The sequence below is a fragment of the Gracilibacillus halotolerans genome, assembly GCF_014206945.1.
Lineage (GTDB): Bacteria > Bacillota > Bacilli > Bacillales > Amphibacillaceae > Gracilibacillus > Gracilibacillus halotolerans.
On the sequence record NZ_JACHON010000002.1, the window covers coordinates 1 to 115,343 of the forward strand.

Sequence of the window (115,343 nt, forward strand, 5' to 3'; positions counted from 1 at the left end):
TGGTTTTCTGGTCATTAGTGAATCTCCTCAGACTTTTATTTGATTCAAGTTTAGATGACCTTAACGAATCTGTCCAACTAAGTGTAACCTATCCACTCTCGATAAACAACACGCGACTCTAGATAGAATCAATCTACTCTCGATAGACAGCACACGAGTCCAGATAGAATCGAACCACTCTCGATAGACAACACACGACTCCAGATAGAACAACTAGCTAACATCCTCTTATTCATTTCATTAGTCTTTCCGGCTAAAATCAGGCAATTCGATTATAATAGAATTGATCGAAGGAATCGAAAGGAAGAGATTTATATGAAACTATATACAAAAACAGGTGATAAAGGGAGAACAAGTGTGATTGGCTCAAGACTATCCAAAGATGATGTCAGAGTGGAAGCAATCGGCACGCTAGACGAAGTGAATTCTTATCTCGGAAAAGCTGTATCAGAGTTAGACGATGAACATTTCGCTGATCTAATTGCTGACTTAGTAAAGATCCAGCATGAAATCTTTGACTGTGGATCTGAGCTGTCCAATACATCAAACGAAAAGCCACATCAATTATCAGAAGAACCGATTGAATATTTAGAATCTAAAATTGATCAGTGGACAGAAGAAGCACCAGCACTCGAAAAATTCATTTTACCAGGAGGAGCTCCTGCAGCTGCTACTATACATATAGCGAGAACTGTAACGAGACGAGCGGAGAGAAGAATCGTCACACTCATGAATCAAGAGGAAAACATCTCACATATACCACTTCAGTATATTAACCGTTTATCTGATTTCTTATTTGCAGCAGCTCGAATCGTTAATTCACGCATACAGGTTCGTGATGTAGAATATGAACGAAGTGCAAAGGTATTTCATTTTAAAGACAAAAATAATAAAGAATAAAATATTTACTAAGATCAGAATGCTCCGCTTAGGCGGGCATAATTCTATATATGCTCAAACATTCACAAAATTGTCGTAGTTTTCTCGACTATTTCCAACATTAGGTGGAAGACTACATGTAGAGGCACTTATTCACGATGCTAAAGGAGGAAATATATATGTCCGAACGATTTAAAGACAAAGTAGCTATTGTTACAGGTGGAGCAAGTGGAATTGGTGAGGCGAGTGTTATTCAATTTGCTAAGGAAGGCGCCCGAGTAGTTATTTCCGATATGTCAGAGGCAGGTAAAGAACTGTCTGCAGATTTAAATGAAAAAGGCTCTGAAACCATCTTTGTACAAGCAGATGTTACAAAAGAAGAGGATGTAAAAAATCTAGTTCAAAAAGCTGTAGATGAATTTGGTAGTGTCGATGTTATGTTTGCGAATGCAGGGATAGGTGCTATGTCCTTATTACATGAAACAGACTATACAGATTTTAAAAAAGTTATCGATGTTAATTTAAACGGAGTGTTCCTATGTAATAAATATGCGATTGAGCAAATGCTAAAGCAAGAAAATGGTGGCGCAATTGTAAATAATGATTCTATCCATGGTGTTGTAGGTAAAGTAGGAGTGGGTCCTTATGCTGCAGCAAAAGGTGGAGTAAAATTATTAACACAGACGGCTGCTGCTGAGTACTCTGCAAAAGGTATTCGAGTAAATAATATTAATCCAGGTTATATTGAAACACCATTACTTTCAGGTGTACCATCGGAAGTGAAAAACGAGCTTGTAAATCTTCATCCAATTGGAAGACTAGGGAAACCAGAAGAAGTAGCCAAAGCTGTCGCATTCCTAGCAAGTGATGACGCATCATTTATCACAGGAGCAAGCTTATTAGTGGATGGCGGTTATACAGCAGTATAGTTGTCTTACGATTCAGATAAAAAGACTCTACATCTAATGTCGATGTAGAGTTTTTTCTGCATTATCCCTTTCTCACTAAAAAGATATTCGCACACGCTGCTAATAGAGTCGACGTAAAAATGATAATACCGAAAGGAATCGCTGAGTACTCTCCGGCAATCCCCACAAGTGGGGAAGAGATTGATCCTAGTAAGAATGGTAGAACTCCGAGTAGTGCAGACGCACTTCCAGCAATATGGCCCTGTGTTTCAATTGCTAAAGTAAACGCAATTGGGTTAATAACCCCTAAGGAGAACAATAAGCAGAATAAGGTGATAACAATAGCATACAACGGTCCATTCGCTAAAATAACAATGAAGACAGCTGCACTACTAATAACTGCTAAGATTAACCCGATTCGTAATAATCGTAGAGCTTTCATTTTTCCAGCTAAGCGATTAACAACTTGTGCACCTATAATTAAAGCAATCCCATTTACAGCAAATAATATCGAAAATACTTGTGGAGAAACACCATGAATTTTTTGATAGATAAATGGTGTTCCAGCAACATAAGCAAAAATACCAGACATCATTAAACCTTGAGTTAATGCATATCCCATAAACACTTTATTACGTAATAAGTTACCAAAATTGATCGCTAACTTCTTTAAATTTGCAGGTACACGCTTCTCTTTAGGGAGTGTTTCTTTCAACCGAAAGAACGTCATTGCTGTTAAAAGTACGCCTAATCCAGTAAGGAAAATAAAAACTCCCATCCATGGTGTAAAGGAAAGAATCATTCCTCCTGATAGTGGTGCAACTAATGGTGCCACACTGGAAACAAGTACGATCATGGCAAAGAATTTAGTTAATTCAACCCCACTGTATAAATCACGAGCGATAGCACGAGAGATAACCAACCCTGCTGCTCCTGCAAAGCCTTGGATAAAACGCATAATTACTAATGTCAAAATATTTGGCGCAAAGGCACAGGCTAAGGAAGCCAGTGTAAAAACAATCATCGAAATAAATAGAGGCGTTCGCCGTCCATATACATCGCTCATTGTTCCAATTATTATTTGACCTAACCCAACACCTAATAAGGAAGCGGTTAAACTACCTTGAATAGAGGACGCACTGGTGTTAAAATACTCCGCCATTTCCGGAAATGCTGGTAGATACATATCGAAAGTAAATGGGCCTAATGCAGAAAATACGCCAAGTATCAGAGCGAATCGGAAAGACTGTTTTTTTGTAATTTGTGTCATAGTAAATTCCTCTAGCTTTCATATAAAATTTTCTGTTATTTTTCTACTAATACAGTATGCGCTGAAAACGTTGTAATTTCAACTTCGTTGTTTCATAGATTTGTATAAATTATTTTAGACCGAATTCGAAAAAGGTAATAAAATAGTAAGGAAAGAGGTAATTCGCACTTGAAGGAATGATGTAGACGTGTATTGTCAATGCTTGAGAGGAGAACTTCGTATAAAATTTAATAATGGAGTGTTGCAATTTGAATATATTAGTCACATTAAATGCGAATTATATTAAGCCGTTAAAAGTAATGTTACAGTCTTTATTCCTGAATAATCCAAAAGAAGAATTCACCATCTACCTGATGCATTCATCTCTTACATTTGAAGAAGTTACGGAATTGAAAAGCTTTGTTCGACAACAAAGTCATGAGTTAAACGACATTTTGATTGATTCGGATATCTTTGTTAAAGCCCCTATTATCAAACACTTTTCGATAGAAATGTATTATCGATTATTAGCTTATAAATTTTTACCGGCCCATTTAGAGCGTATTTTATACTTGGATCCAGATATTCTCGTCATTAACGAATTGAGTGACTTGTATAATGAAGACTTAGAAGGATATTTGTATGCAGCTGCTTATCATGATTTCGCGTCCGTGAAAGAAATAAATAAGCTAAGATGGAGGAAATATGACATTGAGGCCTACTATAATTCCGGAGTTCTATTAATGAATTTAGAAGAACAGCGAAAAAGGATTAAAGAGGAAGATATCTTTCAGTTTGTAGAGGAAAATAGAAAAAAATTGATCTTGCCAGACCAGGATATTATCAATGGACTTTACTCGAAATTCATAAAAAACATCAATGAAATTCAATATAACTTTGATGCTAGATCCTATTATTATTATAGATGGATGAGTAAAAATACAATAGATCTTGACTATGTTATGAACCATACTGCGATCATTCATTTTTGTGGTAAAAAGAAACCTTGGCATCCAAACTATAAAGGAAAGTTTCACTCTCTATATAAACATTATGAGCGCTTAACGAAAAAATATCATATTAATGTAATTAGTGAATTAGGGTAGAAAAAGCCGATGAAACCATCAGCTTTTTCTGCACCTATTTACATAATGATTGTAGGTGATAGTTTAATGTATCCATCATTTGTTGGCGAGTGAAATATTCAGGGTTTAGTAAATGGTGTGTTGCCATTCCATCGACTAATGCGTGAAGTCTGTTCGCCTCTAACTCAATGTCAATATCGTCTTTTGTAAGGTTTGAAGATTGCAACATATAAATAGCTTTTTTCAAGCCTTGATGCATGTCTTGATAAACTGCATTACTTCGCTCACGTAACGCTGTATCCACCAATACTTTTGCAGAAAATGCTAACCACACCTCCATTTCTATTTTCCGATCTTCATCAATTGGAAGGACTTCATAGATACCTTCAGTTACAACATCTAAAGGGTTGACCTCTTTTATATGCTTTCGTATTTTAATTCTTTCGAGAACTCGTTCAGAGACTAAGTCCATAGAAAAGGCTAGTAACTCGGATTGTGAAGCGAAATAATATCGAATAGCACCTACTGAAAGACCTGAAGCTTGAGCTATATTCCTCACTGTTGCTTGTTCTATACCTTCTTTGATAATAACATTCCATGTTGCTTCCGCTATTTGGATCTTACGTTTATTATGATCTACTATTTTTGGCATATATTTATAGTAACACACTTGTATTAAATAATCGATTCTGCTATTATTTAATTAATACGTTTGTATTAAAAAGATATATTATACAACTATAAAAAATAGGTTAAATTGGGGGAGAATAAATGGACATGAATTTATGGATAGTTGGGTTTATTATTATTTTTATGCTACATAATTTAGAAGAAATCATCATGATCGAGAAATGGATGGGGAAGGTTTATCCACGTGTAATAGAGAAAATTCCTGATACGATTCAGAAAGAATTAAATAAAAGTAAGAACATTACATCTAGCCAGTTTGCGGTAGTGGTATTTATGGTATCAATATTCGCTTCCATTATCATCATGATTGCTATCACAACAGATCGATATTCTTTGTTTTTCGGGCTTAACCTAATATTCGCGCTTAATATTTTTACACATCCATTACAATCGTTGTATTTGCGAGCTTATACTCCAGGACTTCTAACCTCATTATTGCTCATCATACCCTACAATATTTTCTTTCTTAATTTCTACATCACGTCCGAACATTTTACAAAATCCACTTTACTAGAATCCATCATTCTATTGATAATTTTTATACCAATTTTTATACTCAGTCATCGTATAGGGAAGAAATGGGATTAAAAGTTGTTTGTATAGTAAATTAAATTACATGATTCCCGCTTCATAGACCGCGCTTATGAATAAAAAACCGACACAAATAGACTAATTGTGTTGAAGAAGTTAGAATGGTAGAAAAGGACGTCGTAAGAGCAAAGGTAGGTGGGAGCATGTTTAAACGAGTAACAGAAGCAACCTATTTAACAGCTGATAATGCATGGCGTTATCGAGCGATATTAAGATACTTTTACATTCAACATGAAAGGATGAGGGAATTTCTTTTCCCGGAAGAAATTTTCGAACATTTGAAAGAAATCCATGAATTCCAAGAGTATACAGTAGAAGCTTTACATCTTGATTTAGATGCATTAGTTCGATGGGGTAATTTAATTGCTAGACAAGAGATGGGAAAATCCAGAACAGTCGAAGAATTTAAAAAGAAACGTTTCCGATATCAGTGTACACCTTATACTGTTGAATTTGAGCGAATGCTCATCATTTTGGAAGGTATGGGAGAAACCTTCGGAGGCTCTTTAGAAAGAACACAATTTGAGCGTTTGTACCAGGCTTTACTTAAAATTGAGCAGATTGCTTTAGGTAACTTACATGAATCGAATGAAGAGAGTGCACAAGTATGGGAAGATGTGTTAACGTATTTTCGCCAAATCACTCAAAACACTTCAGATTATATCGCTTATATTAATAGTGAAGATGTGGAAGATAGGATGCAAACCGAAGCGTTTCTCGTCTATAAAGATCAATTTACTACGTATTTACGTGACTTCATTATTGCTTTACAAGGAACTGCGGTACAAATTCAAGACTTACTTCGTGGGATTTATCCGCAAAATCTCCAACGTTTCTTTGATCAGGTAATGGGGCATCAACAGCAAGCATTTCGTTTTGAAGAGATTGAGAAAGAAGTAGAAGACCCTTATGAAGAGTACCGAGAAAAATGGTTAAGTATCAAATTTTGGTTTCTTGGTAATGAACATGGAGATAGTCAATACGAGATGCTACAACAGCGAACAAATGAATCGATACGACGGATAACAAGAGTTGTCCAACGACTTGGCGAACGACATCGACTCTTTCGTAGTCGAAAGAAAGATTATCTTCATCTTGCTAAATGGTTTGAATCAATCGAAAAGATGGAGGAAGCACACCAATTGTCATCGGTAGCCTTTGGCGTATTTCATACTCGTCATTTTCACATTGACCATATACCAACAGAAGATATTTATACGGATATTTGGGATGAACAACCAATGGAACACGAGACAAAACCAATCGTTCGAAATTATCGGGAAAAGACACGTCCTGGAGCTGTAACAGATAACAAAGAAATGAAAGAAAAAATGAAGAAAATCCATCTAGAAAAGAAACAACGAGAGAGAAAGCTAATCGAGCAATACATACACAATCATCAAATAAAAGTGGAGGATCTACCAATTGTAGAATCACACGTACGGAAGTTGTTATTATCTTGGATTGGGAAGGCCATGGCACGCAAAGATCGTACGATAAAAACGGAATTTGGTACGAACGTCCATGTTGTCCTAAGTGATGACCGTGTTGAATTACATTCTGAAGATGGCAAACTCGAAATGCCGAAAGCTGTCTTTGAGTTTGTTGATAGGGAGGTGGACAACGTATGAAACTTTCAAATTTTGATGAAAAATCCCAAGAAGCTTTAGGGATTCTGTTCGAACAGTTTTGGGTATTGCGACAAGAAGAGCCTGAGGTATATCAGTTCATTCGAGAACGAGAAACAGGGATCAAAAAGTATGTTTCCGAAAAGTTTGGCTTTGATTTAATTGTCCATCAACATTTTATTAAGCTTGAGAAAATTCCAGTAGACCCAAAAGGTTGGATGGGAATTCAAGATTTTGTAGAACCACGTGACTATGCGATCTTTTGCTGTGGATTAGCCTTCACAGAACAACAATCTGTTGATGAGCAATTTTTGTTGTCGGATATTTCCGAAGAGATACAGGATATGTATCCAGGTGAATTTTCATTAGATTGGACGAACTATCAACATCGAAAATCGCTAGTTCGGGCATTAAAGAAGATGGTCGATTTGCACATTATAAAAGAAGTAGATGGGGACATTGAAGTCTTTGCGAATAATGAAGAACAGGAAGTGCTGTATGAAGTGACTGTATACGCTCGATATTTCATGCGCTCTTATCCAGATGATTTATATCAATATCAGACGATGCGAGAAATACTTGATAGTGAATGGCAACGGCACCAAGCTGATGCAAGAAGGAAGCGCGTTTATCGTAAATTGATGTTTTCTCCTGTAGTCTACCGAGAACACGAGGAGGATCAAGATTTTGCCTACATACGAAATTATCGCAATAGACTGCGAGATGACTTAGAGGAAAATACACCGCTTCACTTGGAAGTCTTTAAAAATGCAGCCATGCTCGTTATGCCAGAGCGAAAACAGCGGTACACATTATTCCCTGATCAAAAAGCGATTACAAATATTGCACTACATTTTCAGTCATATATAAGAAAACACCTAGATCAATTTTCTATTAATTCATTTGGAGAAATTAAACTAACGATGGCAGATTTTACCCAACTAGTAGATACAGTGAAAAAAATAAAAGGTCATGGCTGGAGCAAGAAATATCGTGATATTTCTTATACAGCGATTGCAGAAGAACTATTACAATTGTATAAGGAATGGGAAATGGTTGAAGTAGAAGAGGATACAAATATACTCACTTTGAAATCGACAATCGCACGGATGATAGGAGACTATCCAAGTGATTTTCTTATGGAGGTGAAGGATAGTGAATAAATGGCAGATTAACCGAGCTGGATTGTTAAACTTTTGGTACTACGATGAGGAGTTTTTTACTTTTGCAAACGGGAAGCTATTACTTCGAGGCAGTAATGGATCTGGTAAATCGGTAACAATGCAAAGTTTTTTGCCTGTTTTATTGGATGGTAAAACGTCTCCAGATCGGTTGGATCCGTTTGGTTCAAAAGCGCGCCGAATGGAAGACTATTTGCTTGGAGAGAAGGACATTGTTGATCGTGATGAAAGAACAGGCTATTTGTTTATGGAATTTAAACGACAAGGAATGGATCAATTCATGACTATCGGAATTGGCTTACAAGCGAAACGTCATAAACAAATGAAGTTTTGGGGGTTTGTCATTACAGATAATCGCCGAATAGGCCATGATATGAATCTTTATAAAATGGAAAACAATGCTGGAGAAAAACAAAAAATACCATTATCACGTGTAGAGTTAGAAAATTTAATTCAAGACGGTGGATTTGTCGTTCAAACAAAATCAGAGTATATGAATTTAGTAAATAAATATTTATTTGGGTTTGAAACGATTGAAGCATATGAAGATTTAATAAAATTGCTCATCCAACTGCGAAGTCCAAAGTTATCAAAAGATTTCAGGCCGTCTGTCATTTATGAGATTTTAGAAGCTGCTTTACCACCTTTATCTGATGAAGATTTGCGACATTTATCAGATACGATTGAACAAATGGATCAAACCAAACAGCAGATAGAACAATTAGATCGAGAAGCATCTGCTATAAAACGTTTAAATGAAGTATATGATTTGTATAATCAATATTTACTTGCCGATCAAGCGAATGAGTTTCGTTCCTCTAGTAAACGTTTAGTTAAGGAAAAATCTGAATATAAGCAATACAATGATAAACGGACACAATTAGATGAAGAAATTAATCAATTAAACGAACAAATTAGAGATTTACGCTTGCAAAAAGAGACGAATAAAAAGCAAGAAGAACGACTACGGTCACACAAAGTATGGAATCTAGAAAAAGAACGAAGCGAGGAATTCGAAAAGCTTCAACAAGAAAAGCAAAGTCTAGCACAAAGGGAAATCAGATTTCAAGATCGTCGTAAAAAAGAAAACTCCTTTTTACTAGAAAAGAACGATATCGAGGCGATGAATGATGAACGAATGCACACAATCGAGGATTTGCTTTTTGATATGGAACAAGATGCGGAGGAGTCAGCCTTTTTAGACGCGCATCGATTAAACAAACAGGATTATGAACGTCATCAACAGGAGAGCTTTGATTTTAGTGTATGGATGAAAGAAACGAGTGAACATTTAACTCAACTCGAAGAAATAAAAGAGAAACTACAAGAATTTGAGACATTAAAGACCAGATTTCAAGAAAAAGATAAGGAATTAGCGAATGAAAATCAACTCCTTGATGAAGTTACGTTTCAAGAGCAAGATTGGAATAGGCTATTTGAAGAGGACAAGGAAAAGAAATTAAGCGAAATCCATTCCTGGTTAGGAGATACCGAATGGTTAGATATCGATAGTGAATCATTGCAAGGCGTTTCCAGAAACATTCATTCTTTATATGAACCTAGTAGTTATGATGTGGTGAAGGAGCCATTTAGACAAGCTGTCTTAGATTACGAGCGCAAACAAGGACAGAAGGTGTCGGAATTAACATTCCAGCAAGAAAAATTGGAAGAGGAAATAAAGGAAAAAGAAAAGCTGCTCCAAGAATGGAAAGATAAGACAGACCCAGAACCGGAAATGGACCAACTTACAAGGGAAGCTAGACAACTATTACGAAAAAAAGGCATAGACTATATTCCTTTTTATGCGGCGGTGGAATTCCAACCACATGTTCATTCGGATGTAAGAAGAAGAATAGAGGCTGCCATTATCGATAGTGGTATGTTAGATGCTTTAATTGTAGGAGAAGAAATAAAATTACAGCATGATCGAATGTTATCTCCAAAGCCACAAATGATGGCATACACATTAGCGGATTATTTACAGCCTGATGTTAACGAAGAAAGTATTATTTCGCCAAGAATAGTTGCGGATGTATTAAGCAGTATTACAATTGGAGATACGGACGAAGGCGCATTATTCTCGATAACAGAAGAAGGTCATTATCAATTAGGATTATTAAAAGGTCATGCACTGCCAGTAAGTGAAGTTAGATTTATTGGTCGTAATGCTAGAAAAAGATTTAGAGAAGAACAAATAGAGATCATTCAAGCAGAGATTGCGATATTAAAAGAAAGTAAACAAACATATCTTTCAGAATTAGAAAATGTTCGCGCAACGATTGAACGAGCAAAAACTAGATTTGACCAATTTCCAAATGATGAAGATTTACAAGAAAGTTTTCGACAAATAACCGACGTAAGATTAAAGATTAAGCACCACAACGTTCAAGTAGAAAGACTATCTAGGGAGTTAAAAGAAATCCACAACAACTATTCGGAAGTAAAGCAAAGAATTAATGAAAAAGCGAGGGCTTTTAATCTCGAAATAAGTTGGGATGCTTACCAGCAGGCTATTTCCGTAATGAAACGATATGAAAAAGACTTATCTAGATTGGAAAAACAGCATCTTCAATATATCAACGATTGGAGAAGACAGCACGATATTATGGCAAGACTTGATGAATTAGAGCAAGAAATATTGGAGGTTCAAGGCGAAATAAATATTTCTGAAGACAAAATAAAAGAAATGGAACAGAATATAGAGCACATTGAACAACAATTAACGCAACAAGGTGTAGGTGATATAAGGCAACAAATAATGGATGTACAACAAGCATTAAGTAAAATTCAAAATGATTTAAGAGACAAGGAAATAACGTTGTCTCGAAAGGAAGCCGAACAAGACCATGTTCAGCAAGATATAAAAGTTAAAGAGAATCAGGTTTTGTTCTGGGAAAACATGGAGAAGGCATGGAAATCCTCATTCGAACAAGAAGTACATCGTGGATTCCTCGAACTTGATACAGAAAATGATATTCAGGAAGTAGCCACTACTGTACTTCAATCATATCGACACATACTGAAAGAAAAAGACCGTGGAAAACTGGTATCACAGCTAACGCAGGAGTATTTTCGACAACATAGCGATCTAATCGAGTATCGCCCGAATATCTTCAACGCACCATTTACAAAACCGAAGTGGATGGATGAATTAGTAAATGAAGAAAATATGCCTTATATCGAACAGTGGATACAAAAAGTTGATCGCCAATTGATTGAGCTAGATTATCAAGGTAAACAAGTGAGCCCATATACTGTGCAACAGAAGGTTGAATTAGAGCAAGAGCGCCAAGAAAGCTTACTCAATGAACAAGACCAAGCATTATATGAGGAGATATTGTTCCATTCTGTTGGTCAAAAATTACGAGCGCGAATACGCCGTGCAGAGCAATGGGTCCATAAAATGAAACAACTCATGGAAACAAGGGATACATCCTCTGGCCTATCCTTCTCGATTAGGTGGAAACCGCGAACAGCAGATGCAGAGACGGAGATGGACACGGTTGATTTAGTACATTTATTAAGACAAGATGCGAAGCTATTAAAAGAAGAAGATATCGAGAAAATTATGATTCATTTTCGTTCAAAAATTTCCAAAGCGAGAGAAATGCTTGGAGACAGTAGTGAGATGCAAACATTACTTCAAGTGTTAAAGGAGGTTCTCGATTATCGTAAATGGTTTTCATTTGTCCTTCATTTCCAAAGAGAAGGTGAGAATAAACGAGAACTTACTAATAATCAATTTTATAAGTTTAGTGGTGGAGAGAAAGCAATGGCTATGTACATTCCTTTATTTACTGCTTGTTATTCACGTTACTTGGAAGCGGCTGATGATGCACCATATATCATTTCTTTAGATGAAGCTTTTGCAGGAGTAGATGAAAATAATATTCGTGAGATGTTTGAAATAGTGGAGCAGTTAGGGTTTAACTATATTATGAACTCGCAAGTATTGTGGGGTGACTATGACACAATTAGTAAATTATCCATCAGTGAACTAGTACGGCCAAAAAACGCTAGCTTTGTAAGTGTTATTCGATATCATTGGGATGGTAGTAAAATGAATATGGAAATTCCTGATGAGAGGGAAGAGGAGCAATCATTTGTGTGAGGATGAAGAATCATGATAAAAGCAGCACTCGCATATTTTAGAGAAAATAACTACTATGATCGTTTATTTATTTTATTCAGGAAAAAGTATGAATCGTTAGGACGTATTGGCGGGACTGTTAAAATAGATTCCCTTCGTGACAAGGAATTAGAGGCAGTAGCTCGCTTTTTTGGAAAAACTACGACTGACTTACAACGAATGGAAAAAGTATCGTTGGAAAGTTTTGAGAAACAATTAAAAAACACTAAATTTGCTAGTCTGGATTTAAAAGAGTTGTTAGAGGCCTATTTTGAAGAACCGCTTGTTTCCAAGAAAGAGAAAAAAGAGATGGCAGAGCAAAGGACCAAGCATTTTTTTGACCAGTTAGCTAGTAAATACCCTGGGATTAATAACTGGTTGAACTATGTTAGAAAAAAATCGTCTGATACGTATTGGATTTATCGTTTAATGGCTGATTCACCAGAGGAATTTTTGATGAAAGCTTGTCATTTAGAACATGCAATCGCTCATTTACCAAGCGAATTAGAACGATTACCAATGTTTAGTCAGCGAATTACTCGTGATCCCCATGCTTTTGATTTAAATACTATTTTAGGTAGACTGTTTGTCCATTTGTTAGCAGTAGATAAATGTAAAGGGAATGCTGTTATTGTACCAACAGATAGTGAGGGCATCAACGAATTGCTGCTATCCTACAACATACTACGAGACGATATTACGAATTATGTAACGTGTGCAAATTTACTAGCAGAATCGACGGAAGGATCACATCCCATGTGGGAAGCAGCAGCAAGAACACAAAGTGTCTTGAACATGCCTCTCCGTGAATTAATTGGGCTTACAAGTGTTTATCCAGCTGGCAATAAAAAAATGGTGTGGATTGTGGAGAACTCCGGGGTCTATTCAAGTATTTTAGACAAATTACCTGATGCTCCACTAATTTGTACCCATGGTCAATTTAAATTGGCAGCATTAATTCTGATAGATTTATTAGTTAAGGAAGATTGCACACTTTATTATGCCGGCGATATTGACCCAGAAGGTTTAGGTATGGCGGAAAAATTAATATTAAGGCATCCTCAGAATGTGCGGTTGTGGAAGATGGACGTAAAGTCGTATCAAAAATCAATAGCCAGTATAGAACTTTCGGATGAGCGATTAAAAAAGTTAGATGCTATTGTGACGTCTGAAATGTTACCCGTAGTAAAAGAAATAAAGAAAAGAAAACGTGCTGGCTATCAAGAAGCACTTGTTAGTGAAATGATTGCTGAATTGAGTAAAGAAAACAGCCAATCCTTATAAGGAGATTTATTGGTAAAAAATAATGGTTGATAGAAAATCAAGTAAGGGAACAGATCCCTACTTGATTTTCTTACATAAGAATTAGAAAACGTATATAGAATTTGTAGTAGGTATTGTCTTTTTAACAAATACATTATAAAATGGTAGATAATACCTAAAAATGTGAAAGAAAGGAGGAGAATAATGAGAATTATTTTAGAAGTTCTTCGTTTTATGTTGGTGTTCTTCATTATTGCAACTCTAACTGGACTAGCAACTGTCATTATTACTGGACCGATATTAACGAATTTCGGATTACACCCTGATGAATTCGTTTGGATTGGATTTGTAATAGCGATACCCGTAGTCTATGCTATTTATAAAAAGAAAAAATGGGGAAATGTTATGGATAGAAAAATTTTCTGGACTTCCATTGCTGCAATTATACTTCTACTAGCTATCACTCCAGCTGCTACCACTGAGTTCTTACACACATCCAAATACGCACAAAGCTATGGTTTTCCATTCCCATTCTTAACATTATACGTAGAAAATGGATCGCAGTTTTTATTGCCAAACTTACTTTCTGGAAAATTGACAGGAAGTGCCTTGCATACGGGTGTTTTCATTAACTTTTTACTCATTTACTTTGTAGTATTTTTAGGATTCTTTCTAAAGAAAAGGGTGCTAGAAAATAGAGAAAATACGATTGGCTAACAATATTGTTTTTGTAAGGAGCATATATGTTCAGTAATGTTTTTAGAGAAGGATGGAATATTCTTCAATTAAATTGGTTGAAAATTATTGGTATGGTATTTTTCGTTTATACGATAAAACTATTGTTAGGTACATTACCTATCCAAGGAACGGTCATTATACGATTTGATCCACTTGACATTTTAACATCAGATTCGCTAGGTGAACTTGTTGTACAATCCTTCGTTAATGGTGTACTCTTTTTTATTCTTGTTCAATATATTACACTTACAGACCGAACAATGCGGGGAAGGTTTGTTAAGGCAATCACTTTTCCATTTCGGAATTTTCGTCTATTGTATAAAGGACTTATTGTTCTTTTTCTAACGTATATCCTTTTATCATTATTTGGATTGGTGGTCCTCTATTCATTTTTTGGTTTATTGATTATATTATCAGCAGGGTTAGATGGCTATTCCATCCTACTTGCTGTCATCTTTGCTCTTCTTTACGCATTGTTTATTTGGCTCTTAACTGGAATTTCTCAGGCTTTATATATCCTACATGATGATCCGTCTATTAATACGTTCAGAAGTATTGGAAGAAGCTTTGGCTTAATGAGAAGAAGTCGTTGGCCATTAATAGGCTTGTTCGTTTTAACTGGTATAGGGATAATTGTTGGAGTGTTGTTGCTTTTAGTAGGTGTAGTAATCACAATGGTTTTATTTGAAGTGTTTCGACTAGCTTTTTACAGAGAGCTTTTACGTAAGAAAAGACAACAAGAATGGCAACATAAAGTCGAAGCAGCCGTAAACGTAAATAATTAGTAAAATCAATAGCCCGTGATTTTTTACTATCCAGGCTATTGATTTTTTATTTTGCTAGCTTTAATGCTGCTTTTGCTGCTTTTTCTTCTATCTTCATTTGTTCATCTAGATTACTTGGATGATAATAACCTTTTTCAATCATATATTGACTGATTCGCTCATGTGCTTCAATCGCATCATTAAGTTGCTCACGTAAAACGTCCCTTGCCTCCGGTGTGACAGACTCTGTTAAAGCAAAGGTCAAATTCCTAACAGCAGATTTTGCATTTATCAAAAAGTCTGTTGCGATTACCTGATCGGTCATTCCACTTAACCCAGCAATTTTTTGAATCATGTTCGTCACATGACCACCTCCCTATCTTTGATTAATTTACTTAATTGTTGAACGTGCTTTTTACCTTCTGTGACATCCATTTCCAAAATGCTTTTTAATTCATCACAACCAACTAAGCCTTTCATTGTAGACGACTTTGTTAAGCAAATGTTTTTAAACGCTAGAATTTCTTGTAATTCCAATCGTTCATGCAATGCCAATCTTTCCTCCATCTTCTCACCTCAATTATCTAAACTTTCCTCTATTTTGTGTATTTTTGCGCTAGTTATTCTTTCTTATCTCCCATTTCTATATGTCGGTATATCATACACAAAGCAGGGTAAATTATGCTTAGTCTAAACAATTGAATGAGGAGGTTTTTGAATTGGCAAAAGAGGATCTCGCATTTCACGAAACAGTTGATATGCATGAAATAATGAATGCAAAAACGATTGGTTTACTGAAATCGAAACTTATACAAGGTGTCGTTTTTGATCAAGACTTACGACGACTGATTCAAAAGAATGTAGATATGACAGTTGTAGATATGAAAGAATTACGCAGGCTTTACCCTTATACAAAATCCGAGTAAGTGAGGTAATGAGAAATGAATGACTACTTAGACCCAATTAATTCAGTCGGTATGCCAGAAAAAATCGATTCCGCAATTGCGCTCGACCTATTAATTACAGTGAAGGAACTAATACGGAATTATTCCGTTGCGATTACCGAAACTGCTAGTCCAGAAGTAAGAACAACTTTACGAAATCAAATGGAAGCTGCAATTGATTATCAAACGGAAGTAATCGATTTAATGATGCAAAAGAAGTGGTTCCACCCTTATGATGTGAGTGAACAACAATTACTTGATTTAGATGCAGCCAACAATGCCATCGATATTGCTGGACTTAATCTCTTTCCAGAAAACAATAACCGAAAAGGGATGTTCCCGACACCACCCAACTAGAGAGGAGCTAGGAAATGAAAGCTGTAACGTTTCAAGGTGTTAACAATGTAGTCGTAAAAGAAGTCGAAGCACCTCGTATTCATAAACCAGACGATATTATCATCAAATTAACGAGCACTGCTATTTGTGGCTCAGATTTACATTTGATTCATGGTATGATCCCCAACTTTCAAGAAGATTATATTATCGGTCATGAACCTATGGGTATCGTAGAAGAGATCGGTCCGAATGTAACCAAGGTTAAAAAAGGTGATCGTGTTGTTATTCCTTTCAATGTGAGCTGTGGCGAGTGCTGGTTCTGTGAGAATGAATTAGAGAGTCAATGTGATAATTCGAATGATAATGGCGAAATGGGGGCCTATTTCGGATATTCAGGTACAGCTGGTGGATACCCTGGAGGGCAAGCAGAATACATGCGCGTACCATACGGGAACTTTCTGCCATTTAAAGTGCCAGAAGATAGTGAGTTAGACGAGGATAACTTACTTCTACTATCTGATGCTGGTACGACAGCCTATTGGAGTGTTGATAACTCAGGAATGAAAGAAGGGGACACTGTTGTAATCCTTGGTTGTGGACCAATTGGTTTATTAGCGCAGAAGTTTGCATGGTTAAAAGGTGCGAAACGTGTAATAGCAGTGGATTATGTAGGATACCGTCTAGACCATGCAAAGCGAACGAATCAAGTGGAGACGATTAACTTTGAGGATTATGAAAATACGGGTGAATATTTGCATGAGTTAACGAAAGGTGGAGCTGATGTAGTAATTGACTGTGTTGGAATGGATGGGAAAATGTCTGACTTAGAGTTCCTAGCTAGCGGTTTAAAGCTACATGGTGGATCAATGGGAGCACTCGTTATGGCAGCTCAAGCGGTTAAAAAAGGTGGAAACATACAAGTGACAGGTATTTATTCTGGTCGCTATAACGCTTTTCCGTTCGGTGATCTATTTCAACGGAATATCAATATACGGACAGGGCAGGCACCAGTCGTTCATTATATGCCTTATTTACATGACTTAGTTGCCAGTGGAAAAGTAGATTTAAGCGATATTATTACGCATCCTATGCCACTAGAAGAGGCAAAACGAGGATATGAAATTTTTGATGCGAAGTTAGAAAATTGTATTAAAGTAGTGCTAAAACCATAATTGTATACAAAAGCACCCCCATAAGGAAATAAGTATTTATTTTTAAATCTTTCTCCTATGGGGGTAAGTTATGAGGTCTTATTTTGCATAAACCATAGAGTAATCGTTCTCTTTTGTCTGTTTAACTTGAAAAATAGTAAGGAAAGGTGATAATAAGTATTGGAAGCGATAGTACATAGAAGAAATAACCCAAAGAGGTCCATATTCCAACTGAATGGAATAGATAAAATCACAAGGATAAGGATACCAATTACAATACCAGCTATGGAAAAAGAAAGAACGCCATATAAATAATAGACCCATCTAGGATAAATAGGTAATTTAGAAAGTATTTTATCTATAAGCATAGCGATTGGTAGTCCGAAAAATAGATAGATTGGACCTACATATATAATGGTAATAAGAAAGGATTCCAAAAAAGTAAAGTAATACTCACGAGGTAATTGTTGTTGGTAACTAAGGATATAAGTAAGTAAATAGAATAAAATTGCAAACAATATAATAGATAACACCAGTGTTAAAAATCTCCTAATTGTACTCACCACACTTTCCACACAGCGAATAGAATCTTGATCAAAAAATTGACGCTAAATTATTCAGTTCGTACATTTCCATTAGAATTATCCTCCGATATATATTTATATATGCCTCTTCATTATAACAATATATGAAAACGTAAGAACATAATTCTAATATTTATTTAATATAAAAGCTTGACGCTAACGTTACGTCATGGTGTAGATTAAAAGTAAGAATAGGAGGAGAGGACTGAATCATGGAAGACAAACATTATAAAACGAAAGCGTTTGCGAAGTTAACTGGTGTCACGGAACGTACGCTTCGTTACTACGATAAAATTAATCTATTAAAGGTGTCTCGTTTCGATGAACAAGGTCATAGGCTTTATGGTCCGAATGAAATGTATCGAATGCAGAGAATATTAACCTTAAAGTACCTAGGATATTCACTTACGGACATTAAGGAGTTATTAACATTAACAAAGAAAGATACATTTCATGACACCTTATTGAGACAAAAAGAAATGCTCCAGAAGAAGCAAGAGGAAATAGAATATGTTATCCAAACGATTGAGAGAGTGGAAGCATTAGGAGAAAACAATATTGATCATGACATATTACTAGCGCTCATACATTCATTTCAACACGAACAATACCATAAAGAGATGTTTTCCAAATATTTCACAGAGACGACAATGCAGCAAGCTTTCCTTGACGATAAGCAAGACGAGGAGAAACAAGCAATCGAGCAGAAATTTATCAGCTATTTAAAAGAATTAAAGGAATTACAATCAAATGATTATCAACCAGCGGATAAGGAAGTTCAGCAAATTTTCTCTCATATGTTTGCTGTATTTAACGATATACTTACTCCGCAAGCTTTCGAGGAAATAGCAAATTTTCAAGATGAAGAAAAGCAGAATCTCATGTTATCGTATTTCTCTCCTGAATTTGAAGCATTTATAGCGCAAGGGTTTGAAATTTATGAAAAAGAAAATGAAGGGGTGATCAAGTGATTCAGATTCCACAAGACAAAATAGCACAAGAGCTACGAGGAGCTACAAAACTTAGCTACGCATTGGGGATTGTTACGAGAGAAGGCAAGTTAATCGATGGAGGTATTTATGGGGAAGAAAATTCGAAAATCCCAGTCGAAAATCGTTTTTTCGAAATAGGTTCTACAACAAAAACGTTTACGAGCTTATTGTTGGTACAACTAGCGCTAGAGGGTGTCTTGGATTTAGATGAGCCAATCGTATCCTTTAAACCAGAGTATCGAAATGCACTAACCTATCAAGGAAAGGAAGTAACTTTTCGACATCTAGCAACTCATACGTCTCGCTTGCCTCGTGAAGACATCAAGGTTATTAGAAAAATAATGAAAGAAGACAAGGAAAACAAGAAGAATGTTTATCATCACTATACAAAGGAGCATTTTCATAATTTTTATTTGGAGCACGATCTAAAGAAAGAAATAGGCAAGAAGTGGGGTTACTCAAATATTGGATTTGGTTTATTAGGTAGAGTGTTAAGTGAAATAGTAGGGATGGATTATGAGGATGCAATTAAAACACATATTTTAAATCCGCTCGACATGCATGATACCTTTGTGACACCAGAGCAGAGTCAGGTAGAGCGTTATATACAAGCCTACAATAAAAAAGGAGATAAATTCCCTCCATTAGGATTCGGTTCTATACACGGAGCAGGTGCTTTACGAAGTACAATATCTGATATGATGATTTACTTAGAGCATCAAATGGGACTACGAGAGAGTAGCTTAACAGAAGCAATAACACGCACACATCAAGACCAAAATGTAGAGATTATGAAGAATATGAGAATGGGTCTGAGCTGGTTTATCGAGCAGAAGAAGGAATTGAAATACCCAATTATTCACCATGGGGGCACAACATTCGGCTTTCATACTTATTGTGGCTTTATCAAAGAACTTCAAATTGGTGTCATTATGTTTTCTACAATTCAGTTGAAAGCATGGAGAATTATAAAAATGCTATTGAACTTAGCAAATGGTGTGAATGAAGATGTCGCTTTGTCCGTTTTCAAACAGTATAGTGAAAAGAAAATCTCTTTAACTAATGATATGCGTATGTTATCCTAATCAAAAAAGGATGAAACTAATTGATAGGAATAATCGTTTCATCCTTTAGTATTTTTAATTGCTGCTTCGTATCGTAAGTTTATTTTGAAGTATTTTCAATTGATCCATTAATAGTTGGTATTCATTTAAGTCAATTTGACAAGCTATTACTTCATTTGCGATAGCTTGGTGGATGTCGTCCTTTTGATTGATCGCTTTTTCTTGAAGACAGATCGCAACTTTTCTTTCATCCGAAATCATTCGTTCTCTTTTAATCCAACCATTTGCTTCCATGCGTTTAATCATCGGTGTTAACGTTCCTGTACCTAGATTTAATCGCTCACCTAATTCTTTTAGTGTAATCTCATCTTTTTCCCATAAAGCTAACAGAACTAAGTATTGCGGATAGGTAATACCAAACGATTGTAAAACATTCGAATACAATTTGGTGAACTGACTGTTTGTTTCATAAATAGCAAAGCATAATTGATTGTCTAATGTTAAAAAATTCTGCAAGGCTTTCATCACCTTATCCTAGTTGTTTGACAATGTCTTTTTCTATTTTACTAGGCTTTGTAGTTGGTGCATAACGTTCTACAACTTGACCATTTTTATCGACTAGAAATTTAGTAAAGTTCCACTTAATATCACTGGATAAAAGACCACCTTTGGCAGATTTTAAGTGAGTATATAAAGGATGTTCATTCTGACCGTTCACATCAATTTTTCCAAACATCGGGAAAGAGACACCATAATTTACTTGGCAAAATTCTGTCGTTTCTTCAATATTATCAAACTCTTGGTTATTAAATTGTCCACATGGGAATCCTAAAATTTCTAAACCTTGATCTTTATAATTGTCATATAATTCTTGCAGCTCTTTGAATTGATCCGTTAGTCCACACTTGCTCGCTGTGTTCACTATAAGTAATGTTTTTCCTTCGAAGTCCTTAAGTAATTGCTCCGAACCATTCGTTTTCTCTACTGTAAAATCATAAACAGTTGTCATCAAGCTACCTCCTATAAAATTTAATCGTGTATGATTTAATCGTACACGATTTATATAGAACATACAATGATTGATACCTGCAAAAGTGAAAAAAGATTTTTAGTAACTTATAGCATGCTGTAAATAATACCTGAATCCTTTCGTCACAATCAACATGTATGATGTATAATTAACAGACATAAACCTATCCTCTATGAGAATGTTCTAAAAAAGTTGTAAAAGGGTAAAGATAAATAGGAGTGAGAACATGGATGAATTGAAAGATATTCGTTGGAAACAAAGATTTGAGAATTTTGAAAAATCCTTTCACCTTTTAGAAAAATATTCGGGTACGAGTATAACAAACGAATTAGAACGAGCAGGAATTATTCAATTTTATGAGACCACGTTTGAGCTAGCCTGGAAGGTATTAAAGGATTATTTAGAAGTAGAGGGTTATGTTGTGAAAAGTCCAAGGGAAACCATTAAACAAGCATTTCAGGCTGAGATAATTGAGGATGGACATATCTGGATGGACGCACTATCTAAAAGAAATCTAACAGTGCACACATACGACCAAGAACTTGCAGAAAAACTAGTTTTAGAAATACAACAACATTTTCTACCAATACTCAGACATTTATATGACAAATTATTAAAGGAAAGATAAATATGTTTGGTTTGATTGATAGTGATTTACGTTATATATATAATGCTCTAGCTAAATTCGATGAGATAGAGTGTGCGATTATTTTTGGAAGTCGGGCTATGGGGAACTTTAAAAGAGGATCGGATGTAGATATTGCTATAAAAGGTAAAACAGTTACTGCCAACACGTTATATAAGTTGTCGGATTTACTAAATGAGGTATACCCTTTACCTTATTTCTTTGATATTGCACACTATGAATCCATCTCTAATCAAAATTTAAAAAATCATATCGATATAGAAGGTAAAATCATTTATATGGCTAACTCTGAGAACTATGAAACGTACGGGAAATAAATTTTTGTTATTTAATTTAATTGTTTTGTTCTATTTTCCTTGCTTATAAGTGATAGGGTAAAACCTGTACAAATAATTTGTTTGAAAATCAATCGAAGTCCGATCCTGAATAGGTGGGGACTTCGATTGTTGTTTTTGATAGTATAATCTATGACAGCAAAGTGTTTTTTACCAAACCGTTTATCCTATCTTCTTTGTTGAAGCAAGATCCGAATCATCTATTTGGAAAAATGTTTTAATAAACGCGAAGACAGTTAAAATCGTTGTACTAACCACTATACATAAGATGATGGATAAGGAATATCTATTGATGATAAACCCCATCATTATCACTCCAATTAAATAGGAAGAATCGATGATTGGCATCGTTATACTATTGAATATCCCTTGGTCCTCTTTAGAAATTCTTTTTTGAAGAATTGTAAAATAGGATACAAAAGCTAACGTTTCAAACACAGATGCTACTATTAAAACGGTTATAACAAAACCGACGTTATCATTAAAATTGATCAGTAAAAGAGTGAATCCTTCTAGTATACTTACAAGAGCATAAATCTTTGTTAGGGAGATTCTCCTTTGAAGTTTTATGATTATATTTTGACTCAACACTGCTCCTATTAATGCTCCAAATCCCTGCGAGGCCAAGAGAAATGAATATATTTGTTCTGATTCTCCAAGTAATTCTGCTAATGAAAGTAAATAAATCCTTAAAGCACCTAGAGTAATGGTATAACCGATTGCAGTTATAAATAAGCCTAATAAAAGTTTATCATAGACCAAAAACGTTAAAATCGATTGAAAGATAAATTTGATTTTATTCTTTCTATTATCCTTTTTATCATGTTTATTTAGTGGAATTGCAAGAAGAGCTAATATAGACGGATAACAAAGTATTGCTGAAATAATAAAGGAATGTTCCACGCTAACGAACATTATAAGTAGTCCTGCAAAAAGAGGACCAATAATTTTTGATAACCTTTGAATCCCTATAATAATAGAATTCCCAGCCACTTCCATTCCTTTTGGTATTACATATGCTCTTAATGTTAAGGAACTGGGTGAAGCAATCGCTTGACCAATTCCCAACACAAAGATTAACAACTGAATATGGGATAAATTCGATGTAAAAGGCAAGAGGGCCAGCACGATAGAATAAAAAAACATGACGAATACATACATTTTATGCGGACCCCATCTTTTAATAAGTGTGGCTGTTAGAGGTCCTAATAAGATACTTGGCAACCACTGTAATCCTAAACTAAAAGCTAGTTCTTTACCTATTCCAAAATGCTTATTCAATAATATTGGAGTTAGAGCAGGAATCATCCATGTATTAATTTGAGTTATTAAATATGCATAAATGTATCTTCTAAATACTTTATCTTTAAAAATAGTATGTTTGTCTTTATTAGACATAATAATAATCACCCCGAAGATTTTTTAGTTTCTAATCTTCGGTTTCAATACAATGAGACGTACCAAATCTAACACTCCTTGCTTAATTATAAATTTTTCTTGGCATAAAAATAAGAAAAGGTTTTTCAGTATAACTGCTAATCTTCTATGAAGTCCGATTCTCTATTCTATTCGACATTAGTGAAGCTAATCCTTTAATTTTTATACCGGGGATACACGTACAGGGTTATGAAAAAATTAAAAAAGTATGAATACATAAACTAAGGTAAAAAAGAATATAGTAGATAGGACTAGCTTGTTTAAAATGAGAAATTTAGTGTAATGGATAAAAAGGACAAGTCTCTGACTTTCGCGCCAATTGAAGTGAAAGCAAAAGAAGAACTTTCGGTGGTATAATAGATATAAAGTATAAGGGTAGGTGATTCCTATAAAAAATCTAGGACGTATTCTTTTAATCATAACAGGGTTCGTATCTTTTGGAATAGGTGTTGCTGGAGTCATACTTCCTGTACTACCTGGGGGACCATTTTTCTTATTTGCAGCATATTGCTTTGGGAAGAGTTCAGAGCGAGTAGAGAACTGGTTCAAGAGCACAACCTTTTATAAAGATTATGTAGTTCGAATAAAAGAAAACACGGGGATGACACTGCGTGAGAAAATTAGGATTAATGTGATAGCAGATGCTTTTATTATTTTTTCTGTTATTTATGTAGATTTTATATTTGTAAAAGTTATTATTATTATTTTAGGACTCATTAAGCATTATTACTTTATCAAAGTTATTCCAACGTTGACACCAAAAGAAGCTAAACATGTTAGAGAATCTTTAAGAAATCGGTAATCCATAGAATTAATTATAGACTGGGACAGAAGTAATTTACATAATACAAAATCCGAATATTATACTAAAGCCAAGTCAAAATACTTCGCTTTCCGCAGGCAACTCCTCAACTAATTACAAAAGTTATTTAAAAACTTTTGTTTGTGAGTGTTCGGCGAATAACGCAACATCCTGTTGCAACGCCGAACTGAATTACATCCTGTAATCCCTCGGCTGTTGCTTTTCCTGCAGGAGTCTTGTATTTTGACTTGGCTATTTATATCATCTCCATGATTTGGTTGGACTTTCTTGCTATTTTTTGTGCTCGGCCTCTTTTCTCTGCGGCTGAAAGCCTCTTTTACTGGCCTCGTCCTGAAGGGACCACCGAATGGTTCTCCCTCTTGCACCACATTTACTCACTGATTCTAAAAGAATCCCTTATTGTATAGTGTTTTTTGCCCTGTAAACGGATCAAGCTCTTCAAATATTGTTAATTAGTCCGTCATGTAATCTCCTTTTAGCTAATTCCTAATATATTCAAGTATTTTCTTTTTATTTCTACCTACTGTATCTACTTAGAAACCACAGCAACAAAACTTGCGATTTCCGTATTTATAATTAAGATTGGCGTGATGATCAAATATCATCAAACTACTTTTCCTTTTTAAATATCACATAAATTTAAATACGCTTAATTTCCGTGGGATACTCACTAACACGTGTATATGATTCCTACATGCGTTTGCCTCATGTATAGTGCTTTGCGTTCACATAAATCGAGAGGCGGGGAAATAACTAAACTTACAATATTAAAGGCGAACAATTAAAAAATGAAATATAAATTACGCAGCAAAAACACGTAGACTCCTGCAGGAAAGCAACAGCTGAAAATCCATTACAAAAGTTCAATTGAACTTTTGTAATTAGTTGAAGCGTTGCCTGCGGAAAGCGAAGTGTTTTAGCGAAGTAATTATAAAAAGCATATAAACATAACTGATTCAACGGATCGTTCGGTTTGTAGTATGATTAAATAATTCTGTCCCAGCCTCGTTGATTAATTGGAGGTTGTGAAATAAATTTCTCCTAGGATTTCACTTTTCACATACTGATCTATATTTAGTTCGTTTTCAACAAAAGAAACTAAGTCGGATTCTTCCACGTCATACATAACTTCAATTTCTTTGGCGAAAAGCATCTTTTCTTTCTTTAGTAAGGACGACAAAGCTGGAACTTCTTTCGGTGTTGGTTCTTCGCCAAGAAGTTTTGTTAATCCAGAAACATAATAATCAAACGGTCTGCCACCAACGATTTTTACTCCTTTATTCGCTTCATTTACCATAATAATCGTTGGAAAACCACGCGCACCTAATTTTCTAGTTAAAGTGAAATCCTCATTTAACAACTCATGTCCTGTCTCCTGATTTGCTTCCTCCACAATGGCTTCTCCATTTAAGCCCATTTCATTCACAATATCGATTAAAATTGTTGCTTCTCCGATATTTTGATTGAAAACAAACAAACTTTCTCTTGCTCTACGTAGGTATTCAAACGCTTTTTCCTCGCCATGATGTTTTTGAATAATCTTGTATACACGAGATGGTGGAAAAGAAGATTGTACAGGGTTATCTATCATCAAGGAACCATCAATTGGCATACGATAATGCTCACCGACTTCCCTCCAGTGTCCTGCCACATCAGCTGGACCGTTAATCCCGTTCGCTGGGTCTACTGGTCCGCCGTGCCATTTTTCTAATAAGCCACCCATCACACTCTGGAAATTAAAATAATGTCCATATTGCTTCATAAAGCGGCGAAGTGTTGGTTCAATCGCCCAGCAATGAGAGCAAATTGGATCTGTTACATAGTAAAAATCGATTGTTTTGTTCGGTTCATTCAAATCAATCATCTCCATTTCTGATTCTCCCGGAACACCACATACACCTGTTTCAATATCACAAATTAAATTATTGTTTTTCATTGTATTCCTTCCTTTTCTTTTATTCGGATGATTTTAGAGATTAGGTACGATAAGTCTCCGTTCGGCTACTTGTGTTAATACTTCCCTCTTATCTTCATTAGCATGTAATGTATCTATTTGCTTCTTAATGTTAGTGTAGGGCATAATGAGATTTAAAAAAACCAATAATTTTTGTTTTATGTTGGATATCCAACACATTTGAAAAACTGTCGGAAAAGTTCATACATGATATGTTTTTATTATCTAGAGGGAATACTAACATTCATTAGTTTGGCTATTGGAGGAGGAAATAATAATGAGTATACAATTCGATGTAAGGAGAACGTTGCGAGTTCCTGTAGAGAAAGCTTTTCAAGCACTTCTCGACTTAGATGCAGCAAAGGAATGGATGCAAGGTTTGGTTCGAATGGAGCGATTAGATGAGGGACCAATTAAGGAAGGTAGTGAATGGAAAGAAACAAGAAAAATGTTTGGTACCGAGGCATCTGAACATTTTGAAGTGATAGAGCTTCAAAAGCCAAATAAAATTGTTCTCCGATGTGATGGCACTAAAGGTACAACAGGAAAAGGCGAATTCATATATACGTACACTCTTCAAGAGGTAGATGGTCATTCAGAAATTTTACTATCGGGTGAAATTAATAAACTGACAGGCATGGCGAAGTTTTTTGGAAAAATGATGTCTAAGACATTTGCAAAAGCATGTGCCACGCATTAAAAGTCTACCTTGAAAGAAAATAAAACAAGAGGAGATGACAATATGATTAATAAAATTGGTAAGATTACGGTTTATGTGGAAAATCAAGAGCAAGCTAAAGATTTTTGGCTAAACAAAATGGGATTCGTATTAAAGCTGGAACAGCCAATGGGGCCCAATGCAACATGGATGGAGGTTGGCCCTAATGAAGATGAGTTCACAACATTAGTACTGTATTCTAAATCGTTAATGGAGCAGCAACAACCTACCAAAGTGGCTCATCCCTCTGTGTTATTTACAACTACAGATATTGAAGCAGCGTATGAAGAAATGAAACGAAAAGGAGTAAAGGTAGATGATTTGTTAAGGATGCCTTATGGTACAATGTTTATCTTTTATGACCAGGATGGAAATGAATTTATGCTTCGAGAGGATAAATAAAATAACAGTACCTGGTATAAGAAATACTAACGTTCCAGGTACTGTTTTACTATAGATAGGATTATTAACGTTCAAGATAACTACAAGCAACATGTCCAACTGCCTTTGCAGCTACGAGAATCGCATCTTCATCGATATCAAATTTCGGATGGTGGTTAAAAAATGGCTTATCGATACCTTTTGGTGTACAGCCAATATAAAAGTAGGAGCCAGGAATTTTCTGGAGATAATAAGCAAAATCTTCGGAAGGTGATAATTTTGGAAATTCTTTCACTTCTTTAATATCCTTGTCTTGTATTTCCTTTAACGAGCTAGCAACAAAATTAGTAATTTCTGGATCATTATATAGTGGTGGATAATCTGGTGTGTATGTTAATTCGCAGCTCACACCAAAAAGTGCTTCTATTCCTTGGACAATGCGGTGAAATTCTTCATCGATCACCTTCTGAACATCCTCATCTGAATAGCGGATATCTCCTTCAATTTCGATGCTATCCTTAATGACGTTAAATGAACCTTTTCCATCAAATGAGCCTATGGTAACAACGCCAGCAGACATTGGATTTACTCTACGGCTGACAATCGTTTGTACAGCTGTCACAAAATAACTACCGGCAACGATAGAGTCATTTGCTTTATCTGGTGAGGAACCGTGTCCACCTCGGCCTTTAATGACGAGTTTGAAATAAGTTCTTCCATTAAATGAGTAGCCACTATGGTATCCAACAGTGCCAGCAGGACCCAAAGGTAAAACATGTATCCCAAAAATAGCATCTAAATCATCTAAATGCCCACTCTCCATAATGCTTTTTGCACCACCGGGTGGGAGTTCTTCTGCATGCTGATGAATTATTTTGATAGTCCCTTTAATATCGCTCTTTAACTGGATGAGACAATCAGCGAGAACGAGCAAATAAGCGGTGTGTGCATCATGTCCACAAGCGTGCATGACACCTTCGTTTTTAGATTTAAAAGGGACGTCAGCTTCTTCTGTAATAGGTAAAGCATCGAAATCAGCACGTAGCCCTATCGTTTCTCCATCGTGCGCACCCTTAATGGTTACAATAATTCCATAACCATTCCCTACATTTGTTTGTATATCCACGTCTTTATCTTTATAAAATTCTTCAATATATTTTGCAGTTTTTTCTTCTTTAAAAGAAAGCTCTGGGTTTTCGTGTAAATAACGACGGATTTCAATCATTTCATCTTTCCGCTCTTCTAACAATTGCATTAGCCTTTCTTTCACTATCATTCAACTCCTCTGATAACGATTTTAGCACCTTAATTTTTTCCGTATTTATGTGTAACACAAATCAACTAACTTTCTTTGATTCTCCTGCATCTCGTGGGACAAGTGCAATAATGGATATCAAGGAAAGAATAGCAAAGATAACGTTCGTTATAATCCCAGCAGTTGCAGCCATATTAACAGTACTAAACGCGGCGACCGCACTATAAACGGTAGCGGAAATTGCGATCCCAAAGGCATTTCCTAATGAGCTAGCCATCTTATAAATACCTGAAGCCTCACCAATTTTATTATCAGGTGATGACGATACGGCAGTATCAGTTGAAGGAGTAGCATACATTCCTAGACCTATACCGAATAAGATAAAACCAACAAAAACGGTAATTGTATAAAGCGTGTCTGGTAGGAAGGTTAATCCCATAATAGCAACACCGATTAATGTTAATGTAGTTCCCCATATCATCGGATTTCGTGCACCAATTCGTTGCATAATCTTCTCACCAACACGAATCATAGCAAGAACTGCAACTAGATAACCAATGGAAAGCATTCCTGATTGAAAGGCTGAAAAACCACGGCCTACTTGAACATACGTATTTGCAACGATAAGCGTTCCAGCTACAGCATTTAATAAAAAGTTGGATATTGTGGCACCGGTATAAGGTTTGTTGGCGAACAATTTAAAATCAATCAATGGCGTCTGTTTCACTCGTTTTTCATAGCGAACGAATGCGAAAATACTAACGACGACTATTGCGGCCAAGATTAAGGTAATTGGACTTGTCCAACCAAATTCAGCACCTTGTGTAATGACAATATTTAAAGCCAACATAGCAATGATAAAAATTACGAGTCCACCATAATCAAATTTGAATTTTCCAGTTGTTTCAGCCTTGCTTTCTGGAACTTCTTTAATTAATAACATCGCAAGAATTGAAAAAACAATCGAGAAAATAAATATCCATTTCCAGCCTAAATAGGTTGCAATAGCCCCACCTGCAAACGATGTAACACCTGACCCACCCCAAGAACCAATCGACCAATAACTTAAGGCTCGCTGCCTTTCAGCACCTTCAAAATAAGCTTTCATCAACGCAATTGTCGCTGGCATGATACAAGCAGCAGATAATCCTTGTAGTACTCGACCAATGATTAAGAAAAATGCTCCCTGTGATAATACGAGTAATAGTGAACCAGCAATGTTTAAAATTAAGCCTAGATATGTTAATTTCTTTCTCCCAACTCTATCTGCTAAACCTCCAGCTACTACGATAAACATACCTGAAAATAACGATGTTAAACTAATTGCAATATTTAACGTTTCTAAGTTTATCCCTAAATCCTCTTGAACGGCAGGGACTATATTTACCATGGCTTGTGCAAAGAGCCAGTAAGTGATGACCCCAAACACAATCCCTATAATCATTTTATTTGTACCTTTATATGTTGTTGAACTCATGATGTCCTCCTAAGTAATACGTATATAATTGTTGCTTAGCGATTTTATCGTGTGGAATAGGATTAATATGCACTTTAAGGCAAGTTACTATTCGGAGACGAAAGAGTAGATAACAATGCTTTTTTGATTGAAAGCATGAACATAAAGAAAAAATTACATGTCTTTTATTAAGTAATTACTGAAAATTAATTTAATGGAAAGGGAGGAATTAAGGTTATAGCATAAAAAAATTAAAATAGATAACCATAAGAAAAATTGTGAACCTTCATTAAATACAAAGAATTTCTTATGTGGGAATAATTCATCATGATTTGCAAAAGGCGGTACATATAAATGGGAGTATCAGAATTGATTATTCGAATTGTTATAGGCTTTTTCGCTCTCTATTTGTTAACGAGGTTATTAGGTAGAAAAGAGATTAGTCAAATGACGTTCTTTAATTTTGTATCAGGAATTGCAATTGGATCGATTGCCGCTGATTTTGTGGTCAATCCAAGTACAAGTATCCGTAATGGTATTATTGCGCTAGTTGGTTGGACGTTAATAACGGTTGTACTTGATACCCTCGATATAAAATTTAAATCATTAAGAAGATTATTAACTGGAAACCCTGTTATTGTAATACAAGAGGGTAAAATAATAAGGAAATCGCTTGTATTAAGTCGATTAGATTTAGATTCATTAACAACGATGCTACGTGAAAAAATGTTTTTTCGATTACTGATGTAGATTATGCTATTTTTGAGACAAATGGAAAATTATCGATTCTTTTGAAAGAAGATAAGCAACCAGTAGTAAAAAAAGATATGAACGTTTCGGTATCTCAAAAGATTTATCCGATTCCAACAGAGGTAATATCCGATGGTAAGATTGTAAAAAAGAATTTGACAAAACTAGATTTGGATGAAGCTTGGTTACTTCACGAATTAAAACAGCAAAACATCTCTCATGTTAAGGAAGTTATCTTTGCCCAAGTTCAAACAGATGGAACTTTAGTTACCTACGTAAAAGATCAAATGGAAGCGTAATAGTAACTACTTGATGGGAATGGTTCCATCACCTATAATCAAAACAACACAGACTGATATACAAGACAAGGGAAGAGGCGAAGTAACATGTATGAACATATGGTTTTCTTTAAATTTAATGAACGTTTAACAAAAGACAAAGAACAGGAATTGTTAAATAAGTTAAGTAGTTTCAAAGAGAAAATTCCAGGTATTGTCGAATTAACAGCAGGAATAAACGTTACGGAAGAGACAGAAAATATTAGAGGTTACACATTAGGACTTCGAGTGACGTTTGATAGTAAACAATCTTTAGATGATTATGGACCACATCCTGTTCATCAGAATTTCGTACAAGCTTTGGACGGTGTAATTGAAGACGTGGTTGTCGTTGATTATCCTATTTAAACAAGTGAATAAAGAACCTACATACACGACACTAGCAAAATAATAACATGCTGGTGTTTTTAGTTTTATTAGCTCGGTAATTCACGTGGAAGGGTGAAAGATATGAAAACAGAAACAGCAAAACAAAAAACAATCGATATGTTAATGGAAGCAGGATTTGTATTGACGGAGGAAGAACAAGAGAGAGTGGAGATTGCTGACTTCGGCTTGAACCGGTTAGAAAAGGAAGGATTACAGCTAATTACGTATGAAAATAACGACTATTATTGTGCAAAGGAGCTTGTTTTATTTCCAAATCAAACTTGTCCAGAGCATAGACATCCGCCAATTGATCACTCTTTAGGGAAGCAAGAGACGTTTCGTTGTAGAAAAGGAAAAGTCTATCTATACGTAGAAGGCGAAGATGCTGCGGTCATACAAGCTAATTTGCCTAGGGAAGGGAAAGAATTTTATACCGTTTTTCATGAAATTATCCTACACCCAGGTGAGCAGTATACAATCCCACCTAATACACTCCACTGGTTCCAAGCGGCGGAACAAGGTGCGATTGTTTCAGAATTTTCAACGACAAGTCGTGATGAATACGATATTTTTACTAATCCACATATTAGACGGTAACCTTGAGAGAAATATATTGATGGTGAAAAATTGATAGAAAACTAATAGTGTAATAGAAACTGTGAAGATAGAGCCTAGAGTTCTTTCTTCGCAGTTTTTTTACATGATAGGAAAGCATAAATTTTCAACATAGAAGTCATTCAACGTAGTAAAAATTAAAAGTTCCAAGTTTAAGTACAACTAAGGCGATCGCCTACGCAAGGCTTGATGCTAGCCAAGTTTTCTTTATGTAAATTCAGCATCATAATTCTTAACAAAACGTTTACCGGTAGTTACCAATTACTTAATATTTTTACATTACACTGTAATAAGTACCAAATAGCTTGAGAAAGGAAGATAACATTGAAAAAGCTTTTATTACTATTGGTGGTCAGTTTACTAGCATTTTTGTTAGTAGCATGTGGAGATAATACGGAAGAGAGCTCTACAAATGAAGATAAAGAAGAAGTAAGTGCGTCAGAAACAGAAACTTCAGAAGAAGAAGAAGAAGCAACTAACAAATCAATTGACGAGCTTTCGATTGGATTTGTCCCTTCTAGAGAGCCAGAAGAGATTATAACGGCAACAGAGCCTTTAAAGGATTTATTGATTGAGGAAATGGCAACATTGGGATATGACATTGGCGAAGTAGATATTACGGTTGGTACGAACTATGAAGCTGTAGGTGAGGCATTATCTGCTGGGACAATGGATATTGGCTTAATTCCAGGTGGTACATATGTATTGTATGATGACGGAGCGGAAGTTGTTTTAACAGCAACACGTGCAGGATTGAGTATCGACTCGGACAATCCTAAAGATTGGAATGACAACAAACCAACAGAAGCATCTGACGAACAAGCAATTGGATATCGTGCGCTAATTATTGCAGGACCTTCAGAGAAAGGACAAGAATTAGCTGAAAAAGTGAATAATGGAGAAGAATTAACGTTTGATGATATTAACAGTGCATCTTGGGCTGTCATGTCAACATCTTCACCAGCAGGCTATATTTATCCTGCTATCTGGATGGATGAGAAATTTGGTAAGACGATTACAGATCTAGAAAATGTCGTGCCATCTGATTCTTATGGTAGCTCTTTTGCTAGACTTGCAGCTGATCAAATCGATGTGATGGTTACGTATGCGGATGCTAGACGTGATAATGAAGAAAGCTGGAGTGGTGAAGGAACAATTTGGGATGATACAAATGTAATTGGTGTAACACCTTCCATTTATAACGATACAATCAGCGTGAGCAAGAATTCAGACAAGATGGATGATGATTTAAAATCGGCAATCCAAGAGGCCTTTATTAATATTGCACAAACAGAAGAAGGTAAAGAAGTTATTGCTATTTATAATCATGAAGGCTATCAAGAAGCACAAGCTACCGATTACGATGATGAACGAAAAGCACAGGAACTCGTAAAAAGCTTAAATTAATATAGAAAAATTAGATTCGATGAGAGCATCACTTGTGGATGTTCTCATTTTCATAGATAGGAGTATTTATAGATGATTGAATTTATCAATGTTGGTAAAACATATTCAAATAACGTCAAAGCACTGCAAAATATTAATCTGCAAATAGATAAAGGTGAATTCGTGGCGATTATTGGTCTTTCTGGTGCTGGGAAATCCACATTGATTCGCTGTATCAATCAAATGCATGATATTACAGAAGGATCTCTCGTAGTAGATGACGTGGAAGTGAACTCACTAAGAGGGAAGGAGATTCGTAAATTTAGGCAACGAATCGGTATGATTTTTCAATCGTTTAACCTAGTTAGTCGAATCTCTGTATTAAAAAATGTGCTCGTATCCTTTGTTCCAGAGCTCCCATTCTGGAGAAAGATAACGGGAATATTTACTAAGGACCAAAAAATTAAAGCATTGACTGCTTTAGATAAGGTAGGAATCCTTGATAAAGCCTATGTCCGGGTTGATCAATTATCCGGTGGTCAGCAGCAACGTGTTGCATTAGCTAGAACATTAGCTCAAAATCCCGATATTATTTTAGCAGATGAACCAATTGCATCCCTAGACCCAATCACAGCTAGACAAGTAATGGACGATTTTGCAAGGATTAACCAAGAGACCAATATGACGATCATTATTAACATCCACCATGTCGAAATCGCGCTTGAATATGCGGAACGAATCATTGGTGTTAGAGAAGGACAAATTGTATTTGATGGCAAGGTAGAAGAAGTAACAAAAGATGTTCTCCAACACATATACCAAGGTGAGACGAAGGATATCAAAGAAATTCAGCTGGAGGAAAGGAAGAGAAATTATGTATGATAAAATTTTTCCTCCTGCAAAAATTGTGCTTCCTAATGGTAAAATCGTGCAAGAGAAAAAGTCTCGTACACCTATTATTCTAGTACTTTTATTAATAGCGACGATTCTCTCGATTCGATTTACTGACTTTGAGATGAGTGTGTTACGAGATAGATGGCACCAATTCTTTGTTATTGTTAATGAAATGATTCCACCAAATTGGGAGTATTTCGACCATGTCTGGAAACCATTAATGGATACGATTAAAATGTCACTACTCGGTTCATTGTTAGGGTCGATTGCTGCCGTTCCTGCGGCTTATCTAGCATCATCCAATATTATGAATCGAACCATCGCTAGTATAAGTAAATTCATTCTCAGTATTTTGCGTACACTACCTACCTTGGTCACTGCGCTAATTGCAACGTTTATATTTGGATTGGGGACACTTGCTGGAACAGTTGCTATTTTTCTGTTTACAGTTGCCTATGTAGGAAAGCTTCTCTATGAACAGATTGAGAATGCAGAAATGGGCTCATTTGAAGCAATGGAATCAACAGGTATGACAAGGCTGCAAAGCTTTCGTTATGCAGTTTTTCCACAAGTTTTACCTAATTATTTGTCTACATCGTTATTCTGCTTCGAAGGGAATGTCCGTTATGCTGCCATACTTGGTTATGTTGGTGCGGGTGGAGTCGGGCTCTTACTACACGAAGGTTTAGGATGGCGAGATTATGCGAGTGTTGGCATGATTTTACTCATGCTAGTAATTACCGTTTTCATTATTGAACAAATTAGTGAACACTTCCGTAAAAAGTTAATCTAAAGGAGTTTACATACGATGGATGCATTAGAAAAACAATTATATGCTTCACCACGAAATTTGCGCTATTTAATGACAGTAGCTATTCTCCTTATCGTTTTATTTGTTTGGTCACTTTCTGCTATCAATCTTAATAACTTTGAACAAAGCGGATGGGAAGTTGCTACTAGTATTATCACTGGTATCCTCCAACCGGAAACAGATTTATTATTTAATTTTACAAGTAAAGGGGTTATGTACTTACTAGTAGAGACGATGGCGATTGCCTTTCTTGGAACAATAGCAGGTGCATGTTTGGCTGTCCCGCTAGCATTTTTATCTGCGTCTAACGTTGTGCCAGGCCCAGTTGCATGGTTAACGCGAATACTATTAATCTTTATTCGTACAGTTCCAGCGCTTGTTTATGGATTAATGTTTATCCGTGTCGCAGGACAAGGTCCATTTGCAGGTGTATTAACAATTGCGGTAATATCGATAGGAATGCTCTCCAAATTATTTGTCGATGCGATTGAGGATTTGGATACTTCTATTCTTGAATCGATGACTTCAATTGGCTGTAGTACATTTGAAAAAATACGCTATGGAATTCTCCCACAGCTATTTTCTATGTTTTCGTCTATTATCATTTACCGATTTGACATGAATTTAAGAGAAGCATCTATATTAGGCCTTGTAGGTGCTGGAGGAATAGGTGCACCACTCATTTTTGCGATGAATTCTTATCGATGGACAGAAGTTGGCGCTATTTTAATTGGTTTGGTCGTCTTAATTCTACTAGTAGAATTCTTTTCCAACCGAATCCGAACAAAACTAGTACGTGGGTAAAGAAAGAAGCTGAGACTGTTTATCGTGTCTCAGCTTTTTCGTGTGATAAAATGTACGACGGTTTATAGCACGTTTTCACAGTCCATAGCACACCTTCGACAGTTCATAGCGCCTATTCACAGTCTATAGAGCACAAGTGACAGTCCATAGCGGACCATCCACAGTTCATAGAACCCACGCCACGGTCCATAGATAAAAACTAAACTACTACCTTAAAGTTAGGATGTATGGTCGCTTTAATCGTCTCGTGTTTCTGTATGTATTCACATATAAGTTCTACCATATCTTGTCTAATATCCTTCACAATAGGCTTATCTTTAAACATATCAAAGTCGCCACCGCCACTAGCGCGATAGTTATTCATTACAACATGATAACTCTTATCCATATCGAGCGGCTCTCCTTGAAATGTTATATCTTCTACCCTCTTACCGAAAGGGTTAGAAACACGAATTGTATAATCAATCCCTTCCCACATATCATAATTATAGTGTTGTGGTTTTGGATTAATAAACTCTGGATTTACCACAATGTTTTTTTCACCATCTAAAGAAAAATAGGCGGCGCTTTTTTCAAGTGCTAATTTAATATCCTGTCCCGTTAAAGAAAGGACAACAAGTGTATTAGGATAAGGATAATTTGAAACGATATCTCGCATTCGAATCGTTGCTGGAAATCCTTTCGCCTCGTTGTTTAATAAAGAAGTGACCGATATAGGTGCTCCACTAACATCCATTTGGACTCGTTGGATGAATTCGATAAAGGGATGTTTTTGAAGGCGCGCTTCGTGTGGATTACGTATTAACATATCTCCTTCAACAAGGCCCATTGGCTTATCTAACCATGCTTGAGTCGAACTTTCTAACAATTCCATATCTTTTAATAAAACAGAATCAGCCTCAACGCCTTCTACAGAATGAACATCCGCTGATTTATTTTCTATTCTCCAGCCTAGCTCATCGTCCTTCACCATTTCAATCGTGATTTCTCCAAACGTTTGTGCATTATTACCAGGTTGAATGACGAGGCAGTCATTTACCATACCGGTCAAAATGCGATGCTGGTGACCAGTTAAAAGTACATCAATCCCATCTATCGTACTAGCCATTTCATATCCTTGATTCTCGCCAGTTAAATTTTCCGTTACTTCTCCTGTTGTAACATCACGTTCGAAGCCACCGTGGTAGGCAGCAAGTAATACATCACAATCTTCACGAAGCTCTTGTACCCAATCTTTCAATGTACGATAAGCATCCGCAAAATAAATACCTTCGATATGCTCTGGTTTTTCCCAATTTGGAATATAGTGTGTAGTAACTCCAATGATTCCTACTTTTATTCCGTTGGATAAAGTTTTGATGATATAAGGTGGTCCGAAAAATGGTTTCCCTGTTTCTTTATCTAATATATTGGCAGATAGCCAAGGATAATTAGATTGTTTCATCGCATCTTGTAAAATGGACAGGCCAAAATTAAATTCATGATTACCGATTATTCCAGCATCAATATTCATTTGATTCATTATAGAAATCATAGGATTAGGTTGATGTACATGCTCCTTAACATAATGTGTCATGAGCGGAGTACCTTGAATGAGATCGCCATTATCCATCACAATTACAAACTCATTTTCTTCCCGAATTTGTCGCACAGCGGATGCATATTTAATGAGTCCGAGTTCAGCTGGTTCATTCGTTCCGTAAAGAATAGGTAAAGCATGCCCATGAATATCACTCGTATACACAATTTTAAGCGTTGCCTTCTGGTTCAAGTGGTATCATCCTTTCTATCTTAAGTTTATCAAAGAAGTTGTCCACTGAATGTAAAGTTTCATTTACGATTATGAAATGGATAAAGTTATGTCGCTTCAACAATATTTACCTATAATTTACAGTGTGGTAAACGTACATACATATTTGATTGTTATATTGAGAGTGTTCGATAAAACAATGAAAGAGGAGGATTTTCTTGAAAAAACATCTACAAGTATTTTGGATGCTCATTGTAACAATCTTCATTAGTTTTACTGTTATTCCCAATTTAACCTATGCTGAAACAATGGATGATCCAGCTCCTATCATTCTACCTGATTCTCCTAATGGTAAGAAGGTACTGTTCGACAATACACATGGTCAAACTGCTGGACAAGCTGACTGGGTCATTGACGGCGCGTTTTCTGATTTTGCCGAAGCAATCGCAGATAATGGATATGAGGTAGTAGAATTTAGAAAAAATAGCCCGATGACATTAGAAGACTTGGAACCTTACGATGTCTTTGTTATTCCAGAGGCAAATATTCCATTCAAGACAACAGAACAAGAGGCGATGATTGATTACGTGGAGAATGGGGGAAGTATTTTCTTTATTTCCGACCACTATAATGCAGACCGCAACAAAAATCGTTGGGATTCATCGGAAGTAATGAACGGTTTTCGTCGTGGTGCCTATGATAATCCAACAAAAGGGATGTTTGAAGCTGAAATCAATTCTGAAGCAATGCAAGATGTGGAAAGTTCTGATTGGTTGAGTGACAACTTTGGTATTAAATTTCGATTTAATGCACTGGGAACAGTAGTAGCCAATCATGTAGTAGAACCAGCTGAAACTTTTGGAATTACAGAAGGTGTTCAGGAAATCACGATGCATGCTGGTTCAACACTTGCTATCACCAACCCTGAGTTAGCAAAAGGAATCGTATTCTTGCCAGACGGTCTCGATGAAAGTGACAAATGGGGACCTGCTGTAGATGAAGGAATCTATCATGGCGGCGGAGTCGAGGAAGGTCCATATGCAGCTATTTCCAAGCTGGAAAAAGGGAAAGCAGCATTTATTGGTGATTCTTCTCCGGTTGAGGATGCTACACCGAAGTATCGAAATGAAGAAACAGGACAAAGAAAAACAACGTATGATGGTTTTACAGATGCAGATAATGCTACATTGCTATTAAATATTATTGATTGGTTAGCAGATAAAGAAGATTATAAAGATTTTACAGAAACAGAGATTCCGTTAGATGATGTTTCACCACTTCTAGATAAAGAAATACCGGAAAACACGACAGAACCACAACCTGAACCATGGACAAATCCACAGGAACATTATGATTGGTTTGATCCATCTACTTTTGCACCAGGTTCATTTGGGTCATCAATAGATCCAGTTTCGGAACCAGAATTCACCTTAAACTACAACGATGTATTACCAAATAACGAAGCCTTTACGATAGAAATAATCGCAGAAAATCTCGCGCCAGGTCAAACAATTTCTGGTTACAATCTAGGTATTTACTTAGATGGTGGACAACAAATTGCAAAGGTACAAAATGAAGATGGTAGTTGGCCAGCTCAGTACGGATATAGCAAGGAATTTAACCTAGAAGCAAATAGTGAAGGGATAGCCTCAAAAATACTTACTGTCCAAGTAAATGAAAATGCATCTGGAAATGCTAATGTACGACTTCGCCAAGGAAAAACTAACATTAAAACACAATCAGCTCTAATCGGTGAAGTGACAAATGAAGAGCCTTCAGAGCCTATTAGCATTAAGCAAGCTCGGGAATTAGCGGATAACAGAACAGTAGAAGTCGAGGGTGTTATTACAACAAAGCCGGGTATTTTTGGTGGTAAAGGATTCTATTTACAAGATGAGACTGCGGGTATATATGTTTTTCAACATGCTGATGCTTTCGAGGTCGGTGATAAAGTTAAGGTAAAAGGAACCACCACTACGTTTCAAGGAATGAAGGAAATAACGGATGTTCAGGGTATAGAAGTTGTCGGAAAAAGTGAGCTACCGTCCTTTCAAAATATCCAACAAATCGACGAAACCAATCAAGGTGAGCTAGTACGAATGGAAGGTGTTATCGAAAATATTCAATCGTATTGGAATGCATTTGAATTTGATTTAAGAAATGGAGATCAGGTAACAAGAATCAGAGTAGATCAACGTACCAATTTCTTATTCGAAGAATTTACGAATAATTTTGAAGAAGGTGAAGAAGTCACTGTCTCAGGAGTAGGTTCGATATTTGGAGATACGTATCAATTACTAGTAACCCAAGCAGACGATGTTCAAAAGACGATATCTAACCCACCGATAATCGGTGACCTGATAGATTTCACATCATTTCTCATTACAGAGACGTACCAAATACCTGTTAGTGTAAATGATGAAGATGGTGATTTACAAGAGGTAATTATCGAATTAGACGGAAAAGAAATGAATGATATGATTCACATTTCTCCTTTAGAATTTACACCGGGTACGTATGAACTTAAGATAACTGCAAAGGATGAAAAAGGGAATATAACAGAGCGGACATTTACAATTGAGGCACAGTTAACTACTTCAGAATTAGATGAGCTAGTGGAGCATGGTGAGGACCTAGAGTTTCTAGATAAAAAAATGGAACAACGTTTATTAAAGAAAGTAAACGACATTCAATCAGCTAAAAACATTCGAGCCAAACAAGGAAAATGGAATGCTCTTACGAATCAAATTAAAGCTCAACTTGGGAAAAAAATTAAAAAAGATTATATTCACTTTTGGGAAGTGCCGGCAGACTTTTAACTTATCCAAGGAAAGCAACGGAAAAAAAAGTCCGTTGCTTTCACTGTATTTTATGGAAACACATAATCTAGGTAATTTCCGTTTTTATCTTTCCATTCTAATCCTTTTTCTTTAAGTTGTACCCATATGTAGCGATCTAAGGAGTAAGGAGATGCAGACTGTAAATCTTTTAATCGATTTGCGGAAATCGGTACGTTGATTATTTTTTTATTGTTTTGCACAGAAATAATAAAGTCTTCTTGTTTGAAAACTTGAAGTTGATAGGACTCATCCCACTCTTGCAGTTGTCGTTCCAATACCCATACGACATGTTCTAAAAATCTCTCGGTCTCCATGTTTTTGGCCATGTAGCCACGTATAAATCCTGTTGAATTCAATAGTATCTCTCCTATTTGTTATTTTCAATAGGGTTCAAGACCAATGAAAAGGCCCTTTGCTACGAATGAAAGTAGACAAAGGGCATGAGCACCGTCGTTATCATCCAAAGCAAGCTTTGCTGGTGGGAGCACCTTACCTTTTAGGCAGGTTGCCGTGAAGTCATAGAGCCAGGACTCTCGTTCACTCTTGATAACCATATTGAATTAGTCTAATTATATCATATGAAAGACAAATAATGACAAATTAAATAAAAATTTATAGAAAAATTTACAAATCATTAAGTTTTTATCACATGCTAATACGTGCTAGCATGTAGAGGAAGGTTATTAATAAAAAAATAGGAGACGTGAATAAATGACACAGAGAGTAAAACTAGGGAAATCAGATTTATTCGTTCATCCGATTGGTTTAGGTGCTAATGCAGTTGGTGGCCATAACCTTTATCCTAATCTTGATGAGGAACAGGGAAAGGATGTTATTCGTCAAGCAATCAAAAGTGGAGTTAATTTCATTGATACAGCGTTTATTTATGGCCCAAAACGATCTGAGGAGCTTATCGGTGAGGTTGTGAAAGAAACCGGTAAACGAGAAGACCTTGTCATTGCTACGAAAGCAGCTCATCATATCATAGATGGTGAAACCAAAATTGATAATTCGCCAGACTTTTTAAGGCGATCCGTTGACGAGGCGTTAGTACGGCTTCAGACAGATTACATTGATTTGTTTTATATTCATTCACCAGACGAGGATACACCGAAGGCAGAAGCTGTCGGTGCCCTACACGAGCTGAAAGAACAGGGAAAGATTCGTAGTATTGGAGTATCTAACTTTTCCATCAACCAACTAGAAGAGGCAAACCAAGATGGTTATGTGGATGTTCTTCAATCTGAATATAACTTATTCAGACGTCAGGCAGAGGAAGAGCTACTTCCTTATTGTGTGACAAACAATATATCTTTTGTTCCATATTTTCGACTTGCCTCTGGATTATTGACCGGGAAATATAGTGAACAGGATACTTTCGACGATTTACGCAAAAATAACCCATTGTTTCAAGGTAATGCTTTTAAAGAAAACTTACAGAAAGTTGAACGGTTACGAGAAATTGCGGTTGAGAAAAAAGTGGAATTAACCCATCTCGTACTAGCATGGTATTTAACACGAGATGGAGTAGATGCGATCATTCCAGGAGCCAAAACGGCTGACCAAGTACAAAACAACCTGAGTACATTAGATGTTAAATTGTCTCAGACAGAAATTAATCGTATTGATAAAATTTTTCAATAAAAAATGAGTGCCGAGCTGCTATAGCTCGGTTTTTTGCACGTTAAAAAGTATAAAATTTCTTCAATGGAGTATATCGCCGCGGCAAAATTATAGGTTCAAAGTGTAAATGCAACTAAGGCTGTTGCATCTAAAAGCTTAGCGCTAGCCAAGGTTTTTTATATGGATGAGATAGAAGGAAATTTCTGTCCCTATTTGTCGCATAGGAAATTCATCCGATGGGATAAGTCTTTAGCTCTATTTGCAATGAAGAGTCTTCTTTACTTTTTAATAATTTTGGTTCACCCTCATATAAGTCCTTTCTATTAGGAAAATAAAGTAACCTCAAAATAGTAAGGATATTTTAACCATTTTTGTTAAAAAGCCTTTTACTTCGCATGGTTTCTGGTATATTTTAAATAGGAAAAAAGAGGATTGGTTATAAAGGAAGTGATTTAAATGTCAGATTGGAATTTTCTTAAAGACGCATTTGCAACTATCTCGGATCGACAAGACGAAATTGATGAAAAGATTCAACGATTAAAACAGGCAAAAACCGCAATAGAGACTGAGCAGGATGCAGCACTTAAGGAAATTAAAAGAATCTATCAACCTTCCTTAAACCGTATGTGGGAAGGAACAGATGGAGAAGATTATGACTCTGCACGTCAAGATGCCTATGAATCAATGCAAAGGTATATTCGACAATATGATTTTCATCTTATGGAAATTGATAGGAAAATACGTCAATTAGAGCTTCAGAGGGGCGCTTTAGACGTTACTAGTTCGATTGCTCGTAGTGCGCAGTATTTTCTTGAACAGGGAGAAGAGATGGCAAACGTGGCGAGTACACAAATCAATAAGTTAAAAGGAAGGTTATTCGGATGAAAGCGGCACTTAAAGGTATCGGTTATGGTGGGGGTCCTGAAATTAAGCTAAAGTTCTATGTAGTTAATGCTAAAGTGAATTTAGCACAGGCTAAGTTAGCTGGACTTGAGCTTCCACAACCAACACAAAGTATTGGGAAGAATTCTCTCAAGTATACGAAGGAATGGAAAGAGCGGGAGAAGATGATTCATCAATTTTTAAATCAATATAGAGATGCGGTTGAAAAAAATTTAAACGATACAAAAGAAAATTTGAGAAAGCTAAAAGAACAGGATGAGGTTCTAGGTAGATAGGAAGGAGGGCAAAATGAGTAACACTCAAACTTTAGAAACGAAAACACTGGTAGAGGCGATGGAAAGTCGTGCAAAAGAATATAATTCGCTCCGCATTCAGTTTAGAGAATTGAAAACGTCTTTCCATGACATCATTAATCTGGATGATTTTAAAGGTAAAACTGCAGAATCAGTGAAAGGCTTTTATCGTGCACAAATCGATGTAGTAGATGCTTGGCTCGATTTTATTGATTTGCAGGAGGCCTTTTTCAAAGGAATAAAAGGAATAGCGAGCGATATGGATTTAGGAGAAGACACACTTGTCCATCTGCCGTTCTTAGACAGTGACTTAAAGAACAGTGAAACTCGTGCTCGACAAATAGTAGATGGTCAAGAGCAAGCCCTTGATGAAATATTTTCTGGAATCAGTGATATTGTCTCCTTAGAACCTTATTCAACAAGTCGATTCGACGATCGTATAGATAAAGCCACGAAAACACGGAAGGAAACAAAAGAAAAAGTAGATAGCTTAGACCAAATGCTAGTAGAGCACTATGAACAGTCCGAGTACCACGAAAATATCATTGCTGGGTTAATATCTGAATTATACCAGGCTTCTATGCAAGGTGGAGAAGTGAACCCACTCTACTTTAATGAAGATACATATAGAAATAGTGACATACATACTGCAAAAGAGAAAGCTAAAAAGATTACAGCAGATTACATAAGCTGGCAAGATGATTTAGAGAAAGCTCGAGAGCTAAAAAATCGTTCTTTTGGAGAGAAGACGTGGGACACAATCTGTACCTTTACTGGAGAGGTAACAGGCTATTACGATATGAAACGAGCGACTACTGGTATTGATCCAGTAACAGGTGAAGAATTAACCGATGGTCAACGTGCTACTGCAGCAACATTAGCAGCTGCAGGTTTTATTCCTTTTGTAGGTTGGGCTGGAAGAGCAGTCAAAGGTGGTCATGCAATCTATAAAACTAGTAAAACCTTCAAGGCTGCAGATAATGCGTTAGATGCCTACCGAACAACCGAAGCTTTTGATATACTAAGGAAAACGGAGTATGGATTATATGGACTAGCTTCAGCAAATGGATTTAGTGAATACATCACAGGAAAAGATATGTTCGGAGAGGAACTAACGGAACAGCAACGCCAAAGCAGTCTTACTCAGTCAATACTTTTACTCGCAGCTGGTGGCGGAAGTGTTGCAGTTGATAGAGTACAAGCAAAGAATAGTGTAAATCACATTTTCCCAACCCCGACCCCTCCGGCAACCAATCCAGGCATCCGCATGCCATGGATGGTTACAAAAGCTTTTGATTTTATGAAAAAACTAATTAATATGCAAATACCAACACCTCGATTTGTTCAGGACAGCATGGGCAATAAGTATTTAGTCTTGATGAAATCTGGTAGCGGTGGAGGCGGAAACACCGTTAAAAGAACAGAATCGAATAAGCAAGATACTTTGAGACAGGTGGAGACTAGTGGTACAGGAAAAGTATATCCAACTAGACAAATAGATTCAGTAACAGAAGCGCATATAATTGATAGAGTGAAGGAACTAAGAGGAAATTTATCGAGTAAATATAAGAAATCCGGTAATTTTGCTGTTGCCGAAGTGGATGTCAGTGGGATAAGCAAATCGGAATTTTATGCTCAAAGTAGCATAAATGAACTTAAGGGAAGTCTTGAGCATAAGGTGCCTGATATTTCTTTACAACCTGAAAATCCAATGTTTAAGGCTACAGAAGCAGTTGGTAAAAATGGATTTAATTATTTAAGGAATACAGATACGGAGTATAAAATACTAAATGATATAGCTTCTAGGCTTGGGGATAATACACAAGCTAGTGGTAGAATTAAGTTATTTACAGAATTGGATACTTGCGACAGTTGTAATAAAGTTATAGCAGAGTTTGCAGCTAAATATAAAAATATTGAATTAGAGGTCGTACACAACAATGGTAATAGAATTATTCCTTAAACTAAATTCTTTGGAGGAAAGTAATTATGAAAGATTGGGAGTATAATGAATTATTTGAAGCAATTCAGGAGACATATGAAGAGTTGTTAGATGAAGATAGGGGATATAAGTATGCTATAGCAAAACTATCAGATGAGTTTGATAACTTTGGTAAGATAGAAGATGTTATTGTTGATACTGCTATTGGTGAGATTGCAATTGGACATGATAAAGTTTTTATTGGGCTTATTGAAGGTATAACAAGAAGATTAAGCAAGTTTAAAGATATAGATGCTTCAAAGGAACTGACAAAAGAGGAAATAGCAGATTTAACTAATAGGATAGAAAAAGTATTAGTGGGTCTTAGTAAAGTTGAGATAGATTATAACCCATCTGCCGAGTAAGTTATATTAGATTCTCAACATTAGCTAGCTATAAGGAGCACTTGATTGTCTTTTTAGGCAACAAGTGCTTTTTTTACTGATATAGGTAAATTAAACGTACATTTTGATTATACAAACTGTCATGATAGTGAATTTGGGCCAACAATAAGAATTAAGTACTTTGAATATAAATATATAAGTCAGAATAAGGAGCAATTTGATTTAGACTTAATAGAAGGGATGAAAAAATTCGAAGGAAAATAGCTGAAAAAGCAGCAGTTGTTCATAATTTAAATGACTGCCTCCTTTTTTATAGTTTGTTTATTTTTTTGCTCTGTTAGTTGATATAATGAAAAAAATCAGAACTACCTATTATGTGGCAAGTTCTGATTCGTGTAATACCTTCTTCAATTAAAGTGCCTGCTAATGCAAATGAATTATCCCTCTATCAATCCTAAATATCTTATCTTTTTATCATCGACTATAACTATATAAATACTACTGTTTTCGACAGGTTCGTATATTTTAGTTCCTACTGTAAGTTGGGAAGCTGTAAAGTTCTCAAATGCATCACCATCAGTAGTTTGTTTTTTTATCTCGCCAACTTCCTCTCCCAATGTTAAATCATCGTCATATACCCATTCAATACCTTCTGCATTTGTGTATACAATGTCATTTAAAACAAATATGTCTGCATCTTTATCATTTTGTAAAATTTGTTCAGCAGTTGGGTTTCCAATATCATTTCCAGACAATTCGGATGTTGTTTGACTATTACAAGCTACCAATACAATTGATAAAAGTAAAATTAACAATAGCTTTCTTTTAGTCATCTTAAATCAGCCCTTTACAAAATTAGAGGTTGACAATAGATTTAGTTTCACCTTACGCAATTCCTGTCCCGATAGTTGAATAAGCAACAGTGTTTATACAGCAAATTTAGTTAACCTGATTGTATCATAAGTTTCTGAATTTTGTACTAAGTCCCCTCTATTAATCAAGTCATTCTAATAAATTTGCTTTACCATCAACGAAATACGTAACAGATGTGATTTTTGAGTCTAGAACTATTTCCTGTATTAAAATGGAAACGTGATATACTATCCTTATAAGTTTCAGAAAAAGGAGTGTTAGCTATAAAAAGATTTTGTATGTTTATTACGGCAATTCTATTTTTAACTGCTTGTTCTGATAATGACGCAACCTACAGCGTAAAAAGTACTTCTCCTTCCGAAGGTGAAAATAAAGAGGGAGTATTAAGTTATAAAGAATTCGAGAATTTATTCGAAAAACTTTCAGATGAAGTTGAAATTGAAGGCTATATATATAAAGACAGTTCAGATGGTGAAGATGCAATAAGAATAGACGAAGATCTAAGTTTTGGCAAACGCAAATGGTTAACTAAAGATGGAGAATCACTCACTGAACCTACGCAAGAAATGTTCTTCTATGAAAATGAAGAGAGTACTAGATTATTAACGATTACTCTTGCTTACACGGAGAACTTCATCGGAAATGATATGCTTTTTTATAATATTAGCTCAGAGCATGACATTAACGACGAACTCTCTAATAATGAAATTATTGCGCTAAGTTATAAAAATATCGTTATTAATATCATGCAAACGACTTCCACTGACATAGAGATGGAGGATACTCAAAAAGCAGCAGAGTCTATTATAAAATATCTCGAAGCTTATTAATGTTCAACGTTACTCTCTACTGCGAACTACTACTTTCCTAAATTTAATTTTCTTACGTACTAAAAACACCTCCAAAAGGCATTTACAAACCATTTTGAAGGTGTTCTTTATTTATCTCATCATCTGTTCATTCTAGGCCCTAATTTCACTTCTCATAAATAGAAGATAAGCAATGGCGAAACAAATAAGTGTTGCTGCAATCATGCCTGTTAGTTGTGGCCAAATGAGCAACAGACTCTGTGACAAAGGTAAAGGACTAGCCACTGCTCCTACTGTCTGTTCCATTGTTAATGGACCTAGACTACGAATACTAGGTGAGAGTAGCGTGGTAGTTGATTCACTAAATAGATAGTTAGGTGACAGTCGTTGTAGGTTCATAATAAGCTCTTGGCGAAAAATAGCATCGTCGAGAGAAGCGATAGCCTCAGAATTTAGAATAGGTTTTGCTACAAGATTAATAATCATCGAGAAAAAAATTGCGAAAAATAACCAAATCGACATGGAAGCTAAAGCTGAAGTAGCTGGCTGTCGGAAGACAACGGAAAATAAGATACCTAGATTTAACCAAAAAGCAATATAGACAATACATAAAAGGAGAAATGCGATAATTCGGAAAAACTCCTCGGCTGTTGGTGGAATTCCTAAAATAATAATGCCAAATGCCATAACTAGCAATCCTAGCGCGAAAAATAACAAGCTATTAATCAATAAGGCGGCAACAAATTTTCCATTAATGACATAGTCTCTCGGGATTGGCTGTGCCATTAAACGACTTAATGTTCCTTTATTTCGCTCGGAGTTAATCGCATCAAAACCTAACGCAATTCCTAGTAATGGACCGAGCAAGCCTACAAATGTAATAAAAGGTGGTAATGTTCCGTCACTCATCGTAAATAATTGTAAAAACAAATAGCCATCTCTTCCAATTGCTTCTGCATTCTCGCTCGCATTTGCAGCATCTTGTATCGTTGTAACTGCTGTATAAAGCGATCCCACACATGTAAGCAGGATAATTGCGAGTAATATTATAATTCGCCAGCTAGAAATATAATCACTAAATTCTTTTTGAACAATCGCCCAAAATGTATGAGCGTCACCTCTTGATGTGCTTTCTTGATTATTTTTCGTTACCAACGTTAGTCTCTTTTTTATCGTGGCGATGTTCATCTTTCTCGCCTCCTTCAAAGTATCGGTGATAAATCTCATCTAAACCAAAATCTTTTTTCTGAATTTCATATAATGCTGAACCAGATTCAACAATTACCTTACTAATTTCAGCTGCAACATCTTCTTCGCAGTATAGTTCTAATACATTGTCTACTTTTTCTATACGGTGGACTTGTGGAATATCTTTTAGTTTTTCAATAAGTGTTTCATTTGCTGGATTGGCAATAACTTTAATGACAAATGGCGCTGTTAAAAATAACTGCTTCCCTAAACTTTCCGTATTACCTGATGCAAGAAGTTCACCTTTTACAAAGATGCCAACTCGGTCACATATTTGTTGTACTTGATGTAGCTGGTGAGATGAAAGTAAAACGGTAAGCGCTTCTTCTTCATTCAGTTGACGAATTAGATTTAGAAAATCTCGGACTCCTTCTGGATCAATACCTAATGTTGGTTCATCGAGAATAATGACACTTGGATTTTTCATTAATACATCTGCTAAGCCTAATCTTTGCCTCATCCCGCGAGAATATTTCCCTGTTTTTTTATCCGCGGCATCAACCAAATTAACTTTCTGTAATAAGTCATTGGCTCTTTTTTCGGCTTCTTCTTTCGGAATACCGTTTAGTTGTGCTGTATAAATTAAGTTCTGCCAACCTGTCATGTGTTGATAAAATCCGACATCGTCTGGTAAATAGCCTACTTCTTTTTTTACATCGAGAGGATTACGCGTAGGATTCCAACCACATACAGATATTGAACCGGATGTTGGCTCACTAAGCCCTAGCATCATTAAAATAGTCGTTGTTTTACCAGCGCCGTTCGGACCAAGTAAACCAAAAATCTCACCTTTTTCAATGGAAAGAGATAAATGATTAACCGCAAGCTGCTCATCATATTTCTTTGTGATATTTTCCAATTGTATGATTGGATTTATCAACGTTATCTCCTCCCGTATTTTCTAACGATATAATAAAGTCCTGCTACAACTCCTACAATGATTAGAACAGCTACAATTCCCCAGAGGGTGGATGTTTTTACAGCGATTCGATAGGTTGCCTCAGCTGATTTCTCTGCCGACTTAGCCGTAAATGAAGCGACATAATCTCCTGCTATAGCATCGCTAGAAGCTTCAATGGTAGCTTTAACTGTTTCAGATTTACCAGGCTCTATCTCAGGAATTGTTTCCTTATCGAATTCTGTTTCCCAGTCAGGTGGTGTGGTCGCACTTAATTCAATGTCTGTAAGTGTAGCGGTTCCTGTGTTTTTAATGACAAGCTCTACGGTTTTGTCTTGTCCAGCTGTAATATTAGTACTCAGATTACCTTCAGGAGTAGTTAATTCCATATCGTAGGATCCGGTAATAGTAGCTTCTAGTTCCAAATCAGCTGTCATATTGCCACTTTCGGCTCGAATAGGAATTTTGTACGTTCCTTCAGCGATGCTTTCTGGTGGTGTTACCTTAACATTAATGTTAGCAGTGCCATTTGGTTCGACACTAATGGATGAAATAGAATCGCTACCTGATTTAAAGGCAACGCCCCATCCACTTTCTGCTTTGGAGCTCAATGCATAGTTTTGTTCTTCTGCTGTACGGTTACGCAAAGTAATAGAATATGAGAAGTCAGAATCTGCATGACCTTGTAAATTTGTTTGGTCACTTGTTAGTTCTGTTGCCAATGTACCTTGTTCACTTATCGTAACGACAAACGGCAATCTAGTTTTATTATTTCCATCCGAAGCTACTAAACTAAAACGATAGTCTGCCTTTTTCACCTCTAACGGAGTAGTAATATCTAATGTAATAACCTCTTCACTATTCGCGCGAACGGATAATTCCTTGATTTCTCTACCACCAGCCGTTAAGCTGTATTCCCATTCTTTCGGAAAATCTTCCAATGAGAAAGACATATTTTGAATCGAAGAACTGTCATTAATAACATCAACAGAATAGTTAATTGTTTCACCTGGAGTTGCAGATAACCCTGTGTAAGGTGTAAATAGAGACACTCCTTCCACAGCCTCTAAGGATGTAGGTTTAATCAACGAGAATGATAGTAGAAAAATAAGAAAATAAGATAAGATTTTTTTTTGTTTGTTAAACATATTCTCTATTCCTCCCTTTTTTAATGGTTCACTTACGATACGCAAATAAAATTAATTTGGATTTATAGAATTGAATTTTTTTTAGAAATTTTTAAAATAATAAGTAAAGAGGATTGTAAGAGGGAGGTTAGGGTTAGAATGAATGAAAAAGAACTGGTCCGATTACTTAGTGAAATGGCGAATGGATCGAAACAGGCGTTTGATCAGTTCTATGAAACTACGATTTCTTTTGTTTATCAAATTGCTTTATCTATTGTTCATAACCATGCTGAAGCAGAAGATATTTGTCATGATGTTTTTTTAGAAGTTTACGGGAAAGCGAAGCAATATTCTGAGGATAGAGGCTCAGTGAAAGCGTGGCTAGCGGTTAGAACAAGGAGCAGATCATTGGATCGATTAAGAAGGAACAAATGGCTTCTAACGGATCGATTGGAAGAATTAGTTGATAAGAAAGGGAAAGTACCTGCTACTGAACTATACTTTTTGCAATCCATAGAAAAGCACATATTGATAGATGCGTTAAAAGAAATACCAGAAAACCAAAGACAAGCTATCATTCGTTCCTACTTTCATGATGAAACTCACGGTGAGATTGCATTGAAAATGAATAAACCTTTAGGGTCTGTAAAGTCATTTATTCGTTATGGTATAAACAATTTACAGAAACAAAAATCACTCGTTCAATGGGTGATGGGAGGAAGTAGGGGTGAGAAAAATGAATAAGAAAAACCACTTACAAGAAGAAGTCATCATTGATTATCTGTTAGAAAACATAGAGGATGACAAAACGGAGCTAGTCGAAGAACATCTTCAACAGTGTAAAAAGTGTAAGGAAATGCTGAATGAATGGGAGCTTCTACTACATCAAAAGGAACCTCTAGAATTTGAGACTGACACTTTGAAGCATAAAATATGGGAGAGTATAGAAAAAGAGAATGCTCGTCGTAACAACCGTTGGAATTGGCTGAAAAAGCCTCCGTTTGCTATTGCCTCTGTTGTAGCAGCTATTTTTCTCATTCTTTTTGTGTTTGAAGCGTACCAAAAACCTATAGTTTCTAACTATCAGATGAAAGAAAATGACAATATCCCCGTAGAGACAATGGAAGAAAAACGTTATACAGATCAATTAATGATTGTGCCAGTATCACAATTTCCGAATTTAGACGGACAGATGTGGGTGAACGAACATACAAATGAAATGTTATTAGAATTAAATGGTCTAAATATAATGCCTAATCATGATTACCAATTATGGATTATATACAGAGATGACAAAATAGACGATGAAATCATTCCGGTTCAAGATGGTACCACACGGATGTTCTTTCAAGGAATTCCTGTTGAACAATTTAAACGAGTAAAAGGTAGTGTGGAACCAATCGGAGGAAGTCCAGAGCAAACAGGACCAGATACGTTCTATATTGAATTTTAAGTGAATTATGGAAGCGGAAAATGTGGTAATAGTTCGTTTGTAATTGCCTGTATTTGAACGTTAGAAAAGTATAAGGAAGTAAAGGAATAAAATTTTATACTTTAGCCATGTCCAAGTCATTTAGGGATATGGCTTGTTTCTCTACCATTTGCAAAAAATCGTACAGAGATTGTTGATGAGTGCCTTAATAGATTAAATGCTGAATTGAAGAATGGCGATTGGCATAAGAAATATGCAGATGTACTTCAATTGAAGAAGTATGACTGCGGCCATTTCTTTTTAATAGTTAAGTCATCACCTAAATATTTACGTATGGAACAGTGAAACTTTTTTATTCATTACAACGTAAATTCTAATAAGGTGCTGTGAGTAGCTATTTATAAATGGATGGAGATGATTGTCAAATGAAAGAAAACAATGGCTGTATCAAATGCGGAAGTAAAAATGCTTCTACGAAGGATGTAGCAATGACAGGCACAGGGTTATCTAAGATGTTAGATATTCAGCACAATCAATTTACTGTCGTATCTTGCAATAATTGTGGATATTCTGAGTTTTATAACAAAAATAGCACAACTGGAAGTAATATTTTAGATCTTTTCTTTGGTTAAATGAAAATAAGGATAAATTGATTTGTATGACTTGGTGCTTACCTATAAGAGGGATGAAGCACCTTTTTTGTTGATTTTATAGAAAGTATGGAACTCTCAAAATAGATTTGAAGGAAATAACAATTTCTATTTTAAAACTGTGCTAAAATAGCGTTAATAGTATCAAAAAAGTTACAGGTGGAGGTTGTTGTGAAAAACATTTTTATATGGATTATATGGTTAATGATTAATTTAGTCGTGGTGGGTGCAGCTTCTTATCCTCTATTTACAAACGTTAATGAAAATATATGGGGAATATTTGGAGTTTGTCTTTATTTTGTTCTTTTTTTTATTTCCCCGTTATTTCAAAAGCGGCTATCTCTCATTACGATCATTCATTGTTTAAAGATAATCATTATCCTTATTACATTCTATTCGATTGATTATGAATCACACTATTATTTTTTGCCGATCTTAATTGGTGGCCTCGTTATAGGAGAAGCAGCGGAACGATTACCGAGTAGAAACTTTTTCGCTGTATTAACTGTCGGCATTCTAGGTGTGCTATTTTTCTGGTTATCTAGTGATTTCACATTAATCGAACGTGTAGTTAGTATTATATTTCTCATTGTTAGCGGTGCAGGAATCGTATATTACTACACATGGCGTAACTATCATCGGGAATTGGAAGAAAGCCACCAAATATTATTACAGGAATATCGTCAGTTAGCTAGGCGAGTTAGAGATGAAGAAGAGCTGGTAAGACAAGAAGAACGTCAAATGATTGGACAAGAAATTCACGATTCCGTTGGTCACAATTTAACATCGTTGATCATGCAGTTTGAAGCACTTCGTATCAAATCAGCGGGTATTGATGACGAGCAACTCAACCAATTAAAGCAGTTAGCTGTCCGAAGCTTGGATGAAACCCGTCGAGCTGTAAAAACGTTTAAGCAACGTGAAGTAGGTGGACTTCAAGGGGTTATCCGACTCATTCGAAAATTGGAAGTGGAAAACTTTATCCGAATTAGTTTCTCTGTGAAAAATGGTGCATTTGCTGCTCCACTTACAGGAGAACAATCTTTTGCTGTATACCGTGCAGTACAAGAAGGTTTAACCAATTTAATGAAGCATGGACAAGCTCGGGAAGCGGAGGTAAGCTTTGATGCTCCAGGAGGAAGTCTGTTACGCTTTGAAATTAGGAATCCAGTAAAGGATCAAACACCTTTTAGGGAAGGCTATGGTCTATCCTCCATGAGAGAGAGATTGGAGAAACATGGTGGTGGAATTGAAGTAATGAAGAATAAGCAACAATTTATATTGCGTGGCTGGGTTCGCCTAACAGAACAGGGGGAACGGGAATGATTCGAGTACTATTAGCGGAAGATTTAGTCATGGTGCGTGAAGGGTTAAAGGTAATGATTGAGTCGGATGATGAGATTCAAGTAGTTGCCCAAGCTGATAATGGAAAAGATGCGATCCAACTCTGTGAAAAACATATTATTGATGTTGCTATTCTAGATATACGGATGCCGATTATGGATGGCTTAGAAGCAGCAAAAGTAATTCACCAACGTTGGCCAAAAATTAAAATATTAATGCTGACCACGTTTGATGATGAACAGTATGTGTTAGATTCATTAAAAATTGGTGTTAGCGGTTATATGTTGAAGAACGGTGATACACAGTCATTAATACGTTCTATTAAGAGTGCGTTAGAAGGTGGATTATCGATTGAAGAACAAGTTGCAGCAAGAGTCGTGCCTTCCTTATTACAACGTAAGACAGAAACGGAAAAAATAGATCCTAGTCTAACCCCTAGAGATCGAGCAATATTGAAATGTATTGGAGAGGGACTAAACAATCAAGAAATAGCAAATCGCCTTGGCCTCTCAGTTGGAACAGTGAAAAATAATACGAGTAATATATTGGACAAATTGAATCTTAGAGATCGTACGCAATTAGCTATTTATGCAATTCGACACGGACTTGTATAAGTAATATCTAGCTAAATAATAATTAAAATGACGGAAGTCACGAATTTCGGTCAAGTAATGACTAGAGTCAGTATTGTCTCTAGTCATTTTTTTATATGATGAAAGCAACACAATGGATAACCAAGAGAAAAAAGGAGGCTATCGCATGATTGAGACATATAAACTTACAAAAGCATTTAAGGGAAAACGTGCAGTCGATGAAGTAGATTTTTATTTGGATGAAGGGGAATCAGTTGGATTGCTCGGACCAAACGGTGCTGGGAAATCCACAACAATCTCAATGATTTCTACTTTAATCAAACCAACGTCTGGTGATGTGAAATTGAATGGAGAAAGTATCGTTCATAATTCGAGTAAGCTTAGAAAAATATTAGGAGTTGTACCACAGGAAATTGCTCTTTACGAAGAGCTGTCAGCCTATGAGAACCTTAAATTTTTTGGTCAGTTGTATAAGGTAGAAAAATCGATACTAGAGAAAAGAATACAAAGCACCTTAGAGCTAGTCGGCTTAAGAGATCGACAAAAAGACCTTGTGAAGACTTTTTCGGGAGGAATGAAACGAAGAGTAAACATTGCGGTTGCACTATTACACAACCCGAAAGTTCTTATTTTAGATGAACCAACAGTAGGAATCGACCCACAATCACGAAATCATATTTTAGAAATGGTACGACGAATGAAAGAAGAACAGGGAACAACAATTCTGTATACGAGTCATTACATGGAGGAAGTCGAGCAGTTATGTGAACGAATCTATGTAATGGATCACGGGAAGGTAATTGCAACAGGTACGCAGTCAGAATTGCTAAGTATTTTATCCAATGAAGACACCATTAAAATTCAAGTGGATAAAGTTACGGATTCATTAATAGAAACGATTCAAGAGATCGAGCAAGTTCATCAAGTAGAAGAAGATAAAGATAACTTGAAAATCATTGCTAAAAAATCTAGTAATATTGTGCGTGAATTAGTATTAGCGGTAGAGAAGGAGAAAGCGCAGTTATTAAACTTCCAAATGGAAAAGCCAAGTTTAGAAGACGTATTTCTTCATTTGACTGGCCGAACATTAAGAGATTAGGAGGGGGATATATGCTTACATTTTTACTAAAAGACCTGCTTATTTTTTGGCGGGATCGCAAAGAAGTCCTTATTGTTATCCTTTTACCACTCCTCCTTGTAATCGTATTGAGCTTTGCCATGGGTGGAATGTTTGATAATAATAATAACTTATCAATGGATATGAATATCGGATTTGTGGTGGAGGATGATCAAGAGCAGAGCTTGCAATCGTATGAAGATATGCTGAGTAGCATGGATGAATTAACGGAAGAAGAAAAAGCGCAGTTTTTAGCTATAGCTTCTTCCATTCGACCAATTGATATGTTTGAACAGTTTTTTAATGATCCGGAAGTCAATGACTGGATGGAAGTAGAAAAGTTAAGTCGTGCAGAAGCAGAAGAAAAAGTCGAAAATGGTGATATTCATGCTATGTTTGTTATTCCACAAGATTATACGAAGAATTTCTTAGAAAATATTCTGCATGGTCGTGAAATGGACCAATCGTTTGAGTTCATCGTGATGGACGCGGGGATTGAAATAGAAACTCTTTATAGCATCATTCAAAATTACGCAGATCAAATGAACTTACAGTTTGCGATACAAAATATTGGCGGCGAAATACAAATGGAAGAGATACACCTTCCAGAGGGCGGAAGAGAAGTTGCAGAAGGTGTCGAACCATTCACTTTGAAACAATATTTTGCGATAGCTATTAGTGCGTTGTTTTCTCTATTCATTATAAGTACGGTTGTTAGTAGAATTGCTATTGAAAGAAGAGACCGAACATTTAACCGCATTATCTTAACGAATGTTCCAGCAAGAAACTTTTTATTTGGAAAAACAGCTGCAACATTCTTATTATCTTGGTTACAAGTTATGTTAGTGTTCATTGGTTCTCATCTTATTTTAAATGTATTTGATGGAAAAGCACTCAGCTTTTGGTTAGGCCTTATATTAGTAGCAACTGCATTTTCTATTGCCATTGCGGGTATATCTACGATTTTTAGCTCGTTTATGCTGAAAACGAAAAATACAGACACAGTTGATGGCTTAATTATGATTTTTATTATATTGTTAGGTACTTTAGGTGGTGGCTTTGTGCCGATTTATGTTTTTCCGGCTTGGCTACAGCAGGTGAGTCAATGGATACCAAATGGTTTAGTGCTCTCAGCTTTAACAGAATGGTTCCAATATGAATCGATGTCAACATTATGGATGCCAACATTATATTTAGTAATCCTTGGAGTGGTTACGTTTTTCATCGGGGTTATGTTGTATCCGAAAAGAGGTGGAGTAAGATGAGTACTATCTTTTTTGCTCAATTAAAGAAAGAATTACGACGCCCATTATTTATGATATTGTTAATTGGTGCATCTGTAGGAGTTACTTTATTATTCACAGGTAGTACCCAAGCTCCTATGCAGGTTGCGATCTTTAGTGAAGAAGTTTCCCAAGATGTATTAGATAATTGGGAAGAAAAGTTAAATGGGAACAGCTCTTTTCAATTTGAAACGAAAGAAGCGGCAGAAGCTCTAGAAGATGTAAAAGAAGGACGAAGAGATCTTGCTATCCGGATTAATAACAACGACTATCAGGTGGTCACTTCATCAGAGTTTCCAGAAATAGCATATGTGGAACAGCATGTACAAAAAGCATTCCACGAAGAAGCTATGATGAAGGCTGCGGTTTCACAAGCAGATAATCCTGAAAATATGAGAGAAGAGTTAGAGGGATATTTGGAGAATCCTCCACTCAAGATAGAGGTCTCATCATTAAAAACAGATGATTTAAATAATTATGATATAAAAACACAACTTGCCTTTGCTTTTGCACTACTCGTTGCGATGTTTCTCATCGGCTTTCGAATTAGTAATATTCTTAAAGATAAAGTTACTGGAGTACGCAATCGTATTTTACTATCTCCAATTTCGAAAACACAGATGTATTTAGGTTATATTAGTTATAGTATGATGATTGGTACGATACAGACGCTCATTGTCTTCCTCATCTTCCAAAATTTTATGAATTACGATTTAGGGGATAACTTTGCCATGCTAGTTGTTATTACGATTATATTTAGCTTCAGTATGGCGAGTATAGCAATGTTAATTACAGGTATGTTAAGAACACCTGAACAATTCCTTGCGATTTATCCATCTGTTATTCCTTTACTACCAGTAATTAGTGGAGCATATATGATGCCGGGAGCGTTAACGAATCCTGTGTTAAATTTTATAGGAGATTTATTCCCCATCTCCCACGCGATGAATGCTTTCGTGGAAGTTGCCTTTTTTAATCCAGATTGGATTGAATTATTAAAACCTATTGTATTCATGCTTCTAATAGGAGTTATTGCAATGGGTATTGGTATCAACTTAATGGAAAGAAGAAGTGCTTAATTATTTAGAAGATAAAATATTTCAATTAACTTAAAAATAAAGTATTTAGTGGGTGGGGTTGTTTTGTTTAATATATTTCTAATTATCCATATTGTTACTGGTTTTGTTTGCTTGATTAGTGGTGTAATTGCTATGTTATCCAAAAAGAAAAAAGGCAAGCATACAATAGCAGGTGAGATATACCACTGGTCCTATTTTTTAGTGTTCATAACTGCTGTTGTTATGTCAATTATCCATTGGCAAGAAAGTGCTTATCTCTTTTATATTGCAATTTTTTCATACGCACTTGCTTTATTAGGTTTCTTAGCAGCAAAAATCAGGTGGAAAAAATGGTTTGGGTCTCATATAGGTGGAATGCTCGGTTCTTATATCGGGATAGTCACAGCAACTATCGTTGTAAATGTACCGAAGATACCGCTATTAAATGAATTGCCACTGCTTCTATTTTGGTTGCTACCGACAATCATAGGAACACCACTTATTTTTAGAGTGGGGAACAAATATAAGCCCAAAAAAATTATTAAGCACCCCTTAACATAATTCAATTTACGATAAGTACTAACTAAAAGTTGTTTCACACGGTCGTTGTGAGCAACTTTTTTCTTTGGATTTTTAAAATGCAAAGTAATTAATTGATTTTCATCGAATTTTCACATTAGATGGATAGAATAGAGTTGGAGTAGAAAGTGAGGAGACAACATGGCGATAGCAAGTAAGTTAACTTCAATAGGTTTTATTATAGGTAGTTTTGCAATTGGCATTCTTTCTTATTATCTGTTTGCAGAGCAATCGAAAAAAGAAAAAAAGAAGCATATAGAGGAAATTATATCTCAATTAATTAACCTTGTTATATTTATATGGGTAGGAAAAATATTGCTAAACCTATCTATTTTTCTTTCTGATCCTTTATCAATCTTAGCGTATCCGAGTGATTCTTCTGCTTTTTATTTTGCGATTGGTCTATCGTCGATTACGTTTATATATCAATCGATACGTAAGAAGAAAGAGATAATACCGATTATTGAAGCATTTATACCAATATTTTTAATCAGTTCTTTTGTATATGAATTTAGTCAATACGTGATAAACGACAATGCAACTTCATTTGGGTACATCATTTTACTAGGAATCTTAATAATTTTGTTCCTATTTCTAAACGTATCTCACAAGTTACTAGCACTTGTAATGGTATGGTCTGTTGGCTTGTTGATCTTATCTACCATTCAACCTTTTGTAATGGTCTTTGGGTATATAATGGAGCCGTGGTTTATAGGTTTACTGTTCGTGATGAGTACAGTAATCATCTCATTTGCAAATAGGAGGGAAAAACAAACATGGCAATAGAGACAGATACGATATTATGGGCTGGGATGCTTTTAGCATTAAGTGCAGGGGCGCTATCCTTTTTGTCACCATGCGTTTTACCTATCTTTCCTGCTTACATGTCCTACATAACTGGGATTAGTGTAAAAGAATTGCAAAGTAACCAGAAAAAGAGCTTTGTACGTCCGTTATTAACGCATTCTTTTTTCTTTTTATTAGCGGTTTCCCTTGTATTTCTGAGTTTAGGTGCTGGAGCTTCCTTTTTAGGACAAATGGTGCAGCAATTGTTTGTTGGGGAAACAGGTTTACTGATTCAACGGCTTGCTGGTATTTTCATTATCTTTATGGGCTTCTTCCTAGCGGGGTGGTTGAATCTGCCATCTCTCATGAAGGAACGTCGCTTGCATTATACAAAGAAACCAGCAGGATATCTTGGAACATTTTTCGTAGGGCTAGGATTTGCAGCTGGATGGACACCATGTATTGGTCCGATCTTCGGTTCGATATTGCTTTTAGCAGCTAGCCATCCTGGCCAAGGTATGTTTTATACGTTTATGTATATCATCGGGTTTGCGGTACCATTTGTGCTCTTAACTTTATTTATAAGTAAAACAAAATGGATAGTGCGGCATAGTGGAATCCTTTTGAAAATTGGAGCAATCATGTTAATGATTATGGGAGTTATTCTCTTTTTCGGTTGGATGCCAGTAATATCCGGATTTTTATTAGATCTCGTAAAAGATACATGGTTTGCTAAATTAGGATAAAAATCTAGGAGGTTGGTTCAATGAAAAAATGGGTTATCATAGCGATAATAGTTGGTATGTTAGGTTGGACGATATTTGATTATGTACAATCAACAACGGATGCAGCTGAAGAAAATGTATCTGCTGAACAAGGGGACCTTTCTGTAGGACTAGACATAGGAAATTTAGCACCAGATTTTGAGCTAGAAACATTAGATGGAGAAACTATGGCGTTATCTGATTTTCAAGGGAAGACGGTAATGATTAATTTCTGGGCAACATGGTGTCCACCTTGTAGAGCAGAAATGCCGGATATGCAGAAGTTTCACGAAGATACGGATGTTGTTATCCTAGCTGTAAACCTAACAGATTCGGAAGCAAGGCTTATAGATGTTAGAAATTTCAAAGATGAATATGAGTTAACGTTTCCTATTTTGTTAGATACGCATGTGGATGTGGCAAACCTTTATGCAATACAACCGATACCTACTACTTATATCGTCGATGGGAATGGTGTTATTACGTATCGTGCTTTTGGTGCTATGAATTACGAGTTGATGGTGCAAGAATATGAGAAAACAAAGTAAGCGCCAAATAGTATATAATGGGCTAGAGGTGAGTCAAACTTATGAAGCAAACGATTCTAGTCGTTGAAGATGATAAAATGATACGTGAATTAATCACCATCTATTTGCACCAGGCAGGCTATGAAGTAGTTGAAGCAAGTGATGGAGAAGAGGCGAAGGAAGTTTTTATAGCGACACACCCATGCTTGATTGTTCTAGATTTAATGCTTCCAAAGTTGAGTGGTGAAGAGTTTTGTCAATGGGTGCTTGAGCAACAACGTAATGAGGTTTCAATTATTATGTTGACAGCTAAATCGCGGACCGAAGATAAAATTAACGGTTTAAAAATGGGTGCAGATGATTATATAGTAAAGCCGTTTGAACCAGAAGAGTTATTGGCCCATATCGAAGCGGTATTACGACGTACAGGTCAGTTTTGTCAAAAAATAACACATGATGGACTCTGTATCAAACCCCGAAAAGGCGAAGTGGTTTTATATGATAAGGAAATAAAACTAACGAAACATGAATTTCAGATTTTGTTCTATTTTATGGAGAATCCAAATGTGGTTATATCAAGAGAAAATTTAATGAATCAACTTTATCCGTATACAGATAAAATTATAATGGATCGGACAATTGATGCCCATATAAAGAAACTACGAAAAAAAATCGAGGTAAATCCTACAAAGCCGGAACGAATTGTTACGGTGCGAGGAATGGGGTATAAATTTGTTGCGGAATAAACGGAGGCTAACTATTGTACCTAAACAATTTCTCTTCCGACTTACCTCTTTAAACGTCATTGTTTTAATTGCGTTCGTAGGCTTAAGCAGTTGGGCAATTTATAATACTGCATGTATACTAGCGGAAGGATTTATCGAGGCGGGAAGTCCAAGACAAGCTAATTTCGAAGCAACCTTGTTACAGTATTTATGGATTTTTAGTATTTCTACGATAATTATTGGAAGTTCCATTCACTACTATTTAACAAAAAAATTGATGCAACCTCTAAAAAAGCTCATCACTTCTACTAAGAAAATGAAAAAGGGAGAATATCCACAACCGATTATAGAAAAAAGAGACGACGAAATTGGGGAATTAATTCATCAATTTAATGGTCTGATACGACAAATAGAGAATAATGAAGAGCAGCGTAAAAAATTAGTTTCAAACTTATCTCATGAATTTCGGACTCCGTTATCCAATTTAAGAGGTTATTTACAAGCACTAGAAACAGAGGTCATACAGGGTGATGCGAAACTTTATCAATCGTTGTCAGGAGAAACAACGAGGCTTATTCAATTGGTGGAACAGATGGAACAATTAAAAGAATGGGATTATCGATCACAAAAAAGTTATTCTCATAAAACAATAACTTCAATAAATAGATTGATTCAACAAGCGGTTGACATGTTTCGCTGGAAAGCATCTCAATCAAATATTCCATTAGAAGTAAAGGTAGAGCCTTGTAATCTCAATATCGATGACGGTGCTATTATCCAAGCAATTAGTAATTTGTTGGACAATGCTATTCGCTATTATGAAGGTACGGAAGCAATTAGTATAATAGGTGAAAAAGAGATGGATACATACAAAATTGCGATTACTGGACCGGGAAAGCCTATCACAGAGAAAGATAAGGAAAGAATTTTTGAACGTTTTTACCGAATGGAGGAATCTAGATTAAGTGGTATAGGTGGGGCAGGTTTGGGTTTAGCCATCTCCAAAGAGATTATCGAACACCACCAAGGAAGGATTAGACTTCATTCCAGTGAAAATGTTCATACGTTTTGGTTTACATTACCACTCGAATAATGATAAAAAGGATATGGCAATCAAATTATTTCATTTAGACGAATTGTCTATTGAATATATGGAGGAAAAAAGATGAAAGAAATTACAGCAAAAGAGTTAGAGCAAAAGATAGACGCAGGAGAAGAAGTTAACATAATAGATGTAAGAGAAGATGAAGAAGTAGCAGGTGGTAAGATTCCTGGAGCAAAGCATATTCCACTCGGTCAAATCCCTGATAGACTAGATGAAATAAATAAAAACGAACACTATTATATTGTTTGTCGATCTGGGGGTAGAAGCGGGAGAGCATGTGACTACCTTCAAGAAAAAGGATATGATACTACTAATATGGTTGGTGGAATGCTTGACTGGGAAGGCGAAGTTGAATTTTAAAGCGTAAAGTAATCAATGATTTACAACATTTAAGATAGTGAAGAACAGAAAATAGACGTATATAGAGGAACAGTCCTATCAATGAGGGCTGTTTTTTTGCTTGCACGTAGGAAAGTAAAAAATTTATAACATAAAAGTTATTCGACGTCGTTAAAAATTTAGGGTAATCGGAAAATAGTGTGGGAAATCCCAATGGTTTAAATTAATGTTTATAAAGTCATAAGTCGGATTATCGTATGGCTTATAACTAAGTAGCTTTTTTATGTACTACTTACTTATTTATTTTTAAAAACATGATAGTAAAAGAATATCAAAAAATGCTTATAACATGAAATGAAGTCAATACTTAACTTTAAAGCACTCTGTACTTCAAGAAATTAGACAATTTATAGTTTTAGCACGTGCCCACACCTTAGAGTTTATTTATTTTTTTAATCCCTGACATAATGTTGTCAGGGTACTTCTGTATAATGATCTTTATATTATATAATACCAACTATACAGGAGTGGTTAATTATGGTTGAGAATCAATATATTAAACTTGTTAGCTTAAAGGAAAATAACTTAAAAAATGTAACCCTAACTATTCCAAAAAAGAAAATCACTGTATTTACGGGTGTTTCTGGATCTGGAAAATCATCAATCGTATTCGACACAATAAGTAAGGAAGCTCAACGACAGTTAAATCAGACATTTTCGACGTATATTCAAAATAGATTACCAACATACAGTCAACCAGACGCATTGTCCATTGAGAATCTTTCCCCTGCCGTGGTGATTGACCAAAGACGATTAGGAGGAAATGCTCGTTCAACGCTTGGTACGATCACAGATATTTACTCATTATTGCGATTATTATTTTCTCGGATTGGAAAGCCCTTTATTGGTGAATCTAATGTTTTTTCTTTCAACGATCCGAAAGGGATGTGCTCGAGATGTCAGGGTATTGGACGAAAGGTTGAGCCTGATATAGAGAAACTATTCGAAAAAACAAAATCTCTTAATGAAGGAGCGATTTTGTTTTCCACGTTTTCAGTGGGGACTTGGTATTGGCAGAAACATTTAATCTCAGGCATATTCAATCCAGATAAGAAGTTAATGGATTACACGGATACAGAGTGGCAAACGTTATTACATGGAAAAGACAAGAAAATTGTATTACCCTTAAAAAACGAACCCGTCAAATATTTTGAAGGCGTTGTAGACAGATTTAGACGCATGTACTTGAAAAAAGAGATCAATCAACTATCAAATAATGTTAAGAAATTTATCACTATAACAAATTGCACCGCATGCAATGGAACTCGGTTAAGTCAAGAGGTATTAAATTGCAAAATAGATGGTTGTAACATTGCTCAGTTCGCTGCTATGGAAGTAGAAGAATTGATAAAACTAATAGAAACTATAAAGGATCCAATAGCGAAACCGATCATTTCCAACATTTCTAGTCGATTACATAACCTCATGGACATGGGACTTTATTATCTTAAGCTGAACCGAGAAACATCAACCTTGTCTGGGGGAGAATCACAGCGTGTAAAAATGATACGACATCTAAATAGCAGTTTAACGGATATGATGTATATTTTTGATGAACCGAGTATCGGACTGCACCCCCATGATGTGCACAGCCTCAATCGGATGCTCCAAAAACTGCGAGACAAAGGAAACACTGTTATTGTGGTTGAACATGATAAGGATATTATTAAAATTGCTGATCATATAGTCGATGTGGGACCAGGTGCAGGTACAAATGGCGGTGAAATTGTCTATGAAGGAAATCTTCTTGGATTATACGATGCTGATACATTAACGGGAAAATGTATGAGGATGAAACAATCATTAAAAAAGGAAACCCGTAAACTTAATGGATATCTTTCCATTGTCGAAGCCTCAAAACACAACCTAAAGAACGTTACTGCTCATATTCCTTGTGGTGTTCTCACTGTAATTACTGGCGTAGCCGGTTCGGGTAAAAGCACATTAATTTTTGGTGAATTTTTAGAACAGCATCCAGATGCCATTGTTATCGACCAAAAGTCAGTGAGTACCTCGATTCGATCAACCCCAGCGACTTATACGGGCATTATGGATGCAATTCGAGATTCCTTTGCCACTTCTAATAAAGTAAGTAAGTCACTTTTTAGTTTTAATTCAGAAGGTGCCTGCTCAAAATGCCAAGGAAACGGATTTATTAATACGGACCTTGCATTTCTTGAGAGTATTAGAACAACTTGTGAAACATGTAGTGGGAAACGTTTCAAAGATGAAGTTCTTCGGTATACGTTGGATGGGAAATCCATTTCAGATGTGTTAGATATGACAGTATTAGAGGCACTTCAATTTTTTCGGGACAAAGGAGTGGTTTCCACTTTAAAAGCATTATCAGAAGTAGGGTTGGACTATATGACATTAGGTCAGCCATTGAGTACATTATCGGGAGGAGAATGTCAAAGAATTAAATTAGCTGGACATCTACACCGATCGGGTAACATTTATGTTTTGGACGAGCCGACAACTGGACTTCACATGTCCGATGTTAGACATTTATTATCCATTCTAAATCGTTTAGTTGATAACGGCAGCACTGTCATAGTAATTGAACACAATTTAGATATAATGAAACAAGCAGACTGGATTATTGATCTTGGACCTGGTGGTGGAAAAAAAGGAGGAAAAATCATGTTCGCAGGTACACCACATGATTTAGTAACAAGAAGTAACTCGCTAACTGCACAATATCTAAGAAATGATATACAGGGGGACTAACCTTGAAAATCGAACGGTTATTAGGAATCATTGTGTTACTGATTCACAGGAAAAGAATGAAGGCGGTGGACTTATCGAGGTACTTTGAAGTATCAGAGAGAACGATATATAGAGATATAGATTCTCTTAATCGTGCAGGGATTCCCATCGTATCGCTTCCTGGGAAAGAAGGAGGTTATGAATTAATAGATGGGTTCAAATTGGATAAAAAGTATCTAACTTTAGATGAATTACTTTCTATACAGTGGGCGCTAAAAAGCATTGAAAAAGCTACTGGGTTCGAAAATATCAGTGAATTGATTTCGAAAATTAATCAATTAATTGACTCCGTACCCATGCAGGATAAAAACATCCAATTACAAATCTCACATTCGAATACTAGTTTGCAATATATTCAAACAATATACAAGTCAATTCAAAATTGTAGTGTAATTAAGATTCGCTATGTGGATCATAAAGGAAATGAAACAGAGCGAGACATTGAACCCATGGGGATTTTTTTGAAAGATTACCACTGGTACACTTGGGCTTATTGTTTACTGCGGAATGAACTCAGAGTATTTAAATTAACCCGTATAATTGAAACATATAACGCGAATCGCTATTTTACCAAGCGTCCATATACAATTGAAGATATATATGAAAAAGAGGAAGTGAAATCGGGAAGCAACATAAGGCCATTCACGGTTTGCCTCCAATTTAGCCGAGAGATGAGGGCACAAGTATTAGATAACTTTCAGAAAGGTGAAATAGTTAATAATCCGGATGGGACAATAATCGTAAAGAAAAATTATTACACCATTGATAAAGCTATTACTCAGATTATTAGTTTTGGAAATAAAGTCCGTATTATCTATCCTAAAGAGGTGATTCAAAAGTTTATAAAGTGTCTAGATGACATAAAACAATTATACAAAGACTAAAAGATGGTGAAGAAATAAACAAAATTTCACATTTTTAAAACTTGTGGAAATGTCGAACATACGGAAAAATAATGACTTTTAGGGACAAATATTAAAAAAATTAAAATATTGACTTTACCAAAGCGGTTTAGTAGATTATAATGTGATTAGTAAATAAATGAATCTAGACTATGAACGGATTAGTAAAACATGATATTAACAAGTTAGAAAGCGCTTAAATAAAGAGATCTCTACTAAATCCACCTTAGAAATGTAAGTGCTTACTACGTGCGAAAGGAATTATTTTTTTGAGTATTATCCAAAGCGCTTTGGTGAAATGAGCTAGTTTGTTTAAGTCGATTCATTTACTTTACTGAAAAATAAAAGGAGGGTCCATAGAGATGAAAAACTTTTTAAAGCTTTTATTAGCAGCATTATTCACAGTTAGTATTTTAGTAGCTTGTGGTGGTGGAGATGAAGACAGCAACGCAGATTCATCAGAAGACGATAATGCAGAGGAAGCAGGGACAGAAACGACGGAGGCTCAAATTGGAAGTGATGATGCTGAAGTTGAATTGGTATTTTGGGAATTTGGTAATACTGGATATGATGTGTTGATAGAGGAATACGTTGAAGCCAATCCTCATGTATCGATTAATTTAATCAATCAAGATATGAATGATTTGCATGATAACTTATTTACTTCTATCTCGGCAGGAAGTGGTGCGCCAGATATCGCAATGGTCGAGGAAGCGCAAATTGAGCGATTTAAAGTAGCTGAGGATCAGTTTTATAATTTATATGATCTAGGCGCTGATCAAGTAGAAGGCGATTTCTTGGAGTGGGTATGGAGAAGTGGACAAAACGGTGAAGGCTCTTTCCAATTTGGTTTACCAACTGATATTGGACCAACCGTAATGTTCTATCGTACCGATGTATTTGAAGAAGCAGGTTACGATTCTTCCCCAGAGGCAGTATCAGAGTTATTAAGTACATGGGAGGATTTCGCTAATGTTGCTCAAGAAATAAACGATAAGACAGGAGCATTAATGACGGATGCAGGCGAATTAGTCTATAATGCACGTCGTGACCAAGCAACAGAAACATATTTTAATTCAGATGATGAATTTATTTTGGAAGAGAACAATCAAATAAAAGATGCGTACGACTATGTTGCAGATTTATTTGACGCAGGTTTAGTTGGGGATATCCCTCTTTGGACACCAGAATGGTTTGCTGGTATGGATGATGCATCTTATGCAGTATTTTTAGGTCCAGCTTGGATGCAAGGGGTTATCAAGGACAATAGCCCGGAAGAAGGTATATGGTCAATCACTACAATGCCAGAAGGTGCTGGTAACTGGGGTGGATCTTACTTAACGTTACCATCTGAAGGTGAGAATTCTGAAGAAGCATATGCGTTTATTGAGTGGTTGACAGCTCCGGAACAACAATTTAAAGCATTCCAAGGTTATGGGTTATTCCCATCCACTCCTGCAGTATATGAAATGACAGAATTCCAAGAGTATGAAGACTCCTACTTTGGTGGTTTGAATACAGCTCAAGTATTTTCAGAAGCGGCTGAAGCTGTAATTCCTGTATATAAAGGTAGAAATTATTATCCTGTAGACGATGAGATTAAAGAAGCGTTAGATAATGTTTCATCAGGTTCCGATCGTGAGGATGAGTGGGAAGCTATGTTAGACAGAGTTGGAAGCGTTTTAGAACGTCAGTAGTGATTCTGGATAGGTGAGGGGTATGGAAATTAAGTGCCATACCCTTCTCATTTTGAAATTCACTTAAATTAAATTAGAACTATTATTTTGCTAACTTTTGAAAAAGAGGAGGGAAAGGATTGGCAACGAAGGAAAAATCCAGAAAACTAACAGAAAGAAAACAAAATGCGTTATCAGGATATTTGTTCGTTTCACCATTTTTTATTTTGTTTGCAATTTTCGGATTATTCCCCATGGTTTTTAGCTTTTACTTATCCTTTTTTCGTTGGGACGGGTTAACACCTATGACATACGTTGGTCTTAAAAATTTTGAGATCATATTTAATGACAGCATATTCTTCTCATCTATTTGGAACACCTTTTTGATGGGGATTATGGGAACATTTCCGCAAATTATTGTTGCCTTGTTATTGGCATTTGCGTTGAATTCAGCGCTCATTCGATTTAGTAATACGTTTCGAACGCTTGTGTTCTTACCGTATATTACATCGGTTGTAGCGGTAGCGATTATATTTAGCTTGATTTTCAACAATCAGTCATTTGGTTTAGTTAACTATATTTTAAGTATGTTCGATGTCGAACCAATACGTTGGAATCAAGAGTACTGGCCAGTGAAAATTGCAATCTCCACTATGGTTTTCTGGAGGTGGGTTGGTTATAACACAATCATCTTCTTGGCTGGGATGCAGAGTATCCCTAAAGAACTATATGAGGCGGCGAAAATAGACGGTGCTTCGATAGGTCAACAAATTAGGTTGGTTACTCTTCCGATGCTTAAGCCAGTGTTAATGTTTGTTGTATTTACAGCAACCATTGGTGCATTACAGTTATTTACAGAACCATTTATTTTCCTAGGAAGAGGACTCCGTGAAGAAGGTATTACAATGGTTGCTTATTTATGGAGAGATGCATTCGGTTACAACTCATTTGGTACAGCATCTGCAGCGGCGATTGTTCTATTTGCAATTATCATTGTCATTACAGCCATCAACTTACTAATTACGAATAGAGTAGGTCGCTCTAAAAAGGTACAATAGGGGGGACGATAAATGAAAAAAAATAAAGAAGTAGGCTTGAAAAAGTTTTCCATGAAAAAAGCCCTCGTATACTTGTTTCTAGTTATAGGATCATTGGCTTCTCTGTTTCCGTTTTATTATATGTTTGTTATGGCAACACGTTTAAACCGGGAAATTAACGACGTTCCACCACCGTTTATTCCAGGTAGTGAGTTAATTGGGAACTTCAAGAAAGTAATGAGTAATATGGACTTTTTTGGAGCTCTAGGTAATTCGTTGTTTGTTTCCGTAGCGATAACATTTGGTGTGTTGTTTTTATGTTCTTTAGCTGGTTTTGCATTTTCAAAACTACAATTTAAAGGAAAGAAACTACTCTTTGCTCTCGTTTTATTAACGATGATGGTACCACCACAACTAGGGTTAATTCCTCAGTATTATATTATTACAACACTGGGATGGCTAAATGATTTTCGCGCCATTATTGTTCCAGGACTGGTGAACGCATTCGGTATCTTCTGGATGAGACAATATATCAAAGAAGGTGTACCTTTCGAAATTGTAGAGGCAGCTAAAATTGACGGATGCTCTAACTTCAGAGTCTATTGGAATATTGTAGTACCAATGATTTTACCTGCATTTGCTACATTAGGTATCATTGTATTTATGCAAGTATGGAATGACTTTTTATGGCCAGTAACAGTATTGCGAGATCCAGCTGTTCATACAATACAGGTAGCGCTACGTGCACTTAACGATGCTAGACAACTAGATTATGGAATGATAATGTCTGGTACATTCTGGGCCACCGTTCCATTACTGATTGTTTTCTTGCTATTTAATCGATTGTTTATCCAAAGTTTATCTGAGGGTGCTGTGAAAAGTTAGTATATGAATCTAGAAAACATAAACGTAATCGGATCCCATTAAGAGTGTGGTCTGATGGTTGATAGATTCTATTATTTAATAGAAATTACAGGAATGCGATGAAGAGGTGCTCAAGTTGGGAAACATGATTTTTAAAATTGCCGATATCATTTATAGATTTGTAGCCTTAAATCTTATATGGTTATTATTTTTCATTATGGGATTAGGTGTTTTAGGATTCATGCCAGCTACCGTAGCGTTGTTTTCGGTTATTCGGAAATGGTTAATGGGTGAGAAAGATTTACGACTATTTCATCTCTTCTTTTCCTATTATAAATCCGAGTTTATTCGCTCCAATATATTAGGATGTATCTACTTCATTGCATTCTATATTATTTATGTAAACTATGCGTTCGTTCCTTATTTTTATGATGAGCAGTTCCATATTTTCTTATATATTATTATTTTCTCTGTAGCAGTGATTGTTTTTATGAGCTTTATGAATCTATTCTCTATGATGGCTCATTTTGAATTTAAGCTTTTACACTATTTAAAAGTTTCGTTCGGTCTTGTCTTTTTTAGACCGATGAACACATTGATGCAATTGGTTTGGTTTCTAGCTTATTATATTCTATCGATACAATTTCCAACTATTTTTATTGTTATTGGTATTAGTGTATTTGCATTTGTCCTAATGGCAATCAACTACAAAACATTTATAACGTATAAAGAGAGGTAACGAGACAGCATTGTTAGGTTACATAGAGCAACTGTGCTTTAGGAAATGCTGCCAGAAATACATTTGTGATTAACCTAAAGATAGAAGAAGTGTTTCCGATCACTTGGAAACAAACTAGAAATAGATGAATATGTAACGAAACTTTCTTTTATAACCTCGATCCATTTTGAAAATTTAGGAGGTTTACGATGTTTAAGAAAAGTTTAAGTATGTTTCTAGTGATTCTATTAATTTGTACGCATTATAGCACTACTGTCCTTGCTAATCCTCAAGATGAATCGGTGGAGGTCGGCGATAGTTTTGGAGATTGGACGTTAGTATGGCATGACGAATTTGATGGAAATGAGTTAAATGAAGAAAATTGGAGAATTGACACCGGTAATGGTTTTATCGATGGTAACGGAGAATTCATTCACGGCTGGGGAAATGAAGAGCTCCAATACTATCAAGAAGATAATGTTTCTGTTGAAGATGGTTATCTAGTTCTTGAGGCGAAAGAAGAGACGGTACATTACCCGGATCATGGAAGAGAAACTTTCCATTATACATCAGGGAAAGTAATATCAGATGGTGGGAGATTTAACAAAAAGTATGGTAGGTTTGAAGCGAGAATGTCTTTACCGAAGGGGCAAGGATTTTGGCCGGCATTTTGGATGATGCCAGCAAATGATGAGTATGGTGCTTGGGCGGCATCTGGAGAAATCGATATAATGGAAAACGCAGGTAATTCCCCTAATAAAATAGGTGGTGCCATCCATTATGGCGGAGAATGGCCGAACAACACTTTCACCGCAAAAGATTATTATTTTCCTGAGGGAAGAGATATTACAGATTTTAACGTGTATGCAGTGGAGTGGGAGCCGGGTGAAATTCGTTGGTACGTGAATGACGAGCTTTATCAAACGGTAAACAATTGGGATACTACAGGTAATGGAAATCCTGCAAAATTCACTTATCCAGCGCCATTTGATCAGGAATTTCATATAATTCTAAATTTAGCAATTGGTGGTCATTATGGTGGTAATCCTGACGAAACAACTGAGTTTCCTAACAAAGTCCTTGTAGATTATGTAAGAGTGTATGACTTAACAGGTAGAGAGTATCGAGAGCCTGTAGAGCCAACTTTTGAGGGAGCACCTTTGCCTGAGAATGCAAAAGAGGCAGTTGAAGGTAATTATATTTATGATACTGGCTTTGAGCAAGGTTTTACGGAAATACGTACGGATGCAGAAGCGGAGACGAATTGGAATCGTAATTATTGGAATTTTCTACATTTAGAACAATTCAATGGCTCAGGCTCAGTATCTGTAGACTCCATTGATGATAAGCCATTTGCAAAAGTAGAAATTGAGAATGGCGGTAATCAGTCGCATTCCATCCAGTTAATCCAAGATGTTACCGTAACAACTGGTAGATGGTACAAGCTTAGCTTCGATGCGAAATCTACTACAAATCGACCGATGAATGTAAAAATTGGTGGAGGAGCTGAAAGAGGCTGGAGTGCATATTCTCCAAATCGCGATTATGAGTTAACAGATGAGACGCAATCGTATGAGATGACGTTTCAAATGCAACAAGAGTCTGATGCATCAGCTCGACTTGAATTCAATGTTGGAAACAATGCGAATCCAGTTTGGATTGGTAATGTACGGTTAGAGGAAGTTGAGCCTGTAGATCCGTACAACGAGGATGGTCCTAAAACTCCTTTAGCGGATGGTAACCATATTTACAACGGTACATTTGATTTAGGCAGACTTGATCGATTAACATATTGGGATTTTCTAACAGATGGAGCAGAAGCGAATGTGTCTGTTCAGCCAGAAGCTCGTGAATTAAATGTTAGCATATCAAATGGTGGTTCGGAAAAAGAAGCAATTCAGATAAAGCAACGTGGAATTCAGCTGAGAGAACGTGATGAATATCAGTTAACGTTTGAAGCTAGAGCAGAAGAAGCAAGAGATATAGATGTTGCCTTTGTTAGTGAGGATGGGGAAAACGTGTATGTAGCAGAGACGTTTTCACTTTCTACAACAATGGAACAACATGAGATGTTAGTTACGATGGATGCACCTACTGATATCGAAAGTCAATTAGTATTCATGCTAGGTGGGAACGGCAACGATGTTACGATTGATAATGTGAGACTCGTTCGATTGACGGACCACCACGCCGGTGTTTCGTTAGAGGATGCCTTCCCATTAAAGAATGGAAATTTCACACATAGTTTGTTACATTGGACATCACACGTGCAAGGTGAACATGAACCTGGTATTTCGGAAGCTACTTTTGAAATTACAGATGGTGAACTAGTTTCTACGGTTACAAATGCAGGCTGGGAGCCATGGCATGTTATGCTAGAGCAAAGTAACTTAGATTTAAAAGAAGGAAACACATATATTTTAGAGTTTGATGCTAAGTCATCAATTAACCGAGAAATAGAAATTGCTGTAGAAAATAGTTCCTATGAACGCTATTTCCATACAGTTATCGAACTAACGGAGGAAATGTCTACGTATTCTTTTGAAATAGATATGGGTACGAATGATGCAGTAGCTCTCAAGTTCTTGCTAGGTAATTCCGATGCTGATGAACATTCCTTTCACTTTGATAATGTAAAATTAGAAGTGAAGGGTGAGAGAGAAAAGTATTTCCCGCTAGAAAATGGAGATTTTTCAAAAGAGCTTGAAGAATGGAATCCACATGTCCAAGGTGATCATGAACCCGATGTTTCTGAAGCTACTTTTGATGTTGTCGATGGTGAACTAAAGGCATCTATCATAAATGCTGGTTGGGAACCGTGGCATGTGTTGATTGATCAAGGTAACCTTAATCTAAGAGCTGATAATACGTATATCTTAACGTTTGATGCAAAGTCTTCAGTAGATCGTGATATAGAGGTTGTTGTGGAAAATAGCTCTTACCATCGATATTTTCATTCGGCTATTGAATTGACAGACACGATGCAGACATTTTCTTATGAATTTGAAATGGATGCGGATGATATAGGAGCATTAAAATTCTTGCTAGGTAATACGGACATTGGTGAGCATGAAGTTTACTTGGATAATGTTCGTCTAGAAGTAAAAGGAGCGCGTGAAGTTCTGGAAGAGGAAACGGTGGAGGGTGAGGAACCAACTCCACCTGGAAATGAAGAAGAAGATCCAGATGATTCTGAAAATGATGAAGACAATGAATTAGAAGAAAGAATTAGCCAGTTAGAACAATTAATTGATGAGCTAACATCTAAAATCGAGCAACTAGAAAGCCACTCGGATTTGTTAGAGCTAGAGAAGAGAATTCAAGGACTAGAAGAACAGTTAGCTGAACTGAGAAAAGAGTATAGTCATGTAGAGGAGTCCTTTACTTTGCTTGAGCAAGAGCTTTCTGATTTGAAACGAGAAATGGAGCTTTTGAAGGAGCAGTATAATAACGAAGAAGATAAAAGGGAAGAAAATCCTTCAAGTGACGATTCGAATCAGGAATCAGGTGATAATTCGGACGAGGTAGAATCTCCTGAGAGAGATTCAAAAGCCGAAAATTCACAGGAAACTACAGATAAGGATGAACATATACTTCCAGATACAGCAACAAATCAATTCAACTATTTACTCATTGGCTTGTTGTTTATAGTGGCAAGTGGGATTCTGCTATACTTTAGAAAGAAGAGAGTGTAATAGTGAATGTGGCCTTCCTCGATTCTTGTCGGAGAAGGCCATAATAATACATGTTGGATAGTTGTGACCTTTATGAAGATGGAGATTTATAGCAAATTAGTATAGGAAAAATTAGTTTCTTTTGCTATAGTTATACTAACAATTACCAATTTTAGTTTAATAAAAAAGAGAGCAAAATAGCAAAAAGACACAATCAACGCGCCTAAAAATAGAAACGTTTTAATAAGGGGGGACATCCTATTGGTAACCATTTATGATGTAGCTAAAAAGACTGGATATTCGATAACAACAGTATCCAGAGCATTAAATAATTACTCCGATGTAAGTGAAAAGACAAAGAAAGTCATTGTGAAAACTGCTGAAGAGATGGGATATTTTCCGAATTCGTTTGCACGCTCATTAACAATGAAGAAATCCTTTACTCTCGGTGTAATTTTCGTGGAAGATTTAGGAGTTGGGATGAAGCATCCCTTCTTTAGTGCAGTTATCGAGGACTTTAAAAGAAGAGTCGAAAAATTTGGATATGATTTAATTTTTATAAATAGATACATTGGAAACGAAAAGAAAAGCTATATTGATCATGCGTACTATCGTGGTGTTGATGGCATTATCGTTGTTTGCTCGAATTACGATGATCCGGAGGTTGTAAAGCTTATTGAATCCCCACTACCAAGTGTTGTGTTAAACGTACATACCGACAAAACAAACGTAGTATACAGCAATAATGGTCATGCGTGTGAGTTAGTAATGGACCATTTATTTTCACTAGGTCACACAAAAATTGCACATATAGCTGGTGCTAGTGATACATTTACAGGAAAAGAAAGAGTGAATGGTTATAAACTAGCATTAGATAAATATGACATTCCTTTTAAGGATACGTATATTGTGGATGGAGGCTACTTTTCTTACGAGGGTGGCTATGAAGCAATGAATCGATTGCTAGCGTTAGATGAAGTACCAACAGCAGTTTTTGCCTCTGGTGACATCATGGCAATGGGTGCGATTAAGGCTATAAAAGACGCAGGACTGACTGTTCCTGATGATGTATCGATTGTTGGATTTGATGATATCGAGCTTGCTAAGCATATCACGCCAAGTCTAACAACGATTCGTCAAAATACAGAGCTGATAGGTAAGAAGGCTGCAGATTTGCTTATCAATCAAATAAATAATAAAGATGAAGATTATTCTGCTGTTATGCTACCTGTTGAATTAATAGTGAGAGAATCCACGCAGGATATTACAAATAAAGAATAAGAAGAGCTCCTAGTTTATTTACTATCAATAGACTGGGAGCTCTTTTATTGTAAGGATATTCTAAATTAATTATCGTTACTTACCATTTTATCCTCGTGTATTTCATCACTGTTTTCATTGTTGTCAGTCGTAGATGTATCTACTTCATATTCTTCTATGTGTAAATCAATGATAGTATCACTATCATTAGATAAGGAGTGATGAACGGTAAATTGCTTCATTGCCTTATTTAAATTACTAGCTGCGTGATACAAATCATCCGAATGATGGTTTATCTCATCGATGACCTTGTTTTGTTCATGTATCGATTGATTGGCTTCTGTAATGTAATCTGTTGTTTTATTCGATAGATTAGATAATTCCTCAAGCGATGTATTAATTTCATCACTTTCCCTCGTCATCGTTGATAAATTCGTGTAAATATTGTCTATGTTATCAGCTAAAGTGTGAATGGATTTCTCCGTTCTAACTAAGTTCATAATATTTTGCTCCATCTTTTTTTGCTCATTAATTGTTTTCTCATTAGAAGATTGAAGCACTATTTTTACTTGATTGGCTTCTTGTTCGATACCTTCTGTAATTATGTTTATATTATGAATCGATTGATTTACTTCTTGTGATAATTTTCTAATTTCGTCCGCAACGACAGCAAAGCCTTTTCCATAATCCCCAGCTCTTGCAGCTTCAATGGAAGCATTTAGTGCCAGAAGGTTTGTTCTTTCTGCAATCTCCGTTATAAGTTCGGTAATTTGAACAATGTCTCCTGCTCTTTCGACTAATACATTTACTTTTGAGACAGAGTTTGCGACGGATTCATTAATAGCATCGATATTGTTAACCGTCTCATTCATTAGAGAAATACCTTCTTTTGTATCAGCCGAAACTTCTAGAGATGATTCTTTCATTTTGGCGCTAAATTGTTCAATAGAGTTAATGCGCTCATTAAAGTTATTATTTGTGCTAGAAATTTGAACTATGGCGGCGGATTGCTCCTCTACAATCGTGATTAGTTCTTTTAGTGTATTGGATACATTTCTACTTACTCCATTCAAGAACGTAGCAGATTGTTCTAAATCACCACTTTTGCTATTAATACCAGTAGAAACTGTCGTAATCTCTTTTAGAATATTTTCCATTCCGTCTTTCATTGTATTCAGAGATTGTGAGATTCTTGAAAATTCATCCTCTCCGTAGACGGTTAAGGCTTCAGTAGTTAAATTCCCATTCTCAATATCTTCGCTAAATCCAAGTATATTCTTTAAGCGCTTCCTTACGTCCAAACTAACGATAGCTAATATGATAATCCCAACAATCACGGATAGGAGTATCGAGAGAATCAGAATAAGTGTCGTTCTTTCAAAGCTACTAGATGTGGCGTCTTCTGCAGCAGCTCTTTCTTCTTCAAAGATGCTTCGTAATTGTTCCAATGAAAAAGAGCTTTGTTGGTAATTTCTCCGTGCATTATCCAACGTCCGTCTGTTTAAATTATCGGACGTTTCACTTTCTCTTAATGCCGCATACTCATTAAAGCTTTCAATAATTTCCGCGTCATTCTCGAGCACTGTATTTAATAAAAATTGCTTATTCTCAGAATCTATATAAGGTTCAATAGCTGTTAAAAGTCGATTAAAAGCCTCTATTGTTTCCTCGAAATTACTGGCGCTATGCTGATTTGGAGCAACAATATGTTGACCTAACAGGGAATAGCGTTCCTGTATTAGTAAATCCATCTCCATTAGTCTCGTTGAATTTTCCGTACTCTGATTCATGACCTTGACTTGACGTTCTGTATCCGTTAGTAATAAATGAATAAAAAAAGCTGATGTTACGAATAAAATAATTGTAATAGCATAAACAGATCCATATTTAAATGTTAAGTTTTTATTTGACCATTTCCACATAATACTCATCCTTTGCGCATTGAAGTATTTCAATCCAATTTAGTCTTAAGACGATAAATGTTAAATCGATAATAGTAAAAAAGACATGAGAATAAATGCTTATTATTAGTGCGAAAATATAATCCTTTTCAAATTAAGGATTTTGCAAAGTAAATGTATCATTTCGTATAGTAGAGCTTGTCCGCTATTAAGAAGACAAGCTCTTCATCTATACTAGAGCATTGCGTTATTTTTCAAAGGTAAACCAATCTGTTGAATATTGTGGTCCTTCTCTCTCGTACGTAAAGCTATATTGCACGGTATCCCCAGGTGTAAGGTTGATAATCCGTTCCCACGTGCCATTCACTTCGTCCATTCGGTAATTCAATTGTGGTTGATTATTGATTATGATATGGACATCTACATAATTTGCTCCTATAGTTGGTTGGAAAAATAATCTTGAATTATTGTCATTTATATTGGTAATACCAGCAGTGTAATGGTCATGTTCATGTAATTCATCATTATCCTCATTATTGTCATCATTCGAACTTGCAACGAACTCAAACCAATTAACATTCATTAAATCATCGTCTGGATTTCCTGCAAAGACGAGATATAAATCATGTTTGCCTTGAACATCAACATTTCCAGTGAATGTTTGCCATTCTTGCCATCCACCTGTGTTTGTTATGTCGACGGATCCAACTAACGGACCATTTGGACTGCCGGTACGGAGCTCTATTGTTCCTCCAGACGTATCACTAGCAGCTCGAACATTAATAGAAGAAGCTCCATCTTGAAAATTCACGTTGCTATATTTTACCCAGTCGCCGTTTGATATCCAGCCGATATTTTCGTTACCAGAGTTATCCTCTGTTTCTTCTATTTCAATTCCAGACATCTCATCGAATGATTGAGCTTGGATGACGGAATAAGGATTTCGTTCCTCTGGTTCTGGGTCTGGCTGATTCGGTTCACCAGGATCATCTGGTTCACCTGGTTGGTCAGGTTGCCCGGGATCTCCATTTCCAATATTAAAGCTATTTGGTTCTACTGTTATCGAATGACCATCTGAGAACTGCACGGTAATAGGTGAATTGGAATAGTTATAAGCTACATACGTGCGTTCACCATTTTTGTTAAATACAGCATAGATAGGGTGGTCAGCTGTAACAGTTGGATCTACCTGGCCTAAAACATTTAAATTATGAACCCAGTGGTACGTTTGAGCTTTCGTACTTCCACGTTCAATGATAGATTCATCTCCAGGATTGAATGTATCATAATTATCTATTTTCGCTTCCATTTGCTGAATAGCATCAGACGGGTCTATGAGTGAACGATACATCCACACCATATTGGACCATAAATTCCAATCAGTAGAACCGTTCCGTGTTTTAATTGCTTGGTATGCTCTCTCCACATAGTCAGGATGATGTCCTAAATATAGGGAACCACCATGGAAAGGAAGCCAACTTATTGCATATTTCTCTACTAATCCCGATTGCCACCAAGTAGCAAAATCCATCTTGCCTCCCCAGTTAATCGTAACGATTTCAGGTCCGTATTCTTCGGGATGAACTTCTTCATGGACATCAAAGAAATATTCATTAATCGCGCTCATCTCTGTAGTATATAAATAGATTGCACGATCTCTTAATTCCGTATTCCCTGTTGCTTCCGCCCATAAAATAACGTTTGTCCAAGCATGCATCGCTTCAGAGGAAGATTCTTGGTTGTTACCAGAGTCAAAGGTTGCTAGACCGTCTGCCCATGAGTTACCAGAGTATGGGTCAAACATCCGAATATAAGGGAATAATTGATCATCTCTTCCACCAGCAAAATCTCGTATTAGTAAATTAATCATTCCACCCCAATTTTCGTCCGCAGCCCACTCTGGATCTGTACGTGCAATCTCTGCAGCTGCTTTGACAAAATAGCCATAATGGAAATGGTGATCGTTAATACGAATAGCAGAACTATGTGCTGCATGATAGCCTAATATTGTTCCCCAGTTTTCGTTGTAATAAAATAGATTTTTACCTTTAATGTTTCCATTGGAGTCGGTAGCTTTTAACCAATCTTCCAAGATAGACTTTAATTCGCCACGGAACTCTTCAGCTATTTCTGTTTCTCCCATCTGGTCAGCAATCGGAGCTAGTGTTGCTAATTTCCCTAAATATTTTCCTAACTCATACGTATCCGATCCCGTAGGATAATGGGATCTAGCATCCTCCAAATATTCTCTTAATTTATTTTTATCATAGCTACCAAGGTCGGGTAACGATGGTAAGACTCCATTGTAGGTTAAATCTGTTTGAAAACTTTTTCCTTCTAGTAATTTCATATTTCCGCGAATCGTATGAATCGTATAGTCATGGAGTAAGTGATTCTCTGAGGTTTGTGCAATGTTGCGATATTGATGTGGATACAAAGCAAATAAAGTTGCATCAGGTGCGCCTGGTGCTTTTGCTTCTGTTGTAACTTGGAAAGTTGTAGTTACCGAGCCAGTATTGTCGTCATACTCATAGTTAGCAGTAGCATTTCTAACAATGGAATAGGCGTATTCTTCATATTTTTCTAACATAGCCGTATTACGATCTGGAAGTTTAGCAACGGAAATATAATCAGAGTTATTTAGTAACTCTTGTGTGCTGACACCTGACCAGTTTTCACCTGGTGGTGCGAAAGCAGCGTAATGTTTATTATCGTGTGTTGAGAATCCAATAACATTTCCATTGTTTGCCCAGATATCGGGTGCTATATCAAATGAAAGTTTTGCAGAACCGCCTTCGTACTCAACAAAGATGAAAGGAGAACCAACACCATATGTCACACGCATATTTGAAGCACCATCTTCGAGTTTGCTTCTAACATACCAATCGTTATAGTCATCTACGAGAGCATGCTGGAAATTGCTTGTATTGGAATGTTGGATTAAAAAGTCAGTTCCAATCGCACCGTTTATATGCCACGTACCAGCAGTTGGATTTTCATGCACAACAAAATTATGTGGAGCATCATAGAAAACATGAAATCCTTCTGCGCGATGGCGAATACTAAATGGATGCGGGTATTGATTCATAGAGAACTGATCAACCGCAAGGGATCCCCACCAAGTGTTAGTTGGCATAGGACCTGTTACATTTTCTGTTCGATAAATTGTTTCAGGTGGTTCGCCTTGCTGATCGATGAATCCGGGATCTGAAATGCCATCATAATCAATGGTAGGAAATTCAGTAGTATAACTACCTTGTCCAATTTTAGTTTCATTTGTGTTGGCTTTTGCTTCTTCTATAGGAAGGACAAATACAACAACGACTAATACGAGCATCCATAGCAATACTTTCTGGTGCCTCATTTAACTCCTCCTAAATATTTAGTGATGTTTGAATGCAGCGTTAAGTCATCCCTCCTTTTAAAATCAAAGCGCTTTCATTTTAAAATAAAATATACCAAAGCGCTTTGGCTACATTCCTTATTAATAGAATAGTCTGTTTATGGTTCTATCGTCAACATATTTTAATAGTTTCTTTTAAAAAAGTTCTTTTTACCTATGGAATCTTAAATTAAAAACATTAGTAAAACGTATCATGATAAGTTTTATACAATATAAACATTTATAGAAATTTACCTAATACGCTTACTGCTTTGTCCTGTTGACAAATAGTTATAAGTAATATATTATAACTCCAAAGCGCTTTGGTGATGTTAGGGATATTATATTGGAATTTAACATAATTGAAGAAGGGTGGTTACTATGTATAAATTACTGAATGATCAAACATTTAGAATAGAGAATTATCAGACTAAAAGTCCATTTTCTAGTTTTTTACCAGGTCTAGCTGGTGAAGATGGTATCCCTATGTGGGTATTTTACGTTAATAGAGGGCAGGGAATCGCTAGCTTTGGAGTGGAAAATAAAGATAATGCTATGACAGAGTTTTATCCTGCTGATAAAGCTTATCAAATGGTACCTTTACAAGGGTTCAGAACATTTATAAAAGGAAAACGAGAAGGACATACTTTTAGTTATGAAGCGTTTAATCGTTCACATCCGATGATAAAAGATAGTATGGAAATTGGCGAGAATTGGTTAGAAATTCAACATCATAATACATATGACCAACTACTAATGGATGTCACTTATTACAATCTGCCGAATCAATCTATTCCAGGATTAATAAGAGAAGTTACGATTCAAAATGAAAGCGATAACAAACTCAAATTAGAATTAATGGACGGTTTAGCTACATTATTCCCACCTAATGTAGAGTATGAGGGATACAAATCAATCAGTCATACTTTAAAAAGTTGGTTCGACGTACAGCTAGTAGACCAACAATTTGGTTACTATTTTATGAGAGGTAGTACTGCAGATGAAGCAAAGGTATCACAAAATGAGAAAGGAAATTTTTATGTATCATTACTAGAAACAAAACACGGAGAATCTCTTATTTCTCCTGTATATGATAGAAATTTAGTTTTTGGAGATGATCTCTCATTAAGACATGCTAATTATTTTGAAGCACATCCTTTGGAGAATCTACTTACCATTGAACAAGTTGCTACGAACAAGACCTCGTGCGGCTTTACTCCCGTGGTTCAAGAGTTGGAGGCAAACGAGTCGATTAAACTTTATACCGTTATTGGTCAAGTAGATACTGTAGATGAAGCACGTAATTTTATTAAGAATCATATTTCTAGTGAAAAATTTAAGTCTTACCAAAAAGCCGCTATTGAAATATCAAAGGATTTAACCCAAAGAGTCGAAACAAAAACGGCTATAACATCGTTTGATGCATATGTGAAGCAAAACTTTTTGGATAATGGACTACGTGGTGGTTTTCCAATTGTTTTTGAGAATGATAGAGATAAACAAGTTTTCTATTTATATTCTCGTAAACATGGAGATCTAGAAAGGGATTATAATTACTTTACGATTAGCGCCTCTTTTTATTCGCAAGGAAATGGGAATTATCGAGATATGAATCAAAATAGACGACTTGATGTGTTGCTTGAACCACGAGTTGAAGATAAAAACATTAAACATTTTGTCAATCTTATTCAATTAGATGGATATAACCCATTAGCGATTAAAACTGTAAGTTTCAGTCTAAATGAAAAGAATATCGATTTAACTACCTATGGGTTTCCAAAAGAATTGTATCAATCATTTTTGAATCTGTTAACGGACGGCTATACACCTGGCGATATCAAAAGCTTCATGTTAAAAAGCAATGTAAAATTAAGCGCTCCATTTGAGGTGTTTCTAACAGATTTGCTAACGGCAAGTGACGAAGTATTAGAAGCGGAGCATGGAGAAGGCTTTTGGATTGACCACTGGACGTATAATCTAGATTTGATTGACAGTTATTTAGCTATATATCCGGATAAATTACAAAGTCTTTTCTTTGAAGAGGAATATCGATTTTATGATAGTCCAGCCTTTGTAAACCCACAAGAAAGTAAGTATGAGTATACAGACGGAAAAGTCCGTCAATATAATGCATTAACTCTGGATGAACCAAAAGTTAACGAATCCGGAGCGAATGGACAATGGTTACGAGCTAATAATAAAAAAGAAGAGATCTTCACAACAAATTTATTCTCTAAACTGTTTTTACTTGCAGCCAATAAGACTTCCACGATTGCTCCATATGGACTTGGAATTGAAATGGAAGCAGGGAAACCAGGTTGGAACGATGCGCTAAATGGTTTGCCAGGAATGTTAGGTGCTGGAGTCTCAGAGCTTTATGAACTGAAAAGATTGTTGAATCAATTAAATGTAAGTGACTTTTCCTCTGAGAGTCATGTTTCACTACCAAAGGAAGCCGGAATTTTTATTGAGAATTTATCAAATGTCTTAACCTCTCACGGAGATAAAAAGTTGGATTTAACATTATGGAAGAAGATAACGGAGGTGCGTGAAGCGTATCGAGCATCCATTTTAAATGGAATCACAGATGAACGATTTACTTGTAGCATCAAACAGGCGCTGAATAAGATACGAATAATGAGTCAAATCGTTGATCAAGCAATCCAAGCAGTAGAGTCGTTTCGTGAGGACCTTGTTCCAACATATTTTTATTTTGAAGCAGAGTTTTCTCCAGAAGAAAAGACGGTAACAAAAATAACCCCGCATGCTGTTCTCCCTTTTTTAGAGGGAATAGTGAAACAAATGAAGCTAGCTAACGATGTAGACGTTGCGAGGTCCATTTATGAAAAAGTGAAGCAATCCGATTTATATGATAAAAAGCTAGGGATGTATAAAACAAGTGTTTCTATTAAAGAGGAACCAATCGAGCTAGGTAGAGCTAAATTCTTTACACCAGGATGGTTGGAGAATGAGTCAATCTTTCTTCATATGGCATATAAATACTTGTTAGAACTGTTAAAGTCAGGTCTATATGATGAATTTTTCGAAGAGATAAAAACTGGCCTTGTCGTGTTTCATGATCCGGCTGTTTATGGTAGAAGCATACTAGAAAATTCATCCTTTATTGTTAGTAGTGCAAACCCAGACCCTTCTATTCATGGCAAAGGATTTATTGCTAGATTAAGTGGTTCCACTATTGAATTCTTGCATATGTGGTTTGCGATGTTTGTCGGTCAAAAGCCATTTCGATATGAAAATGAGCAGCTTATCTTTCAATTAGATCCAAAGCTTCCAAGCTGGTTATTTACAGAGGAAGGCAATGTACGTTTTAAATTATTTAGCAGTATTGATGTTACGTATGAAAACAAACAACGAAACAATACGTATGGAGAGATCGGTGTAAAGCCGGTAAGATATACTTGCATACTGAAGAGTGGGGAAGAGATAACGATTGAAAATGATAGGTTAATAGGAGAATTAGCAGAAAAGATTCGCTCTAAATCAGTAGCGTCTATTCATGTTCAATTAGCCTAAATCTAAAAGAGCAGTCCGGCTTATATTAATGGACTGCTCTTTTACATACTTGCTATTGTAAATTCGTTTTCTTCTATTGTATCGATAAATTTTTGAATGGTAGGTGTTAAATGGGTATCTTTTCTTCTTATAAATACAGTTCGTATTTTACTATATTGTTCAGGAAGCGAATGAAAGTATAATTGACGTTCTTCATGCAGTTTCTTCACTTCTGAAATCGGTACGAAAGCTACGCCAAGTCCCACGACAGCACTTCGCAAAATCGTTTCTAATGTTCCAAACTCCATTATTTTACTCGGCTTCATCTGTTGATCCTTAAACCAATTCATCAGTCGAGCACGATAGCCGCAACCTTCGCTAAAACATAATACCGTCTTATCTTGTAACGCCTCTACACTTGAGAGGTTCGTATCAGATACTATTACAAGCTCTTCCTCAAAAACGTTGTGAGAAATTATGTCAGAAGGGAAGTCTCTTTCGGTTACAAACGCACCATCCAATTTATGATTTAAGACGTCGCTCACTAATGATTCCGTAACACCTGTAAAAAGAGATAAGTCGACTTTTTTATATTGTTTCACATAGCTCGAAAGGATTTTTGGCAAATGAATAACGGATTCTATCGTTCCAATCTCCAATTTACCAGATGGTTCTTGATCTGTTTGAACGGACTGTTCCATATCTTCTTTTAAGGATAATAGTTTGCTAGTGTAGGTTAATAGTCGCTTTCCTTCAGGAGTAAGACTCATTCCCCGTCGATGCCGGTTAAACAGTGGTGTTTTCATTTCAGCCTCTAGTTTACGAATGCGAGAGGTAATATTGGATTGAACATAATTTAATTCTCTTGCAGCTCCAGTAATCGTTCCCTTTTCTGCGACTAACTGAAAAATCTCTAAATCTTTAAACTCCACTTTAAAACCCTCCTTCGGTTTTATTTTCTAGTATTATGATATCAATATAAATGATGGCTGTAAATCATTATTATTCATTTTACAAGATACCTAAGTGGGATGATAATGGATATAGCAAAGATATATCGCACGGGGGTGGAAGTAACATGAAGAATAATGTATTAGTAGGAGCTTTTTTGTGTTTTATTGCGGCTGTCTCATGGGGAGCAATGTTTCCTGTTGCTCATTCCGCATTTAATCATATTGATCCTTTTTATTTTACGATGATTCGATATGGTGTAGTAACTGTAATATTAGTAACGATGCTTTTGTGGAAGGAAGGGAAAAAAGCTTTTCGTCTTGAAGGGAAGGGCTTATCTCTATGGTTTTATGGAACAATGGCATTTACCGTTTATAACCTTTTCATATTCTGGGGAGAAGATTTATTAGGAGAACCAGGAGTAATGGTGGCTTCTATTATGGAGGCATTAATGCCAATGATTTCTATCGTTATTATCTGGGTGCTTTTTAGAAAACGTCCGCACTCCTTTACATTGACGTGTGTCATTATTGCTCTAATTGGTGCTTTTATGGTAATTACAAAAGGGGATGTTGGTTCCTTTTTAACAGCTACAGAAGATATCTTTCCTAACTTACTTATTTTCTTGGCAGTAGTAGGTTGGGTAGTTTATACAATGGGAAGAGACAAGTTTAATGGTTGGTCAGTATTACGTTACTCCACATTAACTTGTTTACTAGGTACGTTAACTGCAGGAGTGTTCGTCCTAGTTGCGACGTTAATTGGATATGTTTCAGTCCCTTCGATAGAAGTAGTTACAACAACTGCTCCTCATTTATTGTTTATGATTGTGTTTCCTGGGTTGATTGCACTTCTTGGTTGGAACGAAGGGGTATCTGTATTGAAACCAATTAATGCGTTATTGTTTATTAACTTTGTTCCAGTAACTACTTTAGTAGTTTCCATTTATCAGGGCTATCAAGTAACAGTGTTTGATGTTCTTGGAACCATACTTATCATTATAACTCTGTTAGCCAATAACCTATTTGTTAGATGGCAAAAGAAGAAAGTTAAAGTTACACAGAGCTCCTACCAAAGGGGTCTTAGAGAAAGAACTTCATCATAAATACGTATCTTGCTCTTACAATAATGTGTTGTAGGAGCAAGATTTTTAATATCATTTACTTTTTAGCCGCTTAACCTTCTTCGTTAGTGAATACGCAATGAGTAGAAAAATTAGACCGAGTATTAGAAAGAAAAGATTGAATAAGTAGTCTTGATCCGCAATATTCATAGTGGTAACAACAACAAAATCAATAATCGCAAAAAGTAGGCAAATAACAGCTAGACTATACCAAACGAAACTGATTTTCTTGTAATAACGACTTTTAGCCTCTAAATCAGTATTTATGGAGAAGTCTCCTAATGAAGACTTTTTCCTAAAGTAATACCAATTATGAATAGATGTAACGAACGTAGCTTTATCTTTTTTCATCGATTGAAGAAACATGTCCTCATTATCTTTATCATCTTGTTGAAAAAGACTAATTTGAAATGTATATTCTCCCGGCTCACACGTTTCAAAAACGTAGTATCCATTTTCAAAGTTACGTAATGCATATCCATCTTTACTCATGGCATTTAACCATTCTTCTTCTTTTTCAAAGTCTAGAAACATATGCTTAAACATGCTTCGACGTATTTTTTTCGTCATTTCTAATAATCCTCTCTAACTTTTGCTAAGGACTTACCTAAGAGATAGAGCCCTCTTTACGCATAACAAATTCACGGTCCATAGCGCGCCTGCCACGGTCTATAGAAAGTAGTCACGGTCCATAGCGCGCCTGCCACAGTCTATAGAAAGTAGTCACGGTCCATAGCGCGCCTGCCACGGTCTATAGAAAGTAGTCACGGTCCATAGCTCATCCGCCGCGTCTATAGAAAGAAACATGGTCCATATACCCCAATGGAAGATACTAGTTTAAGACAATTAATCTATCAAACCACAAAAAAATAGACTATCTTCGATTCTTCTCTCTCACCGTAAGTATTTGCACATCTGATCCACATTTTTGCCGGACCAATTTTCTCGCTTCGGCAGGAGATCTTGCCGGTACAGTCATTATTTGATTGATATTCTCTGCGTCTATTTCAACATCAAAGTATTTTGTTCCACAACGCACATTAAATCCTCCTCATAAAAGAAGTAATTACTAATATTATATAAGTAAGAACTGATTATAAACAAACAATCAATGTTGTACCTGCTTACATTAAATATCAAAACTTAAATTTCCTTTGTAACATGGTGCCTACTTTATTATAAACCGATGAAAAAATCCTCCATACCAACCTTTGTTTTAATGGTAAGTGCTTGGAATAGAAGAATATGTACTCCAGTTCATTTCGGGATCCTCTTAACTTTTTGAAGTCTGCTACTCCAGCGCTCCGATGGATATTTGCTTGTAATTTAAATCCTTCTGAAGTTAATAAATACGTGAGTATTCGATATAATCCATCTTCCCGAGGAACATTCGTATCATAACCCAATAGAGGTGCTGTTATCGTATCCTCTATTTGAAAGTATCCAAGCACACCTTTTAAATGATCCTCCTGATCAAATACCCCAATCATTTTCAAAAAGTTATGTTCCCAAGCAGTGGCAATAAATGATTCATTAAATTGCGGGTTATGTCTCGAATATTTATCAATATATAATTTATTGTATATAGCTACAATATTTTTAAAGTACTTAGTATCCTCGATTTCCTTAACACTGTATGTGGCATTTTCCTCGATAAGTTTTTTATCCCTTATTAATTGCTTTCGTTGACTCCGTGTTAAATCAGATAACGATTTCGCTTCAAATAATAAAATGGATCGACTTAATACCGATTGATACTTTAAATTTTTTAAATGATTGTATACTCCGGGAACAAAACTCTCACATATAGACCGAAAGACAATTGCGTGTTTTGGAAAACATTCGGTTAGATAGTCAGTTATCTTCTTTAATTCTGTTTTAGACATATCATAGTAAAGATTCGTTGATAATAACCAGTTGTTCACAATGACTGTTTGATTTAATCCACCAAACTTTAGCACTTGTCCAAAGCCAGTGAGAACTTTGTCCAAAAACCATTCTAAGCGAGGACTACCAAGTTCCCACAATTCTTCTCTTGCATAGGTAATGTACTGATTATATAGAGATACAACGTAGGATGAATCATCAACCGTATTCATAACGGTTACAGGCAAAAACAAGTCATTTATTTGTAGCAAATGCATTTCTGCGGATACATTATCGATATAAGCAGCCGGCTGATTCCTTACCAATTCTTGCAAGTATGCTAAATGCTCTTGTTTGTAATTTGTTGTATCGAGTTGTTTTATTGTATGTGAGTCATAAAGACGAATAACCATGTAAACCTCCGATAAAACGTAATCACTATATAACTATTATGCTGGAAAACTAACTAGATTGTAAAATATCATCTTTAAAAAATATGATTGTTTGATATGATTATCTATGATGTTATGTCATATAATCAGAACAAAGGCGGAAAAAAGATGAGAAATGTTAGAATAAGAAGTATGGAAAAACAACTTCCGACAAGAATTGTTACATCGGAAGAAATCGATAAAAAATTAGGTCTTCCTAATGGATGGACGGAGAAGAAGTCTGGAGTAAAGCAACGCCACTATGTAGAAAATGAAACTGCGTCTGATTTAGCAGCACAAGCAATTGTAAAAGCATTAAATAAAGCAGATTTATCTTTAGATGACATAGATGCTATTATTTGCACGAGTGGAACGATGGAACAGGCTATTCCGTGTACAGCGGCACTCATCCACGAAAAACTGGCTCCAAACAAACCTATCCCAGCATTTGACATTAATTCTACTTGCTTAAGCTTTGTTACGGGATTGGATGTTATATCTCACCTTATTCATAGTGGTACATATAAGAGAGCGATCCTTGTATCGAGTGAAGTAGCATCAGTTGGACTAAATGATAAGCAAAAAGAAAGCTATGTGCTTTTTGGTGATGCTGCAGTTGCTTGTATCATTGAACAATCAGACAAAATGGAAGCTTCGAAAATATATGCATCTAAGATGGAAACCTATAGTGAAGGTGCACACTACACAGAAATACGCGGCGGAGGGACAGGATTGCATCCGAATTTCCCTCATGATCCGGAAGATAACTTATTTGATATGAATGGAAGAAAGATATATAAATTAAGTGCTAGAGTCATACAACCATTTGTTAGCCAGCTTTTAGAGACGGCGAATTTACAAATGGAGGACTTGAAAGCAGTTGTCCCTCATCAAGCTAGTGGGATGGCAATGAGACTAATAGGAAAGAAACTCGGTATTCCAGCTCATAAACTAGTTAATGTTATTGAGAATTATGGTAATACAATCGCAGCTTCCATTCCGCTTGCGCTACATGAAGCGATTCAGCGTGGCGACATTCAAAGAGGTGATACAATTATGTTACTTGGGACTTCTGCTGGTTTATCTGTAGGAGGAATCGTTCTTGACTACTAAACGAATTCTCGTAACTGGGGCTAGAGCACCTGCAACACTTGAGCTAATGAAGAATCTAGCAAACCATGGTTGCACAGTGTATGCGGTAGACTCTGTTCCTTTTGCGCTCGGGTTTTATACGAAGTGGGTTGAGAAATACGAGGTCATCCCAGCAGCGAAGCAAGAGACTACTAAATTTATACATAGATTAATAGACCTCATTCAACGATATGAGATTGACTTACTAATCCCTACTTGTGAAGAGATTTTTTATATTGCGCAATATAAAGAAGAGTTAGAAGCGTATACATCCGTCTTTTGCGAGAGTATCGCTCGATTGGCTGGTCTTCATCATAAATATCAATTTATAGAATTAGCTAAATCGTTTGGATTACAGGTTCCTGCTACAAATCTCTGTACAGATAAAAGACTGCTGAAAGATGTAGATAATAAAATTGCAAAACCTGTATTTAGTAGGTTCTCAACTAATGTCGTGAAATTAGATAATCAAAACATCGATAAGCTACACATAAATACTAAGAATCCTTGGGTGATTCAAGATTACATAGAAGGAACAGAATTTTGTTCTTATAGTATTGTTAAAGAAGGAGAATTACTAGCCCATGCTGTCTATGAAAGTAAGTTTCATGCTGGTGATGGTGCAACGATTCAATTTCAATCCGTTTATCATGAGGCAATAAACAGCTGGGTAACATCATTTGTAAAAAACTTTAAATTTAGCGGCCAAATTGCTTTTGATTTTAGGGTGAATCCTAGCGGCGAGGTTTTTGCAATTGAATGTAATCCGCGACTGACTAGTGGTATTCACTTGTTTCGAAATCGGTCGCTTGTACAAGCTTTTTTTGGACAAGGCGATAAAATTCTGAAACCTCAAGAGGAACCGATGAAGATGACGCTCCCTATTCTGTTATATCTTCTCCCGAATATAAGAAAAAATGGAGTTACTTCAACGCTCCAAACCCTGTTTCAAGGTAAGGATATAGTTTGGGATAAAGAGGATAGAAAGCCATTTTGGAAGCAAGTATTTTCTTATTATCAATTTTGGCGATTGGCTAGAAAACATAAAATATCTACAATGGAAGCAACGACTTACGATATATCATGGGATGGGTGAAGGTAATGAAAGTATTCATAACAGGTGGAACGGGATTTTTAGGAAGTGCATTGGCAAGGCGACTACATTCCATGTCGTATGATGTAACAATAATGGGACGAAACGAAGAAAAAGGTTCGGTGTTAGAACGAGAGGGAATTCGATTTATCCAAGCAGAATTCCGAGATAAAGAGACGATTCTACAAGCAATTGAAGGAATAGATTATGTATTTCATTGTGGAGCACTTTCCTCTCCATGGGGAAGATATGAAGCATTCTATGAAGCGAACGTTCTCGGTACGGAAAACATTATTTCGGCGTGTAAGCAACATAATGTGAAGCGATTAATCCACGTTTCCACTCCGAGTATATACTTTGATACTAAGGATCGACTAGATGTAAAGGAAGATGATGCATTGCCATCCAAGTTCCTCAATCATTATGCCGAGACCAAATATTTGGCAGAAAAACGGATAGATGAAGCATTTCAAGATGGACTACCAGTCATAACGATTCGACCACGCGCCATTTTTGGACCAGGAGATACAGCGATTATTCCACGACTCATTCGTGCGAATCAGGAACGGTTTATTCCGATAATCCATCAAGGAAAAGCAAGAATCGATTTGACATATGTTGAAAATGTGGTCGATGCACTGATTTTGTGTATGAATTCTAATAAAGCGACATTAGGGAAAAAGTACAACATATCTAATGGCGAAAGTGTTGTTTTAAAGGATGTACTTGGTAGATTGTTTAATGAATTAAAAATGGATTTTCATTATAAGCAAATCCCTTATCGACTTGCATACAGCATAGCCTATTTAATGGAGAAGAGAGCTGAATTATTTCGTAGTAAAGAGGAGCCAATGCTTACTAGATATTCTGTTACTGTTTTATCTTCCTCACAAACAATTAGTATAGATAAAGCAGAGCAGGAGTTAGGCTATCAACCAGAAATTAGTGTTGAAGAAGGAATCCAATTATTTTCTAAATGGTGGTTAGAGACAAATGGTGAATGTAGAGTTTGACCTAAGGACAGCAGGTTATTGCAAACAAATAGAAAAAATAACGAACAATCAGAAACCTTTTCATTCTATTGCATTCCCAGCGCATTTTGCGATTATTCGACATCCTGAAAAAGGGATTATATTAGTGGATACGGGATATTCTGAGCACTTTTTACAGGCGACAACCCCGTTTCCGTATTCGATTTATGCGAGGGTAACTCCGGTAATTTTTGACCTACAACAAAGTGCTAAAAAACAACTGGAGTCAGAAGGCATAGAGGCAGCAGATGTATCTTATATTATAATTACTCATTTTCATGCCGACCATATTTCTGGCCTGAAAGACTTCCCGAATGCACAATTTATTTGTTTATCGAAAGGGTATCACTATGTGCGGGAAAAAACAGGGATTAGAGCATTGCTTGCAGGCTTCGTTCCGATGTTATTACCTGAGGATTTTCATAAGCGTACGATTTTCTTAGAGGATGGTTCACATGCGCAACAAGAGGTTGTGGAAAACACCAGCTTAAATATATTGAACCATACTGTGTACGATGTATTTGCTGATCGTTCTATTTTAGCGGTAGAATTACCAGGTCATGCGAGAGGACAAATTGGTTTGCTGATTCAATCTCAAAATCAACAATATTTTATTATTGCGGATGCAGTCTGGGATAGTGATGCTTTTCGCTATCATCAATTAGCGAATCCTATAGCAGGGATTATTTTAGATAACTCTGAGGACTATCGGCAAACAGTGCAAAAATTACATACATTTTATCTGCAAAATAAGGAAGTAAAGATGATTCCGCTGCATTGTCGGGAGTGGGATGGAGGTGATAAGTCATGAAGATAGCATTAGTAACCGGAGCAGGTAGTGGCTTTGGATATTTAACGGCCCTCACGTTATTGGAACAAGGAATACACGTCATCGCAACAATGCGGACATTGCAAACAGCAGATAATTTACGTAAAGATGCAGAGAATAAAAAAATAGCAGAGCGATTAACGATTTTGCAAATGGATGTCACGAATTCTGAGCAAATCGAAAACGTAAGAAATTACATAGATAAAGAATTTAAGCGACTAGATGTTTTAGTCAATAACGCTGGCTTCTGTCAAGGAGGCTTTGTGTCCGACTTAACGTATAGCAATTGGAAGATGCAGATGGATGTCAATGTTGACGGGACATTTCAAGTGACAAAGCAATTGATTCCGTTGCTGGAACGGTCAGAGAAAGCCCATATTATTAATATAAGTAGTGTTAGTGGACTAATTGGACTTCCTGGCATGTCTGCTTATTGTTCGTCGAAATTTGCCTTGGAAGGCTTTAGCGAAAGCTTGCGAATCGAATTACTTCCAAAAAATATTTATGTTTCCTTGGTCGAACCTGGATCCTATCAAACGAAAATATGGGAGAAAGGATTAGCGGGAATAGAGCCAACGGATATGGAGGAAGATGCATTAAAGGAATCGGTTCTCCGTTATGCTAGACGTGCAGCGGATGGTGGTGCCAATCCGCAAGAGGTTGCCGATTTAGTAGCTAAAATTAGCCGTCTAAAAAAACCTAAATTACGCTACCCAATTGGCAAAGGTACAAAAGCACTTTATTACGCAAAGAAGCTCGTTCCTTGGTCATTAGTGGAACGAGTTGTAATGAAGCAACTATAGTCAGGTGGTTTTATCATGAAAAAGAAACTGAATGTCGTTCTATCCTATATGAAAACAAAAAGAAAGACTTTTATAACAAGAGAAGAGCTAGAACGTTGGCAACAACAGCAGGTGGACAAACATTTGGAATTTGTGCGAAACCATTCCCCGTATTTCCATGAACAGTTAGCTACTCATCATTGGGAAGAGCTGTCTTACATGAATAAAACGATTATGATGGAACACTTTGATTCACTTAATACGAAGGGAATTCGTAAAGAAGAGGCGATGCAACTAGCATTAGAGGCAGAGAAAACGAGAAATTTCAAGGCGCAAATTGATGATGTCACTGTTGGCCTGTCATCTGGGACATCCGGAAATCGCGGTATTTTTCTTGTTTCGGAACAAGAACAGAGTGAATGGGCAGGAGTGATTTTAGCTAAATTATTGCCACGTGGCTTGTTCTCTCGTGAAAAAATAGCATTCTTTCTACGTGCAAACAGCAATTTATATGAATCTGTTAAATCACGGACAATTCAATTCTCCTTTTTTGATTTAATAGAGCCAATAGAGACTCATGTTGAACGTTTGAATGAACTGCAACCAACGATCATTGTTGCTCCTCCATCCTTATTAAGAATGCTAGCATCAGCAAAGCAATCAGGTGAATTACAGGTTGCTCCGATAAAAATGATTTCTGTCGCGGAAGTTTTGGAGCCTGTAGATAAAAAATACATAGAAGGAATTTTTAATTTGCGATTAGATATTGTTTATCAGGCGACAGAAGGTTTTATCGCTCATACTTGTTCTCACGGTACGCTTCATTTAAATGAAGATATTATGTTAATAGAAAAGAAGTTTTTAGATAAGGAAAAATTAAGATTTTCTCCAATAATTACAGATTTTAAAAGAACAACGCAGCCGATGATTCGATATGAATTAAACGATATATTAACATTAGCAAAAGAACCATGTAGCTGTGGCTCTGTCATGACGTCCATTGAATCTATCGAAGGTAGAAGTGATGATATTTTTCGATTATCATCTCTGACTGGGAAAAGTACTGTTGTCATTTTTCCGGATTTTATACGGCGTGCCGTTATGGCTGCTTCAGATGACATAGAAGAATATCGAGTTATCCAGACTGAAAGAGATCGGATTGTTGTTCAATTGAAACTGAAGAATCAAAAGGAGTTAGCAGAACAACAAGTTGTAGATAAACTTAAGGAGATTTTCGAGTTGTTTAACGCTCAACTACCTACTATTATTACCAAACCATATGAAAAACAGTCTCCGCTAAAAAAATTAAAACGAATTGAAACTTGCATTCAAGGACAATAAGTCACCATCTAACATCCTAAGTAAAATCTTAGGATGTTTTTTGCTTTTTCTATTAAAATTGTTTTACATAAATTTGATAGACTCTTTACCTACTCTTTACCGTCTATTAATAGTACTAGATTATGCTGAAGTAGAATCTATACATTTAATGAGGAGGCGAGCGGATTGAGTAAGAGAAAGAAGCTTTTAAAGAAGATATCGATTGCATTAATTGGACTTTTGCTATTTACACATTTACTTCCAGCTCCAGTTTTAGCTACAATACCTACTAGTATGAAAGAACAAGTAATCGAAGAAAGTGAAAAAAAGGAAGAGGAGGATGCAGTTAATAATCATAGTAAGCCACAAATGGACAAAGATAATCCAGAAATGAATAATAGCCAAGAAAAGGTAGTAGAAAAAGCACCACCGCCGAGTAATAATATATCAAGTGAACCCATAGTAGAAAACACTACAGAAAATAATCCAGTTGAAACTACCACAGACCTAAATGAAGAAACAAAACCACTCTCAAAACAGGCTGAAATAACAGTAGAAGAAAAGTTAGCACCACCTGTTCCTACTGATAATCCGGAAGGGACCATAACTGAAGAAGATCTAGATGAACCTACAAACGTGGAAGAAGACCCAAACGAAAATCCGTTATTACTGATTACAGAGATTATTCCGGATAATACGGGTGCCGATCGTTTTGAGTTTTTCGAAGTATTCAACAATAGTAATTTACCTATTTCACTAGATTATGTCGATATTTACTTAAGAAGTACAGATAGTAGTTATAATGATAGAGCCTTTACTTACTCAAATAAGACAATTCAACCAGGAGAAGTACTTGTCTTTTGGAACAATTCAAATGGATTAGAACTCGAAGACTTTAACGAACATTATAGTACTCAATTAGATGAAAGCAAGGTAGTAGAATATGAGGGAACGAGTTTTTCTAATCAAGGCAATCGTGGCGTTGTCATAAAAGAAAATGGGACAGACATAGTAGTAGCGTCTTATGCTACAGCAGATTTTCAAGTTGGAAAGTCAGTAACCTATCAATATCAGGCTCAACAAAAAGAAATGCTAGTTTATGAGCAATCAACTAACCCAACTCCAGGTGAGATAACTAGTGACCAAATACCGGAGAATAACGTAGTGATTGCAGCTCATGAAGCACCTGTTATTGAACATGAGCCAGTAGTTAGCGCATTGGAAGGGGAAGAAATCATTATCCAAGCAAATCTGACTGATGATGAAGAAAAAATAAAAGGTTTTCTATATTACCGTCAGTCAAAAGATCAGAGCTTTCAAGTAACGAGCTTTGATCACAAAGAATCTAATATATATGAAGCAGTTATTCCCGGACAAAATGTAAAGGCTGGAGAGCTAGAATATTATATGGAAGCAGTAGATTGGAATTATCGAACTACATATCCCGAAGCATCAATTCGGATACAAATAGAAGCAAAAGAACTTTCAGAGGAAGATTATCAATCCATCCCACCTTTATTAATTACAGAATTAGCACCCAATTCCAAAGGTCCAGGAACGGATTTCTATGAATACTTTGAAATTTATAACAATAGTAACCAACCGCTATCATTACGTCAGTATGCGCATATTTATTACTATACGGATTCTGGTAGAGAATTGCTATTTCAAGTACCAAATGTAACTATTGAGCCGAAAGAAACGCTCGTTTTCTGGTATAACAATGGCAATAACACGTTAGAGGATTTTAACGCAGAATTCTCCGTGAATTTAACTGAGGACCAAGTAGTGCAAGTGACAGATAGTGTATTTCCTGGCTTTGCAAATGGTGGGAATCGCGCTCTCGTTTTAAAGAACGCACAAGGCGAGGAAGTTGTTTATGCAGATTATGATGGTGCAGATAATGATAACAACGGAAAAACGATTCACTACCAATATCCATTAAATGATACAAAAATGAAAAAATACAAAACATTGGCTACTCCAACACCTGGAGAAATAGAGACGAGTCAAGTGCCAAAAGAAGTTGTTCAGTTACCAGAGCAAGAAACAGATACGGAGGCACCAAAAATTGTACATGAACCTGTAACTAGTACTGAACTGTATCAATCTATCTCAATTGAAGCAGAAATTACGGATGATATAACTATTCCTACAGCAACGTTGTATGTGAAAGAGGATGCAGGAGATGATTATCGTACTTTAACGATGAGAAATACAGCAGATTCTCCTTCAATCTTTACTGCTGTTATTCCTGGAGAATTTGTAGCATCGGATCTTACTTATTATATAGAAGCTTCGGATGGATTCAATTCTTCCACTACTGAACCTGTAACCATCAGCACCAAAACATTAGACATTGATACTCAACAATTACCTAAATTACTCGTTACAGAGGTTGTTCCGGATTCTACCAATGTAGGTTCGGCAGATGGGTATGAGTTTATTGAAGTGTATAACAATACAGATCAACCAACATCACTTGAGCACTATACGATTCAGTATCGTTATGGGAATGATCCAGCTAGTGATGTGTTATGGCCAGCTGTTCCATATAATGTTGTAATTCCAGCACGAGAAACATTAGTTTTTTGGATTATCAATGGACAAAATAATGATAGTACCGTAGCAGATTTTAATGAAAACTATGGCTCAAATCTAGTGGAAAATAAAGATATTGTTAGAATTTATTCTGCCGGAATGGCAAACGGTAGTATGAGAGGTCTGATTATCGCCTCTAATATCGGAAAAGAGTATTCGATTGCTTATTACAATGATGATGAATCAGTAAGTGATACAGCTCCAGATAAAGGAATTATTTATAAGTTTCCAACAGACGATTCTAATATAATGGAGAAAATGAGTGCAGGAGTGCAAGATGCTACACCGGGTAGGGTAGAAACATATCAAGTCCCATCTGAACCTGTAAGAATCACACAAGACAGTAATCCACCAAGTATCCAAGACAGGACAAGCATTACTACCATTCAACAGACAGAGGACTTAGACTTAAAAGCTTATGCAGCGGATGAAGAAGAATTGTTAAGTGTTGCGGTTCATTATCGTACAGATAAAATGGAAGAATTTCAGACAGCTCTCTTACATCAATTAGAAACAGAAGGGGAATTTTCACACAGAATCTATTCACCAGAAATCATAGGTGCTACAGAGATTGAGTATTATTTTGAAGCCTCAGATGGAACCCATACTACTACAACGGATCGAGTAATAGTTTCTGTTGAGAGTAACGTAAGTAATGAATCACTACGTTTGAATGTAGAACAAAACCAAGTCATTGGTGGAACGTATACATTGAAGGGAACATCTAACAACGATAGACCAAGTGACTTACAGATGCGTGTAGATGGTGAGGAATTTAAAAATACGTTTTATGCATTAGAACATCCTGCCTATTTTGCTTACGAAGTAAGTGGAATTAACACCTACTTTCAAAATGGGGTAACGATTGGCGACCAAATTATTCATATTTTTGACGATTGGATGGCAGAATGGGAAACAATTAGTGTCCCTATTGAGCCAGAATTATTATCTATTGGTAGTAATACGATTACGATTAGAGCTGGAAATAAGGCTTCTCCGTGGGAAGGTGATCCAGGAGAAAACAGAGATGATTATAATTTAAGAAATGTACGCTTAGTACTTGCAGATGGTACAGTGTTATATGATCCAAATAAAGCTGATCCAACGGTTGTTTACGATATGGGTGATGATGGTACGTATCGAATATTTGAAGATTTCACATTTCAAATAACAGACGAGCATACTAATTCTATCGCTTATGTTTGGGATACTAAGGAACTGGAAGATGGTGAATATGTACTCGAATTAGAGGGTTCACATCAAACCTTAAGCGAAGTAGTAATGGTCGATAATACTGCACCAACAATTGAATTCAACATAGAAGATGGAGAATTCTACAAGGGAACTTTCGTTATCGACGCGGAAATTATCGATGAAGTTGCTGGTGTGATGGAGTATGAAGCGACATTAAATGGTGAACAGATTGAATTACCATATGCAACTTCCTCAGGAACTCTAAAGCCAGGTGAACATACAGTTACTATTACAGCAATCGATCATGTTGGTAATGAATCAGTACAGGAATTACATTTTACTACCGCAGATGAACATCCGGTTATTTCTGATCAATTAACAGATGCAGAGAAAGGAGATCCAACACTTCGCCTTCTAGTAAATGATCCTATGGAAGATAACGTACATGTAAGCTTTTATCAAGCATATCAGTATAAACCTTCTGATATGGCCTATGTACAATCTTACCAAGGAGCTGCTCCGACAGAACCTCCAGCAACACTCGAACTAGGAGTGGAGGATCGGATTTTCACAGAGGAAGAAACGAGTTTAACAAGTGAACAAGACGGAGAATATCTCATGACGAGAGATACAGAGAATTTTCCTTATCATCGTTTTGACATTACACTAGATGATTCGATTCAAGCTGAGGATACGGTAGAACTGGAATGGACAGGGCATTCTCTTGAAGGTAGAAAAGTATCGATGTACGTATGGAATTTTAGTCGTTCCCAATGGGATTTAGTTGCTTATGAAATTGCAGGCGAAAATGATTTCATCCTCCGCGGAGAAATGCTTGTAGGTGATTATAGTGAAAACCATAAAATTCATGCACTTGTACAAGATGAAATCCCAGAAGACCGTGATGCGTATGACTATACCTTTGTATGGATGTCGGATACGCAATATTATGCCGAAAGCTATCCTCATATTTTTGACCGTCAAACGGAATGGATTGCCGCACAGAAAAACGAAATGAAAATCGAATACGTGATTCATAGTGGAGATTTAGTTGATGAGTCTGACCAAGAATATCAGTGGATTCATGCAGATGAATATATGGGTACCTTGGATAAGGCAGGAATTCCATATGGAGTTTTGGCAGGTAATCATGACGTTTATCAAAAGGATAATGATTATACAGAGTATTACAAGTATTTTGGTGAAGAACGATTTAATCAATATTCTTATTACGGTGGCTCCTATTTAAACAATCGAGGCCACTATGATTTAATCTCTGCAGCAGGTAATGATTACATTTTTGTATATTTGGGATGGGGAATAGAGGATGATGGAATTACTTGGATGAATGAAGTATTAGCACAGCATCCTGATCGAACAGGGATTCTAGTCTTCCATGAGTATTTACAAGCAACAGGTACTCGTCATCCATTAGGAGAAAAATTGTATCAGGAAGTCGTTTTACCAAATGAAAATGTCATCGCAGTGCTATCAGGTCACTATCATGAGGCACAAACGTTAATTGATGAAATTGATGATGACGGTGACGGCGTTGTAGATCGAAGAGTGTATCAAATGCTTGCTGATTATCAGGCAGGACCTGAAGGTGGACAAGGCTACATGCGCTTGCTACATTTTGATACGTCAAATAACCAAATATATGTTAATACGTATTCACCATATTTAGACGATTATAATTATTATGATACAGATCAATATCCAGGAAAAGATGAGTTTACGATTGATTTAGACTTAACACCAAAAGAAAAACTAGTAGCAACAGATTCGTTTACAGTGAACGTTTATACCAATAACGAAATAGATACTGTCTATAATGTTCCAAGTGGTGGTATTGCAGAAACAATATGGGAAGGTTTAACAGAGGATGGGCGTTATTTCTGGTATGCTACCTTAACTGACGAGTATTCAGGAGAAACTAGAAGCTCTATCTGGTCGTTAGTAAGAGGGGAAGATTCTATTTCAGAAGGTGACATGGAAGATGAACCTTACAACCCAGAATTAAAGATACCTAATCCTGCAGATGAACCAGTTGGTGACACTCCTAGGATTCCAGGAAACGAAGAACCAACTACCGATCAAACAGTGGAGATAGACAAAGTGAGTTCTACAGGAGTTGAACAATCAACAGAAGACGATTCTAATAATGAAGCTGAAGGTCAGACTTCTAATAAAAAGCTTCCTAAAACGGCAACGAATATCTATCATTACTTATTCTTAAGTGCGATTTTCATTGCTGTAGGTTTGTTGTTATATGTGTTAGCAATTTATCGTAAACGAGTGAATAATTAAGGTGAAAAGGATCTCTATTAAAGGGGTCCTTTTTCATGTTTAAAATAGAATTAATTATATTATATATTTAAAAAATATATATAACACAACCTTATTAATATTTATGTTGTATTTTATGATAGGGTGATGCTATAATAATACAAAACATTTTAAAGGAGAAGCATATGAAAAGAATAATACAGAGTAACAATGGGGAAGTAGTATGTGCTTTTTGTGGTACGGTTTTGAAGACAGTTACAACATTTGGGAAGAAAACGATCTATTCAGAATGTAAGAAAGATTGTAAAAGAACTAGATAATAATTATATGAGGTCCGTTCTTTGAAAAATGCAAATTCGCAATTTAAAAGGGTTGAAGTAAATACTTGTAAAATGTTTTATTTAATGAGGAAAAGAAATTATAGAATAAATAACGGAGGAAGTGGTTTATCTTCCTCCAAAAATAAATATTAGATATAAGCATAATCCTCTATCTGGATAGCTGTTGCCTGGTTGGTTAAATAAGCTGCCACTTCTCTACCTATGACAGGACCTGCTGTTAATCCAGAAGATCCTAACCCATTAATAACAAATATATTGTCGGTCGCCCAGCCAAGATAAGGTAAAGAGTCTCGTGTAAACGGCCGTAAACCGACAGACATACCTTTAATTGCTAAGCTAGAATCCGGAAAGTATTTTTTAGCTTCTTCGAGCAAATACTTTTTACTTTCCTCTGACGACTGCACATCGAAACTTTCCGTATCTTCATGGGTCGTTCCGATTGCGTACGTATTTGCACCAGTTGGCACAATATACATAGGTCCTAGTCCCATTACTACAGGTGTTGGATGGTGAGTAGCGGGGGTTACTTCGATATGTAAGAGCTCGGCTTTCTGATGTTGAATACGTGGCTCCCGAACTAGCTCTCTACCCCATGCACCAGCGGCATAAATAACTATTCCTTCAACTTTTTCAGGATCTACCTCTTTTTGAATCCACTTACCTCCGTAATGTGAAATTCCTTCCCTTAGTGCAGTTAATAATTGTTGTCCATTGATTTGCGCACCACCCTCTACAAAAACGGAAGGATAAGAAGAGGTCAAAAAGGGATTCAAAGAACGTTGATCCACATCAGATAACATTTTTACTTCACCCATTTCAGGTGCCGTTTCTTTCTTTTTTGATATTCGTTCAAATGCTAATTGTTGTATGTGTTTATCTTTAAACATACAAATTGCGCCGTTTTTCGAGTATCCTGTCTGTCGCTCTGTAAGCCTCTCTAAATCATCTATAAAGGAAGGATAATACCGAGCACCTTCATGCACAAGTCGATACCATTTCTTGTTCCGGCGTTGACTCGTCCATGGACAAATGATACCAGCGGACGCTGATGTAGCTTGTCCTTCATCAAATCGATCGTAAACAGTAACGCCATGGCCTAGTTTTGCTAAGTGGTAGGCTGTTGACGCTCCCGCAATGCCTCCACCAATCACGGTAAATGTATGCATGTAATTCCTCCTGTTTGTTACCCGTTATATTACACAGAGATTTATTTACTCTTGCTTTAAAATTATCCAATTAGGGAAAGAATATAGTGAAATAATAACATGTTTTCTCTACCATGTATGTTAGAAAGGGGCTCATTTTATGAGTTTTCATCAAAAGCCAACGATGTATGTAAGCAGTGTTCATCTTCATGTGATGGACATAAAGCGTTCCTTAACGTTTTATCAGGAAGTATTGGGGTTGAAAGTATTAAAAGAACTGGATAAAATGGTTCATTTTACTGCGGATGGTACGAATACACTGCTTGTTATCGAGCAACCAGAAGGAGTGAATCCTAAGCAAGGTAGAACGACTGGTTTGTATCATTTTGCTATTTTGCTACCTGAACGATCCGACTTAGCGACATTTATCAAACATATTGTACCTTTAGGGGTAGAGTTAGGTGCGTCCGATCACCAGGTTAGTGAAGCAATCTACTTCTCAGATCCTGATGGAAATGGGATTGAGGTATATAGAGACCGTGAGCCAGCTGAATGGAATTGGGACAATGATCAAGTTGAAATGACGGTGGATCCACTGGACGCTGAAGATTTACTAGCTGCCGCAAAAAATGAAGAGTGGAATGGGATACCTGAAGATACGGTAATGGGACATATTCATTTACATGTTGCTCATCTGCCAGAGGTTGAAGAGTTTTATACGAAAGGATTAGGGTTTGAAGTTGTAACAAGATATGGCAACCAGGCTATTTTTATATCAGATGCGAAGTATCATCATCATATTGCACTCAATACTTGGAATGGGGTGGGTGCTCCTACTCCCGCATCCAACAGTGTTGGATTAAAACATTATACGATTACGCTTCCGAATGAGCCACAAAGAAATGAGGTAATTGAACGACTGAAACAAATTGGAGCGAAAATAGAAGAGGAGAATGGACATTATTTTACTCAAGATCCGTCAGATAACAGAATAAAATTAGAGATTTAATTCCATTAGAAAAAGACTTTCCTATTGTTTTGGAAAGTCTTTTTCTTTTTGGTCTATAGATTGTGGATAATAAATTACTTGGTTTTTACCTTTTTCTTTTGCATCATATAAAGCTTGGTCTGCCAAGTTCATACACGCTTCCAACGTCATTTCTTCAGATGGTAGAACAGTTGCTAAACCTAGGCTAACCGTCACGACTGTAGAGCCGGTAGATTTCGCATGAGGAATCTGAAGGCGTTGAACTCGATGGCGCATTTTTTCTGCAATCATGATTGCTTGCTTTTGGTCATATTTAGGCAAAATACAAACAAACTCTTCTCCTCCATATCTTGCAGTAAAAGCGTCTGGAAAATAAGATGCAGTCTGGTCTAATGTGTCGGCAACGTTACGGAGACACTCATCTCCACGTTGATGTCCGTAATGGTCATTATAAAGCTTGAAATTATCGATATCGATAAAGATAAGAGAGAATGGTTCGTTGCTTTCTCTACACTTTTCAAATTCTCTAACTGCTAATGAGTCAAACTGTCTTCGATTAGGAATCTGCGTTAATCCATCAATTAATGCCATGTTTTTCAATCGTGAATTTAATTTCTCTAATTTTCTATTCGATTGGAGAATTTGTTCTGTCCGTTCTTCTACTTTCTCCTCAAGTTGTTCATTCAGATATTTTAGGTCTATTGAGAGCTCTTGAGATAAGTCAAGTGAAGTTGAGAGTCTTTTGGATAGTGAAAAGGATAAACAAATAACAAAAATAAACACGCCAAAAGGATAAAGGTACAAATCGTTATAATTAAATAAGAACCGAGTCATATCGACTACAATCATTGTCATCAATCCGAAAATACCAATTAATGCATAAATTCCGCCTTCCCTACGATGGAGTACTACTCTAACTACAACAATAAGTGCATAGATTACTCCGATAAAAAGAGGGATATGGAAAAGGGTTAAAAAATGTGTATAAACCTTAGCGTTAGTCACTAATGTAAGTATTGTATATAGACTGGAGATCGCGATGGCAAACTTAGTAAATAATTTCGAGCTTTCTTGTGGAAAGAGACGATATAAAAACATACTTAATAAGGGAAGATTAATGTATAAACTTATATACTCCATCTTCATAACTAATTCCCAATTGATATTCGGGAAAATTTTAGTGAAGAGGATATTTCCACTTAAGAAGTAGTGGGTTGCCATAGCTAGACAGGATGCTCCAAAGTAAAAGAAATACGATTCAGATTTTCGGAAATAGCTTAAACCAATATGATACAAGCCAGACAATAACAGTATACCGAGAAGCACTGACTGTAAAATAACTGAGTGGAGATAGTTTTTCTGTATAATCTGTTGATTTCCCATCACGATTGGTTCCCACATGCCACCTGCATAATCATGGTAATTTGATATTTGTAACGTAATCGTGAAGTTTTTGCCGTTTGGGCTGAAATGGACAACTTTGGTTTCTTTTTTCGGAACAGTGTTTTGTTTACTTGTTCCCACTATTCCGCTCTGTGCTACAAGTGTACGATTAATCCATAGTTTATAATTAGAAAACATATTAGGTAAATGCAGGCTCAATATATCATGGTGTTCCTTTAAATTGACATTTAGTCGGTAAGTAGCATAGCCATCTTTAGGTAAGGGCTCTTCTTGAAAATCATAGTTATACCAGTTACTAGGCATATACATGTAATCTGTCATTTCTATAGAAGAGTTAGAATTGAAATCTTCTGGTTCAAGTAATTGATTCCAATAAAACTCCCATTGGCCATTAAGTTCTACGGCTGTGTCTTCATGTTGCCACTCCGTTAAATCTAACGTCCCGTTCTCCGCTAAATTAGCTTCGGAATTAGATGGGTGAGAACATGCTTGCAGTAGCGATATCATTATTAAAATATAGATAACTACTAAATTTCGTTTCATGATGTTCCTTCCTTCATTATAAGGAGTATAGTTAAGCTAATAGTAGTAATTAACATCCAATACTTGTATTTTATACTAAAAGTAATAAAAATTACCGGTTTGTTTAGGGAAATATGTTGATATTATGTTTTAATCATATCATATATCTAGATAAAAGGAACTATATAAAATCGATGGGATGGCCATATGAAAAGAGGAGATAAGTTAATAGAATGGAAAAGAAAACGAACCTCCTCAAACGGGTTGAGAAAGTTCGTTTACAATTATTTTAGAATGCTGCTGTCCAGCCACCGTCCGCTGTAAGTACAGTTCCATTAATAAAGCTAGAATCTTCAGATGCTAAAAATAATGCAGCTTGAGCTATTTCCTCAGGTTGACCAATTCTTGGCATTACACCTTGAACAGGTTTCAAACGTTCCATACCTACTGGGTTCGGGTTTTGCATGGAGGAAGCGATGTTTGTTGCTACACCACCAGGAGCAATTGCATTACAACGAATACCTTTATCAGCGTACATGTAGCCAGTGTTTTTCGTCATACCGATAACAGCGTGTTTCGATGCACCATATGCCGCACCAGCATGCGCACCACTTATTCCTCCAGTAGAAGCAATATTGACAATTACCCCTGTTCCTTTTTCTAGAAAGATAGGAACTGCCTTACGCATTGCTCTCATAACACCTTTGGTATTTACATCAAAAATTAAATCCCAACGGTCATCTTGTATATCGCCCACAGGCTCAAATCCGTCCATAATACCAGCGTTGTTCACTAGAATATCAAGTGTGCCATATTCTTTTACCGCTGTATCAATCATGTTTTCAATATCTTCTTGTTTAGCTACGTTGGATTGAACTGCTTTCGCCACACCATTATTTTCGACAATGTTTTGTACAACAGCCTCTGCACCTTCGAGGTTTAAATCTGCCACGATCACTTTGGCACCTTCTTGTGCATACAACTCAGCAATAGCTTTACCCATACCAGATGCAGCACCAGTTACAACAGCTACTTTGTTTTCAAGTTTCATATTGGAACCCCTCCTAATTTTATAAAAGATATTGAACACTCGTTCATTAATTATTATACTATGACTAGTTAAGTAAACACAAACAACAAAATGTTAACAAATGTTGAATAATAAACAATAATAGTGTATATTGTCTAATAACTGAGGTGACAAAAGTGAAAAAAGACTTACGGATTATTAAAACTCAGGAGAATCTTCGGAGAGCACTCTTAAAACTGTTGAAAGAGAAACCGTTAGAGGATATCTCTATAACAGAGCTATGTCGAATAGCGAAAATAAATCGCGGTACTTTTTATTTGCATTATAAGGATGTACATGGCGTATTAAAGGATTATTGGGAAACAATTATTGCTGACTTAAAAGAATCATACGAAGAACCTTATTATCAAACGAATTTCAAAATTGAAAATGTGCAAGCAGATATGATAAAGATTTTTCATCACGTTAAGCAATACCAAGATTTCTACCAAATAATTTTTTCCGAAAAGACGCCAATGTTTTATTATTATCAACTGTTTGAAACGGTTCACTCCTTCGTTAGGGATTCATTTAATAAGAGTCTTACAGATGATAATAAGAACCTTAAAGTTGAATTTCTAATCAGCTATCAAACAAATGCTATTTTAGGGTTGTTATTAGAATGGCATAAACAAGATTATGAAACCTCTGTAGAGTTACTTAATGAACAATTAATCTATAGTATTCGTTTAGGTAAGTAGACTAGGTTCCATAATATCTGTTCTAAATACAGTGGAGCCGTTCCTAAAACATTTATAAAAAATCGATAATATGTAAAGCATAGGTATTACCCATTTGATGTACCAAAAAAAACGTTTTCTAAGAACAGGAAAGGGAATGAGTGAAAGAGATATTCTCATACAAACATCCTTATAAAAGGAGGAAAAATGATGGCAACTAATAATTTTAAATCAGGAAATGAAATTGTAATTCCAGAAAATCCCCTATCTATGTATCTTTTTAACAGTACACGTTCAGCGTGGATATGGTTGATCATTCGACTATACGTTGGATATGTATGGTTGAGCTCAGGAATTGGTAAAGTAGGAAACGATGCATGGATAGGTGAGAATGCAGGAGCTGCTATCCAAGGATTTGTAGGTGGGGCAATTGAAAAATCAGCTGCAGGTCCTGATGTATCTGGCTGGTATGCTACATTTTTAGAACAGATTGTCTTACCGAATGCTACTGTATTTTCTTATTTAGTTGTCTTTGGTGAAATAGCAGTAGGCTTAGGCTTAATTTTAGGCCTTTTAACAGGTATTGCAGCTTTTTTTGGAAGTATTATGAATGTTGCTTTCTTGTTCGCAGGTACGTTGAGTGCTAATCCACTTCTATTTATTCTTGCTACATGGCTAGTGTTAGCTTGGAAGGTAGCGGGTTGGTATGGTCTTGACCGTTGGGCACTACCTAAGTTAGGTACCCCATGGAACACAAGTAAGTTTTAATATTAATGAAATCTTCTCTCTTAACTATTCAAGAGGGAAGATTTTTTTTGACAAAGCCACATTCCTTTATGAATCATACCCTATCATTAAACGAAACCATCGCTTAGGATGTCATATCATTTTAGATGAATAGACTGCAATGTTATACTAATAACTGTTAGACTTTTTAGTAATAGAAGTAATATCCAGTACATAAAATAACTTGGGTTAAGCTCATAAAGAGAATGTCATAAAGGAAGAGGAACTATGAATTTTATAAAAGAATTTTATGGAAAATTTGATTTAACACCTACTGTTACGACTATATTATCTGTTTTAACAGAAATAATATTATTAGCGATATTCTGTATTATTGCCAATTTCATTACGAAAAAAGTAGTTATTCGAATTATTACTCATATTGTAAAAAACAATAAAGTTAAATGGGATAATGTGTTCCTAGAACGAAAAGTCTTTCAAAAATTATCTCATATCGTACCAGCAGTGATTATTTATCATTTTGCATCAGCTTTTCCATCCTTTGAAGTATTGATTCAAAGAGGTTCCATCGTCTATTTGATTATCGTAAGCTTACTAGTCATAAATAGCTTTCTAGCCGCAGTGAATGATATTTATCAGACGCATGAAATATCAAAAACACGTCCAATTAAAGGATACTTACAAGTACTCAACATTGCGTTCATCGTGATAGGTATTATCTTAATTATTGCTAACTTAATAGGCGAAAGCCCTTTAATCTTACTAAGTGGTATCGGTGCGTTGTCTGCAGTATTTATGCTTGTATTTCGAGATTCCCTTCTTGGTCTTGTGGCAGGTATTCAACTTACATCTAATGATATGGTACGAGTTGGTGATTGGATTGAAATGCCGAAATACGATGCTGATGGTGATATTATCGATATCTCACTAGTTACCGTGAAGGTACAAAATTGGGATAAAACGATAACAACGATACCGAGTTATGCTTTAATTTCAGAATCATTTAAGAATTGGCGTGGGATGCAATCAGCAGGTGGTCGTCGTATAAAAAGATCTATTTATATCGATAGTAATACCATTCAATTTTGTACACCTGAAATGATAGAAAACTTCAAAAAGATTCATGTGTTAAAGGATTATATTATTAATAGAGAACAGGAAATACAAGAGTATAATCAAGCACAAGAAATCGATCGTAATAGTAAAGTAAATGGACGAGCATTAACGAATATCGGTGTATTTAGAGAGTACATACATCAATACTTGAAGCATCACCCAGGAATCCATCAACAACTTACACTGATGGTTCGTCAGCTTCCATCAACAGACCATGGACTGCCACTAGAAATCTATGCGTTTACGAACGATATTAGATGGGCGGTATATGAGTCCATCCAGTCAGATATATTTGATCATTTATTTGCAGTAGCTGACGAATTTGGATTACATGTATTCCAAAATCCATCAGGCAATGATTTTCAATCCATTGTGCAACATGCGAAGATAGAGAGTGTAGAGACCATCGAAGAGGATAAAAGCAATTAAATGGGAATCTATGAATTTGCGTAAGGGTAACCTGGATTATTGAAGAAGTATCCTAATTCCTGTTAACCTGATGAATCATAAAGTGGTAAATAAAAAGTATTAATAAAAAGAAAAGCTTGATGATAACCGTAGACATTAGGTTTTCATCAAGCTTATTTATCATCTGCAAAATTTAGGATAAAGTTGACTATTGAGAGTTAGCCTCGATTATCTTCTAGCTTAATATAACTGCCAATTGAAGTGCTAACACAAATATTTTTAACTATCTCAATCTCTAATATTTTTTAATAGCATCCAAATAAATACTAATAATGAAATCATTAATAATGAAAAGAATATAATACCTAATATAGACCAACTACCAAATGACGCAAGTATATACATTCATTTTAGTTATTCATACAAATGTAAGGGAAAGCCATTGATTGATACTCAATCACCCTAATATGTTAAATGTTATAAACATAGTTACAATTTAACATATGTATTAATAGAATGGTAGAGAAGGATCTTATGCCAGTCTATACAAATACACTACGAAGCACGAGACAATTTGAGAAAGAATGGTAGAAAAGAGGAGAGGTATATCCTCCCCAATCTTTACTATTGAGCGATAAACATTTGTGTCCAATAATAACCATTCTTGTCTAATCCAACACCTATGTGTGTAAAGTTTCTATTCATAATATTTTGTCTGTGGCCAGAACTATTTAACCAAGAGTTAACAACTTGCTGTGCGGATCTTTGTCCCTGTGCTATATTTTCTGCAGCACTTCGATACTGTATTCCGTACGAGCGGATCATATCAAAAGGACTTCCATAAGTAGGTGATGTATGACTAAAATATCCCTTATTACTCATATCATTACTTTTATGGCGTGCAACTCGTGATAGCTCCCAGTGCTCTTTTAACGCAGGTAAGCCATTCTTTTGTCTTTCTATATTAACAAGCCGGATAACTTCTCTCTCGATGGCTTTTAGCTCATCAATATTCGGAATGTTTAAAACTTGATTAGGATAGATTAAATTAGGATTATTAACTTGGGGATTTGCGTTAATTATTTCTTGTACTCCTATCTGATATCTAACCGCAATTTTCCACATACTGTCGCCACTTTTAACCGTATATTTGTCTTGTGCCGAAACTGTAACAGGTACTAGTAATAGCGTCAACACCAATGTTAGTAGTAGTGTTTTTAATTTCACGATTTCACCTCGCTTTCTTGTCGTTATTTTCACCCGTGTTTCGCATAACTATGTATCCAATATTTAAGTGAAAAGAGAATGGGATAGATATTAAGAAACAAGCTTACATAATAAAAAAAGCATTCAATGGAATCCGATAAGCTAGTAATACTAACTATAGGAATCTTAATTGAATGCCTGAGTTCCGATTTATTCATTCACTTCTTTACTTTGTTGCTCAAAATAGTCTTTTAGCTGGTCTTCTGCACTTGTTTCCGTTAATGGAACATTCGATCGATAAGCAGCTCGGCAAATAACGTGGGCTGCGACAGGGGCAGTTAGGAAAACAAAGACTATACCTAAAATGAGACGTATACTAAAATATCCTTCTGATATAACAAAGTATAATAATGTCCCTACTAAAACAGACAACACTCCTAAGGTAGAGCTTTTCGATCCTGCATGAGAACGTGTATAAACGTCTGGTAAGCGCACTAATCCAATCGCACTAATTAAACTTATAATTGTCCCAACAAATATAAATATACCTGCAATAACTTCAGCGCTTGCGCTCAATAGCATAACCCCTTTCAATAAATCGTGCAAATGCGATGGTTCCGATAAAGGATAATATACCAATTAACAAAATTAACTCAAAAAAAGCGTGCGTATGGAGAAACACTGAGAAAATTGCTATACCTGAAATTAAATTAATGCCAATGGCATCCAGTGCTTGCACGCGATCTGCATTGGAAGGTCCACGTACAAGTCGAAATAGATTAAGGAGAATCGCTACTGTAAGGATTGTTAGAGATAAGATCATTAATGTATCAAACATACTTCCTTGTCACATCCTTTATAGCACGCTCAAAGATTTTTTGCGATTTCAACACAGAATTCTTAGAGTCAGGTATGTCCATGGCATGAACATAAAGACTTTTATCATCAGGTGTCACTTCCATAACGACAGATCCCGGAGTTAAACAAATTAATAAGGAGAGTAACGTAATTTCAACATCTCCTTTTAAGTCTGTATCAATTCGGAATATACCTGGTGTTATATTAATTTTTGGACGTAAAACCTGGCGTATTACCGTGATCGCTGAGGATATTAGTTCGCGTACAAAAACATAGACAAGCTTAAAGGCGGCGTACACAAACAGCAAGTAAAAAGGTGCTTTAAAAAAGCGTCGAGTAAATAATAAAATGAATATCCCGATAATATAACCTTCTAGAAAAGTTAAGAAGCTCCAGTTGTCTTGGAAGAAAATCCAAAGGAATGCAAGTAATATATTAACTAAGATTTGAAATGGCATGACTTCTGCACTTCCTTTCTTAAAAATGTTTAAAATGTACTAGGGTAGTGCATGTAACACTTTTATTAACTATATAGATTACAATAAATCATTCAAGAAAGTTATGGAATGTCGTTTCCTCCAAAGACAGCATCAATATATAGTTGGGGATTCATCAACGCTTCTACTGCTGTGTCTACATAAGGTTGAATAAATTCTGGCCCAATTCCTAGAGCTATCGTTATAAAAGTTAATATCGAGATTGCAACCATAACCCCTTTTGTTGATCCGTATTCTTCTTCTTCACTTAGGAGAGTTTCTCCCCAAAAAGCATTCATAAACACTTTCATTATGGAATAGAGAATTAACAAACTTGCAAGTAAGCCGATGATACCTAACCAGAATAAATCAGCTTCAAACGTTCCTCTTGTAATAAATACTTTTCCAATAAATCCACTTAGCGGGGGAATTCCAATTAAAGAGAGAGCAGCAATAAAGAACATCCAGCCTAAATATGGATGTGTTCGAATTAACCCACTCATTTCTTTTAAATTGTTTGTTCCTGTTAAATAGACAATGACACCACCGATTAGGAAGATTAGTGCTTTGATTATCATATCGTGGATTAAATAATAGGTCGCACCGAGTAAACCGTTATGCGTGAATGCAGCTAAACCAGCTAATATAAAACCAGTTCCGATGACAACGTTATATGTTAGTATTTTTTCTATTTCCCAATAACCAATGGCTCCAATTCCACCAAGAATCATCGTTAAAGCAGCTAAAACTCCGATAAAAACATGAGTTATTTCTGGCTCATGATAGAATATCAACGTAAACATACGAATAATCGCATAGATTCCAACCTTCGTAAGAAGTGCTGCAAATACAGCAGAGACGGCAGTCGGTGGAACACTATAGGAACCTGGTAACCAATAAAATAGAAATAAACCAGCTTTTACTGCGAATACAAGTAAGAACAATATAGCAACCGTTGTGATGAAACCATCTTGACCAGCTTCTGCGATGCGCACAGAAATGTGAGCAAAACTTAATGTACCAGTAATAGAGTACATATACGCAATACCAACTAAGAATAAAATCGAAGATAGAATATTGATAATCACATATTTCATAGCTTCTCTTAATTGAACTTTCTTGCCACCTAATGTAACTAGCACATAGGAAGCGAGCAACAGAACTTCAAAAAATACATATAAATTGAACAAATCTCCTGTTAGAAACGATCCTATTACACCTGAGATAAGGAATAAGAATAACGCATAAAAATAGTGTTCTTCTCTTTCTTTTTCAATTGTTTTAAATGCAAATATAACACAACAAATCGCGACAATACTTGTGGTTAAGACTAATAAAGTAGAAAACATATCTGCAACAATTCCAATACCAAAAGGTGCTTGCCAGTTTCCGAGTTGCATGGTTAAAATGCCATGCTGGTTAATATGCACCATCATAAAGATAGATGTAATCATAACCGCAACTAGCGTCACAACGCTTAATATACGTTGAACTTTTATATAGGACCGTAATAATATGAAAACTAAGCCAGCTATTAACGGCAAAATAACTGGTAAAATAATTATTTTATCCATGTCTATTTCCCCTTAATTCATCCATGTTATCTGTACCATGCATCTTATACGTCCGATAGCTTAATACGAGTAAAAAGGCTGTAACCGCAAAATTAATAACGATTGCCGTTAATATTAAGGCTTGAGGAACCGGATCGGTAAACCTTGTTGTATTCTCAGCAAGTAATGGGGGACCTCCTTGTTTTAATCCTCCCATTGTAATAATCATTAAGTTAACTGCATGGCTTAAAATGGAAAGGCCTAATATAATCCGCAGCATTTGATTCGATAATATTAAGTAGGTACCAATAGTGAATAGGATACCTATTACAATTGCAACTAGTGTCTCCATTACAAGTCATCCTCACTTATACTTAAGATGATGGATACCGATGTTCCAATAACAGCAAATGCAACACCGATATCAAATAGTACGGCTGTTGCGAGCTCAACATTTCCAAATAAGGGAACATCAATGTAATCAAACATTTGTTCCAAAAAAGCCTCCCCTAAAACGAGACCACCCACTCCAGTCAATACGGAAATTAAAACACCAAGTGCAGCCAGCATTTTATAGTCGATTGGGAGGTTCTTTCTAATTGTTTCGATGTCAAATGCTAGGAATAGCAAAATAATTCCTGCAGTTGTTGTTAAGCCCCCGATAAACCCGCCACCAGGCTGATGGTGTCCAGCCATAAACAGATGGATGGAGAAAGCAAAAATGATGACGGAAGCTAGTTTTGTTACGGTGTGAAGTATGACATCATTTGGTTTCATTGTTATCCCCATCCTTTGAACGCAGTTTGATTAGTGTAAACACTCCAAGTCCAGCAATGAGTAGAACGGCGATTTCCATCATTGTATCAAAGCCTCTGAAATCAACAAGTATCGCATTTACAATGTTTTTAGCACCTGCTAACTCATAAGCATTCTCGAAGTAGCTAGAAATGGAATGATAAAGTTTATGGTTCGTAGCAATTAATGTGAGAACTGTGAAAGTTAGCCCCACACTGATCGCTACAAGAAAGTTCGTCAGCTTAAACGGCAGCTTCTCTATCCGTTTTCCAAACTTCGGTAGATGGTAAAAGCAAAGTAGAAATAATACAGTTGTTGCAGTTTCTACTACCATCTGAGTTAAGGCAAGATCTGGCGCACGGAATATAACATATACCATCACCATTAGATAACCGACAGCACCTAGTGAAACAATTGCAGTTATTCGGTTTTTAGTCAGTAGTGTCATAAATGCTGCTACTACCATTGC

The 115,343-nt window shown here is 36.1% G+C and carries 104 protein-coding genes, 2 pseudogenes and 1 riboswitch (1 of these 107 running past the window's edge); of the genes and pseudogenes, 71 read left to right on the plus strand and 35 right to left on the minus strand.

The genetic code is table 11. The annotated features are described in order from the left end of the window. Positions 1 to 315 precede the first annotated feature (315 nt). Positions 316 to 900: a cob(I)yrinic acid a,c-diamide adenosyltransferase gene (locus GGQ92_RS03910; protein WP_184244821.1), complete on the plus strand. Its 585-nt coding sequence runs from the start codon at positions 316 to 318 to the stop codon at positions 898 to 900. A 158-nt stretch (positions 901 to 1,058) separates the two neighbouring features. After that, positions 1,059 to 1,808: an SDR family NAD(P)-dependent oxidoreductase gene (locus GGQ92_RS03915; protein ID WP_184244823.1), complete on the plus strand. Its 750-nt coding sequence runs from the start codon at positions 1,059 to 1,061 to the stop codon at positions 1,806 to 1,808. Between the two features lie 61 nt (positions 1,809 to 1,869). Here the strand turns inward: GGQ92_RS03915 and GGQ92_RS03920 are convergent, their stop codons facing one another. Beyond that, entirely contained in the window at positions 1,870 to 3,057 is a 1,188-nt protein-coding gene (locus GGQ92_RS03920; protein WP_184244825.1) for a multidrug effflux MFS transporter, read from the minus strand. 248 nt (positions 3,058 to 3,305) lie between these two features. On the opposite strand from GGQ92_RS03920, the gene GGQ92_RS03925 reads away from it, so the two are divergent. Continuing rightward, positions 3,306 to 4,142, plus strand: a complete 837-nt coding sequence (locus GGQ92_RS03925; RefSeq protein ID WP_221437229.1) for a glycosyltransferase family 8 protein — start codon at positions 3,306 to 3,308, stop codon at positions 4,140 to 4,142. Positions 4,143 to 4,176: 34 nt separating this feature from the next. Here GGQ92_RS03925 and GGQ92_RS03930 read toward each other — a convergent pair whose 3' ends face one another. After that, positions 4,177 to 4,773 (minus strand): TetR/AcrR family transcriptional regulator, encoded by a 597-nt coding sequence (locus GGQ92_RS03930; RefSeq protein WP_184244829.1) that lies wholly within the window; start codon positions 4,771 to 4,773, stop codon positions 4,177 to 4,179. 119 nt (positions 4,774 to 4,892) lie between these two features. On the opposite strand from GGQ92_RS03930, the gene GGQ92_RS03935 reads away from it, so the two are divergent. The 7 genes from GGQ92_RS03935 to GGQ92_RS03965 all read left to right on the plus strand — a co-directional run bounded on the left by GGQ92_RS03935 (position 4,893) and on the right by GGQ92_RS03965 (position 15,126). Continuing rightward, complete coding sequence (locus GGQ92_RS03935) at positions 4,893 to 5,399, plus strand: HXXEE domain-containing protein (RefSeq protein WP_184244831.1); 507 nt, start codon at positions 4,893 to 4,895, stop codon at positions 5,397 to 5,399. Between the two features lie 104 nt (positions 5,400 to 5,503). Further along, positions 5,504 to 7,033 carry a TIGR02677 family protein gene (locus tag GGQ92_RS03940; protein ID WP_246384029.1) on the plus strand — a complete coding sequence of 510 codons (1,530 nt, stop codon included), beginning with the start codon at positions 5,504 to 5,506 and terminating at the stop codon, positions 7,031 to 7,033. Then, positions 7,030 to 8,193: a TIGR02678 family protein gene (locus GGQ92_RS03945; RefSeq protein ID WP_184244833.1), complete on the plus strand. Its 1,164-nt coding sequence runs from the start codon at positions 7,030 to 7,032 to the stop codon at positions 8,191 to 8,193. Before GGQ92_RS03940 ends, GGQ92_RS03945 begins: the two co-directional genes overlap by 4 nt. Beyond that, positions 8,186 to 12,322: a TIGR02680 family protein gene (locus GGQ92_RS03950; protein ID WP_184244835.1), complete on the plus strand. Its 4,137-nt coding sequence runs from the start codon at positions 8,186 to 8,188 to the stop codon at positions 12,320 to 12,322. Before GGQ92_RS03945 ends, GGQ92_RS03950 begins: the two co-directional genes overlap by 8 nt. Before the next feature lie 12 nt (positions 12,323 to 12,334). Beyond that, on the plus strand, positions 12,335 to 13,624 hold the full coding sequence (locus GGQ92_RS03955; protein ID WP_184244837.1) for a TIGR02679 family protein: 1,290 nt from the start codon (positions 12,335 to 12,337) through the stop codon (positions 13,622 to 13,624). Between the two features lie 183 nt (positions 13,625 to 13,807). Then, the gene (locus GGQ92_RS03960; protein WP_184244839.1) at positions 13,808 to 14,320 is read left to right on the plus strand and encodes a hypothetical protein; all 513 of its coding nucleotides are present in this window, start codon (positions 13,808 to 13,810) and stop codon (positions 14,318 to 14,320) included. A gap of 26 nt (positions 14,321 to 14,346) precedes the next feature. Then, the gene (locus GGQ92_RS03965) at positions 14,347 to 15,126 is read left to right on the plus strand and encodes a hypothetical protein (protein ID WP_184244841.1); all 780 of its coding nucleotides are present in this window, start codon (positions 14,347 to 14,349) and stop codon (positions 15,124 to 15,126) included. A gap of 46 nt (positions 15,127 to 15,172) precedes the next feature. On the opposite strand, the gene GGQ92_RS03970 is transcribed toward GGQ92_RS03965, so the two are convergent. Together GGQ92_RS03970 and GGQ92_RS03975 are read right to left on the minus strand one after the other, a co-directional pair. Further along, positions 15,173 to 15,469 (minus strand): spore coat protein, encoded by a 297-nt coding sequence (locus tag GGQ92_RS03970; protein WP_184244843.1) that lies wholly within the window; start codon positions 15,467 to 15,469, stop codon positions 15,173 to 15,175. After that, a complete protein-coding gene (locus GGQ92_RS03975; protein ID WP_184244845.1) occupies positions 15,466 to 15,672 on the minus strand; it encodes an amidohydrolase family protein in 207 nt (68 codons plus the stop codon). Before GGQ92_RS03975 ends, GGQ92_RS03970 begins: the two co-directional genes overlap by 4 nt. 152 nt (positions 15,673 to 15,824) lie before the next feature. On the opposite strand from GGQ92_RS03975, the gene GGQ92_RS03980 reads away from it, so the two are divergent. The 3 genes from GGQ92_RS03980 to GGQ92_RS03990 are packed head-to-tail and all read left to right on the plus strand — an operon-like array spanning position 15,825 to position 17,557. Next, positions 15,825 to 16,031 carry a spore coat protein gene (locus GGQ92_RS03980; RefSeq protein WP_184244846.1) on the plus strand — a complete coding sequence of 69 codons (207 nt, stop codon included), beginning with the start codon at positions 15,825 to 15,827 and terminating at the stop codon, positions 16,029 to 16,031. 15 nt (positions 16,032 to 16,046) lie between these two features. After that, positions 16,047 to 16,406 carry a spore coat protein gene (locus GGQ92_RS03985; protein ID WP_184244848.1) on the plus strand — a complete coding sequence of 120 codons (360 nt, stop codon included), beginning with the start codon at positions 16,047 to 16,049 and terminating at the stop codon, positions 16,404 to 16,406. Positions 16,407 to 16,420: 14 nt separating this feature from the next. Continuing rightward, a complete protein-coding gene (locus GGQ92_RS03990; protein WP_184244850.1) occupies positions 16,421 to 17,557 on the plus strand; it encodes a zinc-dependent alcohol dehydrogenase in 1,137 nt (378 codons plus the stop codon). Positions 17,558 to 17,625: 68 nt separating this feature from the next. Here the strand turns inward: GGQ92_RS03990 and GGQ92_RS03995 are convergent, their stop codons facing one another. Beyond that, positions 17,626 to 18,069, minus strand: a complete 444-nt coding sequence (locus GGQ92_RS03995; protein ID WP_184244852.1) for a hypothetical protein — start codon at positions 18,067 to 18,069, stop codon at positions 17,626 to 17,628. Between the two features lie 263 nt (positions 18,070 to 18,332). On the opposite strand from GGQ92_RS03995, the gene GGQ92_RS04000 reads away from it, so the two are divergent. Continuing rightward, positions 18,333 to 19,091, plus strand: coding sequence for a MerR family transcriptional regulator (locus tag GGQ92_RS04000; protein ID WP_184244854.1), 759 nt, complete (start codon positions 18,333 to 18,335; stop codon positions 19,089 to 19,091). Continuing rightward, positions 19,088 to 20,197 carry a serine hydrolase gene (locus GGQ92_RS04005; protein WP_184244856.1) on the plus strand — a complete coding sequence of 370 codons (1,110 nt, stop codon included), beginning with the start codon at positions 19,088 to 19,090 and terminating at the stop codon, positions 20,195 to 20,197. Before GGQ92_RS04000 ends, GGQ92_RS04005 begins: the two co-directional genes overlap by 4 nt. 54 nt (positions 20,198 to 20,251) lie before the next feature. Here the strand turns inward: GGQ92_RS04005 and GGQ92_RS04010 are convergent, their stop codons facing one another. Further along, the gene (locus GGQ92_RS04010) at positions 20,252 to 20,692 is read right to left on the minus strand and encodes a MarR family winged helix-turn-helix transcriptional regulator (RefSeq protein ID WP_184244858.1); all 441 of its coding nucleotides are present in this window, start codon (positions 20,690 to 20,692) and stop codon (positions 20,252 to 20,254) included. A gap of 13 nt (positions 20,693 to 20,705) precedes the next feature. After that, positions 20,706 to 21,185, minus strand: a complete 480-nt coding sequence (locus GGQ92_RS04015; RefSeq protein WP_184244860.1) for a glutathione peroxidase — start codon at positions 21,183 to 21,185, stop codon at positions 20,706 to 20,708. Between the two features lie 247 nt (positions 21,186 to 21,432). On the opposite strand from GGQ92_RS04015, the gene GGQ92_RS04020 reads away from it, so the two are divergent. Next, positions 21,433 to 21,834 carry a nucleotidyltransferase substrate binding protein gene (locus GGQ92_RS04020; protein ID WP_184244862.1) on the plus strand — a complete coding sequence of 134 codons (402 nt, stop codon included), beginning with the start codon at positions 21,433 to 21,435 and terminating at the stop codon, positions 21,832 to 21,834. Positions 21,835 to 21,836: 2 nt separating this feature from the next. Next, positions 21,837 to 22,169 (plus strand): nucleotidyltransferase family protein, encoded by a 333-nt coding sequence (locus GGQ92_RS04025; protein ID WP_184244864.1) that lies wholly within the window; start codon positions 21,837 to 21,839, stop codon positions 22,167 to 22,169. Positions 22,170 to 22,349: 180 nt separating this feature from the next. On the opposite strand, the gene GGQ92_RS04030 is transcribed toward GGQ92_RS04025, so the two are convergent. Next, complete coding sequence (locus GGQ92_RS04030) at positions 22,350 to 23,585, minus strand: MFS transporter (protein WP_184244866.1); 1,236 nt, start codon at positions 23,583 to 23,585, stop codon at positions 22,350 to 22,352. 418 nt (positions 23,586 to 24,003) lie between these two features. Between GGQ92_RS04030 and GGQ92_RS04035 the strand changes: the two genes are divergently transcribed. Continuing rightward, entirely contained in the window at positions 24,004 to 24,426 is a 423-nt protein-coding gene (locus tag GGQ92_RS04035) for a YbaN family protein (protein ID WP_343068757.1), read from the plus strand. Positions 24,427 to 24,899: 473 nt separating this feature from the next. Here the strand turns inward: GGQ92_RS04035 and tnpA are convergent. Both tnpA and GGQ92_RS04045 read right to left on the minus strand, forming a co-directional pair. Continuing rightward, positions 24,900 to 25,160: pseudogene (tnpA, locus tag GGQ92_RS04040) on the minus strand (IS200/IS605 family transposase); the annotation flags it as partial. A gap of 299 nt (positions 25,161 to 25,459) precedes the next feature. Continuing rightward, on the minus strand, positions 25,460 to 26,383 hold the full coding sequence (locus GGQ92_RS04045) for a DsbA family protein (protein ID WP_184244868.1): 924 nt from the start codon (positions 26,381 to 26,383) through the stop codon (positions 25,460 to 25,462). A gap of 295 nt (positions 26,384 to 26,678) precedes the next feature. On the opposite strand from GGQ92_RS04045, the gene GGQ92_RS04050 reads away from it, so the two are divergent. Then, positions 26,679 to 27,101, plus strand: a complete 423-nt coding sequence (locus GGQ92_RS04050) for an SRPBCC family protein (RefSeq protein WP_184244870.1) — start codon at positions 26,679 to 26,681, stop codon at positions 27,099 to 27,101. Between the two features lie 42 nt (positions 27,102 to 27,143). Continuing rightward, positions 27,144 to 27,521 carry a VOC family protein gene (locus GGQ92_RS04055; protein ID WP_184244873.1) on the plus strand — a complete coding sequence of 126 codons (378 nt, stop codon included), beginning with the start codon at positions 27,144 to 27,146 and terminating at the stop codon, positions 27,519 to 27,521. Between the two features lie 64 nt (positions 27,522 to 27,585). Here the strand turns inward: GGQ92_RS04055 and GGQ92_RS04060 are convergent, their stop codons facing one another. Together GGQ92_RS04060 and GGQ92_RS04065 are read right to left on the minus strand one after the other, a co-directional pair. Next, entirely contained in the window at positions 27,586 to 28,770 is a 1,185-nt protein-coding gene (locus GGQ92_RS04060; RefSeq protein WP_184244875.1) for an amidohydrolase, read from the minus strand. 67 nt (positions 28,771 to 28,837) lie between these two features. Further along, positions 28,838 to 30,232 (minus strand): MFS transporter, encoded by a 1,395-nt coding sequence (locus GGQ92_RS04065; protein WP_184244877.1) that lies wholly within the window; start codon positions 30,230 to 30,232, stop codon positions 28,838 to 28,840. A gap of 333 nt (positions 30,233 to 30,565) precedes the next feature. Between GGQ92_RS04065 and GGQ92_RS04070 the strand changes: the two are divergent. From GGQ92_RS04070 to phnE (GGQ92_RS04100), 7 genes and pseudogenes are all read left to right on the plus strand, one after another. After that, positions 30,566 to 31,260 (plus strand): annotated as a pseudogene (locus tag GGQ92_RS04070) (YetF domain-containing protein). A gap of 87 nt (positions 31,261 to 31,347) precedes the next feature. Further along, a complete protein-coding gene (locus GGQ92_RS04075) occupies positions 31,348 to 31,647 on the plus strand; it encodes a Dabb family protein (RefSeq protein WP_184244879.1) in 300 nt (99 codons plus the stop codon). A gap of 102 nt (positions 31,648 to 31,749) precedes the next feature. Further along, positions 31,750 to 32,265 (plus strand): D-lyxose/D-mannose family sugar isomerase, encoded by a 516-nt coding sequence (locus GGQ92_RS04080; RefSeq protein ID WP_184244882.1) that lies wholly within the window; start codon positions 31,750 to 31,752, stop codon positions 32,263 to 32,265. Positions 32,266 to 32,607: 342 nt separating this feature from the next. After that, on the plus strand, positions 32,608 to 33,690 hold the full coding sequence (locus GGQ92_RS04085) for a phosphate/phosphite/phosphonate ABC transporter substrate-binding protein (RefSeq protein WP_184244884.1): 1,083 nt from the start codon (positions 32,608 to 32,610) through the stop codon (positions 33,688 to 33,690). Between the two features lie 72 nt (positions 33,691 to 33,762). Next, a complete protein-coding gene (gene phnC / locus GGQ92_RS04090; RefSeq protein ID WP_184244886.1) occupies positions 33,763 to 34,551 on the plus strand; it encodes a phosphonate ABC transporter ATP-binding protein in 789 nt (262 codons plus the stop codon). Further along, positions 34,544 to 35,356: a phosphonate ABC transporter, permease protein PhnE gene (phnE, locus tag GGQ92_RS04095; RefSeq protein ID WP_184244888.1), complete on the plus strand. Its 813-nt coding sequence runs from the start codon at positions 34,544 to 34,546 to the stop codon at positions 35,354 to 35,356. The genes phnC and phnE (GGQ92_RS04095) overlap by 8 nt, the downstream gene beginning before the upstream one ends. A 15-nt stretch (positions 35,357 to 35,371) precedes the next feature. Then, positions 35,372 to 36,178 (plus strand): phosphonate ABC transporter, permease protein PhnE, encoded by an 807-nt coding sequence (phnE, locus tag GGQ92_RS04100; RefSeq protein ID WP_184244889.1) that lies wholly within the window; start codon positions 35,372 to 35,374, stop codon positions 36,176 to 36,178. A gap of 199 nt (positions 36,179 to 36,377) precedes the next feature. Here phnE (GGQ92_RS04100) and GGQ92_RS04105 read toward each other — a convergent pair whose 3' ends face one another. Further along, a complete protein-coding gene (locus tag GGQ92_RS04105; protein WP_184244890.1) occupies positions 36,378 to 37,949 on the minus strand; it encodes a bifunctional metallophosphatase/5'-nucleotidase in 1,572 nt (523 codons plus the stop codon). A 224-nt stretch (positions 37,950 to 38,173) separates the two neighbouring features. Between GGQ92_RS04105 and GGQ92_RS16665 the strand changes: the two genes are divergently transcribed. Beyond that, on the plus strand, positions 38,174 to 40,747 hold the full coding sequence (locus tag GGQ92_RS16665; RefSeq protein WP_184245408.1) for an endonuclease: 2,574 nt from the start codon (positions 38,174 to 38,176) through the stop codon (positions 40,745 to 40,747). A 50-nt stretch (positions 40,748 to 40,797) separates the two neighbouring features. Here the strand turns inward: GGQ92_RS16665 and GGQ92_RS04115 are convergent, their stop codons facing one another. Continuing rightward, on the minus strand, positions 40,798 to 41,124 hold the full coding sequence (locus GGQ92_RS04115) for a hypothetical protein (RefSeq protein ID WP_184244891.1): 327 nt from the start codon (positions 41,122 to 41,124) through the stop codon (positions 40,798 to 40,800). 94 nt (positions 41,125 to 41,218) lie between these two features. Further along, a riboswitch (SAM riboswitch) is annotated at positions 41,219 to 41,321 on the minus strand. A gap of 158 nt (positions 41,322 to 41,479) precedes the next feature. On the opposite strand from GGQ92_RS04115, the gene GGQ92_RS04120 reads away from it, so the two are divergent. The 6 genes from GGQ92_RS04120 to GGQ92_RS04145 all read left to right on the plus strand — a co-directional run bounded on the left by GGQ92_RS04120 (position 41,480) and on the right by GGQ92_RS04145 (position 46,176). Further along, entirely contained in the window at positions 41,480 to 42,412 is a 933-nt protein-coding gene (locus tag GGQ92_RS04120) for an aldo/keto reductase (RefSeq protein ID WP_184244892.1), read from the plus strand. A 435-nt stretch (positions 42,413 to 42,847) separates the two neighbouring features. Continuing rightward, a complete protein-coding gene (locus GGQ92_RS04125; RefSeq protein ID WP_184244893.1) occupies positions 42,848 to 43,276 on the plus strand; it encodes a YwqH-like family protein in 429 nt (142 codons plus the stop codon). Continuing rightward, a complete protein-coding gene (locus GGQ92_RS04130) occupies positions 43,273 to 43,569 on the plus strand; it encodes a DUF5344 family protein (RefSeq protein WP_184244895.1) in 297 nt (98 codons plus the stop codon). The genes GGQ92_RS04125 and GGQ92_RS04130 overlap by 4 nt, the downstream gene beginning before the upstream one ends. Positions 43,570 to 43,582: 13 nt before the next feature. Further along, positions 43,583 to 45,550, plus strand: a complete 1,968-nt coding sequence (locus GGQ92_RS04135) for a deaminase domain-containing protein (RefSeq protein ID WP_184244897.1) — start codon at positions 43,583 to 43,585, stop codon at positions 45,548 to 45,550. Positions 45,551 to 45,576: 26 nt separating this feature from the next. Continuing rightward, positions 45,577 to 45,933, plus strand: coding sequence for an Imm3 family immunity protein (locus GGQ92_RS04140; protein ID WP_184244899.1), 357 nt, complete (start codon positions 45,577 to 45,579; stop codon positions 45,931 to 45,933). 81 nt (positions 45,934 to 46,014) lie between these two features. Continuing rightward, positions 46,015 to 46,176, plus strand: a complete 162-nt coding sequence (locus tag GGQ92_RS04145) for an immunity protein YezG family protein (protein WP_343068766.1) — start codon at positions 46,015 to 46,017, stop codon at positions 46,174 to 46,176. Between the two features lie 173 nt (positions 46,177 to 46,349). Here GGQ92_RS04145 and GGQ92_RS04150 read toward each other — a convergent pair whose 3' ends face one another. After that, positions 46,350 to 46,745, minus strand: a complete 396-nt coding sequence (locus GGQ92_RS04150) for a hypothetical protein (RefSeq protein ID WP_184244901.1) — start codon at positions 46,743 to 46,745, stop codon at positions 46,350 to 46,352. Positions 46,746 to 47,063: 318 nt separating this feature from the next. On the opposite strand from GGQ92_RS04150, the gene GGQ92_RS04155 reads away from it, so the two are divergent. Then, positions 47,064 to 47,615, plus strand: coding sequence for a hypothetical protein (locus tag GGQ92_RS04155; protein WP_184244903.1), 552 nt, complete (start codon positions 47,064 to 47,066; stop codon positions 47,613 to 47,615). 132 nt (positions 47,616 to 47,747) lie between these two features. On the opposite strand, the gene GGQ92_RS04160 is transcribed toward GGQ92_RS04155, so the two are convergent. The 3 genes from GGQ92_RS04160 to GGQ92_RS04170 are packed head-to-tail and all read right to left on the minus strand — an operon-like array spanning position 47,748 to position 50,888. After that, positions 47,748 to 48,782 carry an ABC transporter permease subunit gene (locus GGQ92_RS04160; protein ID WP_184244905.1) on the minus strand — a complete coding sequence of 345 codons (1,035 nt, stop codon included), beginning with the start codon at positions 48,780 to 48,782 and terminating at the stop codon, positions 47,748 to 47,750. Further along, positions 48,733 to 49,722, minus strand: a complete 990-nt coding sequence (locus GGQ92_RS04165) for an ABC transporter ATP-binding protein (RefSeq protein ID WP_184244907.1) — start codon at positions 49,720 to 49,722, stop codon at positions 48,733 to 48,735. The genes GGQ92_RS04160 and GGQ92_RS04165 overlap by 50 nt, the downstream gene beginning before the upstream one ends. Before the next feature lie 2 nt (positions 49,723 to 49,724). After that, complete coding sequence (locus GGQ92_RS04170) at positions 49,725 to 50,888, minus strand: COG1470 family protein (protein WP_184244909.1); 1,164 nt, start codon at positions 50,886 to 50,888, stop codon at positions 49,725 to 49,727. A 138-nt stretch (positions 50,889 to 51,026) separates the two neighbouring features. On the opposite strand from GGQ92_RS04170, the gene GGQ92_RS04175 reads away from it, so the two are divergent. From GGQ92_RS04175 to GGQ92_RS04285, 23 genes are all read left to right on the plus strand, one after another. Continuing rightward, positions 51,027 to 51,611: an RNA polymerase sigma factor gene (locus tag GGQ92_RS04175; protein ID WP_184244911.1), complete on the plus strand. Its 585-nt coding sequence runs from the start codon at positions 51,027 to 51,029 to the stop codon at positions 51,609 to 51,611. Next, a complete protein-coding gene (locus tag GGQ92_RS04180) occupies positions 51,604 to 52,320 on the plus strand; it encodes an anti-sigma factor (RefSeq protein ID WP_184244913.1) in 717 nt (238 codons plus the stop codon). Before GGQ92_RS04175 ends, GGQ92_RS04180 begins: the two co-directional genes overlap by 8 nt. 404 nt (positions 52,321 to 52,724) lie before the next feature. Next, the gene (locus tag GGQ92_RS04185) at positions 52,725 to 52,931 is read left to right on the plus strand and encodes a zinc ribbon domain-containing protein (protein WP_184244915.1); all 207 of its coding nucleotides are present in this window, start codon (positions 52,725 to 52,727) and stop codon (positions 52,929 to 52,931) included. 189 nt (positions 52,932 to 53,120) lie between these two features. After that, the gene (locus GGQ92_RS04190; RefSeq protein WP_343068758.1) at positions 53,121 to 54,275 is read left to right on the plus strand and encodes a sensor histidine kinase; all 1,155 of its coding nucleotides are present in this window, start codon (positions 53,121 to 53,123) and stop codon (positions 54,273 to 54,275) included. Continuing rightward, entirely contained in the window at positions 54,272 to 54,907 is a 636-nt protein-coding gene (locus tag GGQ92_RS04195; RefSeq protein WP_184244917.1) for a response regulator, read from the plus strand. The genes GGQ92_RS04190 and GGQ92_RS04195 overlap by 4 nt, the downstream gene beginning before the upstream one ends. 145 nt (positions 54,908 to 55,052) lie before the next feature. Next, complete coding sequence (locus tag GGQ92_RS04200) at positions 55,053 to 55,985, plus strand: ABC transporter ATP-binding protein (protein ID WP_184244920.1); 933 nt, start codon at positions 55,053 to 55,055, stop codon at positions 55,983 to 55,985. Between the two features lie 11 nt (positions 55,986 to 55,996). Further along, positions 55,997 to 57,268 carry an ABC transporter permease gene (locus GGQ92_RS04205; RefSeq protein WP_184244922.1) on the plus strand — a complete coding sequence of 424 codons (1,272 nt, stop codon included), beginning with the start codon at positions 55,997 to 55,999 and terminating at the stop codon, positions 57,266 to 57,268. Further along, positions 57,265 to 58,365 (plus strand): ABC transporter permease, encoded by a 1,101-nt coding sequence (locus GGQ92_RS04210; RefSeq protein WP_184244925.1) that lies wholly within the window; start codon positions 57,265 to 57,267, stop codon positions 58,363 to 58,365. The genes GGQ92_RS04205 and GGQ92_RS04210 overlap by 4 nt, the downstream gene beginning before the upstream one ends. Positions 58,366 to 58,428: 63 nt before the next feature. Continuing rightward, positions 58,429 to 58,905 (plus strand): DUF2306 domain-containing protein, encoded by a 477-nt coding sequence (locus tag GGQ92_RS04215; RefSeq protein ID WP_184244927.1) that lies wholly within the window; start codon positions 58,429 to 58,431, stop codon positions 58,903 to 58,905. Between the two features lie 159 nt (positions 58,906 to 59,064). Next, positions 59,065 to 59,709, plus strand: coding sequence for a hypothetical protein (locus GGQ92_RS04220; RefSeq protein ID WP_184244929.1), 645 nt, complete (start codon positions 59,065 to 59,067; stop codon positions 59,707 to 59,709). Beyond that, a complete protein-coding gene (locus GGQ92_RS04225) occupies positions 59,700 to 60,455 on the plus strand; it encodes a cytochrome c biogenesis CcdA family protein (protein ID WP_184244931.1) in 756 nt (251 codons plus the stop codon). Before GGQ92_RS04220 ends, GGQ92_RS04225 begins: the two co-directional genes overlap by 10 nt. 20 nt (positions 60,456 to 60,475) lie before the next feature. After that, positions 60,476 to 61,021, plus strand: a complete 546-nt coding sequence (locus GGQ92_RS04230; protein WP_184244933.1) for a peroxiredoxin family protein — start codon at positions 60,476 to 60,478, stop codon at positions 61,019 to 61,021. Positions 61,022 to 61,062: 41 nt separating this feature from the next. Then, on the plus strand, positions 61,063 to 61,746 hold the full coding sequence (locus GGQ92_RS04235; RefSeq protein WP_184244935.1) for a response regulator transcription factor: 684 nt from the start codon (positions 61,063 to 61,065) through the stop codon (positions 61,744 to 61,746). Next, complete coding sequence (locus GGQ92_RS04240; protein WP_246384035.1) at positions 61,736 to 62,818, plus strand: sensor histidine kinase; 1,083 nt, start codon at positions 61,736 to 61,738, stop codon at positions 62,816 to 62,818. The genes GGQ92_RS04235 and GGQ92_RS04240 overlap by 11 nt, the downstream gene beginning before the upstream one ends. Positions 62,819 to 62,890: 72 nt before the next feature. Then, positions 62,891 to 63,190: a rhodanese-like domain-containing protein gene (locus GGQ92_RS04245; protein ID WP_184244939.1), complete on the plus strand. Its 300-nt coding sequence runs from the start codon at positions 62,891 to 62,893 to the stop codon at positions 63,188 to 63,190. A 516-nt stretch (positions 63,191 to 63,706) separates the two neighbouring features. After that, positions 63,707 to 65,959, plus strand: a complete 2,253-nt coding sequence (locus GGQ92_RS04250; RefSeq protein WP_184244941.1) for an ATP-binding cassette domain-containing protein — start codon at positions 63,707 to 63,709, stop codon at positions 65,957 to 65,959. A 2-nt stretch (positions 65,960 to 65,961) separates the two neighbouring features. Further along, the gene (locus GGQ92_RS04255; protein WP_184244943.1) at positions 65,962 to 66,882 is read left to right on the plus strand and encodes a helix-turn-helix transcriptional regulator; all 921 of its coding nucleotides are present in this window, start codon (positions 65,962 to 65,964) and stop codon (positions 66,880 to 66,882) included. A gap of 380 nt (positions 66,883 to 67,262) precedes the next feature. Continuing rightward, positions 67,263 to 68,597 (plus strand): ABC transporter substrate-binding protein, encoded by a 1,335-nt coding sequence (locus GGQ92_RS04260; protein WP_184244945.1) that lies wholly within the window; start codon positions 67,263 to 67,265, stop codon positions 68,595 to 68,597. Positions 68,598 to 68,716: 119 nt separating this feature from the next. Next, positions 68,717 to 69,634 (plus strand): carbohydrate ABC transporter permease, encoded by a 918-nt coding sequence (locus GGQ92_RS04265; RefSeq protein ID WP_184244947.1) that lies wholly within the window; start codon positions 68,717 to 68,719, stop codon positions 69,632 to 69,634. A 12-nt stretch (positions 69,635 to 69,646) separates the two neighbouring features. Next, positions 69,647 to 70,498, plus strand: coding sequence for a carbohydrate ABC transporter permease (locus GGQ92_RS04270; protein ID WP_184244949.1), 852 nt, complete (start codon positions 69,647 to 69,649; stop codon positions 70,496 to 70,498). A gap of 124 nt (positions 70,499 to 70,622) precedes the next feature. After that, entirely contained in the window at positions 70,623 to 71,216 is a 594-nt protein-coding gene (locus GGQ92_RS04275; RefSeq protein WP_246384067.1) for a YesL family protein, read from the plus strand. Between the two features lie 188 nt (positions 71,217 to 71,404). Then, positions 71,405 to 74,890: a carbohydrate binding domain-containing protein gene (locus GGQ92_RS04280; protein ID WP_184244953.1), complete on the plus strand. Its 3,486-nt coding sequence runs from the start codon at positions 71,405 to 71,407 to the stop codon at positions 74,888 to 74,890. Between the two features lie 240 nt (positions 74,891 to 75,130). Continuing rightward, positions 75,131 to 76,150, plus strand: a complete 1,020-nt coding sequence (locus GGQ92_RS04285) for a LacI family DNA-binding transcriptional regulator (RefSeq protein WP_184244955.1) — start codon at positions 75,131 to 75,133, stop codon at positions 76,148 to 76,150. 65 nt (positions 76,151 to 76,215) lie between these two features. Here GGQ92_RS04285 and GGQ92_RS04290 read toward each other — a convergent pair whose 3' ends face one another. Further along, positions 76,216 to 78,051: a methyl-accepting chemotaxis protein gene (locus GGQ92_RS04290; RefSeq protein WP_184244957.1), complete on the minus strand. Its 1,836-nt coding sequence runs from the start codon at positions 78,049 to 78,051 to the stop codon at positions 76,216 to 76,218. Between the two features lie 226 nt (positions 78,052 to 78,277). Continuing rightward, positions 78,278 to 81,394, minus strand: a complete 3,117-nt coding sequence (locus GGQ92_RS04295; RefSeq protein ID WP_184244959.1) for a glycosyl hydrolase — start codon at positions 81,392 to 81,394, stop codon at positions 78,278 to 78,280. A 399-nt stretch (positions 81,395 to 81,793) separates the two neighbouring features. On the opposite strand from GGQ92_RS04295, the gene GGQ92_RS04300 reads away from it, so the two are divergent. Next, positions 81,794 to 84,946 carry a hypothetical protein gene (locus GGQ92_RS04300; protein ID WP_184244961.1) on the plus strand — a complete coding sequence of 1,051 codons (3,153 nt, stop codon included), beginning with the start codon at positions 81,794 to 81,796 and terminating at the stop codon, positions 84,944 to 84,946. Between the two features lie 41 nt (positions 84,947 to 84,987). Here GGQ92_RS04300 and GGQ92_RS04305 read toward each other — a convergent pair whose 3' ends face one another. Further along, positions 84,988 to 85,857 (minus strand): LysR substrate-binding domain-containing protein, encoded by an 870-nt coding sequence (locus tag GGQ92_RS04305; protein ID WP_184244963.1) that lies wholly within the window; start codon positions 85,855 to 85,857, stop codon positions 84,988 to 84,990. A 146-nt stretch (positions 85,858 to 86,003) separates the two neighbouring features. Here GGQ92_RS04305 and GGQ92_RS04310 point away from each other — a divergent pair, with 146 nt between their 5' ends. Further along, entirely contained in the window at positions 86,004 to 86,981 is a 978-nt protein-coding gene (locus GGQ92_RS04310; RefSeq protein WP_184244965.1) for a DMT family transporter, read from the plus strand. Positions 86,982 to 87,032: 51 nt separating this feature from the next. Here GGQ92_RS04310 and GGQ92_RS04315 read toward each other — a convergent pair whose 3' ends face one another. From GGQ92_RS04315 to GGQ92_RS04325, 3 genes are all read right to left on the minus strand, one after another. After that, entirely contained in the window at positions 87,033 to 87,569 is a 537-nt protein-coding gene (locus GGQ92_RS04315) for a DUF2812 domain-containing protein (protein ID WP_184244967.1), read from the minus strand. A 304-nt stretch (positions 87,570 to 87,873) separates the two neighbouring features. Further along, positions 87,874 to 88,038 (minus strand): hypothetical protein, encoded by a 165-nt coding sequence (locus GGQ92_RS04320; RefSeq protein WP_184244969.1) that lies wholly within the window; start codon positions 88,036 to 88,038, stop codon positions 87,874 to 87,876. Positions 88,039 to 88,135: 97 nt separating this feature from the next. After that, positions 88,136 to 89,278 (minus strand): GNAT family N-acetyltransferase, encoded by a 1,143-nt coding sequence (locus GGQ92_RS04325; RefSeq protein ID WP_184244971.1) that lies wholly within the window; start codon positions 89,276 to 89,278, stop codon positions 88,136 to 88,138. Between the two features lie 147 nt (positions 89,279 to 89,425). On the opposite strand from GGQ92_RS04325, the gene GGQ92_RS04330 reads away from it, so the two are divergent. The 7 genes from GGQ92_RS04330 to GGQ92_RS04360 all read left to right on the plus strand — a co-directional run bounded on the left by GGQ92_RS04330 (position 89,426) and on the right by GGQ92_RS04360 (position 101,587). Next, positions 89,426 to 90,409: a beta-ketoacyl-ACP synthase III gene (locus tag GGQ92_RS04330; RefSeq protein WP_184244973.1), complete on the plus strand. Its 984-nt coding sequence runs from the start codon at positions 89,426 to 89,428 to the stop codon at positions 90,407 to 90,409. Further along, positions 90,399 to 91,523, plus strand: a complete 1,125-nt coding sequence (locus GGQ92_RS04335) for an ATP-grasp domain-containing protein (RefSeq protein WP_184244975.1) — start codon at positions 90,399 to 90,401, stop codon at positions 91,521 to 91,523. The genes GGQ92_RS04330 and GGQ92_RS04335 overlap by 11 nt, the downstream gene beginning before the upstream one ends. Positions 91,524 to 91,528: 5 nt before the next feature. Continuing rightward, on the plus strand, positions 91,529 to 92,533 hold the full coding sequence (locus GGQ92_RS04340; RefSeq protein ID WP_184244978.1) for an NAD-dependent epimerase/dehydratase family protein: 1,005 nt from the start codon (positions 91,529 to 91,531) through the stop codon (positions 92,531 to 92,533). Further along, on the plus strand, positions 92,514 to 93,362 hold the full coding sequence (locus GGQ92_RS04345; RefSeq protein ID WP_184244980.1) for an MBL fold metallo-hydrolase: 849 nt from the start codon (positions 92,514 to 92,516) through the stop codon (positions 93,360 to 93,362). Before GGQ92_RS04340 ends, GGQ92_RS04345 begins: the two co-directional genes overlap by 20 nt. Then, the gene (locus tag GGQ92_RS04350; protein WP_184244983.1) at positions 93,359 to 94,183 is read left to right on the plus strand and encodes an SDR family oxidoreductase; all 825 of its coding nucleotides are present in this window, start codon (positions 93,359 to 93,361) and stop codon (positions 94,181 to 94,183) included. Before GGQ92_RS04345 ends, GGQ92_RS04350 begins: the two co-directional genes overlap by 4 nt. A 15-nt stretch (positions 94,184 to 94,198) precedes the next feature. Beyond that, on the plus strand, positions 94,199 to 95,503 hold the full coding sequence (locus GGQ92_RS04355; RefSeq protein WP_184244985.1) for a F390 synthetase-related protein: 1,305 nt from the start codon (positions 94,199 to 94,201) through the stop codon (positions 95,501 to 95,503). Between the two features lie 165 nt (positions 95,504 to 95,668). Beyond that, a complete protein-coding gene (locus GGQ92_RS04360; protein WP_246384037.1) occupies positions 95,669 to 101,587 on the plus strand; it encodes a lamin tail domain-containing metallophosphoesterase family protein in 5,919 nt (1,972 codons plus the stop codon). 448 nt (positions 101,588 to 102,035) lie between these two features. Here GGQ92_RS04360 and GGQ92_RS04365 read toward each other — a convergent pair whose 3' ends face one another. Then, entirely contained in the window at positions 102,036 to 103,073 is a 1,038-nt protein-coding gene (locus GGQ92_RS04365) for an NAD(P)/FAD-dependent oxidoreductase (RefSeq protein WP_184244987.1), read from the minus strand. Positions 103,074 to 103,212: 139 nt separating this feature from the next. Between GGQ92_RS04365 and GGQ92_RS04370 the strand changes: the two genes are divergently transcribed. Then, entirely contained in the window at positions 103,213 to 104,061 is an 849-nt protein-coding gene (locus GGQ92_RS04370) for a VOC family protein (RefSeq protein WP_184244989.1), read from the plus strand. Positions 104,062 to 104,082: 21 nt separating this feature from the next. Here the strand turns inward: GGQ92_RS04370 and GGQ92_RS04375 are convergent, their stop codons facing one another. Then, positions 104,083 to 105,987: a sensor domain-containing diguanylate cyclase gene (locus GGQ92_RS04375; RefSeq protein WP_184244991.1), complete on the minus strand. Its 1,905-nt coding sequence runs from the start codon at positions 105,985 to 105,987 to the stop codon at positions 104,083 to 104,085. Between the two features lie 268 nt (positions 105,988 to 106,255). After that, positions 106,256 to 107,017, minus strand: a complete 762-nt coding sequence (locus GGQ92_RS04380; RefSeq protein ID WP_184244993.1) for an SDR family oxidoreductase — start codon at positions 107,015 to 107,017, stop codon at positions 106,256 to 106,258. A 155-nt stretch (positions 107,018 to 107,172) separates the two neighbouring features. Between GGQ92_RS04380 and GGQ92_RS04385 the strand changes: the two genes are divergently transcribed. The 3 genes from GGQ92_RS04385 (at position 107,173) to GGQ92_RS04395 (ending at position 110,007) form a co-directional block, all read left to right on the plus strand. Beyond that, the gene (locus tag GGQ92_RS04385; RefSeq protein ID WP_184244995.1) at positions 107,173 to 107,736 is read left to right on the plus strand and encodes a TetR/AcrR family transcriptional regulator C-terminal domain-containing protein; all 564 of its coding nucleotides are present in this window, start codon (positions 107,173 to 107,175) and stop codon (positions 107,734 to 107,736) included. A gap of 186 nt (positions 107,737 to 107,922) precedes the next feature. Continuing rightward, positions 107,923 to 108,483 (plus strand): TQO small subunit DoxD, encoded by a 561-nt coding sequence (locus GGQ92_RS04390; protein WP_425486375.1) that lies wholly within the window; start codon positions 107,923 to 107,925, stop codon positions 108,481 to 108,483. 246 nt (positions 108,484 to 108,729) lie between these two features. After that, entirely contained in the window at positions 108,730 to 110,007 is a 1,278-nt protein-coding gene (locus tag GGQ92_RS04395; protein WP_184244999.1) for a mechanosensitive ion channel family protein, read from the plus strand. A gap of 603 nt (positions 110,008 to 110,610) precedes the next feature. Here GGQ92_RS04395 and safA read toward each other — a convergent pair. The 8 genes from safA to GGQ92_RS04435 form a co-directional block, all read right to left on the minus strand. Next, positions 110,611 to 111,213 carry a SafA/ExsA family spore coat assembly protein gene (safA, locus tag GGQ92_RS04400; RefSeq protein WP_184245001.1) on the minus strand — a complete coding sequence of 201 codons (603 nt, stop codon included), beginning with the start codon at positions 111,211 to 111,213 and terminating at the stop codon, positions 110,611 to 110,613. Between the two features lie 189 nt (positions 111,214 to 111,402). Continuing rightward, entirely contained in the window at positions 111,403 to 111,774 is a 372-nt protein-coding gene (locus GGQ92_RS04405; RefSeq protein WP_184245003.1) for a Na+/H+ antiporter subunit G, read from the minus strand. Next, entirely contained in the window at positions 111,752 to 112,030 is a 279-nt protein-coding gene (locus tag GGQ92_RS04410) for a Na(+)/H(+) antiporter subunit F1 (protein ID WP_184245005.1), read from the minus strand. The genes GGQ92_RS04405 and GGQ92_RS04410 overlap by 23 nt, the downstream gene beginning before the upstream one ends. After that, positions 112,023 to 112,508 (minus strand): Na+/H+ antiporter subunit E, encoded by a 486-nt coding sequence (locus GGQ92_RS04415; RefSeq protein ID WP_184245007.1) that lies wholly within the window; start codon positions 112,506 to 112,508, stop codon positions 112,023 to 112,025. The genes GGQ92_RS04410 and GGQ92_RS04415 overlap by 8 nt, the downstream gene beginning before the upstream one ends. Positions 112,509 to 112,609: 101 nt before the next feature. Beyond that, on the minus strand, positions 112,610 to 114,100 hold the full coding sequence (locus GGQ92_RS04420; RefSeq protein WP_184245009.1) for a Na+/H+ antiporter subunit D: 1,491 nt from the start codon (positions 114,098 to 114,100) through the stop codon (positions 112,610 to 112,612). Continuing rightward, complete coding sequence (locus tag GGQ92_RS04425; RefSeq protein WP_184245011.1) at positions 114,093 to 114,431, minus strand: Na(+)/H(+) antiporter subunit C; 339 nt, start codon at positions 114,429 to 114,431, stop codon at positions 114,093 to 114,095. The genes GGQ92_RS04420 and GGQ92_RS04425 overlap by 8 nt, the downstream gene beginning before the upstream one ends. Continuing rightward, entirely contained in the window at positions 114,431 to 114,856 is a 426-nt protein-coding gene (locus GGQ92_RS04430) for a Na(+)/H(+) antiporter subunit B (RefSeq protein WP_184245013.1), read from the minus strand. The genes GGQ92_RS04425 and GGQ92_RS04430 overlap by 1 nt, the downstream gene beginning before the upstream one ends. Further along, positions 114,843 to 115,343, minus strand: the 3' end of a protein-coding gene (locus tag GGQ92_RS04435) for a Na+/H+ antiporter subunit A (protein WP_184245015.1). Its footprint extends 1,914 nt past the window's final position; the window shows 501 of its 2,415 coding nt (coding positions 1,915-2,415); its start codon lies beyond the right edge, outside the window; it ends in the stop codon at positions 114,843 to 114,845. The genes GGQ92_RS04430 and GGQ92_RS04435 overlap by 14 nt, the downstream gene beginning before the upstream one ends.

Bases quoted from the DNA above. Each gene is read 5' to 3' on its own strand.
- GGQ92_RS03910 (WP_184244821.1), top strand. From the start codon at position 316: ATGAAACTATATACAAAAACAGGTGATAAAGGGAGAACAAGTGTGATT.
- GGQ92_RS03915 (WP_184244823.1), top strand. From the start codon at position 1,059: ATGTCCGAACGATTTAAAGACAAAGTAGCTATTGTTACAGGTGGAGCA.
- GGQ92_RS03920 (WP_184244825.1), bottom strand. From the start codon at position 3,057: ATGACACAAATTACAAAAAAACAGTCTTTCCGATTCGCTCTGATACTT.
- GGQ92_RS03930 (WP_184244829.1), bottom strand. From the start codon at position 4,773: ATGCCAAAAATAGTAGATCATAATAAACGTAAGATCCAAATAGCGGAA.
- GGQ92_RS03935 (WP_184244831.1), top strand. From the start codon at position 4,893: ATGGACATGAATTTATGGATAGTTGGGTTTATTATTATTTTTATGCTA.
- GGQ92_RS03940 (WP_246384029.1), top strand. From the start codon at position 5,504: ATGGTAGAAAAGGACGTCGTAAGAGCAAAGGTAGGTGGGAGCATGTTT.
- GGQ92_RS03945 (WP_184244833.1), top strand. From the start codon at position 7,030: ATGAAACTTTCAAATTTTGATGAAAAATCCCAAGAAGCTTTAGGGATT.
- GGQ92_RS03955 (WP_184244837.1), top strand. From the start codon at position 12,335: ATGATAAAAGCAGCACTCGCATATTTTAGAGAAAATAACTACTATGAT.
- GGQ92_RS03960 (WP_184244839.1), top strand. From the start codon at position 13,808: ATGAGAATTATTTTAGAAGTTCTTCGTTTTATGTTGGTGTTCTTCATT.
- GGQ92_RS03965 (WP_184244841.1), top strand. From the start codon at position 14,347: ATGTTCAGTAATGTTTTTAGAGAAGGATGGAATATTCTTCAATTAAAT.
- GGQ92_RS03975 (WP_184244845.1), bottom strand. From the start codon at position 15,672: ATGGAGGAAAGATTGGCATTGCATGAACGATTGGAATTACAAGAAATT.
- GGQ92_RS03985 (WP_184244848.1), top strand. From the start codon at position 16,047: ATGAATGACTACTTAGACCCAATTAATTCAGTCGGTATGCCAGAAAAA.
- GGQ92_RS03990 (WP_184244850.1), top strand. From the start codon at position 16,421: ATGAAAGCTGTAACGTTTCAAGGTGTTAACAATGTAGTCGTAAAAGAA.
- GGQ92_RS04000 (WP_184244854.1), top strand. From the start codon at position 18,333: ATGGAAGACAAACATTATAAAACGAAAGCGTTTGCGAAGTTAACTGGT.
- GGQ92_RS04015 (WP_184244860.1), bottom strand. From the start codon at position 21,185: ATGACAACTGTTTATGATTTTACAGTAGAGAAAACGAATGGTTCGGAG.
- GGQ92_RS04020 (WP_184244862.1), top strand. From the start codon at position 21,433: ATGGATGAATTGAAAGATATTCGTTGGAAACAAAGATTTGAGAATTTT.
- GGQ92_RS04025 (WP_184244864.1), top strand. From the start codon at position 21,837: ATGTTTGGTTTGATTGATAGTGATTTACGTTATATATATAATGCTCTA.
- GGQ92_RS04030 (WP_184244866.1), bottom strand. From the start codon at position 23,585: ATGTCTAATAAAGACAAACATACTATTTTTAAAGATAAAGTATTTAGA.
- GGQ92_RS04045 (WP_184244868.1), bottom strand. From the start codon at position 26,383: ATGAAAAACAATAATTTAATTTGTGATATTGAAACAGGTGTATGTGGT.
- GGQ92_RS04050 (WP_184244870.1), top strand. From the start codon at position 26,679: ATGAGTATACAATTCGATGTAAGGAGAACGTTGCGAGTTCCTGTAGAG.
- GGQ92_RS04055 (WP_184244873.1), top strand. From the start codon at position 27,144: ATGATTAATAAAATTGGTAAGATTACGGTTTATGTGGAAAATCAAGAG.
- GGQ92_RS04065 (WP_184244877.1), bottom strand. From the start codon at position 30,232: ATGAGTTCAACAACATATAAAGGTACAAATAAAATGATTATAGGGATT.
- GGQ92_RS04075 (WP_184244879.1), top strand. From the start codon at position 31,348: ATGTATGAACATATGGTTTTCTTTAAATTTAATGAACGTTTAACAAAA.
- GGQ92_RS04080 (WP_184244882.1), top strand. From the start codon at position 31,750: ATGAAAACAGAAACAGCAAAACAAAAAACAATCGATATGTTAATGGAA.
- phnC (WP_184244886.1), top strand. From the start codon at position 33,763: ATGATTGAATTTATCAATGTTGGTAAAACATATTCAAATAACGTCAAA.
- phnE (WP_184244888.1), top strand. From the start codon at position 34,544: ATGTATGATAAAATTTTTCCTCCTGCAAAAATTGTGCTTCCTAATGGT.
- phnE (WP_184244889.1), top strand. From the start codon at position 35,372: ATGGATGCATTAGAAAAACAATTATATGCTTCACCACGAAATTTGCGC.
- GGQ92_RS16665 (WP_184245408.1), top strand. From the start codon at position 38,174: ATGCTCATTGTAACAATCTTCATTAGTTTTACTGTTATTCCCAATTTA.
- GGQ92_RS04120 (WP_184244892.1), top strand. From the start codon at position 41,480: ATGACACAGAGAGTAAAACTAGGGAAATCAGATTTATTCGTTCATCCG.
- GGQ92_RS04125 (WP_184244893.1), top strand. From the start codon at position 42,848: ATGTCAGATTGGAATTTTCTTAAAGACGCATTTGCAACTATCTCGGAT.
- GGQ92_RS04130 (WP_184244895.1), top strand. From the start codon at position 43,273: ATGAAAGCGGCACTTAAAGGTATCGGTTATGGTGGGGGTCCTGAAATT.
- GGQ92_RS04135 (WP_184244897.1), top strand. From the start codon at position 43,583: ATGAGTAACACTCAAACTTTAGAAACGAAAACACTGGTAGAGGCGATG.
- GGQ92_RS04140 (WP_184244899.1), top strand. From the start codon at position 45,577: ATGAAAGATTGGGAGTATAATGAATTATTTGAAGCAATTCAGGAGACA.
- GGQ92_RS04150 (WP_184244901.1), bottom strand. From the start codon at position 46,745: ATGACTAAAAGAAAGCTATTGTTAATTTTACTTTTATCAATTGTATTG.
- GGQ92_RS04155 (WP_184244903.1), top strand. From the start codon at position 47,064: ATGTTTATTACGGCAATTCTATTTTTAACTGCTTGTTCTGATAATGAC.
- GGQ92_RS04160 (WP_184244905.1), bottom strand. From the start codon at position 48,782: ATGAACATCGCCACGATAAAAAAGAGACTAACGTTGGTAACGAAAAAT.
- GGQ92_RS04170 (WP_184244909.1), bottom strand. From the start codon at position 50,888: ATGTTTAACAAACAAAAAAAAATCTTATCTTATTTTCTTATTTTTCTA.
- GGQ92_RS04175 (WP_184244911.1), top strand. From the start codon at position 51,027: ATGAATGAAAAAGAACTGGTCCGATTACTTAGTGAAATGGCGAATGGA.
- GGQ92_RS04180 (WP_184244913.1), top strand. From the start codon at position 51,604: ATGAATAAGAAAAACCACTTACAAGAAGAAGTCATCATTGATTATCTG.
- GGQ92_RS04185 (WP_184244915.1), top strand. From the start codon at position 52,725: ATGAAAGAAAACAATGGCTGTATCAAATGCGGAAGTAAAAATGCTTCT.
- GGQ92_RS04195 (WP_184244917.1), top strand. From the start codon at position 54,272: ATGATTCGAGTACTATTAGCGGAAGATTTAGTCATGGTGCGTGAAGGG.
- GGQ92_RS04200 (WP_184244920.1), top strand. From the start codon at position 55,053: ATGATTGAGACATATAAACTTACAAAAGCATTTAAGGGAAAACGTGCA.
- GGQ92_RS04205 (WP_184244922.1), top strand. From the start codon at position 55,997: ATGCTTACATTTTTACTAAAAGACCTGCTTATTTTTTGGCGGGATCGC.
- GGQ92_RS04210 (WP_184244925.1), top strand. From the start codon at position 57,265: ATGAGTACTATCTTTTTTGCTCAATTAAAGAAAGAATTACGACGCCCA.
- GGQ92_RS04220 (WP_184244929.1), top strand. From the start codon at position 59,065: ATGGCGATAGCAAGTAAGTTAACTTCAATAGGTTTTATTATAGGTAGT.
- GGQ92_RS04225 (WP_184244931.1), top strand. From the start codon at position 59,700: ATGGCAATAGAGACAGATACGATATTATGGGCTGGGATGCTTTTAGCA.
- GGQ92_RS04230 (WP_184244933.1), top strand. From the start codon at position 60,476: ATGAAAAAATGGGTTATCATAGCGATAATAGTTGGTATGTTAGGTTGG.
- GGQ92_RS04235 (WP_184244935.1), top strand. From the start codon at position 61,063: ATGAAGCAAACGATTCTAGTCGTTGAAGATGATAAAATGATACGTGAA.
- GGQ92_RS04245 (WP_184244939.1), top strand. From the start codon at position 62,891: ATGAAAGAAATTACAGCAAAAGAGTTAGAGCAAAAGATAGACGCAGGA.
- GGQ92_RS04250 (WP_184244941.1), top strand. From the start codon at position 63,707: ATGGTTGAGAATCAATATATTAAACTTGTTAGCTTAAAGGAAAATAAC.
- GGQ92_RS04260 (WP_184244945.1), top strand. From the start codon at position 67,263: ATGAAAAACTTTTTAAAGCTTTTATTAGCAGCATTATTCACAGTTAGT.
- GGQ92_RS04270 (WP_184244949.1), top strand. From the start codon at position 69,647: ATGAAAAAAAATAAAGAAGTAGGCTTGAAAAAGTTTTCCATGAAAAAA.
- GGQ92_RS04275 (WP_246384067.1), top strand. From the start codon at position 70,623: ATGATTTTTAAAATTGCCGATATCATTTATAGATTTGTAGCCTTAAAT.
- GGQ92_RS04280 (WP_184244953.1), top strand. From the start codon at position 71,405: ATGTTTAAGAAAAGTTTAAGTATGTTTCTAGTGATTCTATTAATTTGT.
- GGQ92_RS04290 (WP_184244957.1), bottom strand. From the start codon at position 78,051: ATGTGGAAATGGTCAAATAAAAACTTAACATTTAAATATGGATCTGTT.
- GGQ92_RS04295 (WP_184244959.1), bottom strand. From the start codon at position 81,394: ATGAGGCACCAGAAAGTATTGCTATGGATGCTCGTATTAGTCGTTGTT.
- GGQ92_RS04300 (WP_184244961.1), top strand. From the start codon at position 81,794: ATGTATAAATTACTGAATGATCAAACATTTAGAATAGAGAATTATCAG.
- GGQ92_RS04310 (WP_184244965.1), top strand. From the start codon at position 86,004: ATGAAGAATAATGTATTAGTAGGAGCTTTTTTGTGTTTTATTGCGGCT.
- GGQ92_RS04315 (WP_184244967.1), bottom strand. From the start codon at position 87,569: ATGACGAAAAAAATACGTCGAAGCATGTTTAAGCATATGTTTCTAGAC.
- GGQ92_RS04325 (WP_184244971.1), bottom strand. From the start codon at position 89,278: ATGGTTATTCGTCTTTATGACTCACATACAATAAAACAACTCGATACA.
- GGQ92_RS04330 (WP_184244973.1), top strand. From the start codon at position 89,426: ATGAGAAATGTTAGAATAAGAAGTATGGAAAAACAACTTCCGACAAGA.
- GGQ92_RS04340 (WP_184244978.1), top strand. From the start codon at position 91,529: ATGAAAGTATTCATAACAGGTGGAACGGGATTTTTAGGAAGTGCATTG.
- GGQ92_RS04345 (WP_184244980.1), top strand. From the start codon at position 92,514: ATGGTGAATGTAGAGTTTGACCTAAGGACAGCAGGTTATTGCAAACAA.
- GGQ92_RS04350 (WP_184244983.1), top strand. From the start codon at position 93,359: ATGAAGATAGCATTAGTAACCGGAGCAGGTAGTGGCTTTGGATATTTA.
- GGQ92_RS04355 (WP_184244985.1), top strand. From the start codon at position 94,199: ATGAAAAAGAAACTGAATGTCGTTCTATCCTATATGAAAACAAAAAGA.
- GGQ92_RS04365 (WP_184244987.1), bottom strand. From the start codon at position 103,073: ATGCATACATTTACCGTGATTGGTGGAGGCATTGCGGGAGCGTCAACA.
- GGQ92_RS04370 (WP_184244989.1), top strand. From the start codon at position 103,213: ATGAGTTTTCATCAAAAGCCAACGATGTATGTAAGCAGTGTTCATCTT.
- GGQ92_RS04375 (WP_184244991.1), bottom strand. From the start codon at position 105,987: ATGAAACGAAATTTAGTAGTTATCTATATTTTAATAATGATATCGCTA.
- GGQ92_RS04380 (WP_184244993.1), bottom strand. From the start codon at position 107,017: ATGAAACTTGAAAACAAAGTAGCTGTTGTAACTGGTGCTGCATCTGGT.
- GGQ92_RS04390 (WP_425486375.1), top strand. From the start codon at position 107,923: ATGATGGCAACTAATAATTTTAAATCAGGAAATGAAATTGTAATTCCA.
- GGQ92_RS04395 (WP_184244999.1), top strand. From the start codon at position 108,730: ATGAATTTTATAAAAGAATTTTATGGAAAATTTGATTTAACACCTACT.
- GGQ92_RS04405 (WP_184245003.1), bottom strand. From the start codon at position 111,774: ATGCTATTGAGCGCAAGCGCTGAAGTTATTGCAGGTATATTTATATTT.
- GGQ92_RS04410 (WP_184245005.1), bottom strand. From the start codon at position 112,030: ATGTTTGATACATTAATGATCTTATCTCTAACAATCCTTACAGTAGCG.
- GGQ92_RS04415 (WP_184245007.1), bottom strand. From the start codon at position 112,508: ATGCCATTTCAAATCTTAGTTAATATATTACTTGCATTCCTTTGGATT.
- GGQ92_RS04420 (WP_184245009.1), bottom strand. From the start codon at position 114,100: ATGGATAAAATAATTATTTTACCAGTTATTTTGCCGTTAATAGCTGGC.
- GGQ92_RS04425 (WP_184245011.1), bottom strand. From the start codon at position 114,431: ATGGAGACACTAGTTGCAATTGTAATAGGTATCCTATTCACTATTGGT.
- GGQ92_RS04430 (WP_184245013.1), bottom strand. From the start codon at position 114,856: ATGAAACCAAATGATGTCATACTTCACACCGTAACAAAACTAGCTTCC.